The following is an 81,512-nucleotide window of genomic DNA, read 5'->3' on the forward strand; positions in this document are numbered from 1 at the left end:
ACACTAGATCGCGTGTTGACGCGACCCTTTCCGCTGATACTATCGCGCAGGAAAGCGTACTGGAAAGCCGTCCGGAGCTGAAAGAGGAGCTGCCGGGCCTGCTGTCCATTTACGACATCAGCGTCCGCCAGAATGGGGAAAACCTCTTGAAAATCAGAGGACAATCCCCATGACGGTGAGAAATCCCGCTGAACGACCACCTGAAAGGCTACAAATACTATCAGGCGGTGTATCTGGGCGACCCATTGGAACGCTTTGACGCGGTGGTGGAAGGAGACTTCCTCGTGTTTGAAACCGACCATTTGAGCCAGTACGCAATCCTTGGTTCTAACACGCCGTTTGAAACCAGCGAAAAGCCGACCGACCCGGATGAACTTCCTTTCCAGGATGTAAGAAATGGCGACTGGTTTTATGATTCCGTAATCTATGTCTATGGACACGGCCTGATGACCGGTCTTAACGATACCACCTTTGGCCCCGGAGAGCCGCTGGCAAGAGCACAGCTGGCGGTGATCCTGTACCGGCTGAGCGGCTCGCCGGAAGTGACATATGAAGACATCTTCCCGGATGTGCCGGATGGACAATGGTATATCAGACGCTGTCATCTGGGGCGCAGGAGAAAGGCATTGTTTACCGGATACTCAGATAGCGGCACATTTAAGCCTGGCAACAACATCAACCGTCAGGAGATCACGACTATGATGTATCGCTATGCAAAATATCAGGGATATTCCCTGGAAGGCGGAGCGGACTACAGCAGTTATCCGGATGCGGCAAATGTTCAGGAATTTTGCCAAAGATTCCATGAGCTGGGCAGTGGGCAACGGCATCGTTACCGGAAAAGAGAATCCGACGAGACTGGATCCTCTGGGCAATACAGCCAGAGCCGAATGTGCGACGATCATGATGCGCTTTATGGAAACCTTTGAAAAAATTAGGTAATTGCGAAACAAGGTCGCAATCCTGATTAAAAATGCTGGTAGGAATGTCGGCAAGAGCCGGATTCAGCTTTTGGCATATCGGTTCGGTCAGATCTACAAGATGATCGAACATAGATTGTAAGTCCGATAAGAAATCCTGTTTAAAGCGAGTGAATTTTGAACCGTCTGGTACAACATCAAAGCCGCAAAAATCACGAAGTTCCTGAGAGTATTTCAAGAACACAATCAGGAGCGTGTCCGTCGGGATTGAAAAAATACGCTGGAGCAGAAGTGCCTTGAGCATAGGATAAAGCTGGTGCTTGCGAGGTCTTCCGGTTTGGGCGTGAAAATGAGAAACAAAAGAAACAGGAACAATTTCATCAAGGTTAATGGCTTCATCAAGAAGTGCTAGAAAATGATATTTGTCATTATCGAATTTATGTTGACAATCTTCAAAAACTTCTGCCAAAGTGAGCTGCTTATGTGTTATCATATAGGTATATCTCCTTTAAGGTGGATTGGTTAATAGTTTCTAGTCAACTCTATTTTACCATAAACCTTGAGGAGATATTTTATTTTGGCAACAAAAAATGCCGTATTTATGCGGCTTTTGGCGTTTCGCAAACGCCTAATGAATGTTATCTTGAAAGGAGAAAAATCAGTTATGAAAGTTATGAAATTGAAGCGCAAACTGCTTGCAGGACTGCTGACGCTTTGTATGGCTGTTGGAATGGCTGTGCCGGCGTTTGCGGCGAACGGCCCCTCGTCCGGGGACTACAGTTCTGCATACCTCAGGCTCGGTAATTCGGAGGATGGGTATCAGACGCTCTTTGCCAACAGCGGCCAGATTGACGATGTATCAGGTGCTGTTTATGATAAGGCGAGCAACACCGTTACCCTGACCAACTACAACAACCCGACCAATATCCTTGTCGCCAACGAGATGGGTGATGACCTGAAGCTTAAGCTGGTAGGTGACAACCACATCTCCTCGCTGGTGGTATACGGTTTCGGCTGGGGCGGCAACCTGGAGATTATTGGAGACGGCTCCCTGACCATCAATGAGAACAAAACCTCCAGCGCCGCTATTGCGTTTATGGCGGAGGGAACACAAGGCTCGCTCAAAGTTGGTTCGGAGGCTACTGTGACGGCGTATAAAATGCCCGATGCTCCGCATATGGCGACTTATTCGGCACAGTTTATCTCACAACGTCTAAATCTATCCCGTTCACAGGAAATTTTGAAACAAAGCTTGCTCTGACAGCTGATTCCGGCGTGGAAGGCGAATATGCAGTGGGTGCAACTGTTATTTATGAAGATGAAGAAAGTTATGCTAACAGAACATGGCAGCTTGCCACAAAGGACAATGACGGCAAACTCTACGGCATTTACTTCTTCGAGGCTAATGAGTATTCAGAGGGTCAAACTGATGTGTTTGAGCTTGTAAAGGTTGACGGACTTGCCAGTGGAAATGAATATCTCGCGGTAGCTGTCAGCCAAACCGCCGGCGTAGCATGGCCCGAGGGCTATACTAAGGACCCCGAGGGAAAAACCGTTGACGCAAAAATTTCAAATATAAAGACCATGACCTTACTTCAAAAAGACGGCGAAACCTTCTATTGGGGTTCGGATAAGATTGAATATCCTCCTGAAGGCGGAGAAGGAACACCTTGGTATTCCGTTTACAAGGGACTTACCGACAAGATGGAGATTGTGGATTATTGGGGCGATAAAAAAGAAGCTGTAATTGCAGCTCCTGTTGAGGGTATGAGAAATCTTACCAAGGATCAGGAAGGCTATCCGGAGGGATATAAGACAGTCATTGAGAAGACCGGCATGTATAGCTACTACTGCACCAATGATGTGATCAAAGTATCCCCGTCCGGGACTTCTACCGATCCGGGCACTGATCCTGGAACAAAACCTGGTGAGGATACTGGCGCCAAAGATCTGACTGCTTCCGAAACCGGCGTTTCCATCTCCCTGACCGATGGAGTGCCAGAGGGTGCAGAGCTTTATGCCGACACCATTGCACAGGAAAGCGTGCTGGGAAGCCGTCCGGAACTGAAAGAGGAGCTGCCGGGCCTGCTGTCCATTTACGAGATCAGCGTTAGAAAAGACGGTAAAGCTCTGGAAATCAAGGATAACCCCATGACGGTCAAAATCCCGATGAACGACCACCTGAAGGGCTACAAATACTACCAGGCGGTATATCTGGGTGACCCGCTGGAACGCTTTGATGCAGTGGTGGAAGGAGACTTCCTCGTGTTTGAAACCGACCATTTGAGCCAGTACGCAATCCTTGGTTCCAACACGCCGTTTGAAACCAGCGAAAAGCCCACCGACCCGGATGAACTTCCTTTCCAGGATGTAAGAAATGGCGACTGGTTTTATGATTCTGCAAAATATGTCTATGGACACGGCCTGATGACCGGTCTTAACGATACCACCTTTGGCCCCGGAGAGCCGCTGGCAAGAGCACAGCTGGCAGTGATCCTGTACCGGCTGAGCGGCTCGCCGGAAGTGACGTATGAAGACATTTTCCCGGATGTGCCGGATGGACAGTGGTATACAGACGCTGTTATCTGGGCACAGGAGAAAGGCATCGTTACCGGATACTCAGACACCGGCACATTTAAGCCCGGCAAAGAGATCAACCGCCAGGAGATCACGACTATGATGTACCGCTATGCAAAATATCAGGGATATTCCCTGGAAGGCGGAGCGGACTACAGCAGTTATCCGGATGCGGCAAATGTTCAGGAATTTGCCAAAGATTCCATGAGCTGGGCAGTGGGCAACGGCATCGTTACCGGAAAAGAGAATCCGACGAGACTGGATCCTCTGGGCAATACAGCCAGAGCCGAATGTGCGACGATCATGATGCGGTTCGTGGAAAAATTTGGTAAGTAACAGGTAGACCAAAGGAAGGGGCCTCAGAGTAATCTGAGGCTCCTTTTGAGAATCGCATGCCATCAGGCGCGCGAACAGGGAAGCGCCAGGTACGGGGCTGCCCTATAACAGGATCCTAACAGGATTACAACAGGATAGGTAATTGCGAAACAAGGTCGCAATCCTGATTAAAAATGCGGTAGGAATCCTGCAATGCAGGATTCCTAAGATGAGAAGCAGGTGACATCAAAATTAGACATGACAAAATAACTTCCCAGATGGACTGCGAAGAAAAAATGTTATAAATACCAAAGGTCAGGCAATCAAAGGTTTTAAACTTCGTATGTATTGAAGTTGGTGGATTTTATCAGCAACAAGTACGGTAATAAGTTGTGTAATTCCTGCAAGAAGTAAATCGGCATGAAGCGTTTTTTCATTCTGTGTTTTACGATTCGCAATACAGAAACTATCCTTGAAATGGTTGATTGATTTTTCGACATTTACACGGATTTTGTAAGTGTCTTCCCATTCCTGGGAACCTCGTTCTACACCAGGATAGGCGCGGAGATTTTTCTCTGGATAAATATAAATCATTCGTCCGCAGGAAGAAGTGGTGCATGGATTATCGCAGTGACATACCCGACATTTTGACTTGTCGGCAGGATTGTATTCCCATTTCATTTTTGGACATACAAACTTCATGGTAGGAAGTTTGCTGCGCAAATGGGATTTGCTTCCTTCCCGTTTCATAGGAAGTGTTGGAACGGGCTGACCGAACGGGAATGGGATGTGTTCTCCAAGATGATTTCCTCGGACAGCAGCGCCCAGGAGATAGCCGACTGCCTGTTCCTGTCCAAGCGGACGGTGGAACGGCATATCTCCGCCCTGTACGAAAAGACAGGCGCAAAATCCCGCATCACTATGTACCTGCTTTACCGTAACGATTAACATACAGGATAAAAGAACACCCTGCTTTCTCTCAGGAGAGGCAGGGTGTTTTTGTGTGCGGTAACGAATTGTCCTGATAAAAAACATCGTTTTCCCCACTTGAAAAATGAAATTTACGCCATTCGGCATCCGGGAAAGGAAAAATCAGGAACGAAAAGTACACCTCAACCCCTATTTGGAACGATTAGAAGTTGTGCATATATAAAGCCTCAAAATAGTTGCTTTGATTTATATAATATGCACAAATGGCGGTTGACCGCCATCGGTTTTTTGAAAAATGGCGGTTCACCGCCACCTGTTTTGATACGATTGGCGGGATTTACGCATAGACAATCCGGCCTCTTTTCACCTAAAATGAGGGCGTAAGAATCCACTTCCCGGCGTCTGCCGCGGTTCCCCAAAAATTCAGGAGGAGAAGAAATGATGGAATACGTTCAAAGAGAACTTCCCTATGTGCGCTCCTTTGTCCTGCGCTCGGTGTACGGCGTGCTGCGGCAGGAAGGGATTACTTTTGGGGAGGAAGAGCCGGGAAAGATTATTGCCGAATGGAGAGAGGACGGAACAGACGTCTCCCTTTCCATAACGGCGGAGGAAAAAGCGTTTGGAACTGAACTGACGATTTCACTGCGCCGCCCCTGCGATGGAATGTCAAAGCAGAAGGTGGCTCGAAGTCTGCAGGAGATGCTGGATCAGATTGTCCGGCATTTGGAACATATCCTGATGACAGAGGGAACGGATGATGCCAAAGCAAAATGATACTGCTTTTCGGAATCTTGCCGTGTGACTGATGGGTCGGCACTGCGGTGATGTGCAGGAGAAGTTCTCCGCTCTGTATGGCGATTAAAACGAAAGGAGAGAAACGGAATGCGTCAAGTGAAAAGGCTCCTTCCCTATGTCCGGCGGTATGTGCAGATGGCCGTTTACGACGTGCTGGACGCGGAGGGGGCGGAATACTGGAAGAATGAAAGCGGCGCGGTGGTCGCCCGGCTTTCGGTTTACGGGAACGTCAGCACCTTCAGCCTTTCGACAGAGATACAGGATGTGGGGACCGGACTGACGGTTTCCATGCGTGAACCCTGTCCCGGCCTGTCGGCCCAGGGAGAGGAACGGGCGGTGACCGCCGTAGCCGATAAGGTCGCCCAGTACCTTGAGAACGAGCTGATGATCAACCGCCGCTGTTTCGTGCAGGATCGGCATTATGCTGTGTAAGGAACAGCGGCCGGCCCCAAGCGTGAAATTCTGTCCGAAATGCAGGGCGCCGCTCTCCCGCAGAGCGCTCCAGTGCGATAAAGGGCAAAACGCCGTCTATATCGTTCTGCTGGTCTCCTGCGGCGTACTGGGAATACTGGACTGCAGGCGGAAAAAGGTGGTGGTCGAGGAATAAGGCTGAGAGATAAAACAAAACCGGCAAAAGCGCCTGCAGGCGGGGCTTCATGCAAAACCTGTCCCAGGCAGCCGGCAGGAAAAATTTTTAGAAGGGGCGCCCCTTCTATCCTTTGCTTATACCAAAGGATAAACAATCTTATTTGACAAGGAGGAAACAATCATGAAGCGAAAATTACTTGCAGGTTTGCTGACGCTTTGCATGGCGGCGGGAATGGCCGTACCGGCAGCCGCAGCCACTACGCCTGCTGAACAGGAGCCGGGCGCTGACGGCCCGAAATACACACACGTAGACCACGTTTTGAATGAGGATACGCATAGAAACAACATGGATATACTGGTTATGCCCGGCGAGAGTTTCACCGCACAGCCCAACACGGACATTCACAAGGGCAATTGCATGTGTATCACGGCGGACGGAAAGTGGAAGTATATAACTACGGTTAAATTCATGAATGCAGACCTGTATTTGGGATATGTTAATATTCCTAATTCTAATTACAGTGCTCATGAACCGAGGTATGTAAGTGATGGCTATTTAACAACCAGCACGCCGGATTTGTCAAAGCTGGAACCCATAACAAAATATTATGACAATGCGATAAAGATTGCCTATGAAAACAAGTTATTAGAGATCGACCCATCAGCCTATGGGGAAGAAGAATATAGTAATTTACAGTCCGCTTTGGAAGCGGCACGCGAACTTCCGGGGCATACTTTCAATGCAGGATATGTTAACAATACTGGTTTACCCATGCGTTTAGACGCTTGTTATGCCGGCGGCAAGGGAGCCGAAGGCGAGGAAGTGGGCACAGAAGGCTGCGGACACGTCGGTCATGGGCCTGTACAATCGATGTATGGCGGAGGTTTCTCTCAGTTCTATGTTACCTTTTATGAGCCTTATTACAATATAAACTATGAAGGCGTGGAAAACTATTTTACCGAGGAAGAATTGGCGGATTTGCCTGACCGCTATTATTTCCAGCGGGAAGAGCAGCAGATTGTTCTGCCAAATCCTGTTCGGCCCGGCTATCATTTTAAAAACTGGAGAAATAATGGAGGAGATACAATTATTGGTTCGGGTGAAACAAAAACGGTAAAAGACGGTAAAACCATTATAACCTTTGACTATGAAAACGGTTTAAAAAGAGGGGCAAGGGACAAAAACTTGGCGCCAATCTTTACAAGAGGCTGTACGGTTACTTTCAATCCCAACGGCGGAGCATTGAAGGACGGGGAAAAAGCTATCCGTGAAATTGACCTCAAGAGCGTGGAAAACGGACAGTTTTTCGACATCGGAGGGGTTATCCCCGTGCGTGAGGGTTACACCTTTGCAGGCTGGTATACATCGCCCGACTGCACAGATGAAAGCCGGATTGCAAATACCGCAAGCGACGAGTGGATCAATGCGTATGATATGCAGGTTTACGCAAAATGGGAGAAAAATGTTACCGAACTGACCAACTCCGACACCAACGTTTCCATCTCCCTGACCGACGGTGTGCCGGAGGACGCGACCCTTTCCGCTGATACTATCGCGCAGGAAAGCGTACTGGAAAGCCGTCCGGAGCTGAAAGAGGAGCTGCCGGGCCTGCTGTCCATTTACGACATCAGCGTCCGCCAGAATGGGGAAACCCTTGAAATCAAGGACAATCCCATGACGGTGAAAATCCCGCTGAACGACCACCTGAAAGGCTACAAATACTATCAGGCGGTGTATCTGGGCGACCCATTGGAACGCTTTGACGCGGTGGTGGAAGGAGACTTCCTCGTGTTTGAAACCGACCATTTGAGCCAGTACGCAATCCTTGGTTCTAACACGCCGTTTGAAACCAGCGAAAAGCCGACCGACCCGGATGAACTTCCTTTCCAGGATGTAAGAAATGGCGACTGGTTTTATGATTCTGCAAAATATGTCTATGGACACGGCCTGATGACCGGTCTTAACGATACCACCTTTGGCCCCGGAGAGCCGCTGGCAAGAGCACAGCTGGCGGTGATCCTGTACCGGCTGAGCGGCTCGCCGGAAGTGACGTATGAAGACATCTTCCCGGATGTGCCGGATGGACAATGGTATACAGACGCTGTCATCTGGGCGCAGGAGAAAGGCATCGTTACCGGATACTCAGATAGCGGCACATTTAAGCCTGGCAACAACATCAACCGTCAGGAGATCACGACTATGATGTACCGCTATGCAAAATATCAGGGATATTCCCTGGAAGGCGGAGCGGACTACAGCAGTTATCCGGATGCGGCAAATGTTCAGGAATTTGCCAAAGATTCCATGAGCTGGGCAGTGGGCAACGGCATCGTTACCGGAAAAGAGAATCCGACGAGACTGGATCCTCTGGGCAATACAGCCAGAGCCGAATGTGCGACGATCATGATGCGGTTCGTGGAAAAATTTGGTAAGTAACAGGTAGACCAGCGGTAGGAATCCTGCAATGCAGGATTCCTAAGATGAGAAGCAGGTGACATCAAAATTAGACATGACAAAATAACTTCCCAGATGGACTGCGAAGAAAAAATGTTATAAATACCAAAGGTCAGGCAATCAAAGGTTTTAAACTTCGTATGTATTGAAGTTGGTGGATTTTATCAGCAACAAGTACGGTAATAAGTTGTGTAATTCCTGTAAGTCCGATAAGAAATCCTGTTTAAAGCGAGTGAATTTTGAACCGTCTGGTACAACATCAAAGCCGCAAAAATCACGAAGTTCCTGAGAGTATTTCAAGAACACAATCAGGAGCGTGTCCGTCGGGATTGAAAAAATACGCTGGAGCAGAAGTGCCTTGAGCATAGGATAAAGCTGGTGCTTGCGAGGTCTTCCGGTTTGGGCGTGAAAATGAGAAACAAAAGAAACAGGAACAATTTCATCAAGGTTAATGGCTTCATCAAGAAGTGCTAGAAAATGATATTTGTCATTATCGAATTTATGTTGACAATCTTCAAAAACTTCTGCCAAAGTGAGCTGCTTATGTGTTATCATATAGGTATATCTCCTTTAAGGTGGATTGGTTAATAGTTTCTAGTCAACTCTATTTTACCATAAACCTTGAGGAGATATTTTATTTTGGCAACAAAAAATGCCGTATTTATGCGGCTTTTGGCGTTTCGCAAACGCCTAATAAAAGTTATCTTGAAAGGAGAAAAATCAGTTATGAAATTGAAGCGAAAACTACTTGCAGGACTGCTGACGCTTTGTATGGCTGTTGGAATGGCTGTGCCGGCATTTGCGGCGAACGGCCCCTCGTCCGGGGACATGAGCGCTGCATGGGTGCAGCTGTATGATAGCAGTGTAGAAGAACCCGATGGCTATGTACTTTATAGCAACGGCGGCGAGGCTGACACGGTGGAGGGCGCTGTCTATGACAAGGCTACCAACACCATCACCCTGACAAACTACAACCACCCGGAAATGACCCTTGCCACCAACGAGATGGGCGACGATTTGAAGCTTCATCTGGTGGGTGACAATCATATCGCCGAACTGGTTGTATGGGGCTTCGGCTGGGGCGGCAATCTGGAAATTACCGGAGACGGCTCCCTGACCATCAATGAAAACAAAACGTCTCAGACTGCGGCGATCCGCTTTATGGCCGAGGGAACACAGGGTCTGCTCAAGGTCGGCTCAAACGCTTCTGTGACAGCGTATAAGAGCGCAGGTGAAAACACTTATTCTGCGGCCTTTGTATCGACAACATCCTCAACCCTTCCCTTCACAGGTAATCTGGAAACAGAGCTTGCCCTGACCGCCAATTCCGGCATCGAGGGGGAGACCACCGAATGGGAAAATGTCATATATGAAAGTAAGTATGTTGCTCAAGACTGGAAGGTTCTCACCAAGGGCGAGGACGGAAAGAAATACGGCGTTAATTACGGAACAATCTACACCGGCAGCGATTTAACAAACGGCAAGCCTGTGGGCTATATCCACGAGCTGGTGAAGGTGGAAGGACTTCCTAGCCAAAAAGAATATCTTGCCGTTCAAATTGCTACCGTTGACGGACTTGAAAAGGACGCTCTGCCTGAGGGATATACCGACTCAGGGGAAACCATCAGCGCCAAAATAGGCGATATCAGCTCTATGACAGTGCTGATCAAGGACGGGCAGAGGTTTTATTGGGGAGTAGACCCGAATCATTCCCAGTGGTTGGTCTATCAGACCGCCGTTGATGACGTAACTGCGGAGGATTGGGGTCAGACAACCCTGACAAAAATTGTAGTGCCTGTGGCTGGAGAAGGCGTCAGCGGTGCGACCGAAGAAGATATTCCGGCAGGCTATACCACCAACGTGGTAAAGACCGGCATGTATAGCTACTACTGCACCAATGATGTGATCAAAGTATCCCCGTCCGGGACTTCTACCGATCCGGGCACTGATCCTGGAACAAAACCTGGTGAGGATACTGGCGCCAAAGATCTGACTGCTTCCGAAACCGGCGTTTCCATCTCCCTGACCGACGGTGTGCCGGAGGACGCGACCCTTTCCGCTGATACTATCGCGCAGGAAAGCGTACTGGAAAGCCGTCCGGAGCTGAAAGAGGAGCTGCCGGGCCTGCTGTCCATTTACGACATCAGCGTCCGCCAGAATGGGGAAACCCTTGAAATCAAGGACAATCCCATGACGGTGAAAATCCCGCTGAACGACCACCTGAAAGGCTACAAATACTATCAGGCGGTGTATCTGGGCGACCCATTGGAACGCTTTGACGCGGTGGTGGAAGGAGACTTCCTCGTGTTTGAAACCGACCATTTGAGCCAGTACGCAATCCTTGGTTCTAACACGCCGTTTGAAACCAGCGAAAAGCCGACCGACCCGGATGAACTTCCTTTCCAGGATGTAAGAAATGGCGACTGGTTCTATGATTCCGTAATCTATGTCTATGGACACGGCCTGATGACCGGTCTTAACGATACCACCTTTGGCCCCGGAGAGCCGCTGGCAAGAGCACAGCTGGCGGTGATCCTGTACCGGCTGAGCGGCTCGCCGGAAGTGACATATGAAGACATCTTCCCGGATGTGCCGGATGGACAATGGTATACAGACGCTGTCATCTGGGCGCAGGAGAAAGGCATCGTTACCGGATACTCAGATAGCGGCACATTTAAGCCTGGCAACAACATCAACCGTCAGGAGATCACGACTATGATGTACCGCTATGCAAAATATCAGGGATATTCCCTGGAAGGCGGAGCGGACTACAGCAGTTATCCGGATGCGGCAAATGTTCAGGAATTTGCTAAAGATTCCATGAGCTGGGCAGTGGGCAACGGCATCGTTACCGGAAAAGAGAATCCGACGAGATTAGATCCTCTGGGCAATACAGCCAGAGCCGAATGTGCGACGATCATGATGCGGTTCGTGGAAAAATTTGGTAAGTAACAGGTAGACCAAAGGAAGGAGCCTCAGAGTAATCTGAGGCTCCTTTTGAGAATCGCATGCCAGCAGGCGCGCGAACAGGGAAGCACCAGGTATGGGGCTATCCCCATAACAGGCTCCTAACAGGATTACAACAGGATTACAACAGGATAGGTAATTGCGAAACAAGGTCGCAATCCTGATTAAAAATGCGGTAGGAATCCTGCAATGCAGGATTCCTAAGATGAGAAGCAGGTGACATCAAAATTAGACATGACAAAATAACTTCCCAGATGGACTGCGAAGAAAAAATGTTATAAATACCAAAGGTCAGGCAATCAAAGGTTTTAAACTTCGTATGTATTGAAGTTACAAACGAGATATTAAGACGAATAGCAGAAATCGATGAGAACCGTTTTTTCTCGGTACGATGAAAATTCCTTCTGTTAAAAAACAGGATCAGGAAGAATTCCAAGAAAAAGAGTTCCTGGCGTTTTTGTTAAAGAAGAGACTCTATGAATTTACACCGATCGATGTAAGCAGAATGATCGGAGTGACAAACAAAACAGTGATCAACAGATGTCGATCTTATCGGTTAAGTGACTTTTCAAGAGCAAATGAAAAAAAGATTCTGAGAGAAATATCGTAGCTGAAAAGTTGCCCGGTGTTTGACTTATTCCGGGAGCATGAAACGAAGCGGGAATTATTAGCTGGAATAGCTGAATAATTACCCGCTTATTTCTGTTTCTATTCTTTATCAGTTTCTATCTTATTTTGGCTAAATCATTGCAGATTCACGATATTTGGCATTTGTCCGTACATACATGATGCGATATGGAGTCTCTGGTTCGCGGATGCGTGAGAGCAGCAGATCGGCCGCAATGTACCCCATTTTTGAACTCGGAATATCGATCGTAGTCAGATGGGGTTCGATGATCCGTGATTCGGCGGAATTATCGAAGCCGGTGATGAATATATCTTCCGGCACCCGGACCCCCTGCCTGCGCAGTGCACGGATCAGATCAATGGCGATGAAATCGTTGGCACAGATAAATACTTCAGGCAGTTTTAATGTGCGTTTTAGTGTCTCGTCCAGAAGGGCGGCTTCTGCGAAGACATTGGTATCTGTGAACTGTGTTGTACACGGTGTAAGACCGTTTTCCGTCATGGCGTCTGTGAATCCCTGCCATCTTTCGAAGAAAGAGCGGCAGTGTCTGCGGTCGCCGGCGAAAGCAAGCCGTGTAAGCCCTTTCTGGATCAGAGCGTCTGTCATGTTGTACACGCTGATCCGGTTTTCCATCATCAGAAAATCAGCATTGATCTGTGTGAAGTCTGTGTCATATGCGGCGTCAATAAACAACAGGGGAATGCCGAGTGAATTCAGCATTTCCATATACTCGGGCTGGAACATCTCCATACAGATGATGCCGGCTGTCTTTTCTCTGTCAAATCCAAGAGGGAGCTGCAGGGTGGCAATCTCTTCTTCGCGGATCGGAAACATGGTGAGCCGGTAGTTGTTCTGGCTGATTTTCTCCTGAAATGTATTGAGTGCATAGGTTCCAAAATGGGAACCGTAGGGCATATTCTGGGAAATCAGCGCCAGTTCGCCGGGAGGAGCATTATGTTCCGGCTGGCCCTGCTGCAGGTATATGAATCTCCGGTATCCCATTTCTGCTGCCCGCGTCAGGATTTTCTGGCGGGTTTCTTCGGCGACGATACCGGTGTTATTCAGCGCTTTTGAAACTGTATTTCTGGATAAGCCGAGACTGTCTGCAATATCCTGGATCGTAACTTTTTTCTCCATAATACAATACTCCGTTTATATGATACTGTTACATTTAATGTAAATCATTGTGCATGATTTGTCAAATGTAACATCGTAAATAAGCGAAAAATACAATAAAAGATATAATAACACAGAAAGTAAAACAAAATGATGCAAATGCACAATATAAATGTTATGCAAATGTAAAATATATATTGACATTATGCACAAATAATGGTACTGTAAAAGTAACCTTTAGATAAACCATGCATAAAAATGACCGGTCAAACAATGTGGATGGTGCAAATGTAAAAAAAAGGAGGGGGTTACTAAATGAGAGTTCTCCGTAAAAGTAAAACAGCGGCTGTTACTGTAAAGCAGACGCCGCGGGAAAAACTGAAGTATGTAAAGAAGAACTGGCAGCTTTATGTATTCTTTCTGCTTCCGGGACTTCTGCTTACGCTGATCTTCAAGTACGGGCCCATGGGCGGTATTCTGATCGCGTTCGAGGATTACAATGTTATCGAAGGCGTACTCGGAAGTCCGTGGGTGGGACTTGATTATTTCAGACGGTTCCTGTCTTCACCGGATTTCATGAATTATCTGATGAACACATTGAAGCTGAGCGTCTTCGGACTGCTCTGGGGTTTCCCGATTCCGATCATTCTGGCGCTTCTGCTCAATCAGATCCGCCGGGTAGGGATTCGCAAAAAGATCCAGCTTCTGATCTACGCACCGAATTTTATCTCTGTCATCGTTCTCTGTGGTATGGTGCGTATGTTCCTGTCACCGGTTGGCCCGATCAACTCCCTGTTCGGTATTGATACCAACTGGATGACCATGCCGGAGGCATTCCGGACCATTTACATAACCAGCGGGATCTGGCAGACGGCAGGCTGGTCTTCGATTATGTACACGGCAGCGCTTTCAAATGCCAGCAAAGATCTGGAAGAAGCGGCGATCGTGGACGGCGCGAACGTCCTGCAGCAGATCAGATACGTACAGCTTCCTGCCATCAAGAATATCATCGTAATACAGTTCATCCTGCAGGCAGGTAATATTATGAGCATCGGATTTGAGAAGGCATATGCACTGCAGACAGATATGAACCTGCCGGCTTCCGAGATTCTTTCTACATATGTATACAGACTCGGTCTTCTGAATGGCGACTACGGTTATTCTACGGCAGTGGGATTGTTTAATTCCATCATAAATGTGATCCTGCTGATCTTCGTAAACCAGGTAGTAAAGAAACTGAATGACGGTGAAGGATTATAAAAGGGGGATATGATTATGAAAACGAGAAGAAAAATGAAACTCGGGACATCCGACCGCATAATCCTGGGTGTGGGTTATACACTTCTTGGGCTCTTCGTGCTCGCGGTTTTTGTCCCGCTGGTCTATGTGGTGCTCGCCTCTTTTATGGATCCGAATGTACTGAACAACCAGGGGATCAGTTTTAATTTTAAAGACTGGACGCTGGATGCATATAAACGGGTACTGGAAAATGATATGATCTGGAGAGGATTTGCCAACTCATTCTTCTATTCGGCAGCATTTACCGTGATTTCGGTTTTTATCACACTGCTCGCCGCTTACCCGATGTCCAAGAAGGACTTTGTGGGACGTAAGTTTTTTAACATTATTTTTGTGATCACGATGTTCTTCGGCGGCGGAATGATCCCGACATTCATCCTCGTCAACAACCTGCATATGGTCAATACCGTGTGGGCTATCCTGCTCCCGGGTGCATTTAATGTGTGGAATATGATCCTTGCCAGAACATACTTCCAGTCGATCCCGGCCGAGCTCAGAGAGGCATCCGAACTGGACGGGGCAACCGAGATCCAGCACTTCTTCAAGATCATGCTGCCGGTGTGCAAACCGATCATCGCGGTGCTGGCGCTCTGGTCTTTTGTAGGAATGTGGAACAGCTATTTCGACGCAATGATCTACTTAAACGACGCGGATATGCAGCCGCTGCAGCTTGTCTTAAGATCGATCCTCGTGCAGAATACGCCGCAGCCGGGAATGATCGCGGATATTCAGAGCACGGCGGAGATGGCGAAGGTGGCGGAACTTTTGAAATACGCGACAATTGTTGTATCGAGCCTTCCGCTGCTGATCATGTATCCGTTCTTCCAGAAGTATTTTGACAAAGGAATTATGGTTGGTTCTGTCAAAGGTTAGGAGGCCGAGAAGTGATGAGAAAAAGAATAAAAAGACTGACGGGTCTTGGCCTGTCGCTGATACTGATAATGTCCCTGTTCGGATGCAGCAGTGGAAATGCGCAGGTTGCAGATACAGATCCGGATACGCCGGTGGAAGAAGTAACCTTTCCGCTCGAAGAGACGAAAGAACTTTCGTTTATTACAAGCGCTCCGGCGACGACTACGCAGGAGCCGAATGAGAAACTGATCTTCCAGAGGCTGGAGGAGCAGACTAACGTACATATTGACTGGACATGCTTTGTAGATGACCAGTTTGCCGACAAGAAAAACCTTGCTCTGGCGCAGTTCGGCAATCTTCCGGACGGACTTTTTACGGCGGGTATGAACGATTACGATCTGCTCCGGTATGCGAAGCAGGGCATCATCATACCACTGGAAAACCTGATCGACAAATATATGCCAAATCTTCAGGCTGTGTTTGAGAAATATCCGGAATACAGGACCATGGTCACAGCGCCGGACGGCCACATTTATTCCTTCCCCTGGATTGAGCAGCTGGGTGAGGGCAAGGAAGCAATCCAGGCTATCGGTGATATCCCGTATATCAATAAGAAGTGGCTGGATTTCCTCGGACTTGAAGTGCCGACTACAACGGAAGAACTGGAGCAGGCGCTCATCGCATTCCGGGACAATGCAGACGCTCTTGAAAAAGAATTCAATATTGAAGGCGATGTGATCCCGATGTCGTTTATCATCAATAACGGCGACCAGGATCCGGCGATTTTGATCAACGGCTTCGGTGAGGGCTATGGAGATACCGGGGATCATTTTGCAGTGACAGATGAAGGCGAGGTAATATATACCACCGTACAGGAAGGGTATAAAGAAGGGATCAAGTGGCTGCACTCTCTGGTAGAGCAGGATCTTGTGGATCCCGAGGCATTTACCCAGGAGTGGTCCTCATATGTTGCGAAAGGAAAGAACCACAGATACGGCCTCTGCTTTACATGGGATATCGCAAATATCGACAACTATGAGGACTACGTGATGATGCCGGCGCTGGCAGGACCGGATGGTCTTGTCAATATTACAAGGCAGAACGGAAGTGAGACAAGCGGCTTTGACCGCGGAAGATGCGTGCTTACGACCAGCTGCCGCGATACGGCGCTGGCAGCAGCGTGGATCGACCAGATGTATGCACCGCTCCAGTCACCGCAGAACAACTGGGGAACCTATGGCGAGAAAGATGCGGATAATATCTTCGAGATGAGTACAAATGCAGAAGGCGGACCGATGCTGAAGCACCTGGACCTGGGCGACGCCTCGCCGGTGGAGGTGCGGCAGGCACAGTCTGTAAACGGACCGCTCGCTGTGCTCAATGATTATTATGATGTGTATGTAACACAGCCGGACGATGCGAAATGGCGTCTTGACAACATGCATGAGGTCTATCTGGATGACATGCATAGTAAATATGTTTATCCGAATGTGTTTATGAGCATTGATGATACGAACCGGGTTTCACAGCTTGATACGGATATCAAGAAATACGCGGAACAGAAGAAAGCGGACTGGATCTTAAACGGCGGGATTGATGAGGAGTGGGACGAGTATCTCCAGAAGATGGAGGACTACGGCTTATCCGAATATCTGCAGATCAAGCAGAAATATTTCGACAGCTATCAGGAATCCCTTGCAGAGCTTGAAGCGGCAGGATCCGCGGACGACGCGTCCGGAAATTAAGAAGGAAAGGAACTGAATCAATATGACAAGTCAGACACTGCGTGAAGCAAGAAAATACGAAGAAGCTTCTGAAAAGATGATAAAGAAAGAGGAGCGGCCGGATTTCCATTTGTCTGCGCGCACTGGCTGGATGAATGATCCGAACGGCTTCTCATACTACAATGGGCAGTATCATATGTTTTATCAGTATTATCCGTATGAAACAAAATGGGGACCGATGCACTGGGGACATGCGGTAAGCAGTGACCTCCTGCACTGGGAATACCTTCCGGCGGCACTTGCACCGGATGATGCCTGTGACCGGGACGGATGTTTCTCCGGGAGCGCGGTAGCGCTTCCGGACGGCAGGCACCTGCTGATGTATACCGGTGTGCTCCGGGAACGGCAGGCGGACGGCGGATACGGGGATATCCAGACTCAGTGTCTTGCTGTAGGCGACGGTGTGGATTATGAAAAGTGTGAGATGAATCCGGTCCTGGATAAAGCGGACCTTCCGGAGGGAAGCAGTGCACATGATTTCCGGGATCCGAAAATATGGCAGAAAGAAGACGGCACATACTGCTGCGTGGTCGGAAGCCGGCCGGCAGACGGGAGCGGGCAGATATTATTATATACCAGCCCGGATGGATTCAAATGGAAGTTTAAGAGCATTCTGGCATCCAATCATAATCGTTTCGGAAAGATGTGGGAGTGTCCGGATTTCTTCAGACTGGACGGGAAATGGGTGCTGCTCACAAGTCCGCAGGATATGCTGCCGAAAGGATTTGAATATCATAACGGAAACGGAACGCTCTGCCTGATCGGAGAATATGATGAAGAGACAGGAACCTTTACAGAGCAGTATGATCAGGCCATTGATTATGGAATCGACTTCTATGCGACTCAGACGATCCTGACGCCGGACGGACGTCGGGTGATGATCGGCTGGATGCAGAACTGGGATGCATGTGCGATCCGCTCGCCGGAAGAAAAATGGCTGGGGCAGATGAGCCTTCCGAGAGAGATTTTTATAAAGAACAACAGGCTTTACCAGCGTCCGGTCAGAGAGCTGGAAGGGATGCGGAAGAATAAAACAGAGTACCGCAATGTTGCATTTACCGATGTGATACGGCTGGACGGGATCCGGGGCAGAAGGATCGATCTGGAACTGACCCTCCGCCCCGGCGATTTAGAAAATATGTACCGGAAATTCGCGCTGCGTTTTGCTCAGGATGATACATACCAGACGGCGCTCAGTTTCCGTCCTCATGAATCCGTTCTTAAAATTGACAGGAAATTCTCCGGTTCCAGAAGAGCGATCATCCATCAGCGCAGGTGTCTGGTGAACAGTAAAAACGGTGAACTGAAACTGCGGGTGATCCTTGACAGGTTCAGTGCAGAGGTCTTCATAAACGACGGTGAGCAGGTTATGACGGCGACAATCTATACAGACCAGTCAGCGGAAGAGATTTCCTTTTTCGCAGACGGAGACGTAAATATCGATGTCGTGAAATATGATCTTGTATAGGATACTATATGGCGGAATCGTATCGTCCATTCGTTCCTGCGGACAGAAAACCCCATGTATCCTGGAGAATGAAACGGAGTGGGTAATTACCAGAAGATCAAATGGTAATTACCCGCTTCTTGACATTTACACAAAACGGATGTAAGATAGTCCATAGTATTTAGAGTTCTAATTAAAGGATGGCAGATTATGAATGAGAAAAGTATTATGGAAAAATATGATAAACTGAATCGGAAAATGCAGCGGTATTTTTCCAGCTTTTTTACAGGGACGGCGGTGACCAGCATTCAGGCATTGGTGCTGCAGTATCTTATTGTTGAAACCAAGAAAAGGGATGTTTTTCCGAAGGACCTGGAAGAGTTCCTGGAGATCAAGCCATCTTCTGTTACAAGCCTGATCAGCAATTTAGAGCGTAACGGTTATCTGCGCAGGGAAAGTCTGGCGAAGGACGGACGTTACAAAAAGCTTGTTCTGACAGAGAAAACAATGGAAATGGAAGAGGAAATAGAAAAGTGTATTGACAGTTATATGAAAAATATGTTTCTGGGAATATCAGAAGATGATCTGAAAGTATTTGAAAAAGTGATACTGCAGATGACGGAAAATACGGGCAGGTAATTTTTTTAAACAAATACTTAGAATTCTAAATAATGAAACATTTAACAGCAAAAGGAGGAATTTTAACTATGAATCAGACTACAACAGCCGCAAATCCTCTTGGGTATGAACGGATTGGAAAATTACTGAGGAGTTATGCGATTCCCAGTATCATTTCTTTGATCATCAACTCTCTCTATAATATGGTTGACCAGATTTTTATCGGCCGGGGAGTAGGATTTCTTGGAAACGGAGCTACAAATATCATTGCGCCGATTACAATGATAGCCATTGCGATCGGCTCTTTATTTGGTACACGGTAAATTCTCAGTACCGTGTACGTTTTTTCGGCTTTTCAGAGTGTTTATCCTTTGGTGAGAATGACGGACTCATTTTCCATCGGGTTCGCTTTTTCTTTTGGTTTGCGGTACAATAGTCCCAGCAAAACAAAGGAGCACCGAACATGACGAAGATCTACTCACCGGAACCAACAGTGGTGAAGGTGAAGGGCTTTTGTTCTATGGAAGCACTATCATTCCGTTCAAGGATAAGTTCGATAAGACATTGAAGCTTTACTCACTCATGACTACTAAGCCGGAGGAGGTTGAAGCCAGAAAGCAGAAGGAAATGGAAGAATAATTGTGAAAAGAGTGTGTGAATTATTGACTAGAGCCTCTCCTGATGGTATATTTAGATTACCCAACGGGTAATTTGAAAAGGAGGGCAAACGTGCAGCTACTATACAATAACAGTAAAGTTCAGAAACAATGTACCGATTTAAAAACTGCAAAAAAGTTGTTTGGCGGGAATGCTGCATTAGCAACCAGCCTATTTGCCCGAATAAATGCTATGCAGCAGGCGAGTGTAATTAAGGATATAGTAATGATGCCGACGTTTCATTTTCATAAGTTGAGTGGCAATATGGATGGATTTTTTGCTATAGATGTAAAAACGAGAAGAGATCCATGGCGTATTATTATTCAGCCATTAGATGAGAATGAAGAACCTTATGATCCTTGTAATATTGATGAAATTGCTGGTGTGGTTAGAATTGTTGAAGTAAAGGAGGTAAGTAACCATTATGAGTAATTATATTGAATATAATGATAAGATTGCTTTTCATCCTGGATACTATATCAAAGAAATCATTGAAGAAAGTGGACTTTCTCAGAAAGATTTTGCAAAACGATTAGATACCACGCCAAAGAATTTAAGTATTCTGGTACGTGGGGAGCAAAGCTTATCAATCGATATAGCCATGAAATTATCTCGAATGTTAGGGACTAGTGTTGACTACTGGCTGAATCTTCAGAAGAGCTATGACGCTTTGATTGCTGAGTTTGAATCATCCAAGGAATTAGAGCAGGAAAGAAGAATTTTCAAGTACTTTCAGTACACATATTTCAGAGAGAATTTTGGATTGCCTGATCTTCCGAGAAAAACAAATGAGCAGATTAAGTGCCTACGTGAATTTTTAAATGTTGCATCATTATCTGTTTTTACAAAGCAAAATATGGCAGTTAGTTTCCGAAGTGCATCTGAGGATATGAAAGAGGCTAATACTGCCAGAGCAAATGCAATGGTTCAGATCGCAATTAATCAGGCACTGAAGATAGAAGCACCTAAGTTTGACAAAAAGAAGTTTGAAAAAGCTGTTGATTATGCATTGACATTAACAACACAGCATGGTGATTTTTATCCACTGATTAGGAAGGCCTTTGAAGATGCGGGAGTAATATTCGTAATACTTCCAAATCTTCCGGGTTCAGGAATAAATGGTGCAACCAAGAAGATTGGGCAGAATGTAATGCTGATGGTGAATGACAGACGTTTCTATTCAGATACATTTTGGTTTACTCTGTTCCATGAGATTGGCCATATTATTAATGGTGATTATGGAATTACGTTTGAAAATGAGCACGCTGGCCAGGAGGATGCAGCAGATAAATATGCGGAAGACAAATTGATTCCTCCGGGAGAATATGAGGCTTTCGTTAAAATGAATGAGTTTAGCGAAAATGCTATCCGCAGATTTGCTGAAAGAATTGACAGAGATCCGGGTATTGTCCTTGGCCGCTTGCAAAATGATCAGATTGTTCCATTTACAAATGTTGTACTGTCAAAAGCATTAAGACACAAATACAAAGTAATAACATCATAAAGAAGTATGTAACTTGAGGTCGTCTACCGTTATCCACGATAGATGGCCTTATTTTTTTATCCATTTGGGGAGAAAGGAAGTGAAAGCGATTGGAGGAATTTAAGGCGAAAAGCCATGCGGTCAAAAAGATGACCCGAAAGGGACTTGTGGAAACAGATTCCAGAGAAGGGATAGTGAAGGAAACTGCGGAAGCAAAGTCCGATGGAAGGCGCATCAATGAGGCTGACTTTCAGTTAGAACGTTAAGGCGCCCAGTCCAGGGCTGATCCCGTAGATGATAAGCCGGTATCGGATGCTGCCTCGCGAAGAAAAAAGCAGATGGTATCGTGACAAAGAACAATCAGACATTTTACGTGATCATCGACCGAAGTAAAAAGTATCTACTATTGCGTTCCTTACCATTAATCAGATTAACGAGGTGAATGGTCAGGGATTTACCAGAGAACGTATTGCATATGAAGAACTCAAAAAGGAAATAATATAAACTCCGGGAGGTTTAAATGGCAGCATTTATTGCACCTGTCAAGATTTCTATCCTAAATTCATTTTAGGCTTCTTGTATCAAAATTTAATATCGGACTTTCTTCCGGTCTTTGACACCTTTTGAAGAAAAAAGTCTCGTAAGCCGCTTAAACAGCTGGCTGCGAGACTTTTGTTGGTTTTACGAATGCACGTTACACTATTTATTTTTTTGTCTGAGAGCAGATGTTTCTCATTTTTGCTATAGGTACGATCTGCTTGGATGTGCAAAAGCCAAATGCATCATGTAGAGCATCTGTCAGTTCTGTCCTTGTATAGACCGGTTGGTATCCCTTTCCTTCGTATTTCATAAAATCCATCTCCTGCAAGGTTGGCAGTATTTGATCTATGGTGTATCTATCAGCAAGCTTCTTCTCAAGATAGCGGTAGACAATAAGTGAAATAAAACAGGTTATAAAGTGGGCGAGAATGCGCTCCTTGCGATTCAGATATACTGAGCGTGCTTCGAAATCGGTTTTCATTATCCTGAAGCATTCCTCTATTTCCCAGCGCCGCTTGTTTGCTTTCACAATGCTTGAGATGCTTTCATCAAGGTTCGTACATACAGCATAGAAGCCATCGTATTTTTCTTCGTTCTCGATAATGGATTGATCGATATAACTGGAAGTTATCTCTGCTACTTCACCATCTTTTGTGGCATGGTCGGTTTTTATGAATCGCTTGGGATCGTTCTGTTTTTTCTTGCCGAAAGATGTGAAAAATAGTGAAAAAATAGTGTAATTTTAGTGAAAAAATGGGTTTCGTTAAAAGGAATGTTAAAAATATATCTCCATCATGCTAATTGATATCACCGTCATTTGATGGTAAAATGATGGAGATAATATTAAAATGAAGGAGATTTCGATGAGAAGTTTTGATTATATAAAAACTCCGGAGCAATTGCTAAAACCTGAAATTGTTCAGATGGTCGGAAGCATTCATGAGCATAAAGGTAAGCAGGAATTGTTCCTTGAAGCCAATATAGACGAATTGAAAACTCTGCTGGAAGTTGCTTTGATTCAAAGTACAGGGGCTTCTAACAGGATTGAAGGTATTTATACTACCGACAAACGTTTGGAAGAATTAGTAAGACAGAAAGCCGAACCACGTAACCGGTCTGAACAGGAAATATCCGGATACCGGGAAGTTCTTGCCACTATCCATGAAAGTTATGAGTATATTAATCCGAGACCCAATATTATTTTACAATTGCATCGGGATTTATACTCATATTCCGGAGGAAATGCTGGTGGAAATTATAAAAATTCGGATAATGTAATTGCAGAAACAGATGCAGAAGGTCATCAGAAAGCGCGTTTTATCCCGGTGCCGGCATTTCAGACTCCAGAAGCTATGAATGAACTTTGTATAAATTTTCTGGAAGCATGGGAAGCAGATCGAATAGATAAGTTGATTCTTATCCCTATGTTTATTCTTGACTTTCTGTGTATCCATCCATTTAATGATGGAAATGGGCGAATGAGCCGCCTGTTAACACTTCTTTTGTTTTATAAAGCCGGCTATATTGTCGGAAAGTATGTCAGTGTTGAAATGCTGATTGAAAAGACAAAAGAAACTTATTATGAGGCATTACAGGAAAGTTCCAATGGATGGCACGAAAATGAAAACAGTTATGAGCCATTTGTAAAATATTATCTGGGAATTATACTGAAAGCATACAGTGAGTTTGAGGGGCGTGTAGAGCACCTGAAAAACAGAAGCCTTTCAAAGCCGGATCGTATAAAGGCAGTGATTGATAATAAGATAGGAAAAATTACCAAAAAAGAAATCATGGAGTTATGTCCGGATATAAGCAAGGTAACTGTAGAAAGGACCCTGACGGAACTGGTTAAAAGTGGATATATCGCAAAAGTAGGTGCCGGGCCGGCAACTGGATATGTTCGTATTTAAATCGGCTGTCGTGGTCGAAACACCATAGACAAATCAACAACAACGTTGTATAGTAATAATAGAAATCTGGTCAATTGAATATTGTTTATCATTCCCGCTTGTAAGGGGATGGTAGCCGGAAGATGATATCTGTCAGTAACAACAGAGCTTTCCCCGGATGTTAGCAGCTGCAAAGAATCTGCTAATTTTCAGGTCTTATCTGGTCTTGACAGGGATTGACAGAACCACAGAGCTCTCCTAAGCGGTAGGTCGGAGGTTCAAATCCTCTTAGCGACGCCAAAAATTCCGCCGAAAACGTTGATTTTTCAAGGTTTTCGGCGTTTTCTTTTTCCCAAGAAAAATCGAACACATAACAAACAGCGATTAGCAGGAAGCATTTTTGCTAATCAAACTGCCTCTCCTGCTAATTTGCCGAAAAATCATGCAAAAAACCTTGCTAATCGAATGGGCGAATGTTACCGAGTAAAAGGCATTTTTTTGAAGTTTATTTCGTCCTTTTGCTGGCATATTTGAGGGGGTACTCCGCTTCTCGTATAATGATGCTGTAAGGAGGTGCATCGTATGAGAGAAAAAACATTTCATGTTTATGTGGATAGCCATGATAGAAGCCTTTTGTTTGCCCGTGCATTTCTGAAAAATGCGCCGATCATTCTTCTGGATGAAGCTACTGCTTCCCTGGATGTGGAGAATGAAACTCTGATACAGACAGCCCTTTCCCGTCTGATCGCAGATAAAACCGTTCTGGCTATCGCCCACAGGATGCGTACCGTAGCCGGAGCAGATAAGATCGTTGTCCTTTCTGATGGCACCGTGGCAGAAGAAGGATCACCAAAGGATCTGGAAGAAAAGAATGGTGTGTATACTCATATGGTAAAACTGCAGACAGAAAGCCAGAATTGGAAACTTGCGTGAAGAAGTCTCTAAAAGATATCTTATAGGAATTGAAAGAGCAATTTGAGTAGAAAAAATTTTTAATTCTGTTAGAATAAATGGAAAAGAGGTTAGCGATAGCTAACTTAAAGAGGCAGATTATGAAACAATATAAAATCAAAAAAAATTCATTACAGGAAACCTTGATCATTCCTTTGTATGCCCGATGGCTCTGTTCGCAGAAATTTCCCGGATTGTTTCAGGATGAAACAGCCGGCGAGTTGATAAAAAAAGTGGATTATGACTTTTCTACATTAGAAAAACAATCGGAAAGTATCATGCATAGCTTTGGTGCATTGGAAGTAGCCATGCGCCAAAATGATCTTGCATGGGAGATACGGGACTATCTCTATCAACATCCAAACGCCGCAGTCATTAATCTTGGCTGCGGATTGGACAACACCGGACGAATGTGCGACAACGGTCAGTGCCATATCTGGAATATTGACCTGCCGGATGTGATTGCGCTGCGGAATCAATTGCTTCCTGCCGGAGAGCGGGAAGAAAATCTGGCTTGTGATTTAACAGATCTGAGCTGGATGAAAGCTGTACGGTTTGATCCTGAGAATGGTGCAGTACTGTTTGCCGCCGGTGTATTCTACTATTTTACTACAAACCAGATGAAGCAGTTGGTTAAGGCAATGGCCGAACACTTTCCGGGAGGACGTCTGGTTTTTGATGCAGCAGGCAAAACCGCTGTCAAACTAATGCTGAAAACCTGGGTAAAACAGGCGGGGATCAAGGATGTCGGTGCATATTTCTCCGTAAAGGATGCCAAAGGAGAGCTGGAGAGCTGGTCACCATTGCTCTCTGTTTCCAGCTGCGGGTATATGCAGGGCTATCAGAAACTGGAGGGATCGGGGGTAAGATCCATTCACCGCCTTCTGGCTAAAATCGCCGACGGACCGCTGCATTTGCAGATTGTGCGAGTGCGTTTTAAGGAGGAATCTGGATGAACTGGATGCGAACGATATTAGACGGATTTGCCATGGCAGCCTATTTTAATTTATTTGCTGCTGCCGTGGCACTGTACAATCCCAGACTGATGTTTCCCAGCTACCCGCCTGCCATTATCAGGAGTGCGCCGGAACCGCCCTCAAAAGCGGAGAATCGCTTTTACTGGCTATGGGTTCAAAGTGTGGATGAAAAGCTACGCATTGCCGGAGCATCTGTTGCAATGGCCATTGCTCCTGTGTCCCTTGATGGCGGCGGTGCAGGCAGGGATAGGAGTATTGTTGATGAGATTATTAATATAGAGGAGATAATGTAATGAACAAGAAAGAATTAAAACAGGAGAATATTCGACTTGGAACTCACGGGGAAGACTACGGAAGCTGGATGTCCAATCCCGTGTTCTATATTATCGGCGGCATCACGGCTCTGGCCGTGGTTTTGGCCGTACTCTCTTTTTCGGTGTTCCACATCACGGTTCTCGGTGTTCTGTTCTCTGTTGTTGCGGCGGCGCTGATGGCCCTGCTGGTCTGGATCACATGGATCAGGCGCCAGTATGCCTTTGGCGGCGGCGGAATCATGGAACAGGTTCATAGGGTTGTTCTCTCCCATCTGGACTATGATGGGCAGGGAAAGATTTTGGAAGTAGGCTGTGGCTCCGGAGCACTGACAATCCGTGCGGCTCTGACATGGCCGAAAGCAAAAGTGATCGGTGTTGATTACTGGGGCGCTGTGTACAATTACAGCAAAGCACTCTGCGAGAAGAATGCTGCCAGTGAGGGCGTGGCTTCCCGCTGTGTATTTCAGCACGGTGATGCAAAGCAGCTGGATTTTCCCGATGAGAGCTTTGATGTAGTCATCAGCAACTATGTCTATCACAATGTTATGGGTGCTGATATGCAGAAACTGCTGCTGGAAAGCCTGCGGGTATTGAAAAAAGGCGGTGTCTTTGCACTCAACGATGATATGAAGCCAAAGCTGTACGGTGATATGGAAGATTTTGCGCAGAAACTGAGGGATATGGGGTATCAGGATGTTCGTCTCATTGATACTGCGCAGGAAGCTTTTGGTTCCCATGGCCGTGCTGCCATGATGATGCTGGGATCGTCCCGGCTGCTTGTCGGCAGAAAATAATTCATTAAAACAGGAGGTTGGGCTATGTCTAAGTTAGGAGTCGTGGAGGATACCTTGTTTGTCCCTATGCTGGGCAGAATCTATGCCAGTGAGCACTGCCCGCAAATTTTATATGATAAAAAAGCATTGGAATTGAAAAAGAAGCTGCCTTCAGACTTGATTGAAAAGAATATGCAGAACCAGTATACTCTCTTGGCCTCTGCCTCCCGGTCTGCCAATATGGATCGGTTTATTCAGTCTTTTTTGGAACGCAGACCGAACGGTGTGATTGTCCAGCTGGGCTGTGGGCTGGAGACAACCTATTACCGCTGTGATAACAGAAGGACACACTGGTATGCCGTGGATCTGCCTCATGTCATTGACTACCGGAGGGAACTGCTCCCGGAATTGGAACGAGAAACCTATCTTGCAGGAGATGCCTTTTCCGAAGACTGGATCAGACAAGTTCGTAAAGAATTTCCCGATGCTCCTATTCTCGTTACTGCAGGTGGATTATTCCATTATTTTGAGGAAAATAAGGTCATTTCCCTTTTGCGTATGATAGGACAGTCTGGAAATATGGAAGTTGTTTTTGATACCGTGAACAAAAAAGGCATGGCTATGATGCAAAAGAAGTACATGAAGCAGGTAGGCCATGCCGATGCGCAGATGTTCTTTTATGTGGATGCAGCAAAAGAACTGGCAGCAAAGATCAGGGGTAATGTGAAGGTGATTGCGGAGGAACCTTACTATCGTCACATCCCCAGAAATGGTCTGAACTTGTCTACAAGGCTCAGCATGGCGGTTTCAGATCGGCTCTGTATGGTGAAGATGATACAGTTGAAATTGTAAAATTCAATGAAATCTGCCTGAGAGATTTGATTATTTTCCAAGGTGTGGTACAACTTTCCGGTCGGATTATACTAACTTAAAGGGCTATATTATATTTAAAAAGGGAAAGGAACGATCTTTTTCATAGACGAAGAAAATGTCTTTATCACGACAGAAAGATTTGCGGAGAAGTTCCGAAATTCAAATAACTATTTTGTTTTGATCACCAGGGAAAATTTATACACTCTGCCATACAGCGTGGAAGAAATATACGGAATTCACTGTTCCGGGAAATATCACGATACAAAAAAAGCATATCAGTAACTGTATCGGATCTATTCTAATTATCAGAGTTTGCCGGTGAAACCGGAAGAGATAATAACAGAGGATTCTAATTCGGGGTTTGAATTTTTTAAAGCGGTAGGGAAAGAAAATGGTATCAATTGCGAAAGCGCCGGAGGGAAATCTAACATTTTTCATATGCTGGAGCAGACGGAAGAGAAAAAGATCTGCGTTATAGCAGACGGGGCAGCGATCGGACCAGAGGTGGACCGCCTTTATCAATATGCTTCCCGGAGGGATAATATATATCTGTATTTTCCAGAATCCTTTGAATGGCTTATCCTGAGTTCCGGATTGATTGAAGGGAAAGAACTTCAGGATATATTAGAGACTCCGGAAACGTATATTGACAGTAGAACGTATTTTAGCTGGGAAAGATTTTTCTCACATCTTTTGACAGAAAAGACCAGGAATACCTATCTGCAATACAGCAAGTCAAAATTGAACGAAGTTTATCTGCATGAAAAGAACCGGGAAATGATCTTAAAAGTGATAAAAGGAATAGAATGGAAATAACTTTGTAAAAGGATTATTTTTTCACTTCAAGCAGTTCCCGCAGAGATTGCAAAAAAAGATTTACCGCCTTGGAAAACACCTGATATTTTTTCCAGACGATGAATCCCCGCGCTTCCAGCCGGGGCGAAAGCGGGCGGAAGCAAAGATTGCTTCCCTGCGTGTGAATGAGCTTATCAAAACACAGAGCGTATCCAAGTCCTTCCTCTACCATTAGTGAGGCGTTAAAAAGCAGATTGTAGGTGGCCACAATATGCAGTTCCGATTCTTTCCGCTGCAGCCATTGATTCAGATAGGAGTCATCTCCTTTTTGGTGGGAAACAATCAGCGGTTTATCCCACAGATCTTCCGGGCAGATTGCTTCTTTTTCTGCCAGCTGCGAATCTTTACGCATCAAAACGCCCCAGGTATCTTTGACAGAAATCGGAATGGCCTCATATTTCTGTGGATCAATCTCTGTAAAAAGCAGCCCAAAATCAATCAGTCCTTTATCCAGATATTCCAATACATGCTCTGCATTGCCGCTGGAGATGTGATACCGGATATCCGGATATTTTTGTTGCAGTTTTTTTGCAATCCGTGCAAACAAACGAACTGTTTCCGTTTCACCGGCCCCGATATAAACATTCCCCGCAATGGTTTCATTGGAGCCGGTGATTTCTTCTTCTGTGCGGCGCATCAGCGAAATCATTTCTTCCGCCCGTTTACGCAGGATCATCCCTTCTTCCGTTAAAATGACTTTGCGGGAGCCTTTTACACCGCGAATGAGGAGCTGCTTGCCAAGTTCAGTTTCCAGCGCTTTGAGCTGCGTGGATAAAGCCGGCTGAGAGATGTGCAAAGACTCCGCTGCAGCAGTGATATTCTGCTCTCTGGCCACTGCCAGAAAGTATTCCAATAAACGAAATTCCATCGAAACCACCTCCTGACACTCAGTATAGCGGACAACACCATAACCGTCAATTATGGAAATAAATAATAAATAAGTATTTGATATATAATGTGCTGACGTCTATACTATGATTTACAGAAATTCAGTTTGTGCTGATCCGTGGTGGTGAGAGAGAATGCAGAAAAAACAATCCCTGGCTCAAAATGAAAATCCGTATGCCTATACCGTTTTGCAGAACCTGAAGGATGCCGGTTGTTCCGATGAGATGGTAGAAATGTTTATGGCGCTTCAGGACAGCGGGGATGAGGAACAGCAGCGCAGGCTTCTTTCACGCCACAGGAAACATTTGCTGGAGAAGCTCCATCGCAATCAAAGGCGGATCGACTGCCTGGACTATCTTATCTATCAGATGGAGACAAAGAAAGAGGAATAGAAGGAGGTTTTCATATGAAAATGATTCAGGATCAGACCTTTGACGCAGAGCGTGTCTTTTACGGCAGCCACGACATCTTGGTAAAGGATTGCTCCTTTGACGGTCCCGCTGATGGCGAGAGTGCCTTTAAGGAGTGTAGCGATGTGCAGGTGGAACACAGCTTCTTCAATCTGCGTTATCCTTTCTGGCATGACCATGGCCTTGTCATCCGTGATTCCAGGATGACGCAGGCCTGCCGGGCGGCCCTGTGGTACTCTGACCACATGACCATCGAGAATACAAAGCTTCACGGGATCAAGGCCCTGCGCGAGTGTTCGGACATTCTGATGCGTGGCTGCGATGTGATCTCCCCGGAGTTCGGATGGTCGGCCAGGAATGTTGAAATGGAGGACTGCGACGTCGAAAGCGAATATTTTATGATGCGTTCTTCCAATCTGCATTTTAACAATGTGCGGATGAAAGGCAAATATTCCTTCCAGTATATCGTGGATGCTGTATTTGAGAACTGCACCTTTGATACGAAAGACGCCTTCTGGCACGGGAAAAACATCACAGTGCGTGACAGCGTAGTAAAAGGTGAGTATCTGGCCTGGTACAGCGAGAATATTACTTTTGAAAACTGTAAGATTATCGGGACACAGCCCCTGTGCTACTGCAAGGGACTGAAGCTCATTCACTGTGAAATGGAAGGCTGCGACCTGGCCTTTGAGCGGAGCGAAGTGGAAGCAACGGTCACCACGCCGGTTCTCAGCGTTAAAAATCCACTTCGCGGCAGCCGGATCACTGTCCCGGCAGTGGGTGAGATCATCCGCGATATCGAAGAGGGGACAGGCACCGTGCAGATACAGCCAAAGGCGGGCTTCTGATGATGAAGAAAAAGGTTTTTTTCCTGTTGTTTCTATTACTTAGCACATCCGTACTGATGGACGGATGCGGGAGCCAGGAATCATCAGCGCCATCGCAGGAAGCAGAGAATAAAAAAAGTGAGTGGGTTGAGGAGGAAAACGGCGAAATGAAAATGAACGTCAATGTAAACGGCCAGGATTTTACTGCCACTTTGGAACAAAACAGCGCGGTTAGCGCTCTTGTCCAGATGATGGAGAACGGCCCTGTTACCTTACAGCTCAGTGATTATGCGGGTTTTGAAAAGGTGGGGCCGCTGGGCCAGAGCCTTCCGGCAAGCAACAGCCAGACCACGACCCAGTCCGGAGATATTGTGCTATATCAGGGAAATCAGATCGTTATGTTCTATGGTTCCAACTCCTGGAGTTATACAAGGATCGGTCGTATCGATGACCTCACCGGCTGGGAGGAAGCGCTGGTCAGCGGCGATGTGACGGTAACCTTATCAGTGGAGGACTAGGACTTATTGAGAGAATAAAAGGCAAGCAAGGAGGATTTTATGGAGTATCGAAAATTGCCTCACGGGGAGGAACAGATTAGTATCATCGGCATGGGAAACAGCTCTCTTGGCGCTTCGGGCGGGGAGGAAGCTGAAAAGACGATTGCCATGGCGCTGGAAAACGGCGTCAACTACTTTGACATGGCCGCCGGGGATGCCACGCCCTTTCCCGCCTATGGCCGGGTGGTATCCGGCTGCCGGCATAAAGTGTATTATCAGGTCCATTTCGGTGCGGATTACCGCAGCGGCAAATACGGCTGGACACTGGACCTGGATGAGATCAGGCGTTCTGTCGACTGGCAGTTGAAAGCTCTTAAGACGGATTATATTGACTTTGGTTTTATCCACTGTATTGATGAACTTTCCGACCTGGAAAAGGCAGAGGCGCATGGAACCATCGCCTACATAGAGGAGTTGAAGCGGCAGGGCGTTATCCGGCACATCGGGCTTTCCTCTCACACGCCTGTTGTGGCAGAGAAAGTTTTGGATATGCACATCCTGGATATGCTGATGTTCAGCATCAACCCCGCCTACGACTACCGCCACGGGGAGTATGCCATCGGCAGCGGGGATGAACGGGCTGCGCTTTACCGCCGGTGCGAAGCGGAGGGCGTGGGCATTTCGGTGATGAAGGCGTTTAGCGCCGGGCAGTTGCTGGACGCAAAAACATCGCCTTTCGGCCAGGCCCTGACGGAGTACCAGTGTATGCAGTACGCCTTGGATCGTCCAGGTGTATTGACGGTACTGCCCGGTGTGCGGAACCGGGAAGATCTGAAGCGGATTCTCGGGTTTCTCATCGCCACAGAAGCGGAAAAGGATTATTCCATCCTTGGCAGTTTCACGCCTGCCGAGTCAAACGGCGTATGTGTGTACTGCAACCACTGTCAGCCCTGCCCTGCCGGTCTGGATGTGGGGCTTATCAACAAGTATTACGATCTGGCAAAGGCCGGTGACGGGCTGGCCCGGGATCACTACGCCCATATGGAGCGTAAGGCATCGCATTGTGTCTCCTGCGGCCACTGTGATGCCCGCTGTCCCTTCCATGTCAGCCAAAGCTGGCGAATGAAGGAGATTGCAGCGTACTTCGGAGAGTAAAAAATAGTGAAAAAATAGTGTAATTTTAGTGGAAGAAAAATAAAAAAATGGCATAGAAAAAACGAGAACTGTTCGGTTCTCGTTTTTTCTGCAAAATACGGATTAAATGAGCCAAACGGGTACATACCAGTTCTTTTCGTCCACAGGCAGCAGATCATTTGCCATACAGACCACACTTCCTGTTCCAATCTCGACCTTCAAAGACTCCAACCCTTCGAAAGCCGGTTCTCTGGTAACGGGTTCCAATACCTTGAAGTTTTTAATCGCGGTTTTGCCTGGTGACGCCGATTTTTTGATCTCTATCGGGGAAAGCATACCATTTTGATATAGCAGCAGGTCGATTTCTTTCTTGTCTTTATCCCTGTAATAGAAAATAGGCGGCTCTTTTCCTGCGTTCAGATAACTCTTATAAATCTCTGAAAAAACATAACTCTCAAAGAAAGCCCCGGACATGGCGCCTCTTTCCAGTGCTTCGGGATTACCCCATTTTAAAAGGTACGCTGCCAGGCCGGTGTCCAGGAAATGGAGCAGTGGCATCTTTACCACCCGTTTGAGTGCATTGTTGTGATAAGGCTGTACAAGTGCAATGATATGAGACGACACCAAAATAGAGAGCCATTTTTTTGCCGTTGGAGCTGAAACGCCCGCGGCACTCGCCAGTTCCTCATAGACAACAGGTTTTGAGGTCTGTGCAGCAACAATCGTCATAAAATTGTAAAACTGCATTTCATCCGCGACCTGTGCCAGATCCCGAATATCCCTTTGCAGATAGGTGTCAACATAGGAGCGGTAATAAGTCTCCCAGTCCACATTTTCATCTGCATAGAGTTCCGGCATAGAACCTTTGAATATCCGGCGGTAGATCTCATTTAAATCTCTTTTTCTTTTTACGGGCAAACGCTCCATCAAATACCCGGCTTCTGTCTGGAAAGGCTCGCTTGGTTCATGATAGATTTCCGCATTGGATAATCCCAGCAGGTTCACGATTCCAACCCGTCCGGCCAGACTTTCGCTGACATTTTTCATAAGGCGGAAAACCTGCGAGCCTGTGATCCAGAAATCACCTTTTTTCTTAGAATGGTCAACACTCATTTTGATGTAGGGCAGCAGCTCTGTTGCATACTGGATCTCATCAATCAGTACCGGTGGAGAATACCTCTGTAAAAACAGGGCAGGATCGTGTTTTGCCAGGTAGCGGACATCAGGATCATCCAGAGTCACATATTTACGCTCTATGCCTTCATTTTGCTGTGCCTCTGCCATTCTTTGCAATAAGGTCGTTTTTCCAACCTGTCTGGGGCCAGTTACCAGCAGCACCGGAAACATTTTGGACACCCGTGCAATCGTATCTTCCGCAGCTCGTTTGATATATGCCATGACAATCTCTCCCTTCGGTTATAGTATAAGTAGGCGTTTGCGAAACGCCAAAAGCCGCATAAATACGGCATTTTTTGTTGCCAAAATAAAATATCTCCTCAAGGTTTATGGTAAAATAGAGTTGACTAGAAACTATTAACCAATCCACCTTAAAGGAGATATACCTATATGATAACACATAAGCAGCTCACTTTGGCAGAAGTTTTTGAAGATTGTCAACATAAATTCGATAATGACAAATATCATTTTCTAGCACTTCTTGATGAAGCCATTAACCTTGATGAAATTGTTCCTGTTTCTTTTGTTTCTCATTTTCACGCCCAAACCGGAAGACCTCGCAAGCACCAGCTTTATCCTATGCTCAAGGCACTTCTGCTCCAGCGTATTTTTTCAATCCCGACGGACACGCTCCTGATTGTGTTCTTGAAATACTCTCAGGAACTTCGTGATTTTTGCGGCTTTGATGTTGTACCAGACGGTTCAAAATTCACTCGCTTTAAACAGGATTTCTTATCGGACTTACAATCTATGTTCGATCATCTTGTAGATCTGACCGAACCGATATGCCAAAAGCTGAATCCGGCTCTTGCCGACATGACTATCTTTGATACCTCCGGTATTGAAGCATGGGTTACAGAAAATAATCCGAAGTATGCCAACCGTATTATTAAACAGCTGAAGGCTTTTAAAAAATCCCATAACCTTGATGATTCCTATGATCCTTACAAAGCCGCTTATGGTTCCATGCCAACTCATGCTGCATCCAACCAGGCAATCCAGCAGATGTACATCAATGGTCACTTCTGTTATGCCTATAAATTCGGTATCGTCACAAATGGACTTGGCATTGTCCGCGACATATCTTTCTACAACAAGGATTTCCTAAATGCACATCCTGATATTGTTGTAGAAAAGAAATCGGATTCTCCGGATGAGGATAAATCGCTTGCCGACTCAAAAGCGCTGCTTCCTGTTTTGATTGATTTTTTCAAAAAACATCCTTTGATTGAGCCAAAGACTTTTCTTGGCGATGCCGCCTTTGATACGATTGAAATCTATAAATCTCTTTTCGAGGAGATTGGATTCCATAAAGCTTTTATTCCCCTCAGGGTAAAACTTTCCATGGAAGGAACGGACTACACAGTGAATGAAAATGGTATTCCCTGCTGCCCACATGATCCAACACTTCCTATGAAACGGGAAGGAAGCAAATCCCATTTGCGCAGCAAACTTCCTACCATGAAGTTTGTATGTCCAAAAATGAAATGGGAATACAATCCTGCCGACAAGTCAAAATGTCGGGTATGTCACTGCGATAATCCATGCACCACTTCTTCCTGCGGACGAATGATTTATATTTATCCAGAGAAAAATCTCCGCGCCTATCCTGGTGTAGAACGAGGTTCCCAGGAATGGGAAGACACTTACAAAATCCGTGTAAATGTCGAAAAATCAATCAACCATTTCAAGGATAGTTTCTGTATTGCGAATCGTAAAACACAGAATGAAAAAACGCTTCATGCCGATTTACTTCTTGCAGGAATTACACAACTTATTACCGTACTTGTTGCTGATAAAATCCACCAACTTCAATACATACGAAGTTTAAAACCTTTGATTGCCTGACCTTTGGTATTTATAACATTTTTTCTTCGCAGTCCATCTGGGAAGTTATTTTGTCATGTCTAATTTTGATGTCACCTGCTTCTCATCTTAGGAATCCTGCATTGCAGGATTCCTACCGCATTTTTAATCAGGATTGCGACCTTGTTTCGCAATTACCTAATAGTATAAGTCAATTTTATTCAGAATATTCGTCCAAACTAAATTGTGATTTTATTATAGTCGGATTTTCTGTGGATTGTCAATGGTATCACTGGCTAAACTAAATTGTGATTTTAGTTTAGCCAAAACATTTGCCGCAATTATTCCATGAAAAACTAACTTTTTACCGAACTGAATTGTCTTATTAGATAGAAGCAGGTCAAGGGAGGTAAGAAGAGTGAGAAGATACAAACGATACCGCGGCAGAAAAAGACTACTACTATAAATCAGTAGTATTTTTGTTATATACCCCTTGATTTTAGTATAATTTATGATATTCTATAAGAAAGAAATCGATTTATAATCATAAAGACAGGGGGTGGGACAATGGAATTTGCTTTACAGAAAACAGTATGTGCTTCGGAAGTGAAACTAATACGCGGACAATTGAAGATGAAGCAAAAAGAACTGGCCGGGCTGATGAATGTTTCTGTTAAAACGGTGGAACACTGGGAAAGCAGCGGGGGGACAGTGTCGGGAGCTGCTGCCGCCATGCTCTGCATCCTGCGGGAGCGCCCGTGGCTTTTGGAAGAGCTGGAGATCCCGGAAAGAGAGTTCCCTCTTCGGCTCAGATATTTGAATCAGAACCGGCTGTGCACCATCATAGATGTGAATGACAGGGAACAGCGGGTAAAAATCAAAAACTATGTAACGGATCCCTTGTACCGGGCGTTTGGGAAAAATGAACACCCCACATATGAAGAGTATGAAGAATTTCTGGAATCAAGATGTTTCCCGCGGACGAGAGACAAGATGAAAATCCTGCTTGAGGAGCTGAATCTTCCATTTTATGATCCGCTTATGATCATCCAGAAAACCAAAGGGGAAATGGCAGAAGATGATTTTTGGATTGAGATCGAGAGGTGAGGAAAATGATCCGTCTGGAAGAAAAGGATTTGAGGACTGCGGCGCATCAGTCGTCAAAAGGGAATCAGTTGAAGTGGGAATCGGAAGGGGTATGGTACAAGGCAGACTATACCGGTTATGAAGGCCTGGCGGAATATGTAGTCTCAAAGCTTCTGCGATACTCCAATATGGAGGAAAATGATTATATTCTGTATGAAACGGAAGAAATTAGGTATAAGCAAGCAATATACAGGGGCTGTCGCAGCAGAAATTTTCTCCCGGATGGCTGGCAGCTTATCACGTTGGAGAGATTGTTCAAGAATCTGTATGGGCGGAGTCTGTATGTGAGCATTTTCCAGATACAGGGTGTAGAGGAAAGGACGCGTTTTCTGACAGAGCAGGTGGAGCAGATGACGGGCCTGAAAGACTTTGGTTTTTATCTAAGCCGTCTGTTGACAATAGATGCGCTGTTCCTGAACGAGGACAGACATATGCATAATATTGCCGTGCTGCTTGATAGAGACGGTCATTATCATTACTGCCCGGTGTTTGATAACGGTTGCGCGCTTCTGTCGGATACACAGATGGATTATCCGATGGGGGAGGATATTATCACGCTTATCCCGCAGGTCAGAGCCAAAACACTGAGCAGAAATTTTATGGAGCAGTTGGAAGCTGTGGAAGCTTTGTATGGGCAGTCCCTGAAGTTTTCTTACAGCATAAAAGAGATTGAAATGCTGTTGGAGAAAGAACCTTATTATCCGGAAGAAATTAAAATACGGGTACGGGACATCCTGTTGCAGCAGCGTCGCACATATCAGTATCTATTTCGGTAAAACAGGAAAGGAAGCAGGCAGTCATGAAGATCCTCTTATCACCGGCAAAGAAAATGAATGTGAATACGAACGACCTGGCGCCAGAGGGCCTGCCGGTTCTTATGGAGCAGACAGAAGAGATCCTTCAGTTCCTGCAGGGCTTGTCCTATGGGGAGGCGAAGAAGCTGTGGGCCTGCAACGACAGGATCGCAGAGCAGAATTATGACAGGCTGAAACACATGGATCTCTGTCACGGGCTGACTCCGGCCATCCTCTCCTATGAAGGGATCGCATATCAGTATATGGCGCCCGCCGTATTCGAGTCCGGGCAGCTTCAGTATGTGCAGGAACATCTGCGGATCCTGTCGGCATTTTACGGCGTGGTGAAACCGCTGGACGGTGTGACGCCCTACCGCCTGGAAATGCAGGCCAAGGCAAAGATCGGCGGAAAGAAGGATCTGTATGAGTACTGGGGCGAGCACCTGTACCGGGAGGTCCTGGACGAGAGCCGGATCCTCATCAATCTGGCGTCAAAAGAATATTCCCGCTGTGTTGAGAAATATCTGCAGCCGGAGGATGTGTATATCACCTGCGTCTTCGGTGAATTTTCCGGGGAGAAGATCGTGCAGAAAGGCGTGTATGCCAAGATGGCCAGAGGCGAGATGGTGCGGTATATGGCGGAGAATCGGATCCGGGATCCGGAGGAGATGAAGCGGTTTGACCGATTGGGATATACATACCGGGCGGAGTTGTCTGACGAGAGGACATTTATATTTATCAAAGGATAGATGTTCGTATTCAATAATAGGATATCTGAAAATGTCAAAATATCTTGACATTTTTGTGCTTCTTTGTTATCGTGAAAATGTAAAAAGTATTTTACATTTTGGAGTGGAAAAGGAGTGAATGGATATGAGAAATACAGCAACGATCTTGATGTGGACTTTTTTGATTTTTCTGTTAGCGCTGATTATAATAGATATTCTGATGATCGTATCTCTTCTTAAAACCGGAGATGAAAGAAGGCAGCTCATTGTCTGGAAAGCAAGCTCTTTCACCCTTCTGGTGGTTGTGGGGACGCTGGTCATGGATGTTGTGGAGTCTATTGTCAGAGCCGAAGCTATGCTGATCAATCCGTTTGTTAAACTCAGTGTTACGGCAATGGTTTATTTCCTGACTCTTTTATTTTACAGAAAAAGGTACGGCGATTGATATGGAAAATATAATCAGAAGCAGGCGGAAAGATCTGGGGCTGTCGCAGGAGGAACTGGCAAAAAAATGCGGAGTTTCCAGGCAAACCGTAAATGCGATTGAAAATAATAAATATGATCCGACACTGGCGCTGGCCTTCCGTCTTGCCAGGGAGCTGAAACTTACCGTGGATGAATTGTTCCTGCCTTCATAGGGGAATGGAAAGGAAGCGGATTTGAAAAAATCATCAGTGGATATGAGTTCCAGATAAATTATGATGGTACTCAAGATGACACTCAAGATGGCACTAAGAATAGTTGAAAAAGACGCAGAATTTCTGGCAGATTTTCAGGAATCTCTGAACCGTCAGTTTTATTTCCCGGAATGGATGTGCTACAATGCCCATTTGCAGCTTGCCCTGGTTAAAAAAGATAAAGACGAGAGTCTGTCGATCCTTCAGAAAATGCTGCCGTCCATGAAAAAAGAGTGGAAAATACAAAGGTCCCCCTTATATCGTAATGCAGATGGCAATGATTCCACCTGGCTTTCCGGCAGGCTGGCAAAAACATTTGCCGATGAGATAGCAAATAACGAAGAATACGCATTTCTTCGGGAAGGTTCGGAATTGGAAGAACTGCTGGCGCAATTGGAAGCCTTATAATTTCGTATGATCAGAAGAGGAGTAACCTATGGAGACCATTCTCATCATTGAAGACGACGCGGCTCTGGCTTCGGGCCTTTGCCGGGCGCTAACAAGTGAAGACCGTACACTGCAAAGCTGCGGGAAGATCCGGGAAGCCCGCCGGATCCTTAGGGAGGCGCAGCCGGATCTTGTGATCCTGGACGTGAACCTGCCGGACGGAAGCGGGTTTGATTTCCTGGGGGAAATCAAAGGGAAGGGGGCGGTTCCAGTCATCCTTCTTACAGCCAACGATATGGAGACAGACATCGTGGCGGGGCTGGAGGCGGGAGCCGACGACTACATCACCAAGCCCTTCAGCCTGGCTGTGCTGCGGGCCCGGGTCAATACGCAGCTGAGGCGGAAAAAGGAGACGGAAAGCCGGACGGAGGCCCGGTGGGAATCCGGCAGATACCGGTTCCTCTTTGACCGGATGGAGTATCTGGTGGAGGGGACTCCGGTGGAACTAAGTAAAAATGAGCAGAAGCTGCTCCGGATCCTGGTGGAGAACGAGGGCCGGATCGTAAAGCGGGAGACGCTGATCGACCGGATCTGGACCGACGGCGCGGAGTATGTGGACGAGAACGCCCTGTCCGTTACGGTGAAACGGCTGCGGGACAAGCTGGCGGCAGGGGAGTGGATCGAGACGGTCTACGGGACCGGATACCGGTGGGTGAAGCAGCATGGATAGAGGAATGATGATCCTGGCGGCAGCCTGTATTCTTGGCAGCGTCCTGTTTGCCATATATTCATATCGAAAAGAGAGACGGACCGCGGAGCGGCTGCGGCGGATGCTGGAAGCGGCAAGGAGCGGGCAGTTCCGCGAGACCGGGTTCGACGAGAGTGTGTGTTCTGCGCTGGAAAGCGAGATGGCGGATTACTTGAGCGCCGTGGAGCGATCCAGAGAGGCGGCCGCGGCGGAGAAGGAGAAGATCAAGACCCTGATTGCGGACATTTCCCACCAGACCAAGACGCCCATTGCCAATCTGCTGCTCTATACGGAGCTTCTGGAAGAGCGGGAGTTAAGTCCGGAGAACCGGGAGTATCTGACCGCTCTTGGGAAGCAGGCGGAGAAACTGCATTTCCTGATCGGGGCTTTGATCAAGATGTCCCGGCTGGAGACCGGGATCATCACCCTGCACCCCAGAGAGCAGGATGTGAAGGAACTGCTGGCAGAGGTCACGGGCGCCTACCGGGAGAAGGCAGAGAGGAAAGGTCTGAAGCTGACCGACTGTTCCGGGCCTGCCACGGCCTGGTTTGACCGGAAGTGGACGGCGGAGGCTGTGGGCAATATCTTGGACAACGCGGTCAAATATACCAGCCGGGGCGAGATCGAAGTACGCACCCGGCGGTACGAACTTTTTACAGCCATTGAGGTAGAAGATACCGGCCCGGGGATTGCCGAGGAAGACATCCCGGAACTCTTCGGCCGGTTCCGCCGGGGAGAAGAAACGGCGGAGCAGGAGGGCGTGGGGATCGGTCTCTATCTGGCGCGGGAGATCCTGGCTGGAGAGGGAGGATATATCAAAGTGTCTTCCCGGAAAGGGCAGGGATCGGTGTTTTCCATTTTTCTGCCAAATCAGGGAAAGGGAAATCTTTCAGAACTGTCATAATTGTTTTTGGCGCTGAAAGATTCTGGAAAGAATACCATGAGATAATCTGTATGAATGATACATTCATACAGATTTTTTCAGTTGAAAGGGGAGCAGGCTATGGAAGTTCTGAAAGCAGTCAATCTTACAAAAATATATGGGAAAGGGGAAAATCAGGTGCGGGCCCTTGACGGAGTCAGCCTGTCTGTGGAGCAGGGGCAGTTCGCAGCCGTGGTGGGCACTTCCGGCTCCGGAAAGTCCACGCTCCTCCACATGCTGGGCGGCCTGGACCGGCCGGACGAGGGGAAGGTGTACGTGGACGGAAAAGACATCTTTTCTCTGAAGGAAGAAGCCCTGACCATCTTCCGTCGCCGGAAGATCGGTTTTGTATTCCAGTCCTACAATCTGGTGCCGGTGCTGAGTGTCTATGAAAATGTGGCGCTCCCGGTGGAACTGGACGGGAAAAAGGCGGACCGGGCGTTTATTGAGGAGATCCTGGATACGCTGGGGATCCTGCAGAAAGCCAGAAGCCTTCCGGGGCAGCTCTCCGGCGGACAGCAGCAGCGCGCGGCCATCGCAAGGGCTCTGGCCTCCCGGCCTTCGATCCTTCTGTGCGATGAGCCCACCGGCAACCTGGACAGCCGCACGTCTCAGGATGTGCTGGGACTTTTGAAACTGTCCGGCCAGAAGTTCGGGCAGACCATCGTCATGATCACCCACAACGAGGAGATTGCCCAGATGGCGGACCGGATCATACGGATCGAGGACGGGCGGATCCTTTCTTCCAGAGGAAGGAGGGAGGCGTAGCATGCGGGTCAAAAACAGGAAAACCATCTGGAACTTGAGTCTTAAGTCCTTTCGGGCCTCCGGGAAGCGGAACCTGATCGCAGTGGTGGCCATCGTACTGACTACGGTTCTCTTTACCTCTCTTTTTACCATTGTGATGTCGTTAAATGAGAGCTATCAGACCTACACCTTCCGCCAGATCGGCGGGTACGCCCACGGCACCTTTAAGGATGTGACAGATAAACAGGCAGAGAAGATCAAAGGGCATAAGAAGGTGAAAGCTGCCGGGGAACGAATCGTGGCGGGGATCATCGCGGAGGGAGCCTTTGCCAGAGTCCCGGCGGAAGTCAGCTACATGGACGAAAATAATACAAAGTGGAGCTACATCGATCTGAAAGAAGGCAGGGAGCCGGAAGGGACAAAGGAGATCATCCTGGACGACGCGGCGCTTGAACTGCTGGGCGTGAAGCCAGAACTGGGAGCCGAGATCACCCTCACCTGGCAGGTGTCCGACAAGAAGCAGAACGGGGGAGTGCGGACGGACACCTTCACCCTTGTGGGATGGTGGGAGTACGATCCTGTCATGCCGGTGCATTACATCAATATCTCCAGAGCCTATATGGAACAGCTGGAGCGGGACATGACAGGGGAGGGCCTGGAGCCCTTCCGTAGGGACTTAAATGTCATGCTGTCCTCCAGCCTGGATATTGACGGGACCATGGAAGAGATCGAAGAGGATCTGGGATACCAGAGAGACGATCCGGGAGCGGATACTTATCTGAACTACGGGGTAAACTGGGGCTATACCACGGCCCAGGCAGCAGCGGAGCTGGATCCCGGCCTTCTGGCCGCCATGGCGGCGTTCCTCCTTCTGGTGATCTTCACCGGATATCTGATCATCTACAACATTTTCCAGATCTCCGTGACAGGGGATATCCGCTACTACGGCCTTCTGAAGACCATCGGGGTGACGCCCAGGCAGCTTCGGCGGATCATCCGGCAGCAGGCCCTTCTGCTGTGCGGGATCGGCTGTCCGCTGGGGCTGATCGCCGGCTGGCTGGTGGGATCCGGCCTGGTGCCGGTGGTCCTTGCCAGGACCAGTCTGGAGACGATACAGACAGAGGTCAGCAGTTCGCCTCTGATCTTCGCGGCGTCCGCGCTGTTCGCGGTGGCGACGGTGCTGCTCTCCTGCGGGCGGCCGGGCCGGATGGCGGCGAAAGTCTCTCCCGTGGAGGCGGTAAAATATACGGAAACCGGCATTTCTTCCCGGAAGGAGCGAAGAAGCAGCCGGGCCGGGATCGGCGGGATGGCTTTTGCCAACCTGGGAAGGAATAAAAAGCGCACCGCACTGGTGGTGGTCTCCCTGTCTCTGTCGATGGTGCTGCTGGACCTTACCTTCCAGTTTACCGGCGGATTCAGTATGGAGAAATATCTGGAACAGAAGACCTGCGCGGATTTTATCGTGGGGAACACGGATTACTTTCGGTTCCAGGCAAATGGGCCGGAATCCGGACTCGCCGGGGAGACGGTGGAGCAGATCCGGGAGAACACGGAAGAAGCGGACGCAGGTCAGGCCTGGGCGGTGCCTGGAATATATCCCAAGGTGTGGCTTGACGAAGAACAGTTCCGCAGCCTGCCTTTTGCAGGGTCTGAAGAGCAGGTCAACCAGGAACTTCAGATCCGGGAAAAACGGGGAGACAAGATCCAGGTATTGCTCCAGGCAGAGGGCATGGACGACGCCCTGCTGGACAAGCTGACAGTCCTGGAAGGGAGCCTGGAACCCCTGCGGGACCCGGAGGGCGGGGCTATCGCTCTTCCGGTGGTGACCGATGATTACGGGACGCCCCAGATGACGGAGCATTATCCAAAGCCGGGAGACAAACTGACGGTGACCTATGTGGACGAGGGGTACTATGCGGACTCCCGGACCGGGGAGCCGGTGACAGACGCCACGCCGGAGGAATATATCCAGTATCACATAGAAAAAAGCCATGACGTGGAATACACTGTCTGCGCGCTGGTCGCGGTGCCTTACCAGATTTCCTTCCGAGTAAGCCTGATGTACGGCATGGATGCCATCATGGGGACGGAGCAGCTAAAGGCAGACAGTGGAGCAAAGTTGTATTCGCTCTTCTACATGTTCGATACGCCAAACCGGGAAGCAGAGGAAGCGGCGGAACACTTTCTGGCAGAGCTGACAAAGGGGGAGACGTCCCCTTTGATGTATGAGAGCAAGGCGCTGGTCCGCCAGGATTTCCAGGGATTCCGGCAGATGTTCCTGCTCCTTGGAGGCGCGCTTTGCGCCATCGTGGGCGTGGTGGGGATCCTGAATTTCTTCAACGCCATCCTCACCGGGATTCTGGTGAGAAAGCGGGAATTTGCCATGCTGCAGGCAGTGGGCATGACGGGAAGGCAGCTAAAGAAAATGCTGGTGACAGAGGGCCTTCTCTATGCGGGAGCCACCATCCTTTTATCCCTTGTGCTGGTGTTCCTTCTGGAACCGCTGGTCGGGGGCATGCTGGAAGACATGTTCTGGTTCTTTGCTTATCATTTTGATGTGACCGCCCTGTGGGCGGCTGCGCCGGTCTTCCTGCTGCTGGGGGTTGTCCTGCCTCTTGGGGTCTACCGGGGGATCGCGAGGATGACTATTGTGGAGCGGCTGCGGGAAGTGGAGTAGAGAGTAAGTAGGAAAGGAGCAATCTCGTTATGAGGTTGCTCCTTTTATACTTGACATATGGGAAAACTATGGTATGATTTAAGTAAAAATACACATAAACAAAGATAAAGTGAATGATTGCTCAAAAAAAGAAGGTAAACCTATGATTTTTAATTATAAAGACTGTATAGAGCATTATGGTACAGACTATAAGATAAAACAAGCGTTGGCAGAAAAGACTCTTTTTCAAAAAGAAAAGGGTCTTTATTCAGATAAAGAATTTTGTTCGGAACTGGAATTGATTGTCGCGAAATATCCGCGTGCAGTTTTTACAGGAGAAAGCGCGTTTTATTATTACGGATTTACAGATGTGATTCCAACTCATTATTTTATGGCTACCCGGCGGGAAGACACAAGAATAAAAGATAAACGGGTTGAGCAGGCATTTGTAAAGGACAGCCTATATGATTTTGATAAGGTTACCATTGAGTATCAGAATGTAGAGATATCGATATACAGCCGGGAGCGGCTGCTGGTAGATTTAATTCGTTTTAAATCTAAAGTGCCGTTTGAGTATTATAAAGAAATAATCTGTGCTTACAGGAAAATTGTTAATGAACTTGATTTTTTCAAGATAAAAGATTATGCGGCGATGTTAAAGCGTGGTGATAAGATTCTGGATATCATACAGTTGGAGGTTTTGTGATGAATTTACTGGAAGAAATCGCTAAGGTTAAGGAAGAGGTGCCAGAAATGGAGAAAAGTGTGAGGGTCATCTCAGATAAAGAAGACAGGAAGGTCGTTGTTATTCCAGAGATTCTGTTTAAAGGGAAACGTGCGGTTCCGTGGGATACAGTGAAAGAGTATCTGCGGAAATATGTGGGGAACTGTTATAAGATTGAGACTACAGAAGATATGGTTTATATTGGCAGTGATTTGCCAGATGAATATACAGGTTCCAGATATACTTATTCTCTAAAAGGAGCCAATGCAAAGGCAAAGGCGAATGCCGCGCAGGGGATTCCAGAATTACTGCAGACTGCAACAGGAAAGTATTTCCGGGAAAACTCCGGAGATAAACATTTACGGGATGCGGCGTATGGCTGGTACCGTTATGATGCTTATTTCGCCCTGCCAGTATGTAATGAAAAGGGAGAAACAGAACGATATAATATGTATCATGCCTCTATGCTGATCCGCCATGCTAAAGACGGGAAATATTATCTATATGACATTTTGGACATAAAAAAAGAAACGAGCAACCCGTTCCAATCCGAAGATCTTACTTGGAAAAAACCCATTTCTTAATTGTTATTCTAAAGAGATGGGACCGTTTTGTCAAGACGATTCAAGAAAGAAAAATTTGAACAAGGGAGGTGATCAGAGGTGAGATATTATATTGCGGACCCGCATTTTTTCCACGGGGCGCTGAATACGAAAATGGATCGGCGCGGCTTTGAGAGCGTCGAGGCGATGAACGAATATATGCTGCGGCAATGGAACCGAAAAGTGCGAAAGAATGACGAGGTCGTTATCCTGGGGGATCTGTCGTGGGGAAAGGCGGAAGAAACCAATGAACTGCTGGAGCGGCTCAACGGACGCCTGTATCTGATCCAGGGAAACCACGACCGGTTTCTGAAGAACAAAGACTATAACGCAGGCCGGTTTGTGTGGATCAAGCCCTATGAGGAGCTGCAGGACAATAAGAGAAAGGTGATCCTCTGCCATTATCCCATCATGTGCTACAATGGCCAGTACCGTGTGGATGAAAAAGGGAATCCTAAAGTATACATGCTTTACGGCCATGTGCATGATACGCAGGATCAGCGGCTCCTGGAGCGGTTTCAGGCGATCACAAGGGAAACTGCCTCGGTAAGTCCTGACGGGACAGCGAGACAGATCCCCTGCAACATGATCAATTGCTTTTGTATGTATTCCGACTATGTGCCGCTTACACTGGATGAGTGGATCGCATGTGAGAGAAGAAGGATGGAATAGATATCGCCATGACTCGGTGATATGATATTATGTAGCAAAAGGATCGAAAAGAAGAAACCGTTTCATTTATCATAATATTGGGGAGACAGATAGCATGCCATTATCTGACAATGAAAAAAGGGTCTCACAGATTGAGACAGAAAAAGAGATCATTTTTAAGCACCTGGGAAATCCGCTGATCAGCCAGCCGTTTACGGAAGATTTTGCCAGGCGGTTTTCCTGGAGTACGAACGCGATTGAAGGGAATACCCTGTCGCTGGAAGAAACGATCGCAGTGATTGATTACGATGAAGTCAGATCAAATCACACCTATTCAGAATATACAGATGTGAAAAAAGTTTATTACGCGATTCGGGAAATGCTGCTTCCATTTAAGAAAACGATGATTGATGAAGAGTGGATCAGAAAAGCGAATGGCTATATCAGGCATATGCAGGGAGATTACAGGGATACTGCGGTCTATATTGGAAATTTGTCGGAGGCTGTATACTATCCTCCAGATCCGCAGGATGTTCCGGAACTTCTGAAAAGCTGGCTTGGGGAAGTAAATATAGAAGCGGCAACAGTGAAAGAGATCTTTGAAAAAATTGCAGCCAGTCATATCCGTTTTGAACGGATCCATCCTTTCTTAGACGGGAATGGCAGAACCGGAAGAATGGTCGTGAACCAGCAGCTGATCAATAACGGTTTACTGCCTGTTTCCATCCAGCCGACTGGAAAATACAGGGAAGCATTCAGAAGATATGATAAGAAGAATGATCTGTCAGAGATGGTTTATGTCTTGTTGAAAAGTGAACTGGAGTCCTTTGACAGAGTCCGCAGCCTGGCTTTGAAACTTTCCAAAGACCGGGAGAGACAGGCAAAGGAAAAGAAATAAGAACTGTCATATAACATTTCAAATCAGGGGAGCAGATAGTCACAATTCCGTGATAATCTGCGACTCTGATTTTTTTATGTGTATTTCATGGTATAATGATTGCACGAAGTGCAATCCAGCCCGGGAACCGGGCTGCCCTGCTGTGCAGGGATTATACCGGCAATCCACGGCTTGGGAAGTAAATGCCGCCTGCGGCAGCGCTTCCTTCCCTGCGCGCGTGGTATAATAACCGCGAAGCAGCTATTCTGCTGAATCGGGAAAGGAAAGAGATATGTGTCGAATTTTAATCATAGAAGATGACCGGGAAATGAACCAGGGGATTTCTTATGTCTTGGAAAAGGACGGATACCGGACGGCTTCCGTCCATTCTATTGCAGAAGGGAAGAATGCCTTTGGAGAGCAGGAAGCGGATCTGATCCTTTTAGACGTGAATCTGCCGGATGGGGAAGGCTTTGCCTTTTGCCGGTGGGTCCGGGAGCGTTCCCGGGTGCCGGTGCTGTTTCTGACAGCCAGGGATCTGGAAGAGGACGCGCTGAAAGGGTATGAACTGGGCGCGGAAGATTATGTGACAAAGCCATTTTCCATGAAGATCCTGTTAAAAAAGATCGACGTGATCCTGAAGCGGGACAGAGAGAAAGAGAAGATTGCTTTTGACGATGGATTCCTGCAGATTGACCTGGATAAAGCGCAGATCCGGCGGGAGGGCGAACTTTGTACCGTGACGCCCACGGAGTTTCGGATTCTGAAGGAATTTCTCATGCACAAAGGTCAGCTTCTTACCTATGAGGTTCTGCTAGATCGCCTGTGGGACAGGGGAAATCAGTTTGTGGACAAGCATGCGCTGGCCGTCAACATGAACCGACTCCGGGGAAAGATTGAAGATGAGAAACACAAATATATTTCAAACGTATACGGGATGGGATATCAATGGATTGGAAAATGATCATGCTGGCATGCGCCATTGCTCTGGCAGGAATCCTTAGCTGGAAGCTTTGGAAGTTGAAGCAGGATGTCTGTGAATTTGCCGACAGGCTGGACGAGAGTCTGGATGCGGTCCTGCAGGGGAGAAAGCCGGATGAGTCCGCAGATACGCAGGATTCTCTTTTGGGAAAAGTCAATGAAAAGCTGGGCAGGACGCTGCATGTCCTTGAGAAAAAAGATGAAGAAAATCTGCGGGGAAAGCAACAGATGAAGGAGCTGATCTCCGACATCTCCCATCAGACCAGAACCCCCGTTGCGAATCAAAAGATCTATCTGGAGATTTTAAAAGATATGGATCTGCCCGGGGAGGCAACGGAATTCCTGAACAAGCTGGAACATCAGACAGACCGGCTGGATTTCCTGTTTCAGAGTCTGGTAAAAATGTCCCGGCTGGAGACGGGGGTGATCCAGATCCGCAAAGAAAGAGGAGACCTGTTTGATACTCTTGCCGGCGCCATGGCGGCGGTGGTACCTGCCGCGTCGAAAAAGAGCATTGCGTTGGAAGTAGAAGGCGGGGGAGAGAAGTTGTCAGGAGAAACCGATAAGAACAGGCTTCTTCTTTCCCATGACAGGAAATGGACAGAAGAAGCGGTCTATAACCTGCTGGATAATGCGGTGAAATACACCCCGGAAGGGGGCCGGGTTACGCTATGCGTAGAGAAAAAGGAGATTTTTACAGAGATCCATGTGAGAGATACGGGAAAGGGGATTGCCCTGGAGCGTCAGGCACAGATCTTTACCCGGTTTTACCGGGAGCCGGAGGTGCAGGATCTGGAGGGCCTTGGAATCGGGCTTTATCTGACACGCAAGATTGCAGAACTTCAGGGCGGTTATGTGGAGGTGCGTTCAGAAGCAGGAAAGGGAGCGGATTTCTGCCTTTTCCTGCCCAATGCCGGAACACTCACAGTTTCGTGATTTTTTGCGATTGAGACCGGTTTGTGATTTTCAGGGGATAGGATGAGATCACAAAGGAGGGAAAAGACATGAAAGACGAGATCGTAAGGACCGTGGGTCTGAAAAAATATTACCGGCTGGGGGAGAATACTGTCAAGGCGCTGGATGGAGTGAACCTTTCTGTAAGGGAGCGGGAATTTATCGCTGTCATTGGGAAATCCGGGAGCGGGAAGAGTACGCTGCTCCATCTGATCGGAGGTCTTGATATTCCCACATCCGGAGAGGTGTATGTGGACGGGAAAAAGCTTTCGGATATGAAGCGGGAGCAACTGGCTGTCTTTCGCAGGAGAAAGGTGGGATTTGTGTTCCAGAATTATAACCTGGTGCCGGATCTCAATGTGTATGAAAATGTAGTGCTGCCCATTGAGCTGGACGGGAAACGGATTGACCGGCCATTTGTAAGGGAGATCCTGGAACTTCTGCAGATTGCAGATAAGAGGGAAGCGCTGCCGGGCATGCTCTCCGGAGGGCAGCAGCAGCGGGTGGCCATTGCGCGGGCCGTGGCTGCAAAACCAGCCATTATCCTGGCGGATGAGCCCACCGGCAACCTGGACACTGCCTCTGGCCACGATGTAATGGGACTTTTAAAGGTGGCGGCAAAGCAATTTCAGCAGACAGTGATCCTGATCACTCATGACCGGGATATCGCGCAGATGGCGGACAGGATCGTCCATATTGAAGATGGGCGGATCGTGGGAGCGGGAGATTCCGATGACAAGGAGTCCGGCGAGAAGGCAGGTGATCCGTATGTTGGCGAATAATAACAGGAAGGTTATTGACCGAATGGCAGCGGGTTCCCTGAAGCATAACCGGGGACGTAACCTGATCATTTTTCTTTCCATTGTGCTGGCGTCCTTTATGTTGTTTTCCATTTTTACGGTGGGGATCACTTATTTTCAGATGCAAAAGGTTCAGAATATCCGGCTGAACGGCGGAGAGTACGATGCTGTTCTGTACGGGATCACACCGGAGCAGCGGGAAAAGTGTGAAAACAATCCGGATATCCGCCGGGCAGGAATCCTGGCTTTAAGCGGGTATCTGGAATCCACCCAGGGAGACGACACAGTGGAGGCAGCCTGTATCTGGTGTGATCCGGTCTTATGGGATGAGATCATGGCCCCCGCCAGGGAGTGGGTGAAAGGAACCTATCCCCAGGAGGAAGATCAGGTTATGGTGACGGAAGAAGGTTTGGAAAAAGCCGGACTGGCCGGACTGACAGTGGGGGATCATTTCCGGGCCGGGTACAGGGACGGAGATGGAAACCTCATGGATAAGGAATTTGAGATTTCCGGGATATGGGAAGGGTATGGCACCAAGTCGGCATTTTATGTGTCAGAGGCATTTTACCTGCAATCCGGTTCTGATATCTCTGAGGTGACATGCGGCAGATATCATCTGGATTTTGATAAAAAGATCATGACAAAGAGCGAGCAGGATGCGTTTATCGAAAGCATGGATCTGGGAAAGCAGCAGGCGCTGTTTTTTACCAGTGAGCTGGGGTATTCTTTGCCAATCTTCTTTGGGCTGTGCGGTCTGGCCCTGGTGACCTGCCTGTGTGCCTACCTGCTGATCTACAATATCCTCTACCTGTCAGTGGCGGGAAATGTGCGGTATTACGGCCTGCTTCAGACGGTGGGGATGACAGGGCTGCAGATCCGGCGTCTGATCCGCAGACAGATGATGATCCTTGGGTGCAGCGGGATCCTGTGTGGACTTATAACGGGAAGTCTTGTTTCTTTCCTTTTATTTCCATCGGTGATCCGTGCGCTGGGAATCCGTGCAAGAGAAGCGGGTGAGATACAGATTTCCCTGAATCCCGCGGTTTTGCTTCTCACCGTGGCGCTGACAGGGCTGACCATTTGCCTGGGGAGCTATAAACCTGTGAAACTTGCGGTATCCATTTCTCCGCTTGAGGCGGCAGGTTACCGGCCGGCGCAGGGGAAGATGGGCGGACGCAAGACGAAAAAGGGCAGGCTTCTGCGCCGTATGGCATGGGATCAGATCTGGAAGGATAAAAAGAAGTCTCTGGTGATCATGACGTCTCTGGCGGCCGGCCTGTCAGTCTTTCTGTGTATCAGTACACTGTTGGAAAGTCAGGCGGCCAGGACCATTGTGACCAATCATATGAATAATGATCTTACGATTACCAATGATTCCCTGCGAAAGGAAAATCCGGAAGATCACCGGGATATTCTGACGGCTTCGTTTATGGAAGATCTGGATCATCTGGATGGGGTTTCGGCGGTGTATCCGCTGTTGTACGGGCAGATCACGGTTCCCTGGGAGCCGGATTTTGCAGAGCAGTGGATGGAGGAATTCTATGCCAAATGGATGATGATTCCCTATGAGGAGGACCGGAGCGAATATCAGCAGTACCCGGAAAATTTCGGATCTGTCATTCTGGGAATCAGCGAAGAGGAGTTCCCCTATTTGCAGGAAGTGGTAGATACGACACTGGACCGGGAAGATTTTCTGTCTGGAAAAAGCTGTGTCCTCTATCGGAACGGGTTGGAACTTACGATGGAAAATCTGGCGGGAACACAGGTGACCTGTGCAGAATACGGAGACAGCGGGAATACGCGTACGTTTGAGATCGCCGGGTTCACGGACGAAGGGTATTATACCGGCCCCATGCTGGGAGATCCGCCGACCGTCATCGTAAGCGAGTCCGCAGTCAGGGATTTCCTGGAAAATCCCTGGATCTGCAAGGCTGGCGTGAGATACACGCAGGAATATGATGAAGAAACGGAAAGCAAAGTGCTCGGCCTGATTCAGAACAGTCCGGATGGAAACGCCCTTTCCTGGGAATCTAAACTGGAAACCCTGCATGAAGTGGAACGCGCGCAGGGGAATATGCGGGAAGTGGGGCTTGCCATTGCCCTCGTTCTGGCATTCATTGGGATTCTGAATTACATCAATACCGTGACCGGGAATATTCAGAGCCGGCAGAGGGAACTTGCCATTCTGGAAAGTATCGGCATGACGGACCGGCAGAGGAACCGGCTTCTTGTGACAGAAGGTCTTTTCTATGCGGCGGGCTCGTTGCTTTTTACCGCCACACTGGGGCTTGGGATCACCTATCTGGTGTACCAGTCCATGAATTATATGATGGTGCCCTTCACAGTGCCGCTTTGGCCGGTGGTGGGGATGACGTTGTTTATTGTCCTGGTGTGCATAGCGATCCCGCTGGCTGCCGGAAGGTATATGGCGGGAAAAGGAAGTGTGATAGAGCGGGTGCGTTTTTCATAACAAAGAGCTATCTTTATATAAACAAATGTTGAAAACAAGTTTTGAAACAATGTAGGATGAAAATATTGAATTTTAGAAGAAGGACGTGTCCGAAAGCGGATACGTCCCTTTTTTCTGCGCCAGAAACAAAAAATGCGCTATGTATTCTGCGCTTTAAATTCCTCGCCCCAGTCCCACATGGCGTCAAGAATGGGCTTCAGACTCCGGCCAAGTTCTGTCAGGGAATATTCCACCCGCGGGGGAACTTCCGGATAGACCTTGCGGTTTACAAGACCATTGCGTTCCATATCACGAAGCTGTGCGGTCAGAACTTTCTGCGAAACTGTTCCGATGGATTTCTTTAGTTCGCTGAAGCGCTTTGTACCCGGGAGCAGGTCCCGGAGGATCAATACTTTCCATTTATCGCCGATCAGCATATTGGAGATTCTGAAAGAACCAAATGGCAGAAAAAAATAAAGCCAAAATGCCGAAAAGGGGGTATTAACAAACCTGCCATAGTGCGACGGATATGAATCTTTTATAATGGCTTCGCTTATGGTATACTTAAGTTGCCATAGATGAAAATGTTTATGAAAACGAGGTGACTTTGAATGAGCGAACAGAAACAGAAAATAGGATTTACCGTTGCCTGTGTTGATGAATTTGCCCGGCAGCATAATCTGAGCGCCCGGGAAGCATTCCGCTATCTTTTTCAATTCAAAGGCATCGCATTTATTAAAGAAAACTATGATGTAGAGCATACCTTGGATTTTGGTACGATACTGGAAGATTTGAGCGTCCTGTGCCGGAGAAATGGAGGGTTGCTATGAAACTGTATCATGGAAGCAATGACTGCCCCGGAAATGTTCACATTTCCGGGGCGCTTTTGTCTTATTTTCTCCCTCTTGTGACCCCGATGGCAATGCACAGGATCCCAAGCAGAATACCCGCCGCCAGGAAGAGAAGATAGGTGTTGGCGTTGATGCTCCAGGCGGAGGTCCAGTCGGAAAAGTCAGCCGCCAGGATGGTGAGCTGCCGTTTATGTTCCGCGATCAGCCCGTAGGCGTCGCTGGAAAATGCCATCCAGATTCCGGTGATCAGGGAGATCAGTCCTGCTTTGATCCAGGTGTTGGCCGGGAGGTATCTGGCGGTCAGGAAGACGAGCCAAACGCCGCTCATCAGGATCACGCTGATGAGGGTGCCGGCACGCAGCCCCTCCACTTCCCCGGAGTGATGGCAGACCGTGAAGATGGTAAGGAACAGCCACGCCGTGTCCCAGACCATGGTAAGCAGCGCCTTTTTATCCGACAATACGGGCGGCAGCGCAAGCCCCCGAATCACAAAAGGAAACAGTGGCACGGAGAGCCCGAAAATGGTGGGGATGGCGAGCAGCAGGAACTGTCCGCCGCCGTTCATGCGGTCCACGAAAAAGAGGATCAGAAGCAGGGCAAAGATCCCGGCCAGGATACTCTTTGTCAGTTTCTTCTGTTCTGTCATAAGAGGCACCGCAGTCAATGCGGCCACCAGGAGCATGGAGGCGGTTGTCACGGAGAAGACGCCCAGTCCCCCGCCGACGGCTATGGAGAAAAGGAAAGTCAGGATCACCGGGATGAGCAGCAGGACGCTGATGATAAGCCCGGCTTTCCAGGCGGCGGTCCTCTCTTTTCTGGCGTGCCGTTCCAGGACCTGCCGGGACTCCGTTTCTATGACGCGGTCCACGGAATGGTCTTTCAGTTCCTCATAGAGAGCCCGGCAGGCTGCACAGTGTTCCAGATGGCGCTGCACCAGCTCTTTGCTGGCAGGCGTACACACATCATCATAATATAAGGGAAGCAGATCCTGAATGATCCCGCATTCCGAAAAATTCTTCTTATCCATGTTTCTCCATCCTTTCCTGAATTTTCATTCTTGCACGGTGGTAAGTGACCCTGGCCCAGTTCTCCGTTTTCCCGAAGATAAACCCGATCTGTGAGAAGGGTAGTTCCCCGAACACCCGCAACTGGAAGACTTCCTTGTAAGGCTCCGGAAGGTCGTGGAGGATCAGGTGGATCTGAAGCGCGGTCTCCTTATCTTCCACCGCGTCCGCCGGATCCTGGCCTCCGCTGACGGCGGCAGCCTCGTCCAGTTCGGCGGTTTTTCCGGCCTTCCGGTATTCGTCTGCTGCCAGGTGCTTGGCAATGCTGCAAAGCCAGGTGAGTTCGCCGGACCTTTGCGCAAAGGTCTTTTTGGAGGTCATAGCCCGGTAGAACGTGTTCTGCGTGATCTCTTCCGCCAGCGGCTGATTCCGCACCAGGGTCATCACATAAGAATAGACCTGCAGATAGTAGGATTGATATAATTTCTCGTAGTCCAGGGCCGCTCACCTCCTTTTTTGTACACCGGTTAGACGGAGTAAGATGGATTTTGTTACAAAAAAATGAAAAAATTTTTAACATGAGGAAACGCTATGTTTGTTGTTTCCAGCTTCCTGTTGTGTGATCCCACACAAAGTACGGCTCATATCCGTTATTTATGCTGTCAATAACCGGTATACTGTTCTTTCCAGTCCATAGGCTGTCAGTGTTTCCTGCATGGTATTTCCAGTGGCGATAGCGCGGTTTTTCAACCGATCTTTCACAGATATAGCGCTTATCATACAAGCACCTCCAGATATTGTCTCATTATCTTATCGCATTTCATGAGCTTTGCATATTGCATAAGTCGGTTCAGATCCCGTTCTTTTTTCTGGAGATAGGTCACAAGGACTTCCCTGGTCTCTTCAATTCCGACCTTCTCTCTGTAAAATACTATGTCGACGACAGTTTTCTCCATGTCGTAAATACGAAACTCGTTGTTTCCCTCTTTAACAGTGGTGATTCCCAGTTCATGTCTGTCATTTGTGTAATAATGGATTTCTAGCTGCGGCCAATCGGGTATGGTGGATATTCTGGCTTTTCTCGGGATTGCCACATCAACTGCATCAGGAATAAAAGTTGTCAGATCATAATAAACAGCAGCGCTCAACAGACATATTACACCGGCTGGGGCGTAAATTTCTGTATAATAGAAATCGGATTCTTCGCCTTGATATTCGGGATTTTCGTAGTATTTTTTGTTCAGTTTAATCAGTTTTCCTTCGTCAACAAGTTTACGGATTTTATAGGATGAGAATCCTTTGCCTTTAAGTTCGTCTATAGAAAAGAACTTTTGATCTTTTTGAAGGATAGTATCTTTCTCCATTTGTTCACCTCCAGTCTGATAATTTATTGTTTTGCGGCAATATAGAATAATGCCGAATTTTAATTAAATAGTAAAATAAAAAGAAGGAGTTGTCAATGAGGTTTTTCGGATCATTTTTGTTTTCCAGGAGGTGGAGTCCATCCTCAGAGTTGACGCTGCGTAAACCCCCGTTGTAAAATGAGGAAAACGCACCGAATAAGGAGACCCGCACTATGCAGAAAATCTTGCTCCTGGAGGACGACAGAAACCTGAACCGGGGGATTTCATTAAAATTAGAAAAAGAAGGATATCAGGTGTTTTCCGCTTTTTCTGTGAAAGAGGCGGAAGAGCTTTTTGACGCGGCAGGGCCGGATCTGATCATCAGTGATGTGAACCTGCCGGACAAGAGCGGCCTGGATTTTTGCAGGGAGATCCGGAAGAAAAGCCAGGTGTATCTGATCTTCCTGACGGCTCTGGACTCGGAGGTGGACATGGTAAACGCCTACGATCTGGGGGCGGACGACTATATCACCAAACCCTTCAGCCTGCTGGTGCTGGTATCTAAAGTGCATGCCCTGATGCGGCGGGCGCGCCAGGCAGGGGAGGAGCAAAAGACAGAGATCCGCTCCGGGGAGATCCGGGTGTCCTATCAGGATATGCGGGCATACCGCGGCGGGGAAGAGCTTTCCTTAAGCAAAAAGGAACTGCAGCTTCTTCTGTATTTTATGGAGAACGCAGGGCAGATCCTTTCCAAAGAGCAGATCCTCGAGCATGTGTGGGATGTGGATGGCCAGTTTGTGGACGACAATACGGTTCCGGTAAATGTAAGCCGGCTGAAGCGAAAGATCGGCGGCGAATGGATTCAGAATGTAAGGGGGATGGGATATCTGTGGATACAGGAAAGTGTAAAAGAATAGCTCTAGCAGCAGGGCTGTTTTTTCTTGCCCTTCTGGCGGGGCTCTTTCTGACGGAAAGAGCGGCCAGGCAAGCGTATGAGGACACGGCCAGGCAGATGGCGGCTCTCACCAGGCAGGCGCCTGAGGAGGAGGCTGTGTTTGCCGGGATCCTGACGGGGAAAATAGTAGAAGACAGTGAGGACGCTGTAAAAGCAGGCACGGAATTGCTGGAGAAATACGGGTATGGACTGAAAGACAGTCTTGAGGGCGGCGCGCTGCCTGGCATGGCGGGCGGTATGGCGCTCATTCTGGCAGCCGGACTTGCGGCATGTGCAGGTCTTGCCTGGCATAGCATGGGGCTTAAGAGAGAAGCCCGGGAGCGGGCGGACTATCTGGAGGAAAAGCTGAAAGAAGAGACGGTCCGCAACCAGAAGATGGAGGCGGAACTCCGGCGGGAGGAGCAGGAAACCAAGTCCCTGATCACCGATATTTCCCATCAGCTGAAGACGCCGGTGGCCTCTCTGAAGATGAGTTATGAGATCGAGGATTCTACAGAGCTTTCAGCGGAAGAAACGGAGGAGTTTCGAAGGAAAGAGCGGGAAGATGTGGAACGGCTGGAACATCTTCTCCAGGCATTTACCCAGATGAGCAAGCTGGAGACCGGCATGATCCGGCTGAAGCCGGAGAAGGCGGGTGTGAAGGCGACCCTGGCAAGGGCAGTGGCCGGCGCATATGCGAAAGCAGTAGATAAAAACATTTCCATTGAAATTGAAGAGTTTACTGACGCCGCGGTTATCCATGATCCGGGCTGGACGGCTGAGGCGATCGGAAATGTGCTGGACAACGGCGTGAAATACGCGCCGGCCGGCACCTGCATCACCATCCGGATATCAGAGCTGGTCAGCTATGTCATGATAGAGGTGGAAGACGAAGGTCCGGGGATCCCGGCAGAGGAACAGCCCAGGATCTTCCAGAGATTTTACCGGGGCAAGGCAGAAGCGGTACGAAAGGCGGAGGGCTCCGGCGTGGGCCTTTACCTTACCAGACGGATCCTGGAAGAGCAGGGCGGAACGGTGTGCGTGAAGAGCGGAAGAACCGGCGGGAGCAAGTTTGTGATCACCCTGCCGAAAGAATAGGATTTCTTACAAAACTGTTATCTTTTTTGTTACCTTTCTGTAAGCTTCGGGCGGTATGCTCTGTACAGAAACAAAGAAGCAGGCACAAAGAGGAGGCTTACAATGAAGGCGATTTTAGAGACAAAAGATCTGGTAAAATATTACGGCTCCGGCGATAATCTGGTAAAGGCCATCGACCACACCGATATCCGCGTGGAGCCCGGAGAATTTGTGGCAGTGGTGGGGCGTTCCGGTTCGGGAAAGAGCACGCTTTTGCACATGCTGGGGGGACTGGACCGGCCCGACTCCGGCAAGGTGCTGGTGGAAGGACGGGACATTTTCCGGTTAAAGGACGACCGGCTGGCAGTGTTCCGCAGGCGGAAGATCGGATTTATCTTCCAGAGTTACAATCTGGTGCCGTCCTTAAATGTATGGGAAAATATCGTGCTGCCCATCGGGCTGGACGGCCGGAAAGTGGACCGTGAGTATGTGATGGACATCGTGCAAAAAATCGGCATGTCAGACCGGCTCCACGCCCTGCCGGGCACCCTGTCCGGGGGACAGCAGCAGCGGGTGGCCATTGCCAGGGCCCTGGCCTCACGCCCGGCCATCATCCTGGCTGATGAGCCCACAGGCAACCTGGACTCCCGGACGGAGATCGAGGTGGTGAGCCTTCTGAAACACTGCGTGACCGAATACGGGCAGACGCTGGTCATGATCACCCACGACGAGACCATTGCCCAGATGGCGGACCGGATGATCGTCATCGAGGACGGGAAGGTGGTGCGGTCATGAAGACAGTGACAAAGACAGCCCTTGCCAATGCGCGCCAGAACCGGACCCGGAACATGATCAGCGGGGCAGCCATCATCCTGACCACTCTTTTGATCTTTATGGTGCTGATGGTCGGATATGCCTCTGTCAAAGTGCGGTTCGCAGCTGTGAACGCCTACTATCCGCCTTATCACGCCATGTTCCGGCAGGTGTCGGAAGAGGATGCGGGGAAGCTGAAAAGCCACAATGATATGGAGGAAGTGGGGCTTCGCTCGGATCTGGGGGAAGGGGTGGACGATGATTCCACCATCCTGTTTCTCTGGATGGATGCACAGGCTCTGGAACTGAACAAAATAGAACTGGCAGAGGGTGCGTTTCCAAAAGCAGGAAATGAGATCGCGCTTCCGGAAGGACTGCTTGCCGAGTACGGGATCACTGCCGGGATCGGGGATACGGTGACGCTTCCGCTTCAGCTTTACGAAGACGGCGGACTGGGGTATCAGAAAGAAGATACCTTCCGGATCAGCGGATTTCTAACAGGAGAGATTGACGAGGAAAACAAAGCCTACTCGGTGCTGGTGTCCAGGGACTGTCTGGAACAGTCGGTTCCGGCAAATGACCGGGAGTACCGGGTGATGTTCCGCCTTCAGGATGTGGGGGAAAATGTGGCTACTACGGACGCCATCGAAGAGCGGGCCAGAGAGATTGGCGCGGATTTTGGCGTATCAGAGGACAACGTGGTCATCAACACCGATTATCTGATGGCCAATTATACGGATCCGGCGGCCCTTTTCGCCGTTGTCTGCATCATCCTGGTGGTGATGGCGGCAGGAGTGCTGACCATCTACAGCATCCACTATGTCTCCATGATCCCGAAGGTTCAGGAGTATGGGAAATTAAAGGCCATGGGAGCCACCCGGCGGCAGATCCGGCAGATCGTCTTCCGGGAAGGCCTTCTTGTGACAGCGCTTTCCCTGCCACTGGGGCTTCTTCTGGGGAGCCTTCTGGCAGGCCCGGTGATCCGCTGGATCTACCGGATCAGCGGGGAAGGCGTGCAGACCAACGCGGCGGCCATGGAAATGAACCGGATCTGCACGGACCTGCTGGAGCAGAGACAGGTGCCGGTCCTGTATGGGTGGGTTTACATCCTGACCATCCTGACCGTGCTGGTTACGGTGTATCTGTCCCTGGTAAAGCCTATGCGGATGGCGGCGAAGATCTCTCCGGTGGAGGCCATGCGGTATCAGGGAGAGATCCGGGAGAAGAAAAAAGAGCGGAAGGGATTTGCAGAGATGAGTCTTGTAAAACTGACCCGCTCCAACCTGTCCCGGAATAAAAAAAGATCCATCCTGACCATCGTGACGCTGGGCGCAGTGGGAATCCTCTTCATGGCGGTGGCCACCGTCCTTAGCTGCGCCGATCCGGAGGAGATCGCAAAGCAGGAGTTTGAGGGGGATTATGAGATCGCCGTGGACAGCTGGGAGGGGGATAAAATGAATCCGGACCGGGCCTGGGTGAATCTGATGCAGAACAACCCGCTGAACGGGGACCTGCTGGAGCAGATCCGGGCCGTAGACGGAGTGGAGGAAGTCAAAGTGAAGACCTATCTTACCGGAACGCTGGCGGATCTGGACCCGGAGCGGGAGATCGCCTCCGCCAGCATCCAGGGCCTGGATGAATCTTACCGGGAGATCGTGGAGAACTGCCAGATCGAAGGGGCGGTTACCTGGGAAGAACTGGAAGAGGGAGAGAAGATCCTGGTCTCTGACCATATGCTGCGCTGGTTCCCGGAGCTGAAGCTGGGCGACGCGGTGCGGATGGAACTGGAGACCCCGGAGGGGACAGTGGAGCGCACCTTTGAGATCGCCGCCGTCGGAGAGTATCCTTCGGCCGTATCCGGGAGCAACTTTCTGCTGCCGGACTCTGTGCTGGCGAAGATCACAGGGGCAGACTTAAGCGACATCTGCGTGATCCGGTTGGAAGAAGGGATCGGTCAGACCGGACGGCAGGAAGCCTATACGAACCTGGAGAACCTGGCAAAGACGAGCGTCTATCTGACCACCGACAGCTTTGAAAAGCATGTGGAGACCTGGGAGACGGCGGTCACCGTTATGACCGTGCTGGGTTACGCATTCCTGCTGATCCTGGGCGCAGTGGGCGTGATGAACCTGATCAACACCATGGTCAACAGTATCTACACCCGGAGACGGGAACTGGGCATCATCCAGGCCATCGGCATGTCGGAAAAGCAGCTGGTGCGGATGCTGCAGCTGGAAGGGCTTTTCTATACGGCGGGTACTCTTTTGGTGGCGCTGGGGATCGGAAGCCTGGCCGGATACGGCATCTTCCTGTATGCCAAAGCAGAAAATATGATGAACATCACCGTGTATCATTATCCGGGGATCCAGGCGGCGGTCCTGGCCGTGGCGGTGGCGGCGCTGCAGATGATCCTGACCTGCGCCGTGTCCCGGAACTTCCGCAGGATGAGCCTGACCGACCGGATCCGGTACGGGGAGTAAAGACCGGTTTGCCAATGGTTTTGTATGTTGAAAAAGTTTCATGGTCTCCAGGCCCCTATTTATGGTATGATAAAATATATCAGACAGCAGGAGGGAAAAACCATGGAACATACGGTCAGCAAATTTCCGGAACAAAAGGAAGCGCTTTACAAATATATGAAAGTCCGTTTAAGCGGCCAGGTGGAAAGCTGTCCCCATGTGACTGCGAACCTGGCGAACGCCTCGGCCCTGTTAAATCAGGGACTGAAAGAGATCAACTGGGTGGGGTTCTATCTTCTGGAGGGAGAGACGCTGGTGCTTGGGCCTTTCCAGGGAAAACCCGCCTGCACCGAGATCCCGGTGGGAAAGGGCGTGTGCGGAACCGCGGTTTTAAAGGACGCGGTGATCCGGGTGGAGGATGTCCACCAGTTCCCCGGGCACATCGCCTGCGACAGCGCTTCGCGTTCAGAGATCGTGCTGCCCATCCATGACCGGCAGGGAAACATCCGTGGGGTATTGGATATTGACAGTCCGCAGACCGGGCGGTTTACAGAAGAAGACGAGACAGGGCTAAAGAAATTATTGCCGGAGATCGAGAAAATCTTTTACTAATGCAGAACGTCCCGAAAGATCTTACAGAAGGTCTTTCGGGACGTTTTTTGTCAGAAATCCTGGATCAGTTCTGTCAGCAGAGACTCGGCCTCTTTCGGAGTACAAAAGAGGCTTTCATCCAGATTTTCGCAGAAATCATAAAACGCATAGAGAAGCCCGGGCTCTTCGATATTCAGATAGACCGGGTGGCGGCTGTAGGGTGACGGAAACATCAGATAGCCGTTCTTGGTGTTTACAAACAAATACAGTTCATAGAGCGAGGATCCGATATCCTTGCGGAGCATACGGAAAGCGCCGGTTTTGCAGACGGGGATCAGCTTCTTTACCAGGGCGGCGCGGTCCGGCGGATCAAAGGGCAGGCAGACGTCCTGCGGGTATTCGTCGATCCGTCCGCTTTCCAGAAACCGTCTGACTCCATCATAAGAGAAGATGGAGGTAATCTTGCTCTGGCTGCATAAGGTAAGCGTCTTTTTTACATATTCCTGGAAGTGGGCAATGAACAGTTCTCTTCCGGAAATATCTTTTCTCACATATTTCTCCACCTGTGCAAAGGTAATAAACGGGGTGAAGCAGGGCGACATCTGAAAACTGTATCCGGTTATACTTTCCTGGAGCAGCCGTGCGGCATAATTAAGCTGATCCTGCACATCCGTGATCTGGTTGAGCAGAGGCGTGGATTCCTGCAGGTACTCATCAAAGATGTCCGAAAACATCCGGATCGACTCCCTGGAATGCAGAACACAGCCTTTGTTCAGACCGGCGGTCAGAAGGCAGACACACCGGGAAGTGACGATCATATAGGGCAGCAGAGTCAGACTGCCTGTCCGCGAGGAAATATCGTCGTAATAATAGTAGGCCTCATAATTTCTGCAGGATCCATACAGCGGCAGGATCTGTTTCAGGCAGTTCAGGTTATAGTTCTTTTTGGACTGGCCGGAATGCGAATGGCTGTCCAGACAAAAAATGTGTTCGATGCGGATGCCTGCGTCCCGCTGACATTCTGCGCTGATCAGATTGACCAGAAACGCTGCGTCCGGCTGGACCAGAAGACGCAGATGACCGTGGGTTCCGGAACTCATTTCCGAGGAAATCATATGAAAAAAGGTCTGCATGACTTCTATGGATGAATTCAAAAAGATCTTTTCTTCTTCCTCGATCCTGGCGTTATAGTGAAACGGCGGAAGCGGCGCGGCAGAGAGTGTAAAATCCCGGAAAAATTCCAGCACCTCCTTGCGGCGGTAGTAATTTTCCGGACCCTCCAGCGTAATGGCGTAAGCTTCCTCCAGATCATGCTTTTCCTCCGGCGACAGCTGCATAAACTGCGCCATTTTGCGAACCATATTAAGCGACGCAGGCTTTCGCTTCCCGTTGATGATCTTATACATATTTGAACGGTCCAGTCCACAGTACTGAGCCAGAGAATAGGTCTTTATATTCTTTTCATGCACATACTTTGACAAAATGGACGAAAATTCGGACATAGCACTTCCCCCTCCATATACGTTCAGAACCATATTTTATGAGAAGAAACAAAAAATATCCATCAAAATTATGAAAAAAACATGACCACAAACGTTGACACATATTGTTAGAAAAGACAGGAAATCCGTGCAAAGAAGGGAAAGAAATTAGTCTCTTTCCCTTCTTTGCATAATAATATTATTCTCGGATGTAAATATAGCCCTTTCCCTACGTCCGCATTGCTCCGTCTACGGAGAGGATCTCTCCGGTCACATAGCTGGCAAGGTCGCTTGCCAGGAACAGGAAAGCATTGGCGATATCCTCCGGTTCGCCAACTCTCCGCAGGGGGATGGCGTTGATCAGCGGCTGGATCATTTCCTTTGGAAGGGCGGCCACCATGTCGGTGTTGGTGATGCCCGGGGCCACCGCATTGACCCGGATGTTGCTGGGACCAAGTTCTCTCGCCAGGGACCAGGTCATGCCGTTGACTGCCGACTTGCTGACCGGGTAGGCCACGCCTGACGGCTGACCGCTGATGCTAACCATGGAGCTGGTATTTAAGATACAGCCCCCGCCCTGTTCCTTCATAATTTTTACAACGGGGATGATGCAGTTCATGGCCGCTCCCACATTGAGCTTCATGATTTTCTCGAAATGTTCGGAAGTGTAATCGGTGACTGGTTTACTGTCGGACATTCCAGCGTTGTTGATCAGGATATCAATCTTTCCGTGGGTTTTCCTGATCTTTTCCAGCTCTGCAGCTACGGCTTCTTCGCTGCCAAGATCTGGCCATGCGCCTGATACGGGCCAGTCCGGATTCTCTTTTTTCAGAGAATCGAGCGCTTTTGCTACTGTCTCCTGTCGGGAGCCGAACAGTACAACGGTTGCTCCATTTTCCAGAAATTTTCTTACTGTTGCGTATCCGATTCCTCTGGTTCCGCCGGTGATCACGGCGACTTTTCCTTTTAACATATGGATTCCTCCTTTCATCTGGTTGAAACAAATGTCTTAATCTGTTATGACGTTAGTATGGATCTGATGCTTCAAGAATACACTATCGGACAGAAAAGTTCTGTGACAAAATCACAGAACAAGTTGTCTTGTGTTTTCGGCCCGAAAAGAATACAACTTCTCATTTTTTGCTAAAAACCGGAAAATATTTTTAGAAAAAAAGCGAATTGTATTGTAAGTTGTTGTGCTATATAGTGGAAGTATAGAAAAAGAGAACGTAAAAAACCGGGAAAGGGGGATGATATTGATCTATGAAAAAATATGAAAAAATTGCAGAATGGATCCGCACCGAAGTAGAAGTAGGAAATTTGTCCCTGGGAGACAAGCTCCCCTCGGAAAACGAGATGATGGCACAGTTTCAGGTCAGCAGACAGACGGTACGGACAGCGCTTGACATGCTTCGCAAAGAAGGACTTGTGGAAGGGCGGCGGGGAAGCGGCAGCTATATCTCGGCCAATGTCCGCCGGAAGCCAGGAAAGGAGATCCGCATTGCCGTGCTTTTGACATGCGTGGATTCTTACATTTTTCCGGCGCTTTTGCGGGGAATGGAGGCAGGGTTATCCAGGGAAGGCTGTACGCTGCAGATATCGGTGACGGAGAACGCAGTGGAAAAGGAGCGGATGCTTCTGAAGGAGTTCCTAAGGACCTCTTCCATTGACGGACTGATCGCGGAACCGGTAAAGAGCGGCCTGCCAAACCCCAATCTGGGGCTGTACCGGGAGCTGCAAAGATCCGGGGTTCCGGTGCTGTTTGTCAACAGCTTTTATCCGGAGATGGATATCCCGTATGTCAGTCTCAATGATCAGAAGGCAGGGTATGTTGCAACAAGGCATCTGGCTGAGTGCGGGCACACAAGGATTGGCGGCATCTTTAAGGCGGACGACGGACAGGGAAGGCTCCGCTACGCCGGCTATATGCAGGCGTTGATGGAAAGGGATCTGAAGATCCGCAGCCGGGATGTGATCTGGATCGATTCCAATGAGATGGCAGACATGGAGCAGGAAAGCGAAAAGTTTCTAAAGAGACTGGAACATTGCACTGCCTGTGTGTGCTACAATGATGAGATCGCCTGCAAGCTGGAGCTGCTCCTGAAGAAAGGAGGAGTCCGGGTGCCAAGGGATATTTCTATTGTGGGGATCGACAATTCAAATCTGGCTGAGCTGTCACAGATTCCTCTCACGTCCCTGGAGAATCCGGCAGAAGAACTGGGAAGGGCTGCGGCAGAAAAGATTGCCGCGTGCGTCAAAGACGGAGTCCGGATGGAAACGCAGGAGTTCGATCCAAAACTGGTAATCAGAAATTCGGTGCGTATGCAGACCGAGGAAGGAAGGTAAATATGCTGGAACAATTAAAAAAAGAAGTCTATGAAGCAAATCTGCTTCTGCCCAAATATGGTCTTGTGACATTTACCTGGGGAAATGTCAGCGGGATCGACCGGGAAAAGGGGCTGTTTGTGATCAAGCCAAGCGGCGTGGAGTATGACAAACTTACGCCGGAAGATATGGTTGTCATGGATTTGGAAGGAAATAAGGTAGAGGGAAGGTACAATCCTTCTTCTGATACGCCTACCCATGTGGTGCTCTACAACCGGTTTCCACAGATCGGTGGCGTGGTCCACACCCACTCTTCCTGGGCCACCAGCTGGGCGCAGGCAGGAAGAGACATCCCCTGCTACGGCACGACCCATGCGGATTATATCTACGGAGAGATCCCCTGTGTGCGGAATCTTACCAGAGAAGAGATCGAAGAAGCCTATGAAAAAAATACCGGCGTCCTGATCGCGGATGAATTTGAGGCAAGAGGGAAGGATCCGGTTGCGGTTCCGGCGGTGCTGTGCAAGAACCACGGTGTATTTACCTGGGGAAAAGACGCCCACGAGGCGGTGCACAATGCGGTGGTGGCAGAGGAAGTTGCCAAAATGGCGGCCCGGTGCGAGATACTCAATCCCCATGTAGAGCCGGCGCCACAGGAGCTTCAGGACAAGCACTATTACAGAAAGCACGGGGCAAACGCCTATTACGGGCAGGGAAATCAATAAAAATAATAAATAAATATAGAAAGGAATCAAAAACATGCTGAAAAGAAAAAATTACAAGTTCTGGTTTTGTACCGGATCACAGGACCTTTACGGAGATGAGTGCCTGGCACATGTAGCAGAGCACTCCAGGATCATCGTAGAAAAGTTGAACGAGTCTGGAAGACTTCCCTATGAGGTGGTCTGGAAACCGACCCTGATCACCAATGAGCTGATCCGGAAAACCTTTAATGAGGCAAATGTGGATGAGGAATGTGCGGGTGTGATCACCTGGATGCACACCTTCTCCCCGGCCAAGTCCTGGATCCTGGGACTGCAGGAGTACCGCAAACCGCTGCTGCACCTGCACACACAGTTTAACCGGGAGATTCCCTACGACACGATTGACATGGATTTTATGAATGAGAACCAGTCTGCTCATGGCGGAAGAGAGTATGGACACATCTTTACCCGCATGGGGATCGAGCGGAAGGTGGTTGTAGGATACTGGGAGGACGCGGCAGTACAGGAAAGAGTGGCTTCCTGGATGCGTACTGCAGTGGGCGTGATCGAAAGCAGCCATGTCCGTGTCATGCGAGTAGCCGATAACATGAGAAATGTAGCGGTAACGGACGGCGACAAGGTAGAAGCTCAGATCAAATTTGGCTGGGAAGTAGACGCTTATCCGGTCAATGAAGTGGCGGAAGCAGTGGCTGCAGTGTCGGAAAGCGATGTGAAAGCGCTGACAGATGAGTATTATGACACCTACGATATTCTCCTGGAGGGAAGAGATCCGGAAGAATTCCGCCGTCATGTGGCAGAGCAGGCAAGGATTGAGATTGGATTTGAGCGGTTCCTGGAGGAGAAAAACTATCAGGCTATCGTTACCCATTTCGGGGATCTGGGAAGCTTAAAGCAGCTGCCGGGTCTGGCAATGCAAAGACTGATGCAGAAGGGATATGGATTTGGAGCAGAAGGCGACTGGAAGACAGCAGCTATGGTCCGCATCATGAAGATCATGACAGAGGGCATGAAAGATGCGAAGGGAACTTCCTTTATGGAGGACTATACCTACAATCTGGCTCCGGGCAAGGAAGGCATCCTGCAGGCGCATATGCTGGAAGTATGCCCCACCATTGCCGATGGTCCGGTGAGCATTAAGGTAAAACCCTTAAGTATGGGCGACAGGGAGGATCCGGCAAGACTGGTATTTACTTCCAAGACAGGACCGGCGGTTGCCACATCTCTGATCGATCTGGGACACAGATTCCGTCTGATCATCAATGAGGTAGACTGCAAAAAGACCGAAAAGCCGATGCCGAATCTTCCGGTAGCAACTGCATTCTGGACTCCGAAGCCGGATCTTCTTACCGGAGCGGAAGCATGGATCCTCTGCGGAGGCGCACATCACACCGCGTTTTCTTATGATCTGACCGCAGAGCAGATGGGAGACTGGGCGGCAGCTATGGGAATCGAGGCCGTATACATTGATCAGGATACCACGATCCGCGGCCTGAAGAATGAGCTGCGCTGGAACGAGGCTGCTTATAAATAATAATGATAATAATGAAACGATAATAAAGAACGATTGAAAAGATAGAAGGACAGGAGGAAGACAGGATGCAAAGCAAAGATAAGATTATTGAGACCATCCGCTCCGGGCAGGCGGTCCTGGGGATGGAGCTTGGCTCTACCCGGATCAAGGCCGTGCTGATCGACACGGATAAAACTCCCATCGCTTCGGGAAGCTACGACTGGGAAAATCAATATGTGGATCACATCTGGACTTATGATATCGACGAGATAAAAAGAGGCGTGCAGGGCTGCTACAGTGATCTGGTAAAAGACGTAAAAGAAAAATACGATGTGACGCTGACCCGCCTGGCAGGTATGGGTGTAAGCGCCATGATGCACGGATATCTGGCATTTGATGAGAAGGATGAGCTTCTGGTGCCTTTCCGAACCTGGAGAAATACCATCACCGGAGAAGCGTCGAAACAGCTGTCGGAACTGTTTGCGTTCCACATTCCTCAGCGGTGGAGCATCGCGCATCTCTATCAGGCGATCCTGAATGGGGAAGCGCATGTAAAGGACGTGCGGTTTTTCACCACTCTGGCTGGATACATCCACTGGAAACTGACCGGCCGGAAGGTGCTGGGAAGCGGAGACGCGGCTGGCATGTTCCCCATGGATACGAAGACCAGAGACTATCATGAAAAGATGGTGGATCAGTTTGATGAGCTGGTGGCAGGACAGGGATATCCCTGGAAGATCCGTGACCTTCTGCCGAAAGTGCTGCTGGCAGGGGATGACGCAGGCTGCATGACAGAAGAAGGGGCAAGATTCCTGGATCCTTCGGGAACCCTTAAGGCCGGCACGCCCATGTGCCCGCCGGAGGGAGACGCGGGAACCGGCATGGCAGCCACAAACAGTGTGGCGGTAAGGACCGGAAATGTGTCTGCCGGAACCAGCGTGTTTGCCATGGTGGTTATGGAAAAAGACCTGTCAAAACCCTATGAGGAGATCGACCTTGTGACCACCCCGTCCGGAGATCCGGCGGCTATGGTGCACTGCAATAACTGCACCACGGATCTGAATGCATGGGTAGGCCTTTTCAAAGAATTTGCTGATTGCATGGGCATGGATGTGGATATGAATACGCTGTATGGCAAGCTGTACAACAAAGCGCTGGAAGGAGATCCTGACTGCGGCGGACTGCTGGCTTACAATTATTTTTCCGGAGAGCATATCACAGGATTCGATGAAGGAAGACCGATGTTTGTCCGCTCGCCCGGAGAGTCGGTTCAACCTTGCCAATTTCATGCGGGTACATCTGTTTACCTCTCTTGGCGCGCTGAAGACAGGCATGGACATCCTTCTGAAGAAAGAGCATGTCCGTCTGGACCGGATGATGGGACATGGAGGCCTCTTTAAGACCGAAGGGGTAGGCCAGCAGATCATGGCAGGAGCCATCGACACGCCGGTGTATGTAATGGAGACGGCCGGCGAAGGCGGAGCCTGGGGCATTGCCCTTCTGGCAGATTACCTGGTGCGCCGGGAAGAAGGAGAGGATCTGACCTCCTATCTGGCGGATAAAGTATTCCAGGATTCCAGAGGAACCGGTCTTGATCCGGTGCCGGAAGATGTGACGGGTTATGAGAAATTCATGGAGCTCTATACGAAAGGGCTTGCTATTGAAAGAGCTGCGGTGGAGACATTTTAGAAAAAGAGAAAAGGCAGAAGAGTCAGGAGACGAAGGAGAAACTTCGTCTCCGGGCTCTTTGTTCTGAAAAAAAAGGCCCTGCGGGGAAAAAAGTCAGAAAAAGAAGGATTGACTTTCGCCGCAGACAGGAGCAGAATAAAGGTAGAGCGGAGGCGTCATGATCTGACAGCATATGTCAAATTTAACTATCTTTGGAGGGATCTACAATGGCTAAGGGAAACTCTAAGGCCGGGGCATCGTCAGCCACTTTAATGACCAGCGGGCCGATCTGGAAGCGTCTGGTCGCATTTTGCGGTACCTCTTTTCTGGGGGAATCTTTTTCAGCAGTTTTACAACACTGCCGACTCGGTGATCGTTGGTAATTTTCTTGGAAATAATGCCCTTGCGGCGGTTAGTTCATCAGGGAACCTGATCTTTCTCCTGGTGGGCTTTTTTAATGGCATCGCGATCGGAGCAGGCGTAGTGACCGGAAAGTATTTTGGCGCCGGAGACATGCAGAATCTGAAAAAATCTGTACATACCACCGTAGGATTTGGTCTGATCTGCGGTATCCTTCTGACCATCCTTGGCATCCTGGGAGCGCCAAAGATCCTGGTGCTGATGGGGACGCCTGCGGAAGTACCTGCCGGAGTCGCTGGCGTATTTCCGGGTATATTTTCTGGGTTCGCTGGCTTTTGTGATGTATAACTTTTTTGTAGGCATCCTGCAGGCCATGGGAGGACAGCAAGCATCCGCTGATCTTCCTGATCATATCTTCTGTCACAAACATTGTGCTGGATCTGTTCTTTGTAGGGGTTCTGGGCTTTGGCGTGTGGTCGGCCGCCTTTGCGACGGTGATCTCACAGTTTTTGAGCGCCGGCCTTTGCCTGCGTCAGCTGATGAAGGGAAATGGAGTTTTTCAGTTACAGCTAAGAGAAGTGCGGATCGAGCGCGAAATGCTGCGGCAGGTGGTGACCAACGGCGTGCCGGCAGGTATACAGAATTCGATTATTTCTCTGGCCAATGTATTTGTCCAGTCTAATATCAATGCGTTTGGAGCTACGGCGGTGGCCGGCTGTGGATCTTATGCCAAGATTGAAGGCTTTGGCTTTTTGCCGGTCACCTGTTTTGCCATGGCTCTTACCACATTTACCAGTCAGAATCTGGGCGCCAGGGAATATGCACGGGCGAAAAAAGGCGCAGTGTTCGGGGCGATCTGTTCCCTTACGCTGGCAGAGGCGGTCGGTCTTGTGATCAATCTCCTTGCGCCGGTGCTGATCGGAGCCTTTGGAGGCGGAGAAGAGGCGATCGGATACGGCGTGATCTGGGCCAGGACTGTTACCTGGTTTTACTTCCTGCTGGCCTTTTCCCACTGTATGGCAGGAATTTTAAGAGGGGCCGGCAGATCTACCGTGCCCATGTTCGTTATGATGATCTGCTGGTGCGTGATCCGTGTCAGCTATATCAGCATCGCGGTGCGGATCGTGCCGGATATCAAGGTGGTATTTTGGGCATATCCGCTGACCTGGGCGCTGAGTTCGGGAATCTTTTTGCTTTATTTTTTGAAGTCCGACTGGATCCACGGACTGGAGAAGAGACGGTAAAGACGCGTTGGACAGGCGCGGCGCCGGGAAGACCGACGCCGCGCCTGTTTTCGCGCCCTACTAAAATGACAACATTTTAAGCTGATTTGACAATGTTTCTTTTGCCGTCTACGTTATAATGGCATTATATACAAAACTTAACTATGGTATGACAGGAGGAATGGCAAAAGTGGACAAAAAGAATTTATGGCAGATTTATGATGAAGCCGAGCTTACACGTCTGGAGGAGGTAAACCAATGTTACCGGGAGTGTCTGGACGAGGGCAAGACAGAGCGTGAATGTGTCGCAAAGACGATCCGCATGGCCAGGGCAGCGGGCTACCGGGACATCCGGGAAGCGATTGCCGACAAAAAGGAAGGAAAGGGAGGCCTGCAGGCCGGAGATAAGGTGTATGCCGTCTATGCGGAGCGGGCCATCGTGCTGTTCCAGATCGGGAAAAAACCTATTGAGGAGGGCATGAATATTCTGGGGGCGCACATTGATTCTCCCAGGATCGATCTGAAGCAGCAGACTCTCTATGAGACAGAGGGGCTGGCTTATTTTGACACCCACTATTACGGAGGCGTAAAGAAATACCAGTGGCTGGCGCAGCCTCTGGCGATCCACGGTGTGGTTGTAAAAGAGAACGGCGAGAAAGTAGAGATTGTCATCGGAGAGGATCCGGAAGATCCGGTTCTGGTGATCACAGACCTTCTGCCCCATCTGGACAAGCCCATCCGCAAAAAGACAGCAGATGAATTTGTGGATGCGGAAAATATGGATCTTCTCATTGGAAACCGGGCGAAAAAGGGTGAAGAGAAGGATGCGGTAAAAGGATACATCCAGGATCTTCTGAAAGAAAAATACGGCATTGAAGAAGAGGATTTTATCTCTGCCGAGCTGGAGATCGTGCCGGCGGGAAAGGCAAGAGAGTGCGGCCTGGACAGAAGTATGATCCTGGCTTACGGACAGGATGACAGAGTGTGTGCGTTTACGTCTCTGATGGCCATGCTGGAGGTGGAAGCTCCGGAGCGGACCAGCTGCTGTATCCTGATCGATAAGGAGGAGATCGGCAGTGTAGGCGCCAGCGGAATGACTTCCCGGTTTTTTGAAAATATGGTGGCAGAGATCGTTGCGCTTCTTGGGGATTACAATGAGCTGACGGTAAGAAGAGCGCTTTCTTCCTCCAAGATGCTTTCTTCGGACGTAAGCGCCGCATTTGATCCGATGTTTGCGGAAGTGTATGAAAAGAGAAATTCCGCGATGCTGGCCTGCGGACCGGTATTTAATAAATACACCGGCCACGGCGGAAAGAGCGGATCCAACGATGCGAATCCGGAATATGTGGCACAGCTTCGCCGGGTGATGAGAGAAAACCAGGTACGGTTCCAGACCGCGGAACTTGGCCGGATCGATGTGGGCGGCGGCGGAACCATCGCCTACCTCTGCGCGGTCTACGGCATGGAAGTGATCGACAGCGGAATTGCCGTGCTGTCTATGCACGCTCCATGGGAGACCACAAGCAAGGCAGACATTTACGAAGCCGTGAAAGGCTATAAAGCATTTTTAAAAGAAACATTTTAATTTCTACCGGGGGGGGGTGATACCATAGTCCTCCGGACGTTTCAAAGAATTAGAAATGCCCTTTACAGAGGAAGCGTACTCTGAGGGAGACATCCCGGTGGCGTTCTTGAACTGTTTGGAAAAATACTGGAGAGAGCTGTAAGAAAGAAAATACGCAATCTCCGTAAAGTTCATGGAGCCGTCCCGGATGATATCCCGGGCCCTCTGGATCTTCAGGTCATTGAAATATTCCATGACGCCGCAGTTCTTTTCGGAATGGAAGAGAGACTGCAGGGCGGACCGGCTGATCGAGAGCGCGTCGCAGATCTTGGAAATGGTCAGCGGTTCGCAGATGTGGAACTGCATGTATTCGATCACTTCGTTGATCCTTCCGGATTTGCCGGCGTCGTTGGTGTCTGACAGCGGAGCGACAGACTTGGAGTCTGTCAGGTTCTCCCGGTTGTTGTGGTTCCGCTGCAGAGTGATCAGAAAAAGCTCCAGATAGAGGAGGATCAACTGTTCGGATCCAAAGGGAGCGTCGGCTCTTAGCTGGATCTGTTCTACCGAAGGAAGGTGCATGGGTGTGGACAATGTTTCCCTGGCCGTGCTGATGACGTGTGAGATGAGCGTCCGCTCTTCCATTGTCAGGGTACAGCTTTTCTTGCGGAAGAAATCTATGGCAGGCGACTGTGTGGTAAAGGAAATGGCTACCAGGTTTGGAGAAGAAGAACCTACTGAGCGGATGGCATGAAACTCGCAGGGCTGGTGAAAAATAATATCGCCGGCTTCCAGGCGTACCGTATCCTCTCCGGAACGCACAAGGACAGAGCCTTTGTCCACATAGAGCATTTCCCAGAAATCATGGGATTCGCCGTGGAAGACAAAGTCTTTCATATATTCAAAATAGTGGATGGTGATGATGGAATCGATAACGATCTCACGTTTTAAATGGGTTCGGATATAAGTCATGATGTTCACCTCCTATTGTTTGACATATTTTAACATAAATGGAAAAATTAGGAAATGGGGAAAAGAGAATATGAAAGTAGCGCAAAATGATGTAACCATTCTGTTTGATGAAGAAACATTGCGGTTCACGATTGAAAAAGAAAGTATTTTGTGGACATGGCAATCCAATTATGTCCCGCATATGGTTTGTGAAGAAGGAGAGATTCTTTTTAATCAGGCCAGAAATATTTCTCATAAAGAATATCAGACCGGTCTTGGAACCGGAATCCTGAGCAGCTACGAAGGATTTGAGAAGGACGGCGTTGTATATGACTACAGCTTCCGGACCTTCGTATGGGCAGAAGCTTCCACCGGAAATGTATATTTTGAGTGGATCCCGATGAAAGAAGAAGGTCTTCATATTAAAAAGCTGTTCTGGCCCGGTGAGATGAGCTTTGAGGAAAAGAAGGACAGCTGGTATACTCTTCTGACCCATCAGCAGGGAATGTTGGTGCCCAACACCTGGGAGACAGAGCTGTCTCCGGTAGTGTTTGACGGATTCTTCGGAACGGCGGGCGGATACATGCCCTGGTTCGGACAGGTGAAGGACCGGGCCGGCTACATCGCCATCAGCCTGACTCCCTGGAATGCAGGATACCATGCAGAGCATCCGGCAGGAGGCCCGTACACCCATGTGGGCGTGTGGTATGAGCCAAGTCTTGGAAAGATGGACTACCGCAGAGTCTTAAGATACACCTTTGTTTCGGACTGTGATTACAACGATCTGTGTAAGATTTACAGAGCCTACGTCAATGAACAGGGAAACCTGCGGACTCTGGAAGAAAAGGCGGCCCGCAATGCTTCCGTCAACGACCTGATCGGCTGCGCTTTTGTACACAAGGGCATTAAGACCGTGGTTCAGCCAAATTCCGATTTCTTCGACGCGGAGAATCCGGATAAAAACAACCATCTGACCACATTTGCCCAGAGAGAAAAAGAGATCCGTGAGCTGCATGCAGAGGGAGTAGAGAAACTCTACATGCACCTGGACGGATGGGCAGAGCCGGGATACGACAACCAGCATCCGGATTACACACCTGCCTGCGAGGCGGCCGGCGGATGGGAAGGCATGAAATCCCTGGCAGACACCATGCATGAATGCGGATACCTCTTCGGCATTCACGATCAGTACAGGGATTACTATCTGGCGGCTGCCACTTATGATGAAAACTTTGCCTGCATGCTGGCGGACGGTACGATCCCCGGGCACCAGAGATGGGCAGGCGGCCCGCAGACATTCCTGTGCGGAACACAGGCGCCCTACTATGTAAAACGCAACTTCCAGAAGATCGAAGAAAACGGCATCAAACTGGACTGCGCGTATCTGGACGTATTCACCTGCAACGAAGGCGACGAATGCGACAACCCCATGCACCGCATGACCAGAAAAGACTGCTACGATTACCGCTGCAAATGCTTTGAGTATCTGTTATCCAAAGGAATCCTCACAAGCTCCGAAGAAGTCAGCGACTGGGCAGTGCCAAGTCTGGTATTCTGTCACTATGCGCCTTACGACTTCATGATGAAAAAACCAGGCTCCGCAAAAGAAGCCATTCCGGTACCGCTTTACAACCTGGTTTACCACGATTGCGTGATCCAGCCGTGGATGATGGAAAAAGTCAGTGAAGAAGAAGACTACATGCTGTACGCCCTTCTGAACGGCGGCGCGCCTTACCTCATCCGCGACGCGGCATATCCGAACACAGACGGCGCGTTTGACGACGGCATCAGCCTGAAGCTGGAAGAAGACATCCGCCGCAGCAAGGTAGTCAGCACACTGCACGAAAAAGTCGGCAAGTGCGAGATGGTAAAACACGAGATCCTGGACGGCAACTGGAAACACCAGCGCACCACCTTCTCCAACGGAACCACCGTAACCGTGGACTTTGAGAAGCAGACATACGAGATCAGCGAATAGGAAAACAGGGTGTACCCCCGGTTGGGTACACCCTGTTTTTCAATTAGGTACAGGGCAAAATGCAATTTGGGACGTAGACCTTTGCAAAAGGTCTACGTCCCAAATTGCATTTTGCATAAAAAACATCAATGATCATTTTTAATCTTATGCAAATGGCATAAATACTGGACGATATGACAAGTAAACAGGATGATAAGAAAAGCTTTTGATTTGGAAAATCTTTATAATTATAAATATCGGAAAGAGATAAAAACAGGCATTTTTGACAATGTGTGTTTGTAAGGAGGTGAGAATAAAGTGGAAAAGAAGATTACATTTGCGATCGCGGGTCTTGGAAGCCGCGGTAAGGATGTATATGCAAAAGCCATCGCCGCCCACCCGGAGAAGATGGAGATCACAGCCGTAGCAGATATTGATCCTGAGAAGGTAGCTATCGCAAAGGAGCTGTACCATATCCCGGAGGAGCGGTGTTTTGATAGTGTAGAAAAGATGCTGGAGCAGGAGAAGCTGGCGGACGCCATGGTGATCGCCACCCAGGACCGGCAGCATGTGGGACACGCCATCCCGGCGCTTCGCAAAGGCTATCATCTGCTGCTGGAGAAGCCGGTATCCCCGGATCTTGACGAGTGCAGGCAGATCGTGAAGGTAGCAAAGGAATGTGACCGCAAGGTTGTGGTCTGTCATGTGCTTCGCTACACCCCGATCTACCGGAAGGTGAAGGAACTTCTGGACGCCGGGACCATCGGCGATGTGGTTTCTATCATGGCGTCGGAGCAGGTGGGCTGGTTCCATATGGCTCACAGTTTTGTGCGTGGCAACTGGAACAATTCCGATACCACAAGCCCCATGATCCTGCAGAAATGCTGTCATGACATGGATCTTTACCTGTGGCTGGCAGGAAAGAAATGTGAATCCCTGTCCTCCTATGGAAGCACTTACTTATTTAAAAAGGAAAATGCGCCGGAAGGCTGTAAGGAAAGATGTACCGACGGCTGCAAGTATCAGGGCGTTTGTCCGTTTGATGCGGAAGCGATCTATCTTGATAATCAGCTGATGGGCTACCGCACCGGACACCGGGCATGGCCGCTGGATGTGCTGACCCAGGAAGTTACAGAGGAAAATATCCGAAAGGCGATTGAAACCGGACGGTTTGGCAGATGTGTTTACCATTGTGACAACAACGTTGTGGACCATCAGGTAGTCAATTTAAATATGACGGACGGATCTACCATGAGCTTTACCATGAGCGGATTCAGCCCGGACATTGCAAGATATGCCAGATTCTATGGGACAAAGGGTGAGCTGATCGTCAATATGGACGCCAATGAACCGGCAAAGAGTTCCATTGAGATCAAAGGATTTGCCCCGGATTTTCCGGAGAAGAGTGTGGATGTGATGTCCCTGTCCGATGATTTTACAGGACATGGCGGCGGCGACATTGTAATGGTAGAGGAATTTGCAGACATTTTGCTTGGCAATATCAAGGAGAGCAGTTCCATTACTTCCCTGGAGCACTCTGTGGAGAGCCACTACTGTGCGCTGGCGGCAGAAGAATCCAGAAGGGGCGGCGGCAAGGTGATCAGCCTTGACACATATCGCCAGGCATAAGCCTGGCAGCCGGCCGGAGAAAAAGGCCGGACTTGTAACTGAAAAAAATGGGTTTCCATTTTTATAAGTAATACCAAAGAAAAAAATAATAAGAAGGGAGAGGGTATTATGAAGAAAAGATTAACAAAACTGGCTTCACTTGGTTTCGTAGCAACCATGTGCGTAGGCCTGCTTGCCGGATGCGGCGGCGGAAGTGATGAAGGAGGAAGCGAAGGCGGAAGCGGAAAAGTAGAGCTTTCTCTTGGTATCTGGGATGAGAACCAGAGACCGGCCATCGAGGATGTAGTGGCAGCTTATGAAGAGGAGAATCCGGATGTAACGATCAATATCGAGCTGACACCTTACAGCGGCGGCGAGTACTGGACCAAACTGGAGGCTGCAGCAGGCGGCGGCACAGCTCCGGACGTATTCTGGATCAACGTGCTTCACCTGGATTCTTATGTTGACGGCGGCATCCTGGCAGACTTAACAGACGCCATCGCAGAATCTGACATTAATGACGCTTACTCTGAGACACTGGTACAGAACTATGTGCGTGAGGATGTAAACTACGCAGTTCCGAAGGACTTTGATACCAACGCTCTGTGGTACAACAAGGAAATGTTTGACGCTGCAGGCGTAGCTTATCCGACCGACGACATGACCTATGATGATTTCGTAGCTCTTTGTGCAGAGCTGAAAGACAAACTTCCGGAAGGCGTATATCCGTTCGTTTGCCCGGTAGACTTCCAGACCTGGTACTATCAGACCGTATATGCAAACGGCGGCTGGATCATCAACGAAGATGGAACAGAGACCGGATATGATGATGCAAAGACCCAGGAAGGTATCCAGTGCTGGATCGATCTGATCGACCAGGGATATGCTCCGGCAGCTGCAACGGTTGCAGAGACCGGTTCTGACGCTATGTTCCAGGGCGAGCAGGTAGCGATGACATTCGCAGGATCCTACATGGTTCCGGAATATGCAAATAACGAAGCAGTCGCAGACAAGATCGACTGTGTAGAAATCCCGACCTACAATGACATTGAAGACAACTGTATCAATGGTCTTGGATACGCTGTATACGAAGGCTCCAAGAACAAAGACGCAGCCATCGACTTCGCAATCTGGCTTGGAAGCAAAGACGCTCAGGATATCCAGGGTGAGTCTGGTGTAGTTATCTCCGCAAGAACAGAGTCTCAGCACCTGTTTGCAGAGGCAAAACCGGAGTACAACCTGGCAGCATACACCAACCATGCAGACGTTGCTTATCCGCTTCCGATGGGCGGCATTAAGACTGCAGAGATTTATGATCTGGAAGCTACATGGCTTACCAAAGCTTATACAGGAGAAATGTCTCTGGCAGACGCTTGTGCAGGTCTGAAGGAAGAGGCTGACGCACTGCTTGCAGAGTAGAAGAGAGGTCTTTGATAGAATAAAGTAGGTGAGAGAATGGCTCAGAAAAGTGCAGTCAGCAGCGAGGGCGCCAAAGAAAAAGGCGTCCTCCTGGCAGAAAAAAGACTGGCTTGCGGCATATATTTTTATCGCGCCGGTCACCTTAGGCCTTCTGATATTTTACATTTGGCCGTTTTTCCAGAATATCTGGTTTAGTTTTAATGATGTAAACAAATTTAATATGTCTACCTTCGTAGGACTGGAGAATTATATTAAGCTGTTCTCGGACAAAGAAGTGTGGAAGGCATTTGGAAACTCCCTGAAATACGTTATCGTTACCGTGCCTGTGGGACTGTTTTTGTCCATCTTTATCGCGGCGCTGATGAACGCAAAGATCCGGGGAAAATCTATTTACCGTACCCTGTATTTCCTGCCGTCCGTAACCATGTCTGCAGCCGTAGCCATGGTATGGAAGTGGATGTACAATGAGCAGATGGGTATCTTAAATACCGCCATCAAAGCGGCAGGCGGATCCGGCCATGCGTGGCTGACCTCCCCCAGCACGGCTCTTTACTGTATCATGCTGGTAGGACTCTGGATGACTGTAGGTTATAACATGATCATCCTTCTTGCCGGTATGCAGGGAATTTCACCAACTTATTATGAAGCAGCTTCTCTGGACGGAGCAGGTCCGATCCAGCAGTTCTTCAAGATTACGATCCCGATGCTGACGCCTACGATCTTCTTCGTGTTGATCACGTCCATCATCAGCGGATTCCAGGTATTTGATACCATTTACATGATGATCGGTAAGACAAATCCGGCATACGACGACACCCAGACCGTAGTTATGCTGTTCTACCGCCAGGCATTCGACTATGGATATAAGGGGTACGCGGCAGCGATCTCCCTGTTTATCTTCATTGTCATTATGATCGTGACGGTAATCCAGTTGATCGGCCAGAAGAAATGGGTAAATTACGACTAAAGGAGGAGAGAAAGCATGAGAGGAAAAGCGAATATGTATCATTTGATCGTGCATCTGCTCCTTCTTGCGGGGATTGTCATTGTAGTATTCCCCTTTGTATGGATGGTGCTTACTTCCTTTAAGACCAACGGGGAAGCGCTTCACATTCCGCCGACAATCCTGCCGGAGCACTTTGTAACGGAAGCTTATACAGAGATCTTAGGAGCTCTGCCGTTTGCGACCGTATATATGAATACGATCATTTCCACCGTTATTACAACGGTAGGACAGGTGCTGTTCTGTTCTATGGCAGCATATGCGTTTGCAAGAATTGACTTTCCATTTAAAAAGCATTATTTTCGTATTAGTTCTTTCTGTACTGATGGTTCCTGGACAGATCTTCCTGATCCCCCAGTATACCATTGTGCAGAAGCTGGGACTCCTTGATACCATCCCGGCGCTGTTCCTTCCAAACCTGTTCAGTGCATTCGGAACCTTCCTGCTGCGCCAGTTCTTTATGTCGCTTCCAAAAGAACTGGAAGAGGCGGCGGTTCTGGACGGATGCAGCCGCTATCAGATCTTTGGACGGATCATGCTGCCGCTGGTAAAACCGGGTATCGTGGCCCTGGTGATCTTCACTGCGAAGTTCGCATGGAATGACTTTATGTGGCCACTGATCGTCAACACTTCTACAGACAAGATGACACTTGGTCCTGCACTTTCCACACTGCGCGGACAGTACACGAACCCAGTATCCGATGCAGATGGCCGGCGCCGTTATGGCGGTGCTGCCGCTGATCGTACTGTTCTTCATCTTCCAGAAACAGTTTATCGAAGGTGTTGCACAATCCGGTATTAAAGGTTAAAATAAACCAATATGAAGGTATGGCCCCAGAGGATCAAATCTCTGGGGCTGTTTTTATAACGGGTCTCTGCCTTGCTATGACTATGAAATGACAACTTGAAGGGGGGTAAGGCAATGGAGAAACTTTACTGTCTGATCCGCGTGGCGTTTCAGACGAAATTCGCCTATATTAAGGCATTCTGGTTTAATATATTCGGTACGGCGGTGTCAATTTTGATCTACTACTTCCTCTGGAAATATGTGTTTATGTCCAGAGAGGAGCTGCATGGATTTACCGCGGTGCAGATGACCACTTATGTGGTTCTTTCCCGGACGCTTTCCTCCCAGTTTTCGGGCGGAATCAACAAAGAGTTCGCGGAATGGGTCTATAAGGGAAATATTGTGGTGGAGCTTCTGCGTCCGATCCATCTGGCGTTTAATCTGTTCGGGAAACGGCTGGGAGAATTTTTCTTCTTCCTGTTGTTTAAGGGCATCCCCATCGGGATCCTGGGAACGCTGCTCTTGGGCGGCTGCGGACCGGCGGGAGTAGTGGAATTTCTGCTGTTTTTTGTCAGCGTGCTGGTATCCATCGGGATTCTCTTCTGGATCGAGGTGGCGGTGGGAATAGTGTCCTTCTTCACCCTGAATACCTATGGCCCTTGCATTTACCAAGAGCGCCCTTTTATCCATCCTGTCGGGCGGCGTGGTGCCTCTCTTCCTTTTTCCGGAGAGTGTGGCGAGAGTCCTGGACTACCTGCCCTTTGCGGGGATGGTGACCGTGCCGGTCTACACCTATCTTGGAAAATATTCCATCCAGGAGGCGGTGTCCTTTATCGGCCTGCAGGTGGTATGGTGCGTACTGCTGGGCGTGCTGGTAATGGCCTTTTACCAGAAAGCGATTAAAAAAGTCGTGGTGCAGGGAGGATAACGAAGATGAAGAGAGTGAGTTATTGCCTGCAGCTGTGGCGGGCCTACCTGCGGGTCGGATTTCTTACGATGACTCAGTATCCGGCGGATACGGTGATCCTGCTGATCTCCATGTTGGTGCGGGAGGCTTCCGGGTTTGTGGGAATCCTGGCGATCGTAGGAGTGACAGGCGGCATGGGAAACTGGAATGTTTACGAAGTCTGCATTTTGTTTTCCATGTGTGCAGTGATCGAGGCTATTGGCCAGGCATTTTTTGACAATGTGTGGGGCATGGATCACATGATGCGGCGCGGAGAGCTGGATGTATTTCTGACCCGTCCGGCGCCGGTGTTTTTGCAGGTGCTGGGACAGGTCACCCATTTTCAGGCGGTTTTATCCCTGATCATTTATGTGGGGATCTTTGTGTGGGCGGCCCTGCAGCTGCATCTCCAGGTGGGTCTGTATGAGGCGCTGATCCTGGTGGAATATATAATCTTTGGAACTATGGTAAATTCCGGCATTTATGCTATCTTTAATTTCCTGAATTTCTGGATCGTCCAGGGGGAGGATATTGCAGTGCTGGTGCAGACCTGCCGGGAGTTTGTGAAATATCCTTTGAACGTCTTTCCGGCGGCGATCCAGGGGCTTTTTACCTTTCTGCTGCCGCTGGGGTTCGTGGCTTACTATCCGGCCATGGCCCTGCTCGGGAAGACGACTCTGCCGGTGGAACTGATGCTTCCGGCAGTGGGAGTGTTCAACACGCGATCTAGTG

At 48.8% G+C, this 81,512-nt stretch carries 72 protein-coding genes and 11 pseudogenes; 68 read left to right on the forward strand and 15 right to left on the reverse strand.

What is annotated here, in order from left to right:
* The first annotated feature begins 284 nt into the window (after positions 1-284).
* Entirely contained in the window at positions 285-929 is a 645-nt protein-coding gene (locus ABGT54_RS04670; protein WP_346663048.1) for an S-layer homology domain-containing protein, read from the forward strand.
* Between the two features lie 37 nt (positions 930-966).
* Here the strand turns inward: ABGT54_RS04670 and ABGT54_RS04675 are convergent.
* A pseudogene (locus ABGT54_RS04675) lies at positions 967-1,413 on the reverse strand (transposase); the annotation flags it as partial.
* An 84-nt stretch (positions 1,414-1,497) separates the two neighbouring features.
* On the opposite strand from ABGT54_RS04675, the gene ABGT54_RS04680 reads away from it, so the two are divergent.
* A complete protein-coding gene (locus ABGT54_RS04680) occupies positions 1,498-2,181 on the forward strand; it encodes a hypothetical protein (RefSeq protein ID WP_346663049.1) in 684 nt (227 codons plus the stop codon).
* A 32-nt stretch (positions 2,182-2,213) separates the two neighbouring features.
* Complete coding sequence (locus tag ABGT54_RS04685; RefSeq protein WP_346663050.1) at positions 2,214-3,833, forward strand: S-layer homology domain-containing protein; 1,620 nt, start codon at positions 2,214-2,216, stop codon at positions 3,831-3,833.
* A gap of 386 nt (positions 3,834-4,219) precedes the next feature.
* On the opposite strand, the pseudogene ABGT54_RS04690 reads toward ABGT54_RS04685, so the two are convergent.
* Positions 4,220-4,574: pseudogene (locus tag ABGT54_RS04690) on the reverse strand (transposase); the annotation flags it as partial.
* Positions 4,575-5,180: 606 nt separating this feature from the next.
* Here ABGT54_RS04690 and ABGT54_RS04695 point away from each other — a divergent pair.
* The 4 genes from ABGT54_RS04695 (at position 5,181) to ABGT54_RS04710 (ending at position 8,562) form a co-directional block, all read left to right on the forward strand.
* Positions 5,181-5,516: a hypothetical protein gene (locus ABGT54_RS04695; RefSeq protein WP_346663051.1), complete on the forward strand. Its 336-nt coding sequence runs from the start codon at positions 5,181-5,183 to the stop codon at positions 5,514-5,516.
* Between the two features lie 108 nt (positions 5,517-5,624).
* A complete protein-coding gene (locus tag ABGT54_RS04700) occupies positions 5,625-5,969 on the forward strand; it encodes a hypothetical protein (RefSeq protein WP_087369089.1) in 345 nt (114 codons plus the stop codon).
* Entirely contained in the window at positions 5,959-6,144 is a 186-nt protein-coding gene (locus ABGT54_RS04705) for a hypothetical protein (protein ID WP_087163023.1), read from the forward strand. The genes ABGT54_RS04700 and ABGT54_RS04705 overlap by 11 nt, the downstream gene beginning before the upstream one ends.
* Before the next feature lie 162 nt (positions 6,145-6,306).
* Entirely contained in the window at positions 6,307-8,562 is a 2,256-nt protein-coding gene (locus ABGT54_RS04710) for an S-layer homology domain-containing protein (protein WP_346663052.1), read from the forward strand.
* Between the two features lie 216 nt (positions 8,563-8,778).
* Here ABGT54_RS04710 and ABGT54_RS04715 read toward each other — a convergent pair.
* Positions 8,779-9,135, reverse strand: a pseudogene (locus tag ABGT54_RS04715) (transposase); the annotation flags it as partial.
* Positions 9,136-9,306: 171 nt separating this feature from the next.
* Between ABGT54_RS04715 and ABGT54_RS04720 the strand changes: the two are divergent.
* Entirely contained in the window at positions 9,307-11,532 is a 2,226-nt protein-coding gene (locus ABGT54_RS04720) for an S-layer homology domain-containing protein (protein ID WP_346663053.1), read from the forward strand.
* 754 nt (positions 11,533-12,286) lie between these two features.
* Here ABGT54_RS04720 and ABGT54_RS04725 read toward each other — a convergent pair.
* Positions 12,287-13,312 carry a LacI family DNA-binding transcriptional regulator gene (locus tag ABGT54_RS04725; protein WP_346663054.1) on the reverse strand — a complete coding sequence of 342 codons (1,026 nt, stop codon included), beginning with the start codon at positions 13,310-13,312 and terminating at the stop codon, positions 12,287-12,289.
* Between the two features lie 294 nt (positions 13,313-13,606).
* Between ABGT54_RS04725 and ABGT54_RS04730 the strand changes: the two genes are divergently transcribed.
* The 10 genes and pseudogenes from ABGT54_RS04730 to ABGT54_RS04775 all read left to right on the forward strand — a co-directional run bounded on the left by ABGT54_RS04730 (position 13,607) and on the right by ABGT54_RS04775 (position 21,697).
* Positions 13,607-14,551, forward strand: coding sequence for an ABC transporter permease subunit (locus ABGT54_RS04730; protein WP_346663055.1), 945 nt, complete (start codon positions 13,607-13,609; stop codon positions 14,549-14,551).
* Between the two features lie 15 nt (positions 14,552-14,566).
* Positions 14,567-15,463 carry a carbohydrate ABC transporter permease gene (locus ABGT54_RS04735; protein ID WP_346663056.1) on the forward strand — a complete coding sequence of 299 codons (897 nt, stop codon included), beginning with the start codon at positions 14,567-14,569 and terminating at the stop codon, positions 15,461-15,463.
* 14 nt (positions 15,464-15,477) lie between these two features.
* On the forward strand, positions 15,478-17,187 hold the full coding sequence (locus ABGT54_RS04740) for an ABC transporter substrate-binding protein (protein WP_346663057.1): 1,710 nt from the start codon (positions 15,478-15,480) through the stop codon (positions 17,185-17,187).
* A gap of 22 nt (positions 17,188-17,209) precedes the next feature.
* Positions 17,210-18,694, forward strand: a complete 1,485-nt coding sequence (locus tag ABGT54_RS04745; RefSeq protein WP_346663058.1) for a glycoside hydrolase family 32 protein — start codon at positions 17,210-17,212, stop codon at positions 18,692-18,694.
* 189 nt (positions 18,695-18,883) lie between these two features.
* Positions 18,884-19,312, forward strand: a complete 429-nt coding sequence (locus ABGT54_RS04750) for a MarR family transcriptional regulator (RefSeq protein WP_087253192.1) — start codon at positions 18,884-18,886, stop codon at positions 19,310-19,312.
* Positions 19,313-19,380: 68 nt separating this feature from the next.
* Positions 19,381-19,590, forward strand: a pseudogene (locus ABGT54_RS04755) (MATE family efflux transporter); the annotation flags it as partial.
* Between the two features lie 187 nt (positions 19,591-19,777).
* Positions 19,778-19,930, forward strand: a pseudogene (locus ABGT54_RS04760) (conjugal transfer protein); the annotation flags it as partial.
* Positions 19,931-20,020: 90 nt separating this feature from the next.
* A complete protein-coding gene (locus ABGT54_RS04765; protein WP_070089512.1) occupies positions 20,021-20,380 on the forward strand; it encodes a type II toxin-antitoxin system RelE/ParE family toxin in 360 nt (119 codons plus the stop codon).
* Complete coding sequence (locus ABGT54_RS04770; RefSeq protein ID WP_346663059.1) at positions 20,373-21,452, forward strand: HigA family addiction module antitoxin; 1,080 nt, start codon at positions 20,373-20,375, stop codon at positions 21,450-21,452. Before ABGT54_RS04765 ends, ABGT54_RS04770 begins: the two co-directional genes overlap by 8 nt.
* An 89-nt stretch (positions 21,453-21,541) precedes the next feature.
* Positions 21,542-21,697, forward strand: a complete 156-nt coding sequence (locus ABGT54_RS04775) for a hypothetical protein (RefSeq protein ID WP_221919695.1) — start codon at positions 21,542-21,544, stop codon at positions 21,695-21,697.
* Positions 21,698-22,134: 437 nt separating this feature from the next.
* Here ABGT54_RS04775 and ABGT54_RS04780 read toward each other — a convergent pair whose 3' ends face one another.
* Positions 22,135-22,704, reverse strand: a complete 570-nt coding sequence (locus ABGT54_RS04780; RefSeq protein WP_346663109.1) for a transposase — start codon at positions 22,702-22,704, stop codon at positions 22,135-22,137.
* Positions 22,705-22,819: 115 nt separating this feature from the next.
* Here ABGT54_RS04780 and ABGT54_RS04785 point away from each other — a divergent pair, with 115 nt between their 5' ends.
* From ABGT54_RS04785 to ABGT54_RS04815, 7 genes and pseudogenes are all read left to right on the forward strand, one after another.
* The gene (locus ABGT54_RS04785) at positions 22,820-23,881 is read left to right on the forward strand and encodes a Fic family protein (protein WP_346663060.1); all 1,062 of its coding nucleotides are present in this window, start codon (positions 22,820-22,822) and stop codon (positions 23,879-23,881) included.
* A 618-nt stretch (positions 23,882-24,499) separates the two neighbouring features.
* Positions 24,500-24,793 (forward strand): annotated as a pseudogene (locus ABGT54_RS04790) (ABC transporter ATP-binding protein); the annotation flags it as partial.
* 119 nt (positions 24,794-24,912) lie between these two features.
* Positions 24,913-25,767 carry a class I SAM-dependent methyltransferase gene (locus tag ABGT54_RS04795; RefSeq protein ID WP_070089521.1) on the forward strand — a complete coding sequence of 285 codons (855 nt, stop codon included), beginning with the start codon at positions 24,913-24,915 and terminating at the stop codon, positions 25,765-25,767.
* On the forward strand, positions 25,764-26,081 hold the full coding sequence (locus ABGT54_RS04800; protein WP_346663061.1) for a hypothetical protein: 318 nt from the start codon (positions 25,764-25,766) through the stop codon (positions 26,079-26,081). Before ABGT54_RS04795 ends, ABGT54_RS04800 begins: the two co-directional genes overlap by 4 nt.
* Positions 26,081-26,896: a class I SAM-dependent methyltransferase gene (locus ABGT54_RS04805; RefSeq protein ID WP_346663062.1), complete on the forward strand. Its 816-nt coding sequence runs from the start codon at positions 26,081-26,083 to the stop codon at positions 26,894-26,896. The genes ABGT54_RS04800 and ABGT54_RS04805 overlap by 1 nt, the downstream gene beginning before the upstream one ends.
* Before the next feature lie 24 nt (positions 26,897-26,920).
* Positions 26,921-27,727: a class I SAM-dependent methyltransferase gene (locus tag ABGT54_RS04810; protein WP_346663063.1), complete on the forward strand. Its 807-nt coding sequence runs from the start codon at positions 26,921-26,923 to the stop codon at positions 27,725-27,727.
* A gap of 339 nt (positions 27,728-28,066) precedes the next feature.
* Entirely contained in the window at positions 28,067-28,564 is a 498-nt protein-coding gene (locus tag ABGT54_RS04815; RefSeq protein WP_346663064.1) for a hypothetical protein, read from the forward strand.
* Positions 28,565-28,577: 13 nt separating this feature from the next.
* On the opposite strand, the gene ABGT54_RS04820 is transcribed toward ABGT54_RS04815, so the two are convergent.
* A complete protein-coding gene (locus ABGT54_RS04820) occupies positions 28,578-29,471 on the reverse strand; it encodes a LysR family transcriptional regulator (RefSeq protein WP_346663065.1) in 894 nt (297 codons plus the stop codon).
* A 154-nt stretch (positions 29,472-29,625) separates the two neighbouring features.
* On the opposite strand from ABGT54_RS04820, the gene ABGT54_RS04825 reads away from it, so the two are divergent.
* Genes ABGT54_RS04825 through ABGT54_RS04840 form a run of 4 tightly spaced genes read left to right on the forward strand, consistent with a single transcriptional unit; the run spans position 29,626 to position 32,380 of the window.
* Positions 29,626-29,883 carry a hypothetical protein gene (locus ABGT54_RS04825; RefSeq protein ID WP_346663066.1) on the forward strand — a complete coding sequence of 86 codons (258 nt, stop codon included), beginning with the start codon at positions 29,626-29,628 and terminating at the stop codon, positions 29,881-29,883.
* 14 nt (positions 29,884-29,897) lie between these two features.
* Positions 29,898-30,749, forward strand: a complete 852-nt coding sequence (locus ABGT54_RS04830) for a DUF3737 family protein (protein ID WP_346663067.1) — start codon at positions 29,898-29,900, stop codon at positions 30,747-30,749.
* Positions 30,749-31,246 carry a cyclophilin-like fold protein gene (locus ABGT54_RS04835; RefSeq protein WP_346663068.1) on the forward strand — a complete coding sequence of 166 codons (498 nt, stop codon included), beginning with the start codon at positions 30,749-30,751 and terminating at the stop codon, positions 31,244-31,246. The genes ABGT54_RS04830 and ABGT54_RS04835 overlap by 1 nt, the downstream gene beginning before the upstream one ends.
* 39 nt (positions 31,247-31,285) lie before the next feature.
* Positions 31,286-32,380 (forward strand): aldo/keto reductase, encoded by a 1,095-nt coding sequence (locus ABGT54_RS04840; protein WP_346663069.1) that lies wholly within the window; start codon positions 31,286-31,288, stop codon positions 32,378-32,380.
* A gap of 102 nt (positions 32,381-32,482) precedes the next feature.
* Here ABGT54_RS04840 and ABGT54_RS04845 read toward each other — a convergent pair whose 3' ends face one another.
* Entirely contained in the window at positions 32,483-33,757 is a 1,275-nt protein-coding gene (locus ABGT54_RS04845; protein WP_346663070.1) for an ATP-binding protein, read from the reverse strand.
* A 168-nt stretch (positions 33,758-33,925) separates the two neighbouring features.
* On the opposite strand from ABGT54_RS04845, the pseudogene ABGT54_RS04850 reads away from it, so the two are divergent.
* From ABGT54_RS04850 to ABGT54_RS04940, 19 genes and pseudogenes are all read left to right on the forward strand, one after another.
* A pseudogene (locus ABGT54_RS04850) lies at positions 33,926-35,291 on the forward strand (transposase); the annotation flags it as partial.
* 617 nt (positions 35,292-35,908) lie between these two features.
* Positions 35,909-36,448 (forward strand): transcriptional regulator, encoded by a 540-nt coding sequence (locus ABGT54_RS04855; RefSeq protein WP_204909006.1) that lies wholly within the window; start codon positions 35,909-35,911, stop codon positions 36,446-36,448.
* A gap of 5 nt (positions 36,449-36,453) precedes the next feature.
* Positions 36,454-37,263: a hypothetical protein gene (locus ABGT54_RS04860; protein ID WP_204931420.1), complete on the forward strand. Its 810-nt coding sequence runs from the start codon at positions 36,454-36,456 to the stop codon at positions 37,261-37,263.
* 23 nt (positions 37,264-37,286) lie between these two features.
* The gene (gene yaaA / locus ABGT54_RS04865; protein ID WP_346663071.1) at positions 37,287-38,030 is read left to right on the forward strand and encodes a peroxide stress protein YaaA; all 744 of its coding nucleotides are present in this window, start codon (positions 37,287-37,289) and stop codon (positions 38,028-38,030) included.
* Positions 38,031-38,154: 124 nt separating this feature from the next.
* A complete protein-coding gene (locus ABGT54_RS04870; protein WP_346663072.1) occupies positions 38,155-38,454 on the forward strand; it encodes a hypothetical protein in 300 nt (99 codons plus the stop codon).
* 1 nt (position 38,455) lies between these two features.
* A complete protein-coding gene (locus ABGT54_RS04875; protein WP_346663073.1) occupies positions 38,456-38,647 on the forward strand; it encodes a helix-turn-helix transcriptional regulator in 192 nt (63 codons plus the stop codon).
* Between the two features lie 87 nt (positions 38,648-38,734).
* Positions 38,735-39,094: a hypothetical protein gene (locus tag ABGT54_RS04880; protein WP_346663074.1), complete on the forward strand. Its 360-nt coding sequence runs from the start codon at positions 38,735-38,737 to the stop codon at positions 39,092-39,094.
* Positions 39,095-39,122: 28 nt separating this feature from the next.
* Positions 39,123-39,803: a response regulator transcription factor gene (locus ABGT54_RS04885; RefSeq protein ID WP_346663075.1), complete on the forward strand. Its 681-nt coding sequence runs from the start codon at positions 39,123-39,125 to the stop codon at positions 39,801-39,803.
* Entirely contained in the window at positions 39,796-40,725 is a 930-nt protein-coding gene (locus ABGT54_RS04890; RefSeq protein ID WP_346663076.1) for a HAMP domain-containing sensor histidine kinase, read from the forward strand. The genes ABGT54_RS04885 and ABGT54_RS04890 overlap by 8 nt, the downstream gene beginning before the upstream one ends.
* Positions 40,726-40,824: 99 nt before the next feature.
* Positions 40,825-41,511, forward strand: a complete 687-nt coding sequence (locus tag ABGT54_RS04895; RefSeq protein WP_106789662.1) for an ABC transporter ATP-binding protein — start codon at positions 40,825-40,827, stop codon at positions 41,509-41,511.
* A 1-nt stretch (position 41,512) separates the two neighbouring features.
* Positions 41,513-44,167, forward strand: coding sequence for an ABC transporter permease (locus ABGT54_RS04900; RefSeq protein WP_346663077.1), 2,655 nt, complete (start codon positions 41,513-41,515; stop codon positions 44,165-44,167).
* A gap of 142 nt (positions 44,168-44,309) precedes the next feature.
* Positions 44,310-44,852, forward strand: coding sequence for a hypothetical protein (locus ABGT54_RS04905; RefSeq protein ID WP_346663078.1), 543 nt, complete (start codon positions 44,310-44,312; stop codon positions 44,850-44,852).
* On the forward strand, positions 44,852-45,454 hold the full coding sequence (locus ABGT54_RS04910) for a hypothetical protein (RefSeq protein ID WP_346663079.1): 603 nt from the start codon (positions 44,852-44,854) through the stop codon (positions 45,452-45,454). The genes ABGT54_RS04905 and ABGT54_RS04910 overlap by 1 nt, the downstream gene beginning before the upstream one ends.
* A gap of 78 nt (positions 45,455-45,532) precedes the next feature.
* The gene (locus tag ABGT54_RS04915; RefSeq protein ID WP_346663080.1) at positions 45,533-46,144 is read left to right on the forward strand and encodes a metallophosphoesterase; all 612 of its coding nucleotides are present in this window, start codon (positions 45,533-45,535) and stop codon (positions 46,142-46,144) included.
* 94 nt (positions 46,145-46,238) lie between these two features.
* A complete protein-coding gene (locus ABGT54_RS04920; RefSeq protein WP_346663081.1) occupies positions 46,239-47,021 on the forward strand; it encodes a Fic family protein in 783 nt (260 codons plus the stop codon).
* A 271-nt stretch (positions 47,022-47,292) separates the two neighbouring features.
* Entirely contained in the window at positions 47,293-47,964 is a 672-nt protein-coding gene (locus tag ABGT54_RS04925; RefSeq protein WP_346663082.1) for a response regulator transcription factor, read from the forward strand.
* A complete protein-coding gene (locus ABGT54_RS04930; protein ID WP_346663083.1) occupies positions 47,949-48,917 on the forward strand; it encodes a HAMP domain-containing sensor histidine kinase in 969 nt (322 codons plus the stop codon). The genes ABGT54_RS04925 and ABGT54_RS04930 overlap by 16 nt, the downstream gene beginning before the upstream one ends.
* 68 nt (positions 48,918-48,985) lie before the next feature.
* Entirely contained in the window at positions 48,986-49,717 is a 732-nt protein-coding gene (locus ABGT54_RS04935) for an ABC transporter ATP-binding protein (protein WP_346663084.1), read from the forward strand.
* Entirely contained in the window at positions 49,704-52,205 is a 2,502-nt protein-coding gene (locus ABGT54_RS04940) for an ABC transporter permease (RefSeq protein WP_346663085.1), read from the forward strand. The genes ABGT54_RS04935 and ABGT54_RS04940 overlap by 14 nt, the downstream gene beginning before the upstream one ends.
* A gap of 137 nt (positions 52,206-52,342) precedes the next feature.
* On the opposite strand, the gene ABGT54_RS04945 is transcribed toward ABGT54_RS04940, so the two are convergent.
* Positions 52,343-52,621 (reverse strand): helix-turn-helix domain-containing protein, encoded by a 279-nt coding sequence (locus tag ABGT54_RS04945; RefSeq protein ID WP_346663086.1) that lies wholly within the window; start codon positions 52,619-52,621, stop codon positions 52,343-52,345.
* Positions 52,622-52,795: 174 nt separating this feature from the next.
* On the opposite strand from ABGT54_RS04945, the gene ABGT54_RS04950 reads away from it, so the two are divergent.
* Positions 52,796-53,014 carry a DUF3791 domain-containing protein gene (locus tag ABGT54_RS04950; protein WP_346663087.1) on the forward strand — a complete coding sequence of 73 codons (219 nt, stop codon included), beginning with the start codon at positions 52,796-52,798 and terminating at the stop codon, positions 53,012-53,014.
* Positions 53,015-53,075: 61 nt separating this feature from the next.
* Here the strand turns inward: ABGT54_RS04950 and ABGT54_RS04955 are convergent, their stop codons facing one another.
* The 4 genes from ABGT54_RS04955 to ABGT54_RS04970 form a co-directional block, all read right to left on the reverse strand.
* Positions 53,076-54,062: a zf-HC2 domain-containing protein gene (locus ABGT54_RS04955; protein ID WP_346663088.1), complete on the reverse strand. Its 987-nt coding sequence runs from the start codon at positions 54,060-54,062 to the stop codon at positions 53,076-53,078.
* Entirely contained in the window at positions 54,055-54,537 is a 483-nt protein-coding gene (locus tag ABGT54_RS04960; protein WP_346663110.1) for an RNA polymerase sigma factor, read from the reverse strand. The genes ABGT54_RS04955 and ABGT54_RS04960 overlap by 8 nt, the downstream gene beginning before the upstream one ends.
* Before the next feature lie 156 nt (positions 54,538-54,693).
* A complete protein-coding gene (locus ABGT54_RS04965; RefSeq protein ID WP_346663089.1) occupies positions 54,694-54,819 on the reverse strand; it encodes a hypothetical protein in 126 nt (41 codons plus the stop codon).
* Positions 54,816-55,403 (reverse strand): hypothetical protein, encoded by a 588-nt coding sequence (locus ABGT54_RS04970; protein ID WP_346663090.1) that lies wholly within the window; start codon positions 55,401-55,403, stop codon positions 54,816-54,818. The genes ABGT54_RS04965 and ABGT54_RS04970 overlap by 4 nt, the downstream gene beginning before the upstream one ends.
* Before the next feature lie 212 nt (positions 55,404-55,615).
* Here ABGT54_RS04970 and ABGT54_RS04975 point away from each other — a divergent pair, with 212 nt between their 5' ends.
* From ABGT54_RS04975 to ABGT54_RS04995, 5 genes are all read left to right on the forward strand, one after another.
* A complete protein-coding gene (locus tag ABGT54_RS04975) occupies positions 55,616-56,299 on the forward strand; it encodes a response regulator transcription factor (protein ID WP_346663091.1) in 684 nt (227 codons plus the stop codon).
* On the forward strand, positions 56,272-57,414 hold the full coding sequence (locus ABGT54_RS04980; protein ID WP_346663092.1) for a HAMP domain-containing sensor histidine kinase: 1,143 nt from the start codon (positions 56,272-56,274) through the stop codon (positions 57,412-57,414). The genes ABGT54_RS04975 and ABGT54_RS04980 overlap by 28 nt, the downstream gene beginning before the upstream one ends.
* A gap of 102 nt (positions 57,415-57,516) precedes the next feature.
* On the forward strand, positions 57,517-58,188 hold the full coding sequence (locus tag ABGT54_RS04985; protein WP_346663093.1) for an ABC transporter ATP-binding protein: 672 nt from the start codon (positions 57,517-57,519) through the stop codon (positions 58,186-58,188).
* A complete protein-coding gene (locus tag ABGT54_RS04990; RefSeq protein ID WP_346663094.1) occupies positions 58,185-60,686 on the forward strand; it encodes an FtsX-like permease family protein in 2,502 nt (833 codons plus the stop codon). Before ABGT54_RS04985 ends, ABGT54_RS04990 begins: the two co-directional genes overlap by 4 nt.
* Before the next feature lie 102 nt (positions 60,687-60,788).
* Entirely contained in the window at positions 60,789-61,277 is a 489-nt protein-coding gene (locus ABGT54_RS04995; RefSeq protein ID WP_346663095.1) for a GAF domain-containing protein, read from the forward strand.
* A 50-nt stretch (positions 61,278-61,327) separates the two neighbouring features.
* On the opposite strand, the gene ABGT54_RS05000 is transcribed toward ABGT54_RS04995, so the two are convergent.
* Entirely contained in the window at positions 61,328-62,758 is a 1,431-nt protein-coding gene (locus tag ABGT54_RS05000) for a helix-turn-helix transcriptional regulator (RefSeq protein ID WP_346663096.1), read from the reverse strand.
* A gap of 208 nt (positions 62,759-62,966) precedes the next feature.
* Positions 62,967-63,710 (reverse strand): SDR family oxidoreductase, encoded by a 744-nt coding sequence (locus tag ABGT54_RS05005; protein WP_346663097.1) that lies wholly within the window; start codon positions 63,708-63,710, stop codon positions 62,967-62,969.
* A 290-nt stretch (positions 63,711-64,000) separates the two neighbouring features.
* Between ABGT54_RS05005 and ABGT54_RS05010 the strand changes: the two genes are divergently transcribed.
* From ABGT54_RS05010 to ABGT54_RS05035, 6 genes and pseudogenes are all read left to right on the forward strand, one after another.
* Positions 64,001-65,083 (forward strand): GntR family transcriptional regulator, encoded by a 1,083-nt coding sequence (locus ABGT54_RS05010; RefSeq protein ID WP_346663098.1) that lies wholly within the window; start codon positions 64,001-64,003, stop codon positions 65,081-65,083.
* Positions 65,084-65,085: 2 nt separating this feature from the next.
* Entirely contained in the window at positions 65,086-65,787 is a 702-nt protein-coding gene (locus ABGT54_RS05015) for an L-ribulose-5-phosphate 4-epimerase (protein WP_346663099.1), read from the forward strand.
* A gap of 34 nt (positions 65,788-65,821) precedes the next feature.
* On the forward strand, positions 65,822-67,318 hold the full coding sequence (gene araA / locus ABGT54_RS05020; protein ID WP_346663100.1) for an L-arabinose isomerase: 1,497 nt from the start codon (positions 65,822-65,824) through the stop codon (positions 67,316-67,318).
* Between the two features lie 65 nt (positions 67,319-67,383).
* Positions 67,384-68,986: pseudogene (locus tag ABGT54_RS05025) on the forward strand (FGGY-family carbohydrate kinase).
* 206 nt (positions 68,987-69,192) lie between these two features.
* Positions 69,193-70,569 (forward strand): annotated as a pseudogene (locus ABGT54_RS05030) (MATE family efflux transporter).
* 169 nt (positions 70,570-70,738) lie between these two features.
* Positions 70,739-72,133, forward strand: a complete 1,395-nt coding sequence (locus ABGT54_RS05035; protein ID WP_346663101.1) for an aminopeptidase — start codon at positions 70,739-70,741, stop codon at positions 72,131-72,133.
* Positions 72,134-72,136: 3 nt separating this feature from the next.
* Here the strand turns inward: ABGT54_RS05035 and ABGT54_RS05040 are convergent, their stop codons facing one another.
* Complete coding sequence (locus ABGT54_RS05040) at positions 72,137-73,081, reverse strand: AraC family transcriptional regulator (RefSeq protein WP_346663102.1); 945 nt, start codon at positions 73,079-73,081, stop codon at positions 72,137-72,139.
* A gap of 70 nt (positions 73,082-73,151) precedes the next feature.
* Between ABGT54_RS05040 and ABGT54_RS05045 the strand changes: the two genes are divergently transcribed.
* From ABGT54_RS05045 to ABGT54_RS05080, 8 genes and pseudogenes are all read left to right on the forward strand, one after another.
* Positions 73,152-75,038 carry a DUF5696 domain-containing protein gene (locus tag ABGT54_RS05045; protein WP_346663103.1) on the forward strand — a complete coding sequence of 629 codons (1,887 nt, stop codon included), beginning with the start codon at positions 73,152-73,154 and terminating at the stop codon, positions 75,036-75,038.
* A 297-nt stretch (positions 75,039-75,335) separates the two neighbouring features.
* On the forward strand, positions 75,336-76,646 hold the full coding sequence (locus ABGT54_RS05050) for a Gfo/Idh/MocA family oxidoreductase (protein WP_346663104.1): 1,311 nt from the start codon (positions 75,336-75,338) through the stop codon (positions 76,644-76,646).
* Between the two features lie 108 nt (positions 76,647-76,754).
* The gene (locus ABGT54_RS05055) at positions 76,755-78,044 is read left to right on the forward strand and encodes a sugar ABC transporter substrate-binding protein (RefSeq protein WP_346663105.1); all 1,290 of its coding nucleotides are present in this window, start codon (positions 76,755-76,757) and stop codon (positions 78,042-78,044) included.
* A gap of 49 nt (positions 78,045-78,093) precedes the next feature.
* Entirely contained in the window at positions 78,094-79,011 is a 918-nt protein-coding gene (locus ABGT54_RS05060) for a sugar ABC transporter permease (protein WP_346663106.1), read from the forward strand.
* A gap of 15 nt (positions 79,012-79,026) precedes the next feature.
* Positions 79,027-79,856 (forward strand): annotated as a pseudogene (locus ABGT54_RS05065) (carbohydrate ABC transporter permease).
* A 245-nt stretch (positions 79,857-80,101) separates the two neighbouring features.
* Positions 80,102-80,428, forward strand: a pseudogene (locus ABGT54_RS05070) (ABC-2 family transporter protein); the annotation flags it as partial.
* A gap of 58 nt (positions 80,429-80,486) precedes the next feature.
* Entirely contained in the window at positions 80,487-80,762 is a 276-nt protein-coding gene (locus ABGT54_RS05075) for an ABC-2 family transporter protein (protein ID WP_346663107.1), read from the forward strand.
* Between the two features lie 5 nt (positions 80,763-80,767).
* Positions 80,768-81,512, forward strand: a 745-nt coding sequence (locus ABGT54_RS05080; RefSeq protein WP_346663108.1) for an ABC-2 family transporter protein, incomplete at its 3' end; no start/stop codon positions are given.

It is taken from the genome of uncultured Merdimonas sp., assembly GCF_963929015.1.
Lineage (GTDB): Bacteria > Bacillota > Clostridia > Lachnospirales > Lachnospiraceae > Merdimonas.

What these genes read in the sequence shown, in the direction of transcription:
- araA (WP_346663100.1), top strand. Translation starts at nt 65,822, where the DNA reads ATGCTGAAAAGAAAAAATTACAAGTTCTGGTTTTGTACCGGATCACAG.
- ABGT54_RS04935 (WP_346663084.1), top strand. Translation starts at nt 48,986, where the DNA reads ATGAAAGACGAGATCGTAAGGACCGTGGGTCTGAAAAAATATTACCGG.
- ABGT54_RS05005 (WP_346663097.1), bottom strand. Translation starts at nt 63,710, where the DNA reads ATGTTAAAAGGAAAAGTCGCCGTGATCACCGGCGGAACCAGAGGAATC.
- ABGT54_RS04940 (WP_346663085.1), top strand. Translation starts at nt 49,704, where the DNA reads ATGTTGGCGAATAATAACAGGAAGGTTATTGACCGAATGGCAGCGGGT.
- ABGT54_RS04745 (WP_346663058.1), top strand. Translation starts at nt 17,210, where the DNA reads ATGACAAGTCAGACACTGCGTGAAGCAAGAAAATACGAAGAAGCTTCT.
- ABGT54_RS04830 (WP_346663067.1), top strand. Translation starts at nt 29,898, where the DNA reads ATGAAAATGATTCAGGATCAGACCTTTGACGCAGAGCGTGTCTTTTAC.
- ABGT54_RS05055 (WP_346663105.1), top strand. Translation starts at nt 76,755, where the DNA reads ATGAAGAAAAGATTAACAAAACTGGCTTCACTTGGTTTCGTAGCAACC.
- ABGT54_RS04710 (WP_346663052.1), top strand. Translation starts at nt 6,307, where the DNA reads ATGAAGCGAAAATTACTTGCAGGTTTGCTGACGCTTTGCATGGCGGCG.
- ABGT54_RS04800 (WP_346663061.1), top strand. Translation starts at nt 25,764, where the DNA reads ATGAACTGGATGCGAACGATATTAGACGGATTTGCCATGGCAGCCTAT.
- ABGT54_RS05040 (WP_346663102.1), bottom strand. Translation starts at nt 73,081, where the DNA reads ATGACTTATATCCGAACCCATTTAAAACGTGAGATCGTTATCGATTCC.
- ABGT54_RS05075 (WP_346663107.1), top strand. Translation starts at nt 80,487, where the DNA reads ATGGCCCTTGCATTTACCAAGAGCGCCCTTTTATCCATCCTGTCGGGC.
- ABGT54_RS04925 (WP_346663082.1), top strand. Translation starts at nt 47,293, where the DNA reads ATGTGTCGAATTTTAATCATAGAAGATGACCGGGAAATGAACCAGGGG.
- ABGT54_RS04825 (WP_346663066.1), top strand. Translation starts at nt 29,626, where the DNA reads ATGCAGAAAAAACAATCCCTGGCTCAAAATGAAAATCCGTATGCCTAT.
- ABGT54_RS04795 (WP_070089521.1), top strand. Translation starts at nt 24,913, where the DNA reads ATGAAACAATATAAAATCAAAAAAAATTCATTACAGGAAACCTTGATC.
- ABGT54_RS05010 (WP_346663098.1), top strand. Translation starts at nt 64,001, where the DNA reads ATGAAAAAATATGAAAAAATTGCAGAATGGATCCGCACCGAAGTAGAA.
- ABGT54_RS04840 (WP_346663069.1), top strand. Translation starts at nt 31,286, where the DNA reads ATGGAGTATCGAAAATTGCCTCACGGGGAGGAACAGATTAGTATCATC.
- ABGT54_RS04920 (WP_346663081.1), top strand. Translation starts at nt 46,239, where the DNA reads ATGCCATTATCTGACAATGAAAAAAGGGTCTCACAGATTGAGACAGAA.
- ABGT54_RS04970 (WP_346663090.1), bottom strand. Translation starts at nt 55,403, where the DNA reads ATGGAGAAAGATACTATCCTTCAAAAAGATCAAAAGTTCTTTTCTATA.
- ABGT54_RS04750 (WP_087253192.1), top strand. Translation starts at nt 18,884, where the DNA reads ATGAATGAGAAAAGTATTATGGAAAAATATGATAAACTGAATCGGAAA.
- ABGT54_RS04890 (WP_346663076.1), top strand. Translation starts at nt 39,796, where the DNA reads ATGGATAGAGGAATGATGATCCTGGCGGCAGCCTGTATTCTTGGCAGC.
- ABGT54_RS04955 (WP_346663088.1), bottom strand. Translation starts at nt 54,062, where the DNA reads ATGGATAAGAAGAATTTTTCGGAATGCGGGATCATTCAGGATCTGCTT.
- ABGT54_RS04875 (WP_346663073.1), top strand. Translation starts at nt 38,456, where the DNA reads ATGGAAAATATAATCAGAAGCAGGCGGAAAGATCTGGGGCTGTCGCAG.
- ABGT54_RS04930 (WP_346663083.1), top strand. Translation starts at nt 47,949, where the DNA reads ATGGATTGGAAAATGATCATGCTGGCATGCGCCATTGCTCTGGCAGGA.
- ABGT54_RS04720 (WP_346663053.1), top strand. Translation starts at nt 9,307, where the DNA reads ATGAAATTGAAGCGAAAACTACTTGCAGGACTGCTGACGCTTTGTATG.
- ABGT54_RS04700 (WP_087369089.1), top strand. Translation starts at nt 5,625, where the DNA reads ATGCGTCAAGTGAAAAGGCTCCTTCCCTATGTCCGGCGGTATGTGCAG.
- ABGT54_RS04735 (WP_346663056.1), top strand. Translation starts at nt 14,567, where the DNA reads ATGAAAACGAGAAGAAAAATGAAACTCGGGACATCCGACCGCATAATC.
- ABGT54_RS04695 (WP_346663051.1), top strand. Translation starts at nt 5,181, where the DNA reads ATGATGGAATACGTTCAAAGAGAACTTCCCTATGTGCGCTCCTTTGTC.
- ABGT54_RS04900 (WP_346663077.1), top strand. Translation starts at nt 41,513, where the DNA reads ATGCGGGTCAAAAACAGGAAAACCATCTGGAACTTGAGTCTTAAGTCC.
- ABGT54_RS05045 (WP_346663103.1), top strand. Translation starts at nt 73,152, where the DNA reads ATGAAAGTAGCGCAAAATGATGTAACCATTCTGTTTGATGAAGAAACA.
- ABGT54_RS04845 (WP_346663070.1), bottom strand. Translation starts at nt 33,757, where the DNA reads ATGGCATATATCAAACGAGCTGCGGAAGATACGATTGCACGGGTGTCC.
- ABGT54_RS04895 (WP_106789662.1), top strand. Translation starts at nt 40,825, where the DNA reads ATGGAAGTTCTGAAAGCAGTCAATCTTACAAAAATATATGGGAAAGGG.
- ABGT54_RS04985 (WP_346663093.1), top strand. Translation starts at nt 57,517, where the DNA reads ATGAAGGCGATTTTAGAGACAAAAGATCTGGTAAAATATTACGGCTCC.
- ABGT54_RS04785 (WP_346663060.1), top strand. Translation starts at nt 22,820, where the DNA reads ATGAAGGAGATTTCGATGAGAAGTTTTGATTATATAAAAACTCCGGAG.
- yaaA (WP_346663071.1), top strand. Translation starts at nt 37,287, where the DNA reads ATGAAGATCCTCTTATCACCGGCAAAGAAAATGAATGTGAATACGAAC.
- ABGT54_RS04910 (WP_346663079.1), top strand. Translation starts at nt 44,852, where the DNA reads ATGAATTTACTGGAAGAAATCGCTAAGGTTAAGGAAGAGGTGCCAGAA.
- ABGT54_RS05015 (WP_346663099.1), top strand. Translation starts at nt 65,086, where the DNA reads ATGCTGGAACAATTAAAAAAAGAAGTCTATGAAGCAAATCTGCTTCTG.
- ABGT54_RS04730 (WP_346663055.1), top strand. Translation starts at nt 13,607, where the DNA reads ATGAGAGTTCTCCGTAAAAGTAAAACAGCGGCTGTTACTGTAAAGCAG.
- ABGT54_RS04835 (WP_346663068.1), top strand. Translation starts at nt 30,749, where the DNA reads ATGATGAAGAAAAAGGTTTTTTTCCTGTTGTTTCTATTACTTAGCACA.
- ABGT54_RS04965 (WP_346663089.1), bottom strand. Translation starts at nt 54,819, where the DNA reads ATGATAAGCGCTATATCTGTGAAAGATCGGTTGAAAAACCGCGCTATC.
- ABGT54_RS04805 (WP_346663062.1), top strand. Translation starts at nt 26,081, where the DNA reads ATGAACAAGAAAGAATTAAAACAGGAGAATATTCGACTTGGAACTCAC.
- ABGT54_RS04770 (WP_346663059.1), top strand. Translation starts at nt 20,373, where the DNA reads ATGAGTAATTATATTGAATATAATGATAAGATTGCTTTTCATCCTGGA.
- ABGT54_RS04870 (WP_346663072.1), top strand. Translation starts at nt 38,155, where the DNA reads ATGAGAAATACAGCAACGATCTTGATGTGGACTTTTTTGATTTTTCTG.
- ABGT54_RS04905 (WP_346663078.1), top strand. Translation starts at nt 44,310, where the DNA reads ATGATTTTTAATTATAAAGACTGTATAGAGCATTATGGTACAGACTAT.
- ABGT54_RS04885 (WP_346663075.1), top strand. Translation starts at nt 39,123, where the DNA reads ATGGAGACCATTCTCATCATTGAAGACGACGCGGCTCTGGCTTCGGGC.
- ABGT54_RS05000 (WP_346663096.1), bottom strand. Translation starts at nt 62,758, where the DNA reads ATGTCCGAATTTTCGTCCATTTTGTCAAAGTATGTGCATGAAAAGAAT.
- ABGT54_RS04945 (WP_346663086.1), bottom strand. Translation starts at nt 52,621, where the DNA reads ATGCTGATCGGCGATAAATGGAAAGTATTGATCCTCCGGGACCTGCTC.
- ABGT54_RS04810 (WP_346663063.1), top strand. Translation starts at nt 26,921, where the DNA reads ATGTCTAAGTTAGGAGTCGTGGAGGATACCTTGTTTGTCCCTATGCTG.
- ABGT54_RS04855 (WP_204909006.1), top strand. Translation starts at nt 35,909, where the DNA reads ATGGAATTTGCTTTACAGAAAACAGTATGTGCTTCGGAAGTGAAACTA.
- ABGT54_RS04725 (WP_346663054.1), bottom strand. Translation starts at nt 13,312, where the DNA reads ATGGAGAAAAAAGTTACGATCCAGGATATTGCAGACAGTCTCGGCTTA.
- ABGT54_RS04880 (WP_346663074.1), top strand. Translation starts at nt 38,735, where the DNA reads ATGGCACTAAGAATAGTTGAAAAAGACGCAGAATTTCTGGCAGATTTT.
- ABGT54_RS04995 (WP_346663095.1), top strand. Translation starts at nt 60,789, where the DNA reads ATGGAACATACGGTCAGCAAATTTCCGGAACAAAAGGAAGCGCTTTAC.
- ABGT54_RS04950 (WP_346663087.1), top strand. Translation starts at nt 52,796, where the DNA reads ATGAGCGAACAGAAACAGAAAATAGGATTTACCGTTGCCTGTGTTGAT.
- ABGT54_RS04820 (WP_346663065.1), bottom strand. Translation starts at nt 29,471, where the DNA reads ATGGAATTTCGTTTATTGGAATACTTTCTGGCAGTGGCCAGAGAGCAG.
- ABGT54_RS04740 (WP_346663057.1), top strand. Translation starts at nt 15,478, where the DNA reads ATGAGAAAAAGAATAAAAAGACTGACGGGTCTTGGCCTGTCGCTGATA.
- ABGT54_RS04990 (WP_346663094.1), top strand. Translation starts at nt 58,185, where the DNA reads ATGAAGACAGTGACAAAGACAGCCCTTGCCAATGCGCGCCAGAACCGG.
- ABGT54_RS04975 (WP_346663091.1), top strand. Translation starts at nt 55,616, where the DNA reads ATGCAGAAAATCTTGCTCCTGGAGGACGACAGAAACCTGAACCGGGGG.
- ABGT54_RS04705 (WP_087163023.1), top strand. Translation starts at nt 5,959, where the DNA reads ATGCTGTGTAAGGAACAGCGGCCGGCCCCAAGCGTGAAATTCTGTCCG.
- ABGT54_RS04860 (WP_204931420.1), top strand. Translation starts at nt 36,454, where the DNA reads ATGATCCGTCTGGAAGAAAAGGATTTGAGGACTGCGGCGCATCAGTCG.